Source organism: Janthinobacterium sp. HH104, from assembly GCF_001758715.1.
Classification (GTDB): Bacteria; Pseudomonadota; Gammaproteobacteria; order Burkholderiales; family Burkholderiaceae_D; genus Janthinobacterium; species Janthinobacterium aestuarii.
Window position 1 is genome coordinate 1 of sequence record NZ_LRIB01000038.1, and the last position, 115,343, is coordinate 115,343.

The 115,343-nt window shown below is 63.0% G+C and carries 89 protein-coding genes and 1 pseudogene (1 of these 90 running past the window's edge); 68 read left to right on the forward strand and 22 right to left on the reverse strand.

Going from position 1 to position 115,343, the window contains the following annotated elements; genetic code table 11:
- A partial coding sequence (locus JAB6_RS29570; protein ID WP_217494637.1) for a hypothetical protein occupies nt 1-190 on the forward strand: 190 nt, incomplete at its 5' end.
- A 95-nt stretch (nt 191-285) separates the two neighbouring features.
- Here JAB6_RS29570 and dacB read toward each other — a convergent pair.
- Together dacB and JAB6_RS16785 are read right to left on the reverse strand one after the other, a co-directional pair.
- Nucleotides 286-1,788: a D-alanyl-D-alanine carboxypeptidase/D-alanyl-D-alanine-endopeptidase gene (dacB, locus tag JAB6_RS16780; protein WP_070303703.1), complete on the reverse strand. Its 1,503-nt coding sequence runs from the start codon at nt 1,786-1,788 to the stop codon at nt 286-288.
- Between the two features lie 8 nt (nt 1,789-1,796).
- Nucleotides 1,797-3,035 (reverse strand): nucleoside recognition domain-containing protein, encoded by a 1,239-nt coding sequence (locus JAB6_RS16785; RefSeq protein ID WP_034753725.1) that lies wholly within the window; start codon nt 3,033-3,035, stop codon nt 1,797-1,799.
- A gap of 214 nt (nt 3,036-3,249) precedes the next feature.
- Here JAB6_RS16785 and JAB6_RS16790 point away from each other — a divergent pair, with 214 nt between their 5' ends.
- The 4 genes from JAB6_RS16790 (at nt 3,250) to JAB6_RS16805 (ending at nt 10,174) form a co-directional block, all read left to right on the forward strand.
- Nucleotides 3,250-5,145 carry an ABC transporter substrate-binding protein gene (locus JAB6_RS16790; protein WP_254671657.1) on the forward strand — a complete coding sequence of 632 codons (1,896 nt, stop codon included), beginning with the start codon at nt 3,250-3,252 and terminating at the stop codon, nt 5,143-5,145.
- 126 nt (nt 5,146-5,271) lie between these two features.
- Nucleotides 5,272-8,025 carry a TonB-dependent receptor gene (locus JAB6_RS16795; RefSeq protein ID WP_070303704.1) on the forward strand — a complete coding sequence of 918 codons (2,754 nt, stop codon included), beginning with the start codon at nt 5,272-5,274 and terminating at the stop codon, nt 8,023-8,025.
- 88 nt (nt 8,026-8,113) lie between these two features.
- A complete protein-coding gene (locus JAB6_RS16800) occupies nt 8,114-9,193 on the forward strand; it encodes an LD-carboxypeptidase (protein ID WP_070303705.1) in 1,080 nt (359 codons plus the stop codon).
- A gap of 87 nt (nt 9,194-9,280) precedes the next feature.
- Entirely contained in the window at nt 9,281-10,174 is an 894-nt protein-coding gene (locus JAB6_RS16805) for a YihY/virulence factor BrkB family protein (protein ID WP_034753736.1), read from the forward strand.
- 374 nt (nt 10,175-10,548) lie between these two features.
- Here the strand turns inward: JAB6_RS16805 and JAB6_RS16810 are convergent, their stop codons facing one another.
- The 6 genes from JAB6_RS16810 to JAB6_RS16835 form a co-directional block, all read right to left on the reverse strand.
- Nucleotides 10,549-11,676: an acyl-CoA dehydrogenase family protein gene (locus tag JAB6_RS16810; RefSeq protein WP_070303706.1), complete on the reverse strand. Its 1,128-nt coding sequence runs from the start codon at nt 11,674-11,676 to the stop codon at nt 10,549-10,551.
- 39 nt (nt 11,677-11,715) lie between these two features.
- Entirely contained in the window at nt 11,716-12,384 is a 669-nt protein-coding gene (locus JAB6_RS16815) for an SDR family oxidoreductase (protein WP_070303707.1), read from the reverse strand.
- Between the two features lie 80 nt (nt 12,385-12,464).
- Nucleotides 12,465-13,661, reverse strand: coding sequence for an acetyl-CoA C-acyltransferase (locus tag JAB6_RS16820; protein WP_070303708.1), 1,197 nt, complete (start codon nt 13,659-13,661; stop codon nt 12,465-12,467).
- Nucleotides 13,658-15,457: a bifunctional isocitrate dehydrogenase kinase/phosphatase gene (gene aceK / locus JAB6_RS16825; RefSeq protein WP_070303709.1), complete on the reverse strand. Its 1,800-nt coding sequence runs from the start codon at nt 15,455-15,457 to the stop codon at nt 13,658-13,660. The genes JAB6_RS16820 and aceK overlap by 4 nt, the downstream gene beginning before the upstream one ends.
- Nucleotides 15,458-15,510: 53 nt before the next feature.
- Nucleotides 15,511-16,695, reverse strand: coding sequence for an isovaleryl-CoA dehydrogenase (locus JAB6_RS16830; RefSeq protein ID WP_034753750.1), 1,185 nt, complete (start codon nt 16,693-16,695; stop codon nt 15,511-15,513).
- A 137-nt stretch (nt 16,696-16,832) separates the two neighbouring features.
- A complete protein-coding gene (locus JAB6_RS16835; RefSeq protein WP_034753754.1) occupies nt 16,833-17,237 on the reverse strand; it encodes a MerR family DNA-binding transcriptional regulator in 405 nt (134 codons plus the stop codon).
- 721 nt (nt 17,238-17,958) lie between these two features.
- Between JAB6_RS16835 and JAB6_RS28520 the strand changes: the two genes are divergently transcribed.
- Nucleotides 17,959-18,366 carry a hypothetical protein gene (locus JAB6_RS28520; RefSeq protein ID WP_034753756.1) on the forward strand — a complete coding sequence of 136 codons (408 nt, stop codon included), beginning with the start codon at nt 17,959-17,961 and terminating at the stop codon, nt 18,364-18,366.
- Between the two features lie 89 nt (nt 18,367-18,455).
- Nucleotides 18,456-18,782 carry a hypothetical protein gene (locus JAB6_RS16840; RefSeq protein ID WP_046683172.1) on the forward strand — a complete coding sequence of 109 codons (327 nt, stop codon included), beginning with the start codon at nt 18,456-18,458 and terminating at the stop codon, nt 18,780-18,782.
- Nucleotides 18,783-18,937: 155 nt separating this feature from the next.
- Here the strand turns inward: JAB6_RS16840 and JAB6_RS16845 are convergent, their stop codons facing one another.
- From JAB6_RS16845 to JAB6_RS16865, 5 genes are all read right to left on the reverse strand, one after another.
- Entirely contained in the window at nt 18,938-19,552 is a 615-nt protein-coding gene (locus JAB6_RS16845) for a UbiX family flavin prenyltransferase (protein ID WP_070303710.1), read from the reverse strand.
- Nucleotides 19,545-19,856, reverse strand: coding sequence for a Grx4 family monothiol glutaredoxin (grxD, locus tag JAB6_RS16850; protein WP_034753766.1), 312 nt, complete (start codon nt 19,854-19,856; stop codon nt 19,545-19,547). Before grxD ends, JAB6_RS16845 begins: the two co-directional genes overlap by 8 nt.
- A 105-nt stretch (nt 19,857-19,961) precedes the next feature.
- Nucleotides 19,962-20,432, reverse strand: a complete 471-nt coding sequence (locus JAB6_RS16855; RefSeq protein ID WP_070303711.1) for a GNAT family N-acetyltransferase — start codon at nt 20,430-20,432, stop codon at nt 19,962-19,964.
- 4 nt (nt 20,433-20,436) lie between these two features.
- Nucleotides 20,437-22,785: a Tex family protein gene (locus tag JAB6_RS16860; RefSeq protein WP_046683175.1), complete on the reverse strand. Its 2,349-nt coding sequence runs from the start codon at nt 22,783-22,785 to the stop codon at nt 20,437-20,439.
- Nucleotides 22,786-22,879: 94 nt separating this feature from the next.
- Complete coding sequence (locus JAB6_RS16865) at nt 22,880-23,245, reverse strand: hypothetical protein (protein WP_217494638.1); 366 nt, start codon at nt 23,243-23,245, stop codon at nt 22,880-22,882.
- Between the two features lie 260 nt (nt 23,246-23,505).
- Here JAB6_RS16865 and JAB6_RS16870 point away from each other — a divergent pair, with 260 nt between their 5' ends.
- The 41 genes from JAB6_RS16870 to tatC all read left to right on the forward strand — a co-directional run bounded on the left by JAB6_RS16870 (nt 23,506) and on the right by tatC (nt 77,554).
- Complete coding sequence (locus JAB6_RS16870; RefSeq protein WP_175444564.1) at nt 23,506-24,168, forward strand: secretin and TonB N-terminal domain-containing protein; 663 nt, start codon at nt 23,506-23,508, stop codon at nt 24,166-24,168.
- A 2-nt stretch (nt 24,169-24,170) separates the two neighbouring features.
- Nucleotides 24,171-24,728 carry an RNA polymerase sigma factor gene (locus JAB6_RS16875; protein WP_034753775.1) on the forward strand — a complete coding sequence of 186 codons (558 nt, stop codon included), beginning with the start codon at nt 24,171-24,173 and terminating at the stop codon, nt 24,726-24,728.
- A complete protein-coding gene (locus JAB6_RS16880) occupies nt 24,721-25,668 on the forward strand; it encodes a FecR domain-containing protein (protein ID WP_070303713.1) in 948 nt (315 codons plus the stop codon). The genes JAB6_RS16875 and JAB6_RS16880 overlap by 8 nt, the downstream gene beginning before the upstream one ends.
- A 173-nt stretch (nt 25,669-25,841) precedes the next feature.
- Nucleotides 25,842-39,503 (forward strand): filamentous haemagglutinin family protein, encoded by a 13,662-nt coding sequence (locus JAB6_RS16885; RefSeq protein ID WP_070303714.1) that lies wholly within the window; start codon nt 25,842-25,844, stop codon nt 39,501-39,503.
- 139 nt (nt 39,504-39,642) lie between these two features.
- Complete coding sequence (locus JAB6_RS16890) at nt 39,643-41,280, forward strand: ShlB/FhaC/HecB family hemolysin secretion/activation protein (RefSeq protein ID WP_083292765.1); 1,638 nt, start codon at nt 39,643-39,645, stop codon at nt 41,278-41,280.
- Nucleotides 41,281-41,336: 56 nt separating this feature from the next.
- Nucleotides 41,337-43,118, forward strand: a complete 1,782-nt coding sequence (locus JAB6_RS16895; protein WP_070303715.1) for a DUF2341 domain-containing protein — start codon at nt 41,337-41,339, stop codon at nt 43,116-43,118.
- Between the two features lie 13 nt (nt 43,119-43,131).
- The gene (locus JAB6_RS16900) at nt 43,132-43,542 is read left to right on the forward strand and encodes a biopolymer transporter ExbD (RefSeq protein ID WP_034753784.1); all 411 of its coding nucleotides are present in this window, start codon (nt 43,132-43,134) and stop codon (nt 43,540-43,542) included.
- A 10-nt stretch (nt 43,543-43,552) separates the two neighbouring features.
- Nucleotides 43,553-44,269: an energy transducer TonB gene (locus JAB6_RS16905; protein WP_235194266.1), complete on the forward strand. Its 717-nt coding sequence runs from the start codon at nt 43,553-43,555 to the stop codon at nt 44,267-44,269.
- Between the two features lie 38 nt (nt 44,270-44,307).
- Nucleotides 44,308-46,041 (forward strand): putative porin, encoded by a 1,734-nt coding sequence (locus JAB6_RS16910; protein ID WP_070303716.1) that lies wholly within the window; start codon nt 44,308-44,310, stop codon nt 46,039-46,041.
- A gap of 6 nt (nt 46,042-46,047) precedes the next feature.
- Entirely contained in the window at nt 46,048-46,719 is a 672-nt protein-coding gene (locus JAB6_RS16915) for a hypothetical protein (protein ID WP_070303717.1), read from the forward strand.
- Nucleotides 46,720-46,744: 25 nt separating this feature from the next.
- Nucleotides 46,745-47,233 carry a YbjN domain-containing protein gene (locus JAB6_RS16920; protein ID WP_254671660.1) on the forward strand — a complete coding sequence of 163 codons (489 nt, stop codon included), beginning with the start codon at nt 46,745-46,747 and terminating at the stop codon, nt 47,231-47,233.
- Between the two features lie 207 nt (nt 47,234-47,440).
- Nucleotides 47,441-50,545, forward strand: a complete 3,105-nt coding sequence (locus tag JAB6_RS16925) for a DEAD/DEAH box helicase (protein WP_070303719.1) — start codon at nt 47,441-47,443, stop codon at nt 50,543-50,545.
- A gap of 49 nt (nt 50,546-50,594) precedes the next feature.
- Nucleotides 50,595-51,722, forward strand: a complete 1,128-nt coding sequence (locus JAB6_RS16930; protein ID WP_070303720.1) for a HAMP domain-containing sensor histidine kinase — start codon at nt 50,595-50,597, stop codon at nt 51,720-51,722.
- 136 nt (nt 51,723-51,858) lie between these two features.
- Nucleotides 51,859-52,539: a response regulator transcription factor gene (locus JAB6_RS16935; protein WP_034753797.1), complete on the forward strand. Its 681-nt coding sequence runs from the start codon at nt 51,859-51,861 to the stop codon at nt 52,537-52,539.
- A 154-nt stretch (nt 52,540-52,693) separates the two neighbouring features.
- Complete coding sequence (locus tag JAB6_RS16940) at nt 52,694-53,401, forward strand: transposase (RefSeq protein WP_070303721.1); 708 nt, start codon at nt 52,694-52,696, stop codon at nt 53,399-53,401.
- A 194-nt stretch (nt 53,402-53,595) separates the two neighbouring features.
- Nucleotides 53,596-58,296, forward strand: coding sequence for a glutamate synthase-related protein (locus tag JAB6_RS16945; protein WP_070303722.1), 4,701 nt, complete (start codon nt 53,596-53,598; stop codon nt 58,294-58,296).
- 79 nt (nt 58,297-58,375) lie between these two features.
- Nucleotides 58,376-59,839: a glutamate synthase subunit beta gene (locus tag JAB6_RS16950; RefSeq protein WP_034753804.1), complete on the forward strand. Its 1,464-nt coding sequence runs from the start codon at nt 58,376-58,378 to the stop codon at nt 59,837-59,839.
- Nucleotides 59,840-60,100: 261 nt separating this feature from the next.
- Entirely contained in the window at nt 60,101-60,910 is an 810-nt protein-coding gene (locus tag JAB6_RS16955) for an ABC transporter ATP-binding protein (RefSeq protein ID WP_034753922.1), read from the forward strand.
- Nucleotides 60,907-61,689, forward strand: coding sequence for a lipid asymmetry maintenance ABC transporter permease subunit MlaE (gene mlaE / locus JAB6_RS16960; protein WP_046683187.1), 783 nt, complete (start codon nt 60,907-60,909; stop codon nt 61,687-61,689). Before JAB6_RS16955 ends, mlaE begins: the two co-directional genes overlap by 4 nt.
- An 80-nt stretch (nt 61,690-61,769) precedes the next feature.
- Nucleotides 61,770-62,240 (forward strand): outer membrane lipid asymmetry maintenance protein MlaD, encoded by a 471-nt coding sequence (gene mlaD / locus JAB6_RS16965; RefSeq protein ID WP_034753810.1) that lies wholly within the window; start codon nt 61,770-61,772, stop codon nt 62,238-62,240.
- Entirely contained in the window at nt 62,237-63,118 is an 882-nt protein-coding gene (locus JAB6_RS16970) for a VacJ family lipoprotein (protein WP_070303723.1), read from the forward strand. Before mlaD ends, JAB6_RS16970 begins: the two co-directional genes overlap by 4 nt.
- Before the next feature lie 71 nt (nt 63,119-63,189).
- A complete protein-coding gene (locus JAB6_RS16975) occupies nt 63,190-63,825 on the forward strand; it encodes a phospholipid-binding protein MlaC (protein ID WP_034753816.1) in 636 nt (211 codons plus the stop codon).
- Nucleotides 63,826-63,877: 52 nt separating this feature from the next.
- Nucleotides 63,878-64,225, forward strand: coding sequence for a lipid asymmetry maintenance protein MlaB (locus JAB6_RS16980; RefSeq protein ID WP_034753819.1), 348 nt, complete (start codon nt 63,878-63,880; stop codon nt 64,223-64,225).
- Between the two features lie 211 nt (nt 64,226-64,436).
- On the forward strand, nt 64,437-65,354 hold the full coding sequence (locus JAB6_RS16985) for an ABC transporter ATP-binding protein (RefSeq protein ID WP_070303724.1): 918 nt from the start codon (nt 64,437-64,439) through the stop codon (nt 65,352-65,354).
- Nucleotides 65,351-66,112, forward strand: coding sequence for an ABC transporter permease (locus JAB6_RS16990; RefSeq protein WP_034753822.1), 762 nt, complete (start codon nt 65,351-65,353; stop codon nt 66,110-66,112). The genes JAB6_RS16985 and JAB6_RS16990 overlap by 4 nt, the downstream gene beginning before the upstream one ends.
- Before the next feature lie 58 nt (nt 66,113-66,170).
- Entirely contained in the window at nt 66,171-66,407 is a 237-nt protein-coding gene (locus JAB6_RS16995) for a BolA family protein (RefSeq protein ID WP_034753824.1), read from the forward strand.
- Between the two features lie 4 nt (nt 66,408-66,411).
- Entirely contained in the window at nt 66,412-67,662 is a 1,251-nt protein-coding gene (gene murA, locus JAB6_RS17000) for a UDP-N-acetylglucosamine 1-carboxyvinyltransferase (RefSeq protein ID WP_034753826.1), read from the forward strand.
- Nucleotides 67,663-67,674: 12 nt separating this feature from the next.
- A complete protein-coding gene (hisG, locus tag JAB6_RS17005; RefSeq protein ID WP_034753828.1) occupies nt 67,675-68,343 on the forward strand; it encodes an ATP phosphoribosyltransferase in 669 nt (222 codons plus the stop codon).
- A 26-nt stretch (nt 68,344-68,369) separates the two neighbouring features.
- Entirely contained in the window at nt 68,370-69,695 is a 1,326-nt protein-coding gene (hisD, locus tag JAB6_RS17010) for a histidinol dehydrogenase (RefSeq protein WP_070303725.1), read from the forward strand.
- The gene (locus JAB6_RS17015; RefSeq protein WP_070303727.1) at nt 69,692-70,624 is read left to right on the forward strand and encodes a site-specific DNA-methyltransferase; all 933 of its coding nucleotides are present in this window, start codon (nt 69,692-69,694) and stop codon (nt 70,622-70,624) included. The genes hisD and JAB6_RS17015 overlap by 4 nt, the downstream gene beginning before the upstream one ends.
- Before the next feature lie 32 nt (nt 70,625-70,656).
- Nucleotides 70,657-71,751, forward strand: coding sequence for a histidinol-phosphate transaminase (hisC, locus tag JAB6_RS17020; RefSeq protein WP_070303729.1), 1,095 nt, complete (start codon nt 70,657-70,659; stop codon nt 71,749-71,751).
- 19 nt (nt 71,752-71,770) lie between these two features.
- Nucleotides 71,771-72,361 (forward strand): imidazoleglycerol-phosphate dehydratase HisB, encoded by a 591-nt coding sequence (gene hisB / locus JAB6_RS17025; protein WP_010402123.1) that lies wholly within the window; start codon nt 71,771-71,773, stop codon nt 72,359-72,361.
- A gap of 35 nt (nt 72,362-72,396) precedes the next feature.
- Nucleotides 72,397-73,035 (forward strand): imidazole glycerol phosphate synthase subunit HisH, encoded by a 639-nt coding sequence (gene hisH / locus JAB6_RS17030; protein ID WP_072457435.1) that lies wholly within the window; start codon nt 72,397-72,399, stop codon nt 73,033-73,035.
- 55 nt (nt 73,036-73,090) lie between these two features.
- Entirely contained in the window at nt 73,091-73,864 is a 774-nt protein-coding gene (hisA, locus tag JAB6_RS17035) for a 1-(5-phosphoribosyl)-5-[(5-phosphoribosylamino)methylideneamino]imidazole-4-carboxamide isomerase (protein ID WP_070303731.1), read from the forward strand.
- A 61-nt stretch (nt 73,865-73,925) separates the two neighbouring features.
- Complete coding sequence (hisF, locus tag JAB6_RS17040; protein WP_070303800.1) at nt 73,926-74,687, forward strand: imidazole glycerol phosphate synthase subunit HisF; 762 nt, start codon at nt 73,926-73,928, stop codon at nt 74,685-74,687.
- Between the two features lie 20 nt (nt 74,688-74,707).
- Nucleotides 74,708-75,145, forward strand: a complete 438-nt coding sequence (gene hisI / locus JAB6_RS17045) for a phosphoribosyl-AMP cyclohydrolase (protein WP_070303733.1) — start codon at nt 74,708-74,710, stop codon at nt 75,143-75,145.
- The gene (locus tag JAB6_RS17050; protein ID WP_034753849.1) at nt 75,142-75,513 is read left to right on the forward strand and encodes a phosphoribosyl-ATP diphosphatase; all 372 of its coding nucleotides are present in this window, start codon (nt 75,142-75,144) and stop codon (nt 75,511-75,513) included. The genes hisI and JAB6_RS17050 overlap by 4 nt, the downstream gene beginning before the upstream one ends.
- A gap of 15 nt (nt 75,514-75,528) precedes the next feature.
- Complete coding sequence (locus JAB6_RS17055) at nt 75,529-75,900, forward strand: histidine triad nucleotide-binding protein (protein WP_070303735.1); 372 nt, start codon at nt 75,529-75,531, stop codon at nt 75,898-75,900.
- 80 nt (nt 75,901-75,980) lie between these two features.
- Nucleotides 75,981-76,217, forward strand: coding sequence for a Sec-independent protein translocase subunit TatA (gene tatA, locus JAB6_RS17060; RefSeq protein WP_034753854.1), 237 nt, complete (start codon nt 75,981-75,983; stop codon nt 76,215-76,217).
- Between the two features lie 48 nt (nt 76,218-76,265).
- Nucleotides 76,266-76,802, forward strand: a complete 537-nt coding sequence (gene tatB / locus JAB6_RS17065; protein ID WP_070303737.1) for a Sec-independent protein translocase protein TatB — start codon at nt 76,266-76,268, stop codon at nt 76,800-76,802.
- Nucleotides 76,799-77,554 (forward strand): twin-arginine translocase subunit TatC, encoded by a 756-nt coding sequence (tatC, locus tag JAB6_RS17070; RefSeq protein ID WP_070303738.1) that lies wholly within the window; start codon nt 76,799-76,801, stop codon nt 77,552-77,554. The genes tatB and tatC overlap by 4 nt, the downstream gene beginning before the upstream one ends.
- 84 nt (nt 77,555-77,638) lie before the next feature.
- Here the strand turns inward: tatC and JAB6_RS17075 are convergent, their stop codons facing one another.
- The 5 genes from JAB6_RS17075 to JAB6_RS17095 all read right to left on the reverse strand — a co-directional run bounded on the left by JAB6_RS17075 (nt 77,639) and on the right by JAB6_RS17095 (nt 86,946).
- Complete coding sequence (locus tag JAB6_RS17075; RefSeq protein WP_070303740.1) at nt 77,639-78,106, reverse strand: hypothetical protein; 468 nt, start codon at nt 78,104-78,106, stop codon at nt 77,639-77,641.
- 171 nt (nt 78,107-78,277) lie between these two features.
- Entirely contained in the window at nt 78,278-80,137 is a 1,860-nt protein-coding gene (locus tag JAB6_RS17080) for a DUF885 domain-containing protein (RefSeq protein ID WP_070303802.1), read from the reverse strand.
- 141 nt (nt 80,138-80,278) lie between these two features.
- Nucleotides 80,279-80,767 (reverse strand): hypothetical protein, encoded by a 489-nt coding sequence (locus JAB6_RS17085; RefSeq protein ID WP_070303742.1) that lies wholly within the window; start codon nt 80,765-80,767, stop codon nt 80,279-80,281.
- Nucleotides 80,768-80,836: 69 nt separating this feature from the next.
- Complete coding sequence (locus JAB6_RS17090; RefSeq protein WP_070303745.1) at nt 80,837-85,006, reverse strand: DEAD/DEAH box helicase; 4,170 nt, start codon at nt 85,004-85,006, stop codon at nt 80,837-80,839.
- The gene (locus JAB6_RS17095; protein ID WP_070303747.1) at nt 85,003-86,946 is read right to left on the reverse strand and encodes a prolyl oligopeptidase family serine peptidase; all 1,944 of its coding nucleotides are present in this window, start codon (nt 86,944-86,946) and stop codon (nt 85,003-85,005) included. The genes JAB6_RS17090 and JAB6_RS17095 overlap by 4 nt, the downstream gene beginning before the upstream one ends.
- Before the next feature lie 198 nt (nt 86,947-87,144).
- Here JAB6_RS17095 and hemE point away from each other — a divergent pair, with 198 nt between their 5' ends.
- Nucleotides 87,145-88,230 (forward strand): uroporphyrinogen decarboxylase, encoded by a 1,086-nt coding sequence (gene hemE / locus JAB6_RS17100; RefSeq protein WP_070303749.1) that lies wholly within the window; start codon nt 87,145-87,147, stop codon nt 88,228-88,230.
- An 842-nt stretch (nt 88,231-89,072) separates the two neighbouring features.
- Nucleotides 89,073-91,130, forward strand: a complete 2,058-nt coding sequence (locus tag JAB6_RS17105; protein WP_070303751.1) for a primosomal protein N' — start codon at nt 89,073-89,075, stop codon at nt 91,128-91,130.
- A 1-nt stretch (nt 91,131) separates the two neighbouring features.
- Here the strand turns inward: JAB6_RS17105 and JAB6_RS17110 are convergent, their stop codons facing one another.
- Nucleotides 91,132-92,022, reverse strand: a complete 891-nt coding sequence (locus JAB6_RS17110; protein ID WP_070303753.1) for an ArgP/LysG family DNA-binding transcriptional regulator — start codon at nt 92,020-92,022, stop codon at nt 91,132-91,134.
- A gap of 128 nt (nt 92,023-92,150) precedes the next feature.
- On the opposite strand from JAB6_RS17110, the gene JAB6_RS17115 reads away from it, so the two are divergent.
- Both JAB6_RS17115 and JAB6_RS17120 read left to right on the forward strand, forming a co-directional pair.
- Nucleotides 92,151-93,599, forward strand: coding sequence for a dihydrolipoyl dehydrogenase (locus JAB6_RS17115; protein ID WP_070303755.1), 1,449 nt, complete (start codon nt 92,151-92,153; stop codon nt 93,597-93,599).
- A 166-nt stretch (nt 93,600-93,765) separates the two neighbouring features.
- Nucleotides 93,766-94,887, forward strand: coding sequence for an HD-GYP domain-containing protein (locus JAB6_RS17120; RefSeq protein WP_254671661.1), 1,122 nt, complete (start codon nt 93,766-93,768; stop codon nt 94,885-94,887).
- A 1-nt stretch (nt 94,888) separates the two neighbouring features.
- Here the strand turns inward: JAB6_RS17120 and JAB6_RS17125 are convergent, their stop codons facing one another.
- Nucleotides 94,889-95,374 carry an SRPBCC family protein gene (locus JAB6_RS17125; RefSeq protein ID WP_046683204.1) on the reverse strand — a complete coding sequence of 162 codons (486 nt, stop codon included), beginning with the start codon at nt 95,372-95,374 and terminating at the stop codon, nt 94,889-94,891.
- Nucleotides 95,375-95,583: 209 nt separating this feature from the next.
- On the opposite strand from JAB6_RS17125, the gene JAB6_RS17130 reads away from it, so the two are divergent.
- Nucleotides 95,584-97,644: a UvrD-helicase domain-containing protein gene (locus tag JAB6_RS17130; RefSeq protein ID WP_051991465.1), complete on the forward strand. Its 2,061-nt coding sequence runs from the start codon at nt 95,584-95,586 to the stop codon at nt 97,642-97,644.
- A gap of 7 nt (nt 97,645-97,651) precedes the next feature.
- Here JAB6_RS17130 and JAB6_RS17135 read toward each other — a convergent pair whose 3' ends face one another.
- Nucleotides 97,652-98,008, reverse strand: coding sequence for an addiction module antidote protein (locus JAB6_RS17135; RefSeq protein WP_070303757.1), 357 nt, complete (start codon nt 98,006-98,008; stop codon nt 97,652-97,654).
- Nucleotides 98,005-98,397 (reverse strand): type II toxin-antitoxin system RelE/ParE family toxin, encoded by a 393-nt coding sequence (locus JAB6_RS17140; RefSeq protein ID WP_070303760.1) that lies wholly within the window; start codon nt 98,395-98,397, stop codon nt 98,005-98,007. The genes JAB6_RS17135 and JAB6_RS17140 overlap by 4 nt, the downstream gene beginning before the upstream one ends.
- Nucleotides 98,398-98,557: 160 nt before the next feature.
- On the opposite strand from JAB6_RS17140, the gene JAB6_RS17145 reads away from it, so the two are divergent.
- The 15 genes and pseudogenes from JAB6_RS17145 to JAB6_RS17215 all read left to right on the forward strand — a co-directional run.
- Nucleotides 98,558-98,776 carry a SlyX family protein gene (locus JAB6_RS17145; RefSeq protein ID WP_034753936.1) on the forward strand — a complete coding sequence of 73 codons (219 nt, stop codon included), beginning with the start codon at nt 98,558-98,560 and terminating at the stop codon, nt 98,774-98,776.
- A 154-nt stretch (nt 98,777-98,930) separates the two neighbouring features.
- Nucleotides 98,931-101,072 (forward strand): M3 family metallopeptidase, encoded by a 2,142-nt coding sequence (locus tag JAB6_RS17150; RefSeq protein ID WP_254671663.1) that lies wholly within the window; start codon nt 98,931-98,933, stop codon nt 101,070-101,072.
- A gap of 229 nt (nt 101,073-101,301) precedes the next feature.
- On the forward strand, nt 101,302-103,455 hold the full coding sequence (locus JAB6_RS17155) for a M3 family metallopeptidase (RefSeq protein WP_070303765.1): 2,154 nt from the start codon (nt 101,302-101,304) through the stop codon (nt 103,453-103,455).
- Nucleotides 103,456-103,564: 109 nt separating this feature from the next.
- Nucleotides 103,565-103,777 carry a VF530 family DNA-binding protein gene (locus JAB6_RS17160; protein ID WP_070219603.1) on the forward strand — a complete coding sequence of 71 codons (213 nt, stop codon included), beginning with the start codon at nt 103,565-103,567 and terminating at the stop codon, nt 103,775-103,777.
- 11 nt (nt 103,778-103,788) lie between these two features.
- Complete coding sequence (locus tag JAB6_RS17165) at nt 103,789-104,067, forward strand: DUF4404 family protein (protein WP_034753883.1); 279 nt, start codon at nt 103,789-103,791, stop codon at nt 104,065-104,067.
- 244 nt (nt 104,068-104,311) lie between these two features.
- Complete coding sequence (locus tag JAB6_RS17170) at nt 104,312-106,573, forward strand: YgiQ family radical SAM protein (RefSeq protein ID WP_070303806.1); 2,262 nt, start codon at nt 104,312-104,314, stop codon at nt 106,571-106,573.
- Nucleotides 106,574-106,854: 281 nt separating this feature from the next.
- Nucleotides 106,855-106,962: pseudogene (locus JAB6_RS29950) on the forward strand (zinc-ribbon domain-containing protein); the annotation flags it as partial.
- A gap of 351 nt (nt 106,963-107,313) precedes the next feature.
- A complete protein-coding gene (locus JAB6_RS29730; RefSeq protein WP_070303769.1) occupies nt 107,314-107,868 on the forward strand; it encodes a hypothetical protein in 555 nt (184 codons plus the stop codon).
- A gap of 47 nt (nt 107,869-107,915) precedes the next feature.
- Nucleotides 107,916-108,641 (forward strand): hypothetical protein, encoded by a 726-nt coding sequence (locus JAB6_RS17185; protein WP_139143416.1) that lies wholly within the window; start codon nt 107,916-107,918, stop codon nt 108,639-108,641.
- 65 nt (nt 108,642-108,706) lie between these two features.
- Complete coding sequence (locus JAB6_RS17190; protein ID WP_139143417.1) at nt 108,707-109,822, forward strand: zinc ribbon domain-containing protein; 1,116 nt, start codon at nt 108,707-108,709, stop codon at nt 109,820-109,822.
- A gap of 8 nt (nt 109,823-109,830) precedes the next feature.
- On the forward strand, nt 109,831-110,907 hold the full coding sequence (locus JAB6_RS17195; protein WP_070303775.1) for a zinc ribbon domain-containing protein: 1,077 nt from the start codon (nt 109,831-109,833) through the stop codon (nt 110,905-110,907).
- 162 nt (nt 110,908-111,069) lie between these two features.
- On the forward strand, nt 111,070-111,951 hold the full coding sequence (locus JAB6_RS17200) for an EamA family transporter (RefSeq protein WP_070303777.1): 882 nt from the start codon (nt 111,070-111,072) through the stop codon (nt 111,949-111,951).
- Between the two features lie 232 nt (nt 111,952-112,183).
- On the forward strand, nt 112,184-113,119 hold the full coding sequence (locus JAB6_RS17205) for a sugar ABC transporter substrate-binding protein (protein WP_254671669.1): 936 nt from the start codon (nt 112,184-112,186) through the stop codon (nt 113,117-113,119).
- Nucleotides 113,120-113,204: 85 nt separating this feature from the next.
- Complete coding sequence (locus JAB6_RS17210; RefSeq protein ID WP_070303781.1) at nt 113,205-114,758, forward strand: sugar ABC transporter ATP-binding protein; 1,554 nt, start codon at nt 113,205-113,207, stop codon at nt 114,756-114,758.
- An 18-nt stretch (nt 114,759-114,776) separates the two neighbouring features.
- Nucleotides 114,777-115,343: the 5' portion of an ABC transporter permease gene (locus JAB6_RS17215; RefSeq protein WP_070303783.1), read on the forward strand. 405 nt of this gene lie beyond the right edge of the window; the window shows 567 of its 972 coding nt (coding positions 1-567); its start codon is at nt 114,777-114,779; the stop codon falls past the right edge of the window.

The following is a 115,343-nucleotide window of genomic DNA, read 5'->3' on the forward strand; positions in this document are numbered from 1 at the left end:
CGATGATAGTGCTGCAACCAGTGTGAAAGTAGGTTATCGTCAGGCTTGTTATTCGAAAAAACCCCTTCCGGTGATCCGGTTGGGGTTTTTTTACGTCTGGGGTTTTTGTTGGGCGCCGCGGGTGGTGTCGGCTTACGCGCTGCGCGCTAAGCCGACCTACGTTTATTGGATGGCGGGTAGGTCGGATTAGCGTAGCGTAATCCGACAAGTCGGCAGCCAGGTGACAAACAGGTGACAAACGAAAAAAAGCAGCGCTACGCGCTGCCTTTCTGTCTTTGCTTCCCTTTATTGGCCGGCAACCACCGATGTGACGCCGCTCCTGGCGACCCACTCGATCAGCGCATCAACCGCCGCGCGGCCGTTGCCGTTGCCGACCAGGTCGCTATTGATCATGGCGACCACCACGCACAGCTGGTTGTTGGCGTCGGGGACATAGCCGGCGATGGCCACCACATTCTTCAATGTTCCCGTCTTGATGCGGGCCCGTGCGGCCGCTGGACTGTTCAACAGGCGCTTGCGCATGGTGCCGTCCAGCGCAACGATGGGCAGGCTGGACTGGAACTCGGGTGCCCACGGACTTTGCTGCATCGCCTGCAGGACAGCGGCCATTTGCGCAGGCGCAATGCGTCCCGTGCGCGACAAGCCGGAACCGTTGTCGACCAGCATGCCCTGGGTGTCGATCTGATGCCGCTGGAACCATTCCTGGATCACTTGCCGCGCACGCGTGGCCGTGTCTTCCGGCACCGCCATGGCGACGGGGCGGCTGCCCAGCCAGCCATCGCTTTGCAAGCTGCCCAAGCTCAGGAACAGGGTGCGGGCCAGGGTATTGTCGGACGTCTTGTTGATATCGCGCAAGACTTCCGGCAAGGCGCGCGCCACATGGTCGGCCAGCATGCGCGTGCCGACCGGTTCGGCCGTCGGCGGCAAGCCGGTTGCCGGCGCTTCGCGCACCGTGCCCGTGATCGTGCCGCCCAGGCGTTTCCAGGTGGCACGGAACAAGCGGTCCGCGTAATCGTTGCGATCAAGAACATTGATGCTGGTAGCCTTGCTGCAATTTTGCGGGAAGGTGCCATGCAGTATCACTTGCAGCTTGCCGCTCGCATCGCGCCGGTATTCGGGCGGGCGCCAGCCGTCTTCCCATCTGGCGCAACTGCCCTTGATCAGCTTCATGTCGCTCGTGATGCTGACGTTCTCGAGCGCCGGCTGCATCAGGATGCTCAATTGCCGGTCCGTCGAGTTGATATTGATATCGAGCAGATTGGTGTTCAGCAGCAAGGCATCGGGAATGACGTTGTAGCGGAACTCGGCCGATTCGTCGAAGGGCGGCGCACCAATGTCGGGCCGGGCCGGCTGGAACAGCTGTCGGTCGAGGATCAGGTCGCCCTTGATTTTCACGATGCCTTGCGTGCGCAAGGTTTGCAGCATGTGCTCCAGCGCGTTCGCATTGAAATCCGTGTCGGCGCCGCCGCGCAGGATCAAGTCGCCCTTCAGTACGCCATTGATGACGTCGGCGCTGGTGCGCAGTTCCGTGCGGCCGCGGAAGATGGGCCCGAGTTGCTCCAGGCCCACGGCCGTCGTCACCAGTTTCATGGTGGAGGCCGGCTGCATGCTGCGCTCGGCGCCATGCGACATCACCACCGTGTTGCCGCGCAGGACGATGGCGCCCATGGCGTCTTCGGGAATATTCGCGCTGCGCAGCAGCAGGCTGACGGATTCGGGCAATTGCGCCTGGGCAGTCGACAGGCCAAGACCCGCCAACAGTGCAGCCATCAGGACAGGACGTAACATGGTGCTCCTTAATGGAAAAAGACGTAGGCGACAAAGACGGCGGTGATCACGCCAGCCAGATCCGCGATCAGGCCGGCCGTGATGGCATAGCGCGTCTTGCGGATGCCCACCGAGCCGAAGTACAGGGCCACGATATAGAAGGTGGTGTCGGCCGAGCCCTGGAAGACGCAGGCCAGGCGGCCGACGAACGAGTCGACGCCATAGGTATTCATGGCGTCGATCATCATGGCTTTCGAGCCGGAGCCGCTGAGCGGCTTCATCATGGCCGTCGGCAGCGCGGGCACGAAGTCCGTATTGATGCCCAGGTTGGCGAAGAACCAGTTCATGCCGCTCATCAGGAAATTGAACACGCCCGCGTTACGGATCACGCTGATGGCCACCAGCATGCCGACCAGATAGGGAATCACGGTGATCGACGTCTGGATGCCGCCTTTCGCGCCCTCGATGAAGGCGTCATACACGTTCACTTTCTTGCGCAGCGCGCCAATAATAAATATGGCGATGACGCTGATCAACACCAGGTTGCTGACCACTTTCGAGACCAGCTCGATTTCCTGTTTCGTCAGGTATTGTGTGAAGTACCAGATCATGGCGACGATGGCGCTCGTCATGCCGCCCATCCAGCCCAGCACGACCCGGTTGAGCAAGTTGATGCGCTGCTTGATGGACACCGTGATGATGCCGACCATGGTGGCCACATAGGTGGCGATCATGCAGGGAATAAAGATATCGGACGGGTCGGCCGCGCCGAGGATCGAACGCTGCGCCATGATGGCCAGCGGAATCAGGGTCAGGCCCGAGGTGTGCAGCACCAAAAACATGATCTGCGCATTCGTCGCCTCTTCCTTGTTCGGGTTCAAGGTTTGCAGGCTTTCCATGGCCTTCAAGCCGAACGGCGTGGCCGCATTGTCCAGGCCCAGCAGGTTGGCCGAGAAATTCATCACCATGTGGCCCGTGGCTGGATGGTCTTTCGGAATTTCCGGGAAGATGCGCGAAAAGAACGGTGCGATCACTTTCGCCAGCCAGCCGACGATGCCCGCCTTTTCACCGATGTTCATGATGCCGAGCCACAAGGTCATCACGCCCGCCAGCGGCAGGGCGATATCCATCACGCCCATGCGCGCCGTCTCGAACGTGCCGTCGATGATGCGCTTGAAGATATCGGTATCGCCGAGGAACAGCCACTGCAGCACTGCGGCCAGGAAGCCTACGAGGAAAAAGCCGGACCAGATGTAATTAAGTGCCATATGCGATCAGTTCTGTGTGTCGGGAGTGAAAAATGTCTGCAAACAAAGTATAGGGGCAGCCCGATACGAGTTGATGAAAGAATGCAGCAATCGCATGCCAAAAAGTTATAAGCTGGCAGCCTGTTTTCATTGGCGCCCCGCAGCGTGCCCGCGTAGTGTGGGGGATGCCTGTCGCTTACTGCTGTTCCTTACCTTTGTCTGCACTGGATTACTGATGATGTTTTTACGCAAAACCGCCTGCGCCGCCGGCTTGTCCCTGTTGACGCTTTTTACCGTACCGGCCCACGCCGCCGCCGATGCCCGCGCGAACAAGACCTTGCACCTGTTCCTCAGCACCAGCGAGACGGGCCTGGACCCGGCCGTGGCGTCGGACCTGGCCAGCCTGAATTTGATGGAAAACATTTTCGATCCCTTGCTGCGCTATGACTACCTGGCGCGCCCCGTGCAACTGCAGGGCAATACGACGCGCGCCATGCCGACCGTGGAAGATGGCGGGCGCACCTATACCTTTCACTTGCAGCCCGGCATATTCTTTACGCCCGATCCCGCCTTCAAAGGCAAGCCGCGCGAAGTGACGGCGCAGGATTATGTCTACAGCCTGACGCGGCTGTATGACCCCAGCCTGAAGTCGCCGTGGCTGTTCTTGCTGGAAGACAAGCTGGTGGGCGATGCTGCCCTGAAAACAAAGTTCAGCTATGACACGCCGATCGCGGGCTTGCAGGCGCTGGACAAATACACCTTGCGCATCCGCCTCAATGGCGTCGACCCGAACTTCCTGTTTTACCTGGCCATGCCGGCGACCGCCGTGGTGGCGCGCGAAGTGGCTGAAGCGTACCCGGCGGCAGGGCAGATCGGCAACCATCCCGTGGGCACGGGGCCGTTCCTGGTGAAGGAGTGGAAGCGCAGCGACAAGATCGTGCTGCAAGCCAATCCGACTTTCCGTCCCACCGTGTTCCATACGCAAGCCAAGGCGCTGGCTGCCTTGCCACCGGATGCGCGCGCCATCGCGACGGCACTGGAAGGCAAGCAATTACCGCTGGTCGAGCGCATCGAGGTGCGCATTGTCGAGGAATATCAATCGCGCATGCTGGGTTTCCTGAAAGGCGAGTTCGATTACCTGGAGCAAGTGCCGGAATCGATGACGGACATGGTGCTGGAAAACGGCGCGCTGAAACCGGCGCTGGCCGCCAAGGGCATGCAGCTGACGCGCTTTCCCGTGTTGCAGACGTATTACATGTGGATGAACATGGACGACCCCGTGCTGGGCGGCATAGGCAAGGACAAGCTGGCCCTGCGGCGCGCCATCGCCCTCAGCTACAACAGCCGCGAAGACATCGCGCTATTGAAAAAGGGATTGGCCTTGCCGGCCCAGTCGCCGTTGCCGCCCAATGTGCTCGGTTACGACAAGAGCTACCGCAGCCCCGTCGGCTACGATCCGGCCCTGGCGCGCGCCCTGCTCGACCGTTTCGCCTACAAGGCGGGGCCAGACGGTTTCCGCACCCAGCCGGACGGCACGCCCTTGATCCTGACCATGCATACGGAGCCGAGTACGGTGGGCCGCTTGCGCGACGAATTGTGGCGCCGCAACCTGAATGCCATCGGCGTGCGCGTGGAATTCAAGAGCGACAAGAAGACGGAAATCATCAAGGCCTCGCGCCTGGGCAAGGTGCAGATGTTCGAGACCAACTGGATCGCCGACTTCCCCGATGGTGATAACTTTATGCAATTGTTGTACGGTCCCAACAGTGGCCGCGCCAACTATGCCCGCTTCAACTTGCCCGATTACAATAAACGCTATGAGGAGGCGCGCCTGCTATCCGATACGCCGCGCCGACGCAGTCTGTACTTCGACCTGTTTCAGCTGATCCACGCTTACACGCCGTGGGTGCTGCTGACGCATCCCATCTCTGCCGACCTGCAACAACCGTGGCTAAAAAACTACAGGCGCCACCCCGTGGAATTCACGTCTTGGCGCTATCTGGACGTGGAAAAGCCAAGGGTAGCCCCGCAGGCAAGTGACCATGTCACTGAAAAGGGCATTCATTCCAAAAAGTTATGGTTAGGAAAGCATTTTTCATTGGCTGGCCGCGGATGCATCGCGCTACTCTGAAAATGAAAACAAATAAAGTCATGCGCAATTGTCATAAAAAAATGTACTGCGAGACAGACGTTGCGACATATCTATACAGCCTGACTTGAGAACTCAAGTTTCGATTGCCCAACAAGGAGAAGACCTGTGAAATTGAAAAAGCTAGCGCAGTTGGTGGCATTGATGGGGGTGGTGGGGCCGGTCGTCGCACAGGAAGCGGCGGCACCAGCAATGCAACGGGTCGAAGTGACGGGCAGCAGCATCAAACGCGTGGCCAAGGAAGGCGCGTTGCCCGTGCAAGTCATCACCTTTGACCAGATCGAAAAACAGGGCATCACGACGACCGAGCAACTGGTGCGCACCTTGTCAGCGAATGGCACGGGTGCCGATAACATGACTTCGGGCAATAACGTGTTTGGCGCCGATGCCGACAGGGTCAGCGGCGGCGCCTCGTTCGCCTCGCTGCGCGGCTTGGGCCCGTCGAGCACCCTGGTGCTGTTGAATGGCCGCCGCATCGCCACGCACGGCGCCAGCGGCAAGTCGGTCGACTTGAACTCGATCCCGCTGGGCGCGATTTCGCGCGTGGAAATTCTCAAGGATGGCGCCTCGGCCATCTACGGCACGGACGCCATCGGCGGCGTGATCAATTTCATTTTGAAAACCAATTACAGCGGCGTGGAAGCGTCCGTCTCCACCAACGACACGCAGGCAGGCGGCGGCGCCACGCGCCGCGCCTCGCTCCTGGCCGGTACGGGTTCGCTGGAAAGCGACCGCTACAACATCATGGCCAGCCTGACCGTCGACAAGGCGCAGCAGCTCAATGGCCGCGACCGCTCCTTCGTCAACGGCTTCCAGCCGGGCCGCGGCCTGTCGCCCGATACGACGGGCACGCCGTTTGCCAACCAGATGGCGGGTGCCGGCACGGCGCTGGGCGCCTCGTTCCAGCTGCCAGGCGATGCGAATAAATACCTGCAAGCCAATCCCTTGAGTTTCCAGGGCAAGTGCGACAGCATCGCCGGCATGTCGCAGTACCAGACGGCACTGTGGAAAGACGTGACCTCGCCGCTGCGCACCACGTATTCCTGCGCGTATGACTATGGCGCCGACTATGTGCTGCAATTCCCCGTTGAACGTGCCAATCTGTTGTCGCGCGGCACCTTCCAGCTGGCGCCCGACCACCGCATGTTTGTCGAAGTGCTCGGTTCGCGTACCAAGGCCACGGCCATTTTGACGCCGATGCAGGTGCAGGCGACCGTTGCCAACAAGAATTTGTATCCGGTCGGTGGCGCGTATTACCAGGACCTGTCGGCCTACATCCCCTCGTTCGACAGGACCAAGCCGATTTCCTACAAATGGCGCGCCAATGACGTGGGCAACCGCACGCAGGAAAACACGACAGACAATGCCCGCGTGTTGGTGGGCTTTGAAGGCAACTTTGGCAAGTGGGATTACAAGGCCGGCATTTCGCGCGCCGAAAGCAGCACCAAGACCAAGCTGACGGATGGCTATTCCTACACGGACAAGCTGTACGCGGCATTGGCCAGCGGCATCATCAATCCATGGGTGGGCGCCGGCCAGAGCCAGACGGAAGCGGCCAAGCAATTGATCGAATCGACCAAGTTCCGTGGCGACTTCCAGCACGGCAAAACGACCCTGACGCAGATCGACGGTTCCGTTTCGGGCGAGCTGTTCCAGCTGCCGGCCGGTGCCTTGGCCATGGCGGCCGGTTTTGACTTGCGCCGCGAAGGTTACAGCTTTGCGCAAGACGTCGATGCCACGCAGATTTTGCTGTCGCCGGGCAATGCCGCACTCAAAGATGCCAGCCGTACCGTCAAGGCCGTGTATGCCGAGCTGCTGGTGCCGGTCACGAAGGACCTGGAAATGCAGCTGGCCATCCGCCGCGACGATTACAGCCTGGTGGGCGCGACGACGAATCCGAAAGTGGCCTTCCGCTATCAGCCGACCGACTTCCTGCTGTTCCGTGGTTCGGCCAGCAAGGGTTTCCTCGCGCCAAGCTTCCAGCAGCTGTATTCGGGTTCGCTGAGCCAGGAATTGCCGAACGGCGTGATCGACCAGGAAGGCTGCGCCAAGCATCCGGGCGTGCCCGAGTATTGCGCCATCGACCGCCTCGACTACAAGACGGGCGGCAACACGAACCTGAAGCCGGAAACGTCGAAGCAGGGCAGCGTCGGTTTTGTCATCGAGCCATTCAAGGGCTATTCGGCCTCGTTCGACTACTGGGCCATCAATACCAAGGACCGCATCCTGAACCGCACGCCGCAAATCGTGCTGGCCAACTACCAGGCGCTGAACCAGTATATCCACCGCAATCCGGACGGCACCATCGAGTACGTGCAGGCGGGCTGGATCAATGCGGCAGGCAGCCGCGTGCGCGGCCTCGACGTGGGCTTGCGTGGCGAAGGCAAGATCCAGGACGCGAAATGGACGGCGACCCTGGACGGCACGTATATGGACAGCTTCAAGTTTGCGGAATACCAGGGCCAGGAATACCAGGAACTGGTCGGCAAGTTCTATACGCGCGATCTGTACCTGCGCTGGAAACACAATGCCAGCTTTGGCGTGTCGCGCGGCGACTGGAGCGGTTTGCTGATCCAGAGTTTTTCGTCGGGCTACAAGGACCAGCTGCCGAATGGCGGCAAGGGTACGCCGCCACCGGGCTTCAAGCCGGACGTGTCCAGCTACACCACGTATAACTTGTCGGGCACGTACACGGGCTTCAAAAATACGACGATTACCGTGGGCATCCAGAACCTGTTCGACCGCGATCCGCCATTCACCGCGCACAACGTGGATGAAGTGGTGGGCGCCGGCTGGGACCCGCGCGTGGCCGATCCTCGCGGCCGTTCGCTGTCGTTCCAGCTGAAGTACAAGTTCATGTAAGGCAACCATGCCGGCGGCGATCCCGCTGGCGTGCTAACCTCGTGCGGCGGCGCCTGGCGTCGCCGTTTTTATTCCAGGAAAGGGCCGCATGTCCAGTCAGACCAATCTCAGCCGGCGCCGCTTCGGCGGCTTGCTGGCCGCCACTCTGGGGGCGGCGGGCACACCGGTGTTGGCGGCGGCCACGCAAGGGAAGGGCAAACGCATGCAACAGCAACACGCATTGATCAAGCCGGCGCGTTTGCGCCAGGGCGACCTGGTCGCCATCATCGCGCCGGGCGGTTTTACGGATGAGGAGTCCATCGCCAAGGCCGTGCACAATATCGAATCGCTGGGCTTGCGCGCCAGCCTGGGCGCGAATATCCGCGCCGTGCACGGCAACTATGCGGGCACGGTGCAGCAACGCCTGGACGATTTGCACGCGGCGTTCCGCGACCCGGACGTCAAGGCGGTGTGGGCCATCCGCGGCGGCTCGGGCTGCATTTCACTGCTGGCGCTGCTCGACTACGCCTTGATCCGCGCCAACCCGAAAGTGCTGATCGGCTATTCCGACATCACGGCCCTGCACCTGGCCATCGCCCGCCAGACGGGTCTGGTGACCTTCCACGGTCCCGTGGCCTCGTCCACGTTTTCCGAGTACACGGTGACGCAGCTGCAAAACGTGCTGATGACGCCGCAAGAGCAGTACACGATCCCGATGGCGCTCGACAATCACCGCCGCGCGCAGACGCAGCCGAACTTCGCCATCCGCACCGTGCACGGCGGCCAGGCGACGGGACGCTTGACGGGCGGCAATCTGTGCATGGTCAGCGCGCTGGCCGGCACGCCGTATGCGGCCGATTTCCGCGAGCATATTTTGTTCCTTGAAGAAATCAACGAAGTGCCGTACCGCATCGACAGGATGTTGTGCCAGCTCGACCTGTCCATGGGGTTCAACAAGGCCGCGGCCTTGATGCTGGGCATCTTCGAGCATTGCGAGGCGGCCGAGGGCGATACCGCGCTGACCCTCGATGCCACCGTGGACCAGCATTTGCAGCCTTTACGCGTGCCGGCCGTCAGCGGCTATTCGTTTGGCCACATCCGCCACCAGTTCACGATACCGATGGGCATCCTCGCCACCCTGGATGCGGACCGGCAAACCTTGACCTTATTGGAGCCGGCCGTCTGTTAGCGTACGGTGCAGCGGGTCGATGGTCAGTATGCTAGTGTGAATGCAGGCGTGGCACGAGGCCGCGCCGCCTTCTTCACCGTACCCGACATGATCAACCGCCACGCCAGTACCTACATCCTCAGCCACCCGCTGGCCTTCGTGCTGCAGGTGCTGAAGGGTTTCCGCGCCAACCAGGGCTTGCTGCTGGCGGGTGCCGTCGCGTATTACTCGCTGCTGTCCATCGTGCCCCTGCTGATGCTGGTGGTGGTGGCCCTGTCGCACGTGATCGCGCAGGACGAATTGTTGCAAACCATAGGCCATTACCTGGAATGGCTGGTGCCCGGGCAATCGAAAGCCATCGTGGCCGAGGTCGCGCATTTCCTCAACAACCGGGGCGTGATCGGCTGGCTCTTGCTGCTGACCATGCTGTTTTTCAGTTCCTTGGCGTTTACCGTGCTGGAAAACGCCATGAGCGTGATCTTCATCCACCGCGTCGCCATCCGCCGCCGCCATTTCCTCATTTCCGCCGTGCTGCCGTATTGCTACATCCTGTGCCTGGGTATCGGTATTTTGCTGATCACCCTGGTGGCGGGCAGCCTGCAAGTGATGGGGGAGGAAAGCGTGCGCTTCCTGCGCCATGACTGGGGCCTGGAAGGGGTATCGGGCGTGCTGCTGTATTTGCTGGGGCTGGCGGGCGAAATCCTCGTGCTCAGTTCGATCTACCTGGTCATGCCGGTGGGGCGATTATCGATCACGCATGCGCTGATCGGCGGCGTGACGGCAGCCCTGCTGTGGGAAATCGCGCGACACGTGCTGGTCTGGTATTTCTCTACCTTGTCGCAGGTGAATATTGTCTACGGCTCGATGACGACGGCTATCGTCGTCATGTTCAGCCTGGAAATCGGCGCCACCTTGCTGTTGCTGGGCGCGCAAGTGATTTCCGAATACGAAAGAGTGGCCCGTGGCGGCGAAGAAGACAAGCCGCTGGCGCTAAGGACTTGATTTAAAAAGATTATTGCACCGCACAAAAAGCTGTGCTATACTCCGTTCAGTGATTGAGATTTGGCAGCAAATTATCTCACCATCCAGTTTCAGCGCGGCGACCGACAGGTGTAATGTCGATGGCGTGACAGTGCGAAGAAATGGATTTTGTAATTCCGGATACGATGGTCGATTTTACACTTGGAGTCACCATGCAGATAGCATGGGAGTCCGAAAATCAGGAGGCACTTTGCAGATAGCACTGGCGTCCATGACACGATTAAAGCATTGGTAATACATTGGAACGAAGCCCGCGCTAGCGGGCTTTTTTTTCGTCCATAGTTGGCGTATGGGGTCAGACCCGCCGGGTCTGACCCCAGTATTTGCCCTGGGGTTTACAAAGCCCGCGCAATCAAAATCTTCTGAATATCGCTGGTCCCCTCATAAATCTGGCACACGCGCACGTCGCGGTAGATGCGCTCGACGGGGAAGTCGGATACATAACCGTAGCCGCCATGCACCTGGATGGCGTCCGAGCACACTTTTTCCGCCATTTCCGACGCAAACAGCTTGGCCATGGCCGCTTCCTTCAGGCAGGGCAGGCCCGCATCCTTCATGGCCGCCGCATGGCGGATCAGCTGGCGTGCCGCTTCGATCTGCGTGGCCATGTCGGCCAGGCGGAATTGCACGGCTTGGTGTTCATAGATGGGTTTGCCGAAACTCTCGCGCTCGCGCGCATAGCTCAGCGCTGCTTCATACGCCGCGCGCGCCATGCCCACGGCTTGTGAAGCGATGCCGATGCGTCCGCCTTCCAGGCCGGACAGGGCGATCTTGTAGCCTTGTCCTTCTTCGCCTATCAAATTTTCCGCCGGGATGCGGCAATTCTCGAACAGGATTTGCGCCGTGTCCGACGAGTGCTGGCCCATCTTCTGTTCCAGTCCTGCCACGATGTAGCCAGGCGTGTTCGTCGGCACCCAGAAGGCGCTGATGCCACGCTTGCCAGCCGCCTTGTCGGTGACGGCCATGACGATGGCCACGTCCGCATACTTGCCGCTGGTAATGAACTGCTTGGTGCCGTTGATTACGTATTCATTGCCATCGCGGGTGGCCGTCGTGCGCAGGGCCGAGGCGTCGCTGCCCGTGTGTGGTTCTGTCAGGCAAAACGCACCGAGCATCGTGCCTTGCGCCAGCGGGCGCAGCCATTGTTCCTTTTGCGCGTCGTTGGCGTACATCATGGCGATGCTGCACACGGGGCAATTGTTGACGGAAATGATGGTCGACGTGCCGCCATCGCCGGCGGCGATTTCTTCCAGCACCAGGGCCAGCGACACGTAGTCGAGGCCGGCACCACCGAGCGCTTCCGGCACGGCCACGCCAAAGGCGCCCAGCGCGGCCAGTTCCTGCAATTCTTCTTTCGGGAAATGATGTTCCTTGTCCCAGCGGGCCGCATTGGGCGCCAGGCGCTCGCGCGAAAAACTGCGCAGCGCTTCCTGGATCATGGTCTGTTCTTCATTGAGTATCATGGGACGTCGTCTCGTTTGTTTTTATGGTGTGTGGTGGAATTACCAGCTGATGGGCTTGCCATCGTAATTGCGGAACACGGCCTTGTCCGTGGCCGGCAAGCTGGCCAGGGTGGCGCGGATGCCGGCAGCGCTTTGCTCTGTGGAAAGGTCGGCGCCGGCGCCGCCCATGTCCGTGCGCACCCAGCCCGGGTGGAAGGCCACGCAGCTGACGCCTTGCGGGCCGTACACGAGGGACGTGTCGATCAGCACGGAATTCAAGGCGGCCTTGCTGGCGCGGTACAGTGAACCGCTGGGGTTGCCCCGTTCGCTCAGGGAGCCCATGTGCGAGGACAGCACGGCCAGTTTCCCTTTGGCATTGGCTACCAGCGGCGCCAGGAGCGGCAGCAGCCGCATGGCCGCCAGCACGTTCGTGTGCATGACGGCATCGAAATCTTCTTGCGTGGGGGTACCGTCGTGGCGCGGGCCATACACGCCCGCGTTGAGGATGGCCACGTCGAGTATTTCATCGTCGAGCTTCCAGCCCAGGGCGGCACAGCCGTCCACATCCGTCACGTCGAGCAGGTGCGCTTCCGCACCCAGTTGCGTGAGGGCGTCGCAAGCGTCTTGCGTGCGCGCCGTGGCAATCACTCGCCAGCCATCGTGGCGGTATTGACGGACGATTTCGTGGCCGATGCCGCGCGAGGCGCCGATGATCAATGCGGTAGGCATGTCTTTCTCCCTGAGTAATCAATGAAAAGGCGCGCAGCGAACGTGACCACGCCGCGCGCGCCTGTCGTCAACAGAGCAGCTTATACCAGTTCGATTGCCATCGCCGTCGCTTCGCCGCCGCCGATGCACAGGGCCGCCACGCCGCGCTTGCCGCCGGTTTTTTTCAAGGCGCCCAGCAGGGTGACGATGATGCGCGCGCCCGAGGCGCCGATCGGGTGGCCCAGCGCGCACGCGCCGCCGTGGATGTTGATCTTGCTGTGCGGAATGTCAAGGTCGTGCATGGCGGCCATCGGCACGGCCGCGAACGCTTCATTGATTTCGAACAAGTCGACATTGCCGCTGCTCCAGCCCGTCTTGGCATACAGCTTTTTCACCGCGCCGATGGGGGCCGTGGTGAATTCGTTCGGCGCCTGTGCATGCGTGGCGTGGCCGTGGATTTTCGCGATGACGGTGCAGCCGAGTTTTTTCGCCGTCGATTCACGCATCAGCACCAGGGCTGCCGCGCCATCGTTGATCGATGAAGACGAGGCGGCCGTGATCGTGCCATCCTTCTTGAACGCCGCCTTCAAGGTCGGGATTTTTTCCAGGCGGGCTTTTTGCGGGCCTTCATCGATGCTGACGACGGTGTCGCCGCCGCGGCCGGAAACGGTCACGGGGGCGATTTCCCACTCGAAACTGCCATCCTTGGTGGCCGCTTGCGCACGCTTCACGGATTCGATGGCGAACGCATCCTGCGCTTCGCGCGTGAAGGCGTATTGGCTGGCGCACTCTTCGGCAAACGTGCCCATCGAGCGGGCATTGCCCTTTTCATCGCGGCTGTAGGCGTCTTCCAGGCCATCCATCATCATGTGGTCATAGATCATGCCATGGCCGATGCGGTAGCCGCCGCGCGCCTTCGGCACCAGATAGGGGGCGTTGGTCATCGATTCCATGCCGCCCGCCACCACCACCTCGGCGCTGCCGGCGAGCAAGGTGTCATGCGCGAACATGGTCGTCTGCATGGCCGAGCCGCACATTTTCGACAGGGTCACGGCGCCCGTGGAATCGGGCAAACCCGCCTTGCGCAAGGCCTGGCGCGCGGGAGCCTGGCCTTGGCCTGCCATCAGGCAATTGCCGAAATACACGTGTTCAACGGCGTCCGGCGCCACGCCGGCCCGTTCGACGGCGGCGCGGATGGCCACGGCGCCCAGGTCGCTGGCGGTGACGTTGGCAAAGTCGCCCTGGAAGGCGCCCATGGGGGTGCGCGCGGCACCGACGATTACGACTGGATCATTCATGTTGGATCTCCGGTTAAGGGTGGGGAGGGTGACTGCATACAAAAACGCAGGTGCTGCGGATACGGGAAGACGTCCTCGATATGGCCGTCTTCAATGCGCTGCTTGCGCGCCTGCCAGTATTGCGCCGTCAGCAGGTCGGCATGGTGCTGCATGAAATAGCGGCGGATGCGGGGATTGCCCAGCAGAAAGGTGCCGAATTGTTCGGGAAACACATCGTGCTTGCCGATGGGATACCACGGTTCGGCCGACATTTCTTCTTCCTCCGTGCGCGCCTCGGGGATGACGCGGAACTGGCAATCGGTGATGTACTCGATTTCATCGTAATCGTAAAAAACGACGCGTTGATGACGGGTCACGCCAAAGTTTTTATACAGCATGTCGCCCGGGAAAATATTTGCCGCCACGAGTTCCTTGATGGCGTTGCCGTACTCCACGATGGCGTGTTCGACCAGGTCATCGCGGCCGTCCTTTTCAGCATTGCTCAGCCACATGTTCAGCGGCACCATGCGCCGTTCGATGTACAGGTGGCGGATGATGATCTGCTCGTGGTCTTCTTCGATCAGCGAGGGCGCAAACTGTTTCAGCTCGGCCAGCAATTCCTCGGCAAAACGGGCGCGGGGAAAGGCCACGTTGGAATACTCGAGCGTGTCGGCCATGCGGCCCACCCGGTCGTGGTGTTTCACCAGCAAATACTTTTGCTGGACTTGCGCGCGCGTGGTTTCCTTGGGCGGCGGGAAAAAATCCTTGATCACCTTGAAGACATACGGAAACGAGGGCAGGGCAAACACCAGCATCACGAGGCCGCGAATGCCGGGCGCGCTTTCGAAGTGGTCCGACGAATGTTTCAGATGCTGCAGGTAGTCACGGTAAAACAAGGTCTTGCCCTGTTTCTGCAGGCCCAATATCGTATAGATTTCGCTGCGCGGTTTGCGCGGCAGCAAGCTGCGCAGGAATTGCACATAGGCCGACGGCACTTCCATATCGACCAGGAAATAGGCGCGCGTAAATGAAAACAGCACGGCGATCTGCTGGTGCTCGAACAGCACCGTGTCGAGCACGAGCTTGCCGTGCCGGTTGTGCAGGATCGGTACGACGAACGGATATTCGCGGTTGCCGTTGATGCCCTTGCCGACCAGATAGGCGCCCTTGTTGCGGTAGAACAAGCTGGTCAAGACCTGGATCTGGTGGTTCGGCTCGAGCCGCTCGCCGCCGAACAGCTGCTGCAGCCGCGCTTCCACCTGGGCCACGTCACGCTCGAGGTTGGCAAATGCGCAGTCGAGCTGGAAGTTGCTCACCATGCGCGTCAGGGTATGGCGCAAGCCATCCTTGCCCGGGTAATACACGCGGTAGGTGGGGACGGGATCCTGCGTTTCGATGTATTCCGTGGAAACGACAGGGCGCACGAAAATATAGTCGTTATTGAAATACGTGCGGTGCAGGATGTTGCAGCAGACGGAATTGAAGAAGGTTTCGGCCAGTTCCGGCTGCTTGTGTTCCGTCAGCATGCCGATGTAGTGCAACTTGAGTTCGCGCCACACTTCGTCGCTCAACTCCGACTCTTCGTACTCATCTTCGAGCATCTGCACGCATTCCTGCACGCGCTTGTCATAAAAGTCGATGCGTTCGCGGGCCGCCGTTTGCGCCGCGGCCCAGGCGCTTTGCTCGAAATATTGCTTGGCTTGCTGGCTGGTGGCGCGGAACAGACGGTAATGCTTGTCGAAGCCGTCGCGGATGGTGCGCGCGATATCGAATGCAATCTGGGAAGAGAGCAATTTGGGGAAGGCAATGTGCGTCATATCTGTGCTCGCGTTGAAAGCTCATCACCCAGTCGATAATCGCGCGCCCGTGCTTACTTGGTTTCCGCAAACAGTTCGCGGCCTATCAGCATGCGGCGGATTTCGCTGGTCCCGGCGCCGATCTCGTACAGCTTGGCATCGCGCCACAGGCGGCCGGCCGGATACTCGTTGATGTAGCCGTTGCCGCCCAGGGCCTGGATCGCTTCACCCGCCATCCAGGTGGCCTTCTCCGCACTATACAGAATGGCGCCGGCCGCATCCTTGCGCAACTGGCGCACGGCTTCCGGCGTGGTGGCGCGGTCGCAGGCCTGGCCCACGGCGTAGACATAGGCCTTGCACGCCATCATGGTCGAATACATATCGGCCAGCTTACCTTGCATCAACTGGAATTCACCGATGGCCTGGCCGAATTGCTTGCGGTCATGTACGTAGGGTACGACCAGGTCCATGCAAGCCTGCATGATGCCCAGTGGGCCGCCGGACAGCACGGTGCGCTCGAAATCGAGGCCCGACATCAGCACATTGACGCCCTTGCCCAAGCCGCCCAGCACGTTTTCGGCCGGCACTTCGCAGTCCTGGAACACCAGTTCGCCCGTGTGCGAGCCGCGCATGCCCAGCTTGTCGAGCTTTTGCGCGATGGAAAAGCCCTTGAAATTCTTTTCGATCAGGAAAGCCGTCATGCCGCGCGGACCCGCTTCCAGGTCGTTTTTCGCATACACCACCAGCACGTCCGCGTCGGGGCCGTTGGTGATCCACATCTTGGTGCCGTTCAAGACCCAGCGGTCGCCCTTGAAGTCGGCGCGCAGCTTCATGCTGACGACGTCCGAGCCCGCGTTCGGTTCCGACATGGCCAGGGCGCCGATGTGTTCGCCCGTGATCAGTTTCGGCAGGTATTTCGCTTTTTGCTCGGCCGTGCCGTTGCGTTTGATCTGGTTGACGCACAGGTTCGAATGGGCGCCGTAGGACAGGCCGACGGAAGCCGAGGCGCGCGAGATCTCTTCCATGGCGATGATGTGCGCCAGGTAGCCCATGCCGGCGCCGCCGTATTCTTCGCTGACGGTGATGCCGAGCAAGCCCATGTCGCCCATCTTGCGCCACAGGTCCATGGGGAACTGGTCCGTACGGTCGATTTCGGCCGCGCGCGGCGCGATTTCGGCGGCGGCAAATTGTTGGATCGCTTCGCGCAGCGAGGCGATGTCGTCGCCGTGGTCAAAGGTCAAGCCTGGGAGATGGAGCATGTCGTCCTCGTCGTCGTTATAAGTGTGGCGGTCATGGGTGCCGGGTCATTGAAGCTATGATACTCAGTTGTGACGTTTACGTAAACGTAAAGTGAGGCGTGCAAAGCGCTGTGCGTGGTAAGCGCCGCCGCATCGATTTAGTTTGTTTGCGCCTTATCAAGGTTCAAGTCCGCCAGCATGCGCGCGCACGCATCTTCATGCGCACTGATTTCCGCCAGCGCCATTTCGATATCGATGCGCTGCTGCTCCAGGGTCTGCCGGTGCTGCGCCAGCACGCCCAGGAAGCGGTCCATCTGCGCGCGCGTGTCCTTCGGCGACTCGTACATGTCGACCAGGCTCTTGATCTCCGACAACGCCAGGCCCAGGCGCTTGCCGCGCAGGGTCAGTTTCAAGCGGGTGCGGTCGCGCGGCGTGTAGACGCGGCTGCGTCCGCCAGCGCCTTCGCGTTTCGGGCTGAGCAAGCCCTGGTCTTCATAGAAACGGATGGCGCGCGCCGTGATGTCGAATTCCCGCGCCAGTTCGGTAATCGTATAGGTCGTCATGGATGCGGGCGGTGTCGGTTGCATGGGTGGTCGGTCACTGGATGGGTGTGGATGGGTGCTGCGAGGCAATGGTGGCAAGGTGCCGTTTACGTCAACGTCAATACTATTGTAGCGTGCCCTGCCCGTGCTGCAACAAAGAAAAGAGAGGGCGTGAACGGGAGAATTTGGCGAATCAGACAACAATTACTGAAAATAAATTGATTCTTCTTGCACAAACGCGCTTAAGATCGAGAGTTGGTGGCCAAGATGACACCAAAAAGAGCTTTCCTGGCATAACGGCGACATTCTTTTCGCTGCGATGGCAGTAAAATTTTTAGGCGCAGACTCTTTCCAATAGGCACGATCAAAAAACAACGTTTCACTATGAGCACGTTGTTCATGTCGTTTCTATATTGGAAACAAAATGGCCCTTCTGAAAACTTTGTCTACAAGAAATTGTATGACATCGGCATTGCATGTATCGGTAGAGGAGGGCATTATCCGATACCGTACGTTGTAATGCCAAACCGAGGCTTTGAATCGTGCTGCAGTGCGAAAATCAAGGCTAACCGCGAATTTGAACCGAAGCCACGCAGAATCGCAAGAGAAAATTCGGCCCACTTTTTGACCTGAAAAGCCCGGCTGGAGTGTTAATTGTTAATTGATGCTCTTTTCAAATGTAACAATCTGTATGGTCATTCAAGAAACTGACTTTCATGTTACAACATGAAATAGTACACCTATGAATTCTTCTAACGAACGCGAAAGCTTCAGCCAGCGACTTCAGTTGGCTCTCAAAAACGCCCATTATTCTCCAGACAGCCCGACCAGACTGGCCCGGGAATTCAATATCCGTTTCGACGGGCGCCCGATTACCGTGCATGCAGCTAGGAAATGGTTAGTAGGTGAAGCAATTCCGACGCAAGAGAAATTGCGCATGATTGCCCAATGGTTGGGCGTTCCGGCGGAATGGTTGCGTTTTGGCGGCCCGGAAAGCGCCACGCCGAATGGCGAAGCGGGCAGCGCTTTGTCGCGTTTTGAGTCCGCTGATGTGAAATTAATTGCCGATTTGCAAAGATTAGATGAACATCATCGTCAAATCGCGCGAGAATTTATTCGCATGCTGGTACGAGTCAACTACCAAAAGTAAGCATCCAGGCCATCCCCGGCCGGCGCCGTCCGCCTTTCGCTGGCGGTGCTCCCCCTGTCCTTTTATTTGCGCAAGGTCATACTGGAGACATGATTTTGCCGCACAATAAGACCTCGCATGTTGCGCTGCAGCGGAATTATTTGACAATAATCCCGCGTGCGGCGGCGCAGCGGCCAATACCAGCGCATAATCACATCAGAAGCAGCCAGTTCATCCACTACGGAGCCGAGCATTTGAGCCGTCTTATGAAAAGTAACTACAGCAATACCGCGCAGCTGAAGGACTTGATGACCGTGCCCCCCATGACTGCCGCGCAACATGCGGAAGTGATGCGCAAACGGATCGCCCACCGCAGGATGGTTGAAGAAGCCAGGGATTTGAAGCAGGCAAGTGCCACGCAGTTCGAAAAACGCTGAACGGTGGATGCCTGACCAAAGCTACTGCGCGTCGGCATAGGCGGCCTGCGATGCTCACCGTACTAGAGTACGGTTGCGCTTCTCGACCACCTCTTCCTTCCGCTCGCTACGCTTTTGTCAGGCATCGTGACGCCAGAGTTACATCGTGACGCCAACTACAGAATAGGGGTGTCGCTTGCAGACTTGAGACCATTCCACCGTGGCGCCAGGCTGTGCTCGATGCCGAGCAGGTCGATGACGCGCGCCACCGTATGGTCGACCATCTCCGCGATGCTCTGCGGGTGGTGATAAAAGCTCGGTAAGGGCGGGAAGATGATGCCGCCCATTTCGGTCACGGCCGTCATATTGCGCAGGTGCGCCAGGTTGAACGGCGTTTCGCGCACCATCAGGATCAGGCGGCGGCGTTCCTTGAGCACGACGTCGGCTGCCCGCGTGATCAAATTATCCGACAAGCCATGCGCCACGGCCGCCAGCGTCTTCATCGAGCACGGAGCGACGACCATGCCATCCGATTGAAACGAGCCGCTGGCGATAGAGGCGCCGATGTCGCGCAGCTTGTGCACCACGTGCGCCTGCGCTTCGATTTCCTTGCGCCCCACGTCCGTTTCCTGGTGCAGGGTCAATACGGCCGCATCCGACAAGACCAGATGCGTCTCGACGCCGCGAGTGGCGCCCAGCAATTGCAGCAGCCGCAAGCCATACACGGCGCCCGTGGCGCCCGTGATGGCCACGATGATACGGCGCGGCCGCTGCGTTTGGCTATCAGGCATCCAGCAGGGACTTCAGTTCGCCCGATTCAAACATTTCATTCATGATATCGGAACCACCGATGAACTCGCCTTTGACGTACAGCTGCGGAATGGTTGGCCAGTTCGAGTAATCCTTGATGCCCTGGCGAACTTCCGGATCATCCAGCACATTGACGGTGGCGATGTTTTCCACGCCGCACGCTTTCAGGATCTGGATGGCGCGGCCGGAAAAGCCGCACTGCGGGAACTGGGCGGTGCCCTTCATGAACAGCACGACTGGCGTGTTCGTCACGGTTTCTTTGATCCAGGTTTGTACGTCGCTCATAGCTGCCTCTGATGGGTAAATAAATAGATGCCGTCATTTTATAAGAAAACGCCGGCACGGGTATGCGCTCAAGTCATAAATTGGGCAAGTCAGCCACGTTGACGCTTATAAGGTCTTGCCCAGGCAGGTCGATTGTGCCGCACCCACGTATTTGCCCCAGGCAATGACGGGTGCATAGCCGTGTTTGGTATAAAACGCCACGGCGCGGACATTCGCCACGCGGGTGGACAGGTGCAGGGCCTGGTAGCCGTGCCGGCGCGCCTGCGCCTCCACATGGGCCAGCAGGGCCGCGCCCACGCCAGCGGAACCCGGGCGCGCATACATACGCTTGAGTTCGCCTATGGCGCTGTCCGCTTCGCCCAGCGGGCGCAAGGCGGCGCAGCCCAGCAGTTCTCCAGCCACATCGCGGGCCAGGTAAAAGCCGCCGCGCGGCGTTGCCGCTTCGACATCGAAGGAAGAACGACCACTGTCGCCATTGATGCGCAGCAGCGCGTCCGACAATGCGTCGAGCAGCAACTGCGCCTCAACGCTGGCGGCGTCCACCGCCAGGATGACGAAATCATGCCTGGCGGCCATGGACTTAGCCGCGCAGCTTGGCGAACGCGGCAGCCATGCTGCCGGCCGGCTCGGGCGCGTTGCGCGATTGCGACTGGTGCTGCGCCATGCTGCGGCGGTCGTTGCGGTCGCCACGTTGCTCGGGCTTGCTGCCCGCTTGCGGCGCGCTGTCCGTCAAACGCATGGTCAGCGCGATGCGCTTGCGCTTTTCGTCGACTTCCAGCACTTTCACGCGCACGACCTGGCCAGCCTTCACCACCGTGTGCGGATCCTTGACGAAGGTATTCGACAGGGCCGAGATGTGCACGAGGCCATCCTGGTGCACGCCGATGTCGACAAACGCGCCAAAGGCGGCCACGTTGGTGACCACGCCTTCGAGAATCATGTCCGGACGCAAGTCGCGGATTTCTTCCACGCCTTCCTTGAAGGTGGCGGTGGTGAACTCCGGACGCGGGTCGCGGCCCGGCTTTTCCAGTTCCTTCAAGATGTCGGAAATGGTCGGCACGCCAAACGTTTCATCCGCGTACTTTGCCGGGCTCAAGGTTTTCAGCAAGGCCGTTTCGCCGATGACGGCCTTGATATCCTTCTTGATGTCCGCCAGGATTTTTTCCACCAGCGGGTACGATTCCGGGTGGACGGCCGAGGCGTCCAGCGGATTCTCGCCACCCATCACGCGCAGGAAGCCGGCTGCCTGCTCATACGTCTTGTCGCCCAGGCGCGGCACGGCTTTCAAGGCTGCGCGCGAAGTGAATGCGCCCTTCATGTCGCGGTAGGTGACGATGCTTTGCGCCACGCTGGCCGACAGGCCGGACACGCGCGCCAGCAGCGGAGCGGACGCCGTATTGACGTCCACGCCGACGGCATTCACGCAATCTTCCACCACGGCATCGAGCGAGCGAGCCAGCTGGCTTTGGCTCACGTCGTGCTGGTACTGGCCCACGCCGATTGATTTCGGGTCAATCTTGACCAGTTCGGCCAGCGGGTCTTGCAGGCGGCGCGCGATCGAGACGGCACCGCGCAGCGACACATCCATGTCCGGCAATTCTTTCGAGGCGAACTCGGACGCCGAATACACCGACGCGCCCGCTTCCGAGACGACGATCTTCGTCATCTTCGCTTCCGGATGCTGCTTGATCAGGTCCTGCGCCAGTTTATCGGTCTCGCGCGAGGCCGTGCCGTTGCCGATGGAAATGAGCGACACATTGTGCTTGGCGGCCAGGCGGCCCAGGGTGTGCAGCGAACCATCCCAGTCGTTCTTCGGCTGGTGCGGGTAGATCACGGCCGTGTCGACGACTTTACCGGTGGCATCGACGACAGCGACCTTGACGCCCGTGCGCAAGCCTGGGTCCAGGCCCATGGTGGCGCGCTGGCCGGCAGGCGCAGCCAGCAGCAGCGCCTTCAGATTGGTGGCGAACACGTTGATCGCGTCGAGTTCCGAGCGTTCGCGCAGCGCGCCCATCAGTTCCGTTTCCAGGTGCATGAAGCTTTTCACGCGCCAGGTCCAGCGCGCCGTGTCCGCCAGCCATTTGTCGGCAGGGCGGCCCTGTTGCTTGATGCCGAAGCGGGCGGCGATGCGGCCTTCGCACGGGTTGTGCGGCGCATCCCATTTCGGTTTTTCCGCTTCCGTGTCCAGGCGCAGGGTGACGTCGAGGATGCCTTCGCGGCGGCCGCGCAACAGCGCCAGCGCGCGGTGCGAAGGGACGGTCGAGATGGTTTCCGAGTAATCGAAATAATCGGCGAATTTTTCGCCTTCGTCCTGCTTGCCTTCCACCACTTTCGATTCGACGATGCCGTGTTCCTGCACGTATTCGCGCAAGGTTTGCAGCAGGGTCGCATCTTCGGCGAAACGTTCCATCAGGATCTGGCGCGCGCCGTCGAGGGCCGCCTTGGTATCAAGCACGCCCGGGTTGTTGCCGTCGGCACTTGTAAACGCGTCGCGCAGGAACTTGCCCGCTTCCGTTTCCGGCGTCAGTTCCGGGTTCTCCAGCAAGCCGTCGGCCAGCGGCATCAGGCCCGCTTCGATGGCGATCTGCGCCTTTGTGCGGCGCTTCTGTTTGTACGGCAAATACAAATCTTCCAGGCGCGTCTTGTCTTCCGCGTGCATGACGGCGTCGAGCAACTCGGGTGTCATCTTGTTCTGTTCCGTGATCGACGCCACGATGGCGGCGCGCCGCTCTTCCAGTTCGCGCAAATAGCGCAAGCGCTCTTCGAGCAGGCGCAGCTGGATATCGTCGAGGCCGCCGGTCGCTTCCTTGCGGTAACGGGCGATGAAGGGCACGGTGGCGCCTTCGTCGAGCAGTTCGATGGCGGCGGCAACTTGCACCGGTTTGGCGGCAAGTTCAAGGGCAAGGCGTTGTTCGATAGTGGGCAGCATGGTTGTTTCCAGAGCGATCAAGCCTGGAATGATACGCAATCGGCGCGATTGCGCAATCTTGACAGCGCAAATGGACTGTGCGTTGACAACAAGGTCAACGTGGCGGCAGCAGCGGGCTGGCGGGTGGTGGCGTGCTCGGGCGCTGCGGCGTGACGGACTTGCCAAAGGCATTGCCCATGCGGTGTTCGAGGGCGGCGCGGTTGTACAGGCCCAGCTGGTTCGACGGGCGCTGCATGACCGCTTCCGCGCCGGACAGGGCGGGTGGCTGCCGGTTCATGATGTTGCTATTCGGCAATAATTTTTCATTCAAGCAAGATATCGACTGCACGCGCTGGCCACTGACTTCCACCTCCACGCAGCCCTTCTGCGGCGCGGGAGCTTTTACGACAATGGTGTGCTCGTCCGCCTGCGCGGGCAGGGCGGCGCAGGCCAACAGTAACAGCAAGGACAGGCGTGCCATGGCGGCTCCCGGAACGGTGGAATCAGCGTCCAGCATAGCAAGGTCATGTGTCGCGGCGATGACACAGGCCGGGGTGCGGGCTGATGCCATGTCATGCAGTTGTCATTTTACGAAGCTACCATCTTGCCATTCTGCTTGATCTATTGCAGTCAAGACACTTCATGAGCAGGACTTTTCGTTGCGTCCCCTGGAAAATGACACTAAGCCACCGCCGCGCCGCAAAGGGCAATGCCCTGTCCGCCTGCTTGCTGATGACATTGATGACATTCATGACATTCGTGCGGCCGGCTGCGGGCGCGGACGGTGCTGACGCCGCCGCGCACGCAACCCTGCGCTTCGACTTGCCCGCCCAGCCGCTCGACGCGGCCCTGGTGGCGTTTGGCGAAGTGACCGGGTATTCCGTGCTCGTCAGCAGCCAGCTGGCGGCCGGCAGGGTGGCCTCGCCCGTGCGCGGCGACTACACGCCTGCCGAAGCGCTGCAGCGTTTGCTGGCCGGCACCCAGCTGGGCGCGCGCTTCAGCGGCAGCAATGCGTTCACCTTGCTGGCGCTGGCCGATGCACCCGTGGCGTCGGCGCCCGTGCCGGCCGGAGCTGCCCCCGCCACCGCACCATTGCAAGGCTATGCGGCCGTCCTGCAGCGCTCGCTCACGCGCGCCCTGTGCCGTCTGCATCCGGACGCCTTCGGCCGCTACCGCCTGGCCTTCCAGCTGTGGCTCGACGAGCGGGGCAAGGTGCGCGCCGTGCACGTGCTTGAACCGAGCGGCGTGGAACAGCGCGACCGCGCCGTGCTGCAGCGCCTGCGCAGCCTGCTGATCGATGGCGCGCCGCCGGCGGGCTTGCCGCAGCCGCTGACGATTTTATTGACGCCGCGGCCCGATCCCGATGCCGATTGCGCGCCCTACCTCGTGGCCGGAGCGCCCTGACCATGTCGGATTTGCTGAAAGCCACTTTGCGCAAGCTGTTCCTGGAACGCTACGGACAGTTTCGCCGCCATTTGCAGCGCCGCCTGGGCTCGGAAGACCTGGCCAATGACGCGCTGCATGAAACGTATTTGCGGGTGGAGCGGATGACGGCGCCCGAGGCGATCAGCTACCCGTCCGCCTACCTGATGCGCATCGCCATCAACATTGCGGAAGATCAACGCCGCGACAATGCGCGCCTGCTCAGCCTGCCCGATATCGACGATCTGTACGAGATGGCCGATGAGCTGGCCGACCCGGCCCGCACCTTCAGCGCGCGCGCCGAGCTCGAAGAATTGGAACGGGCCTTGCAGGAGTTGCCGAAACGCCGGCGCGCCATCGTCATCGCCGCCCGCGTCGACCAGTTGCCGCACCGCGATATCGCCGAGCGCTTCGGCATTTCCGCCCGCACCGTGGAGAAGGAATTGCGCGCGGGACTCGAACATTGCTGTGAACGCATGGGACGCGATTTCATCCAGCGCTTCGGTCCCGGCGCGGGAAAAACGTCTAAACATCATGATTGAACAAACGGAAGACGACATGGGTGTCATCCAGAAGGAAGCGCAGGCGTGGGTCGTGCGCCTGGCCTCGGGCCAGGTCAGCGAGCGCGACGCGCAAGTGTTCCGTCACTGGTGCGCGCGCAGCCGTAAGCATGCGACGGCGTTTGCCGAAGCGCGCGCCGTGTGGGGCGCCATGGCGCCGGCCGCGCGCGCCGTCAAGCGGGCGCAGGCGCCTGTCAACGTGGCGCGGCGCGCCTGGCTCGGCGGCGCCGTGGCTGCTTCGCTGGGCTTGCTGGTGTTGCGCCCGCCGACGGACCTGTGGCCGGCCGTGGCGGGTCTGGCCGCCGACTATGCCACGGGCACGGGCGAGCAGCGCGAAGTGGCGCTCGATGGCGGCGTGCTGGTGCAGATGAATACGCAGACGCGGCTCGATGCGGCGCCCGTGCAGGACGGCGCCGCGTCGCTGGTGCTGCTGGCGGGCGAGGCGGAATTCCAGGCCGGCTTGCACGGCGCGGCAAGCGTGCGCGTGCAGGCAGGCGACGGCACCGTGTCGGCCGGCAGCGCGCGCTTCAATATCCGGCTGTTCGGCCAGGAAGTGTGCGTGACGTGCCTGGCGGGCCGCCTGCGCGTGGTGCAGGCCGGCAACGATGCGGAACTGGCCGCCGGTCAGCAGCTGCGTTACCGGCCCGAGCATTTTGGCATCGCCCGCGCGGTGGCCAGGGGCGACGTCAGCGCGTGGCGCCACCGCCTGCTGGTCTTCAAACAAAGCACCCTGGCCGAGGTGGTGGACGAGGTGAACCGCTACCGTCCCGGCAAGCTGATCCTTAATGGCGACACATTGAAACACACGCGTGTGCAAGCGAGCTTTTCGCTCGACCGCCTCGACGACGTGATCGCCCTGATCCAGGACGCGTATGGCGCACGCGTGACGCGTTTGCCTGGCGGTATCGTGCTGTTTGGTTGAGCGCAAAGGCCTGGCGCCAATTATGACATTTTCATGACCTTTTGCAGTCCCGGACCTTGTTCCCTGTCAATGCTGCTGGAAGCCGCGAATCAGTGCCTGCCGCCCGCCCCGTGCGTGCCGCGCGCCGCCTCGCGATATCGGTCAGCAACGGAACATGAAAAGGGAATGTCGCCATGCAGCGAAGCAAGTCGGTCACGAAACACGCATCCTCCTCCGCCATGGCGGGCAGCCACAACGGGCGCCCGGTGCGCTTGAAACCGCTGGCGCTGGCCATCGCCATGCTGCTGCAGGCGGGCGGCGCGCAGGCGCAGCAGCCGTTCAGCGGCGCCTGGTTCGCGGGCAAGGGCGCGCAGCAGGGCACGGCAGCCGCCACGGGACGCTTGCCAAATGGCCAGCCGGCCACAGCGCTGAACAATCCTTTGCTGCAGCAGCAAAAGGCCGAAGGCAAGCTGCAGCAATCGCTGAACAATCTTTTGCTGGCCGCGCGCGGCATCGCCGCCGAACAGGCGGTGCAGGCGGCCGCGCGCCAGGCGGCGCTGGCGGCCGGTGGCGCGCCCGATGGCCTCGTCAAGGGCGGCTTGCAGGTCGACAGCAACAGCCTGACGGCGGGCTGGCTCAACGCCCAGGGCCCCGTGCAGACCCAGGCCGACGGCAAGACCGTCGTGAAGGTCGTGCAGACGGACGACAAGGCCATCCTGAACTGGGAAAGTTTTAACGTCGGCAAGAACACCACCTTGCAGTTCGACCAGAAATCGCACTGGTCCGTGTTGAACCGGGTCAACGATCCGCTGGCGCGCCCCAGCCAGATCCAGGGCCAGATCAAGGCCGACGGCACGGTGATGATCGTCAACCGCAACGGCATCGTGTTTACGGGCAGCAGCCAGGTCGATACGCGCAACCTGGCGGCCGCCGCCATGGGCATGAGCGACAGCCAGTTCAAGAGCGGCCTGTACGGCAAGACGCAGGGCGCGGGCGCCGTGCCGACCTTCGCGAATGATCTGTTGCTGGGCCAGAATACCTTTACGCATGCGGCGGCCGAGGCGGACGTCGTCGTCGCCGCCGGCGCGCGCATCGACACGCGCAAGCCGCAGACAGTGACGGAAGGCGGCGGCTATGTGCTGCTGGCCGGCCGCGCCGTCGAGAATGCGGGCGCCATCACCACGCCGAACGGCCAGACCACCCTGGCGGCCGGCGACGCCATCGCCGTGCGCCAGGGCATGGGCACGGACAAGAACCAGTATTCGAGCACGCGCGGCAATGAAGTCGAGATGCTGCGCGTGGCCGACAGCGGCGCCGGCAGCGTCGTCAACAACGGCCTGATCCAGGCGGCCACGGGCGACATCACGCTCAGCGGCAATAGCGTGCGCCAGGATGGCGTGCTGTTGTCGAGCACGACCGTCAATGGCCGCGGCACGATCCACCTGGCGGCGGCGGGCGAGAACGCCGGCGTGACCCTGGCGCGCGGCAGCGTCAGCGCCATCGTCATCGATGACAACGGCGCCACGGCGCTCGACGTGCAGCGCGATACCTTGCTGAAAGACACGGGCAAGGGCACGGACACGCCGCAGGACCGGCGCGACCAGTCGCTGGTGCGCATCGTTTCCGCCGGCAACATCGAGTTCGAAGGCGATTCGCTGACCCTGGCTACGGGCGGCCAGGTGCTGGCCGATGCGGCCCGCCGCAGCCACTTGGCGCGCGGCGCCGCCATCGACGTCTCCGGCGCCGTCGGCGTGAAGGTCGACATGAGCAGCAACAATGTGCTGATCAATGTGCAGGGCAACGAGCAGCGCGACGCGCCGGGCAGCCGCGACGCCAAATACCTGAACAACAGCGACGTGTGGGTCGACCGCCGCGACCTGGTGCTGGTGCCGGCCGGCACCAACGGCTACGCGACGGACCGCTGGTACACGGCGGGCGGCTTGCTGGAAGTGAGCGGCTACCTCAATACCAGCGGCCACGGCATCGGCGAATGGGCGGCCCAGGGCGGCACTGTCGGCTTTGGCGGCGGCGAAGTGGTGACGCAGGCCGGTTCGCGCATCAACATCGCCGGCGGTTCGCTGGACGTGCAGACGGGCATGGTCAAGCAGACGTGGCTGAAAGGCGCCGATGGCGCGATGTACAAGCTCAGCACGGCCCCTGGCGACAATCTGTACACGGGTTTGTACCGCGGCTATGAAAGCACGCATGCGCGCTGGGGCGCGAACACGACGGAAACCCATGCGAATGCCTTGATCGGTCCGCGCGAGCGCCTGGAAAACGGCTACACGGTGGGCCGCGATGCGGGCCGCCTGATCGTTTCCACGGGCGCCGCCGTGCTGGAAGGTGATATCGACACGTCCGTATTCCAGGGCGAGCGCCAGCAGCGCAAGCGCGATGACGGCGTCGATAGCTACAAGCAGGCGCAGACGTCGGCCGCGCGCGCCGGTCAATTGATCGTCGGCAAAATGACGCCCGTCTTCGATACGAAGGCGGGCCAGCTGCGCGACAGCCCGCAAGCCGTGCTGGAAAACGTCGAGATCGGCAAGGTGGCGCCCGTCGCCGATGGCCAGCTGCTCAGTGAAGCCTTGCCGGCCGCGCGCAGCAAGACCTTGCAGCTCGATGCCGACTGGCTCAATGGGCTGGAACTGGGGGCCCTGAATATCTACGCCTACGACAAGCTCGACGTCAACGCGGACGTGCGCGTGGCCGATGGCGGCGACATCGCCCTGCACGCCACCGACGTGGCCATCAAGGCGAACGTGAGCGCGCGCAGCGGCAGCATCGCCGCCGGTGACATCGTCTCGCGCTACCTGGCGAACGCGGGCGCCGTGTGGGTGGAAGGGACCGTGTCGCCGGAAGGGCGCGCCGCGGGCTCGGCCGGCGTGCGCGTGGCGCCGGGCGTGCGTCTCGATACGCGGGGCCTGTGGAGCAACCTGGAACTGGACCCGGGCGCGGTCGCCGGCCTGCCGTACGTGAATGGCGGCAAGGTCACGGTGAAGAGTTCGGGCGGCATCGAGCTGGCCGGCGGCAGCGTCATCGACGTTTCATCGGGCGCGGCTTTGATGAGCAATGGCAGCCTGCAGGGCGGGCGCGGCGGCGACATCGCCCTGGCCGTCGACTTGCCGCGCGAAAAAACGCCGACGGGCGCCTTGCTCAAGCTTGACGGCGAGTTGCGCGGCCACGGCGTGAAGGGCGGCGGACGCCTGACGATCGACAGCGGCACGGCCGTCAGCATCGGCGGCAAGCTGCAGGACGGCGACGTGCTGCCAGGAGGAAGCAGCGCTCCCGTCGGCCTGCGCCTGGCCGATGAATTTTTGATTGCCAAGGGCGAGAAGATTCCCTTCGATTTCGCGCTCAGCACCAGCGTGATCAAGCCGGGCCAGACCTTGAGCATGCCCGTGACGGTGGACGTGTCGGCGCAGAAACCGTTGGTGCTGGAGAGTGATTTGCTGGTGCCGCCGGGCGCGAGCTTCTTCATCGACGGCACGACGTATGTCTGGGGCGGTTCCATCGTTCCCGCAGGCAGCGTGGTGACGGCCATCAATGGCCTCGCTACAGGCTTCGAGGTTTCGGCGGCGGCTTTTCCGAATGGCTTGCCCATCGTGCCGATAACGACCCAGTATGCGGCCGGCAGCATCGCCGCCGACGACGTGCGCGCGCCACGCGGCGTGCTGCTGCCGACCGGTACCATGCTGGGGCGTGACGTTGCCGTCCAGCCCATGCTTGCGCTGGACGCCAGCCTGTTCCAGAGCGGCTTTGCTGACTACGCCGTCACGGGCCGCGACGGTGTCGTGGTGGTCAAGGATGCGCGGATCGAGGTGAAGATGCCCGTGCTGCGCTTCAATCCCGCCACCGGCCACACGGTGGCGAGTGGCACCGATCCGGCTGCCGCGCTGGAAGTGTGGACGCCGGAGCTGTACCAGGAAGATGCGCGCAAGGGCCGCTTGACGCAGCGCGCCGGCGCCGACCTGACGCTGACGGCCGGCAGCCCGTACGTGAAGGGCGCCCTGGCGGTCGCGCAAGGCGCTGTCGTCACGGTCGATCCTGGCCGCCAGATCAGCATGACGAGCAATGGCCAGGTCAGCATCGACGGCCGCCTTGACGCCTGGGGCGGCAAGATCGCCATCCTGCCCGGCACGTTGGGCACGGGCAGCGATGCCGATGTGCCGAATGGCAAGGGACAAGCCACGTCGATCTGGATCGGCGAACACGCGGTGCTTGACGTCGCCGGCCGCGCCACCGTCGCCACCGATATGCGCGGCGGCCGCTATGGCCGCGCCGACAAGGGCGGCAGCATCGAAATCGGCGCCCGCTACAAGGCCGATGCGGCCAGCGTCGACGCGGCCGACGCCTTTGTCGTCGTGCGCCCGGGCGCCCTGCTCGACGCCAGCGGCGCGCAAGCCACGCTGGACTTGCCGAACCAGGGCGCCGTCAACGTGGCCGGCAGCGGCGGCTTGATTTCGCTCAGTTCGTACAACGGCATCTTTGCCGATGGCACGCTGCGCGCGGTGGCCGGTGGCGCCGGGGCGGCCGGCGGCACCCTGGCGATGGCGCTCGACACGCCCAATTACGGCCAGGTGAACCGCCAGACGCTGGAAGGCGATGGCGTCGACAATGCGGTGCGGGTACCGCGCGAATTCGTGCTGGCGCAAGTGCAGGGCGACAGCGTCTTGCCGGTTGATTTGCGCGCCGGCCAGCAGGATGAAGCCTTGCGCTACGGCAGTGCGCGCCTGGGCGCCGACCGTGTGAAGGCCGGCGGCTTCGATAACCTGGCCATGCATGTGAACGGCATGCTCAGCGTCGATGGCGACGTCAGCCTGGCGCTGGGCCAGAGCCTGCGCCTGAGCGCCAGTTCGCTGGGCCTGGCGCAGCAGCAACAGCCGTTGCCGCAATTGGATGGGGAAGGCCAGGACAAGGTGCCTAGCCTTGCCAGCCAGGTGCACCTGGCGGCGCCGTATGTGCGCCTGGGAACGGCCGCGCGCGCGCAGAAAGACAATTACATCGTGCCCAATGCCGTGAAAGGCTCGAAAAACTCGGGCAAGGGGCGCGGCATGCTGGGCGTGCCGCTGGTGGCCGACGGCTCCCTGCTGCAGATCGATGCGGGCATGCTCGATCTCGCGGGCGAGGTCAACATAGGTACGCGCGGCGAGATCGTGCAGAGCAGCGGCGCGCCGCTGGCCGTCGAACGCGATGCCTTCGAGCAGCTGACCCTGAACAGCCGCGGCGACTTGCGCATGTCGAACAACGCCGCCCTGTACCAGCCGGGCAACGCGACCCTGGTCGCCGCGCAAATCTACCCTGCCACGGGCGACAGCGGCATGGTCACGGTGGGCCAGAGCAGCCGGGTCGATGAATACGGCAATATCCGCGTCACGCTCGATCCGCTGCGCACGCTCACTGTCGAGCGCAGCGCCGGCAGCGTCACGCCGAACCAGCCGTTTTCCGTGTTCGGCAGCCTGAGCCTGATTGCACCCACCATCAATCAGCATGGCGTGCTGCGCGCGCCGCTGGGCCAGATCACCCTGGGGGCCGAAGGCTTTGAAGCCAATACGGGCCATGTCAATCTGTTGCCGGGCAGCCTGACGTCCGTCAGCGCAAAAGGCTTGACGATGCCGTACGGCGGCACGCTCGATGGCCTCAGCTACCTGTATGACGGCAACGACGTCGTCTTCAAGGGCGTGGGCAACGGCCCCGAGATCGCCTTGGTCGGCGCCGCCGTCGACGTGCAAGCCGGCGCCGTGCTCGACCTGTCGGGCGGCGGCACCTTGACGGGCGCGGCCTTCCTGGCCGGACGGGGCGGCTCCACCGATGCGCGCCTCAATCCGCTGGTGCAGATGAAGCCGAATGGCGGCTTTACCTTGCCCGGCCTGAATACCAACCCCGTGTACGCCATCATTCCCGGCGTGCAGCCGGACGTGGCGCCTTTGACGGCCGAGCAGGGCGCGGGCAAGCCGGCCGTGGGACGCCAGATCACCATCGCCGCGGGCGTGCCCGGCCTGGCGGCCGGTACCTACACCCTGCTGCCATCGAATTTCGCCTTGCTGCCGGGCGCCTTCCGCGTGGAATTGAATGGCCTGGCCGGCGCCGTCGAGGCGGGCGGCACGGTGGCCATGCGCAATGGTTCGTACGCGACGGCGGCGCAGACGGGCATCGCCGGCACGGCCATCCGCGACGCCGTGCCGAGCCAGGTTATCCTGACGCCGGCCGACGTGCTGCGTACCTACTCGCAATACAATGAAACGGGCTATGCCGCCTTCGCCGTGGCACAAGCCACGCGCGATGGCGTGCCGCGCGCCACGCTGGAACGCGACGCCAAGGGCGTGCGGGTGCAACTGATCGCCCCGTCCCTGCACAGCGTTGAAAATAACCACACGCCATTGATGATGGATGGCAGCGCCCTGTACACGCCGGCCGAGGGCGGCTTTGGCGGCTCGCTGCTGCTGGGCACGGGTGGCCATGCGGGTACCCGCTATCAAGTGCTGGCCGACGGTACGGCAGCGCAGGCGGACTTCGATGGCGTCTCCGTGCACGCTTCGCAGATCAACGCCTTCGGCGCCCAGCGCCTGGGCATCGGCGGCTTGCCGCGCGTCACCTACAGCGATTTCGCCACGGGTACCAATCAGCGCGCCAATATCGCCGCCATCAACGAATCGGCGGGCGGCATCGTGCTGCGCGACGGTGCCGTGCTGAAGGCGGCCGAAGTGTTCCTGGTGACCACGAAAACCGACGACGGCATCTTCCTCGAGCAAGGTTCCGGCATCAATACGCTGGGCCGTGGCAAGGCGGCCTGGGATTCGCGCGACGGCTTTGTGTACCAGCCCATGGGCAGCGTGCTGGCTGTCTCGAACGGCTGGCTCGACATGCTGCCGGCCGTGCGCACGCCGTCCGATTCGGGTGGCCCCGGCATCATCGACATCGGTACGTGCGCCAAGGTGGGCGGCGCCTGCGCGGGCACCACCTCGCTGTATTCGGAAGGCACCATCGCCGCCGTGACGGAACGCGCATTTACCCTGCGCGATAACGTGCGCTACGGCACGCGCAACCTGGTGCTGGGGATGGGTTCGATCAATATCGGCAGCGCAGCTTCGCTGGCCGATGCCAGCGCCCGCGGCGCCCTGCCGGACGGCCTGGCGCTGAACCAGGACGTGCTCGACCGCCTGCTGCGCGGCGATACGAGCACGGGCGCACCGGCACTGGAAAGCCTGGGCTTGACGGCGCGCAATTCCTTCAACTTCTACGATTCGTCGCAGCTGTCGACCATCGATGCGGCGACGGGCAAGTCCTCGCTGTCGCGCCTGGTGCTCAACACGCCCGCCATCTACGGCTATGGCGGCACGGACGCGCTGGCGCGCATCCACACGGACACCCTCGTGTGGCAGGGTGCGACGAATGCGCCCGGCGCCGTCGTTGCCAACGGCCCCGGCACGGGCAGTGGCCGCTTGCAGATCGACGCCAAGCGCATCGAGTTCGGCTTCACGCCGGACAGCCGTCCCGACACCATCCACAACCTCGACCGTTTGATACTGGGCTTCGGCCAGGTGGCGCTCAATGCCAGCGAGCAGCTGACCGCCAACAACAAGGGCAGCCTGTCCGTCTACCAGTCGCAAAGCGCGTGGGATACGGCCACCAATGGCTACCGCTACAGCGGCGGCGATCTGCTGATCAACACGCCGCTGCTGACGGGCGCGGCCGGTTCCGTCAACCGCATCACGGCGGGCGGCGACCTCAAGGTGAGCGCGCCGGTCGGCGCTACCCCCGCCACGCCGACGAATGCGGCGCTGGCCGGCGCCCTGGGCGCCGAAGTGGCGCTGAACGGCAATAGTGTCAGCGTAGATACGTCCGTGGTTCTGCCAAGCGGAAAACTGACCCTGTCGGCCGAGCGCGATGTGCTGCTGGGCGACAAGGCCAAGCTGGACCTGGCGGGCCGCAAGATCGATTTCTACGACACCAGCAAGTACAGCTGGGGCGGTGACGTGATCCTCGACAGCCGCGCAGGCGACGTGCGCCAGGCGGCCGCTTCCGTGATCGACCTGTCGGCCGTGAATAACCGCGCCGGCAAGCTGAGCGTGATCGCCACGGGCGACGCAGCGGGTACGGCCGATTTGCGCGGCGCCTTGCTGGGCGGCGCCAGCGGCCATTATGACGCGGGCGGCACTCTCGTGCCGTACGCGGCCGGCGGCGTGGAGGTGCGCGCCCAGCAGATCGGCGACTTCGCCGGCCTGAACCAGCGCCTGAACACGGGCAAGGTGTTTGGCAGCCGCAGCTTCCAGCTCAAGCAGGGCAATTTGACCATCGGCGACGAGGTCAAGGCGCGCGAAGTGAGCGTCTCCGTCGATGGCGGTAGCTTGACGGTGAGCGGCCGCATCGATGCCAGCGGCGAGCAGGTGGGCAGCATCCGCCTGGCCGGCCGCGACGGCGTCACCATCCAGTCCGGCGCCGTGCTCGACGCGCATGGCACGGTGCTGCGCACGGACAGCTACGGGCAAGCGATCGAGGCGCCGAACCGCGCCGTCATCGAACTGGCCGCGCCTGGTGGACGCCTGAGCCTGGAAAATGGCGCGCGGTTCGACTTGCGCAGCGGAGACAAGGGCGGCAACTACGGCAGCATCGACCTGAACGCGCGGCGCCTCGGTGGCGCCACGGGCGACGATATCGACATCGATGCGGCTGGCGCGCTGAACATCGCCGGCGCGCGCACCATCAACGTCAACGCTTTCTGGCAATACAAGGATGCCCCGGCCGGTACCGGCAAGGATGCGGACGGCCGCAGCTACCAGGGCATCAACCAGGCCTATCTGGACGAGAAACACGGGGACAGCCAGCTCTTCATGGCCCACGCGCTGGCCAACGGCAACTTGATGAACAACAAATTGCGCGGCTTGCGCGGCGATGCCAACGCTTTCCACCTGCGCCCTGGCGTCGAGATCGTCAGCGCCACGCCGGGCGGCGACTTGCACATCGATGGCGACATCGACCTGTCCGGCCACCGCTACGACGGCGTCAATCCGCTGGCGCGCCTGAGCGGCGTGTACGGCTCGGGCGAGGCGGGCGCGCTGGTCGTGCGCGCTGGCGGCAAGCTCAGCGTCTTTGGCAGTATCACGGATGGCTTCGATACCCGCACCTTGCCCGTCACGTCGGACGACAAGGGCTGGCAACTGGTGAAGGGCCGCCTGCCATGGGGTGGCGAGGTCGTTGTGCCGCAAGCGGGTCTGGTGACCCTGGCCGAAGACACGTATTTCCAATCGGGCACGAGCGTCAATTTCGCCGTGCCGATGAAGGCCATGCAGCTGCGCGGCGGCACCTTGCTGGCGGCGCGCGCCACCCTGACGGCGGAGTTGAACTTGCCGGCCGGTAGTGTGCTGGGCGGCGCCGTGCGCGATGCCGCCGGCAAGGTGCTGTACGCGGCCGGCACGGTCTTGCCGAAGGCGCTGGCCTTATCGAGCGGCATGCAGCTCGATCCCGGCCTACGCCTGCCCGGCGCGGCCAGCGTGGCGGCCATGCTGTGGCCGGCGAATGTGGCTTTGCCTTTCCCCGAAGGCAAGCCGCGGGACACGGGCGATAGCGTCAATCCCGTCAACGGCGTGGTGCTGGCGGCGGCGCTGGCGCTGGACAAGGGCAGCGTGCTGCCGGCCGGCACGCTGGTCAAGCTGCCTGGCGACGCGACCATGGTGGCGTTGCGCGCCGAGGATGGCGCGGGCCGCCAGGGCCGCAACCTGGCGCTGGCGCCCATGCTGGCCCAGGGTTCGCAAGCGTGGTCGCTGCGCCTGGTGGGCGGCGCCGATACGGCCGCCGCCGATACGCGCGCGCTGCTCCCGCATGCGAAGGACGCCCATCTGATGCTGGCCGATACGCATTACGGCATGGAGGAACGGACGTCGGTCAAGCCGGGCACGGGCTTGCCAGGCACCTATATTTTCAACGAGTACGCCACCATGTTGGGATTCCCGGAAGGCGAGGTCGATATCACAATGTGGTTTGGTACCGAAGCGAACATGCTGGAGAGTTATGCGGATCTGGTGACCAAGATTGCCGACGGCACGCCGCCCGAAATGGTGACCAAGGATGAGCCGGCGCGCCAGCTTCTGTTCAGCGTGCTGCGCACGGGCATGGGCGACCTCGATTTGCTCGCCGCCGGCGATTTCGACATGCGTTCGCTGTATGGCGTCTACACGGCGGGCACGCAGTCGGCCTCGCCGCTGGTCGATGGCAAGGATCTGTTCAACCTGCCGCGCGGCCTGAACGCCAAGGGCAAGCTGCTCGGCGCGCTGGGCGACGACAAGTTGACGCGTTTCGTCGATGGCGGCAGCGAGAGCCTGTACCGCGCCTGGTATCCCGAGCACGGCGGCAACCTGCTGCTGCGCGCCCAGGGCGACGTCAAGGGCGACACCGTGGGCACCGCCCTGCAGCGCCGCGAGGATGCCATCGGCACCCTGAGCGCGCAGCAGGACACCAGCGACATCGGCGCCTGGTTGTGGCGCCAGGGCAGCGGCAGCACGGGGGCGGGCGTGCCGACGGCATGGTGGATCAATTTCGGCACCTATGTCGCGCGTCCCGAAGGCGGCGACCTGTTTGCGGGTCTGCCGGTCGTGTCGGGCTTTACGGGCATCGGCACCCTCGGCGGCGGCAATGTGCTGCTGCAGGCGGGCGGCAACGCCGGCATGCTGACCTCGCGCGCCGATCCGGGCGGCGTGTTCGCGCCGCGCAGCCAGGGCCTGAACGTGGCCGTGGGCAGCACGGGCAGGGTGACGCCGGACGGCAAGCTGCTGCTGACGGGCGGTGGCGACCTCGATATCCGCATCGGCGGCGGGCTCAACCCTGTCGCCGAGGTGCGCAGCTTCGATGCCAACAGCGATGCCCCGAATGCCGACACGCGCTTCGAGCGCCAGTATCCGACACTCAACAGCACCTTCACCAATCTGCGCGGCGCGCTGCGCATGGAGGCGGGCGCCGTGGGCGGCGTCGAACTGCGCTTCGACCGCGCCGATCCGAAGGAATCGCGGCCGTATGAAACCTATGCGGCGGGCACGGCCATTGCCAGCGGCGGGCCCATCCTCGTGCCGGGCGACAGCGGCGTGCGCATCGATGCGCGCGGCGACCTGGTGCTGGGCGGTACGGCCGATGCGGGCCGCGTCAAGCAGTTGGGCAATGGTTCGCCGTTCAACTACCAGGGCGTCGAGCGCCAGGGCGAGGGCTGGAGCTGGTTCTCGCTGTGGACGCCAGCCACCGCCATCGACCTGTTCAGCGCGGGCGGCAATCTGACGCCGACGTCCGCCTGGATACAATCGGACATGGGCGATAACCACGCGCCAACGGATGCACGTTTCGTCATGCCATCCGTGTTGCGCGCCGTGGCCGCCAGCGGCAGCCTGTATTACGGCAATGCCAGCCTGGGCAGGCTGGGCGAGGGTGGCAAGGTTGACATGCCGCAAAACGGCGTGATCCTGGCGCCGTCGCCGGTGGCGCCGCAATTTGTCAAGACGGGCACGGGCCAGCTGGAAATGCTGGCGGCCGACTCCATCCATGCGGCCGGCTATCCGATCACCGCATCGGGCGCCGATCCGCGCCTGTTGCCAAGTCCATTCAACCCGGGCTTCGTCGGCGCCCTGGACCCGGTCTGGTTCGGCCTGCTGCCCTTGCATAACGTCAGCACCAACGGGCTGGCGCCCGGTGCGCTGAAATGGTTCGGTTCGTCGTCGAATGGCGCCAGTGATGCCTCGCAGCAACTGTATCCGCTGTTCAGCATGACGGCGCCGACGGTGTCGGACTACGTGCCGGTGGGTCAGCAGCCCGCGCATTTCTATGCCAACAGCGGCGACATCGTCGGCTTGCGCACGGGCGGCATCGTGTACCGGGGAACACTGAAGGGCGAAACGGGTCCGCTGGGCGTGTGGTACGAAGGCGGCGGCGCCGTGGCCGTGCGGGCCGGACGCGACATCGTCAATTCCGGCACGCCGCTCGGCAGCGTCGAAGGCGTGCCGGAAGGCGCGGCCGGATGGACCAGCCAGAGCTTTGTCGGCCGGCCCGATTTTCCGGACAAGCCGGTCGTCTCCGGCGTCTCGTCCGCGCGCGGCAATCTGTTCGTGCACCGCCATGCCGACGACGTTTCCGTCGTCAGCGCCGGGCGCGACATCCGCTACAGCACCTTCTATGTGGCGGGACCGGGCCAGCTGAACGTGAGCGCCGGGCGCGACCTGTACATGGCCGACAAGGCGGAATTGCGCAGCCTCGGCGCCATCGTCAACACGGGCCCCGGCGAGCGCGGCAATGGCGCCGGCATCAGCGTGGCGGCCGGCGTGGGCCGCAATGGTCCCGACTATGCGGCTTTCGCGGCGCGCTACCTGGACCCGGCCAAGCTGGCCGATCCGGCCAAGCCGCTGGCCGACCAGGCCGGCAGCGCCGTGTACGTCTACGGCGGCAAGCTGACCCTGGCCGACTGGCTGCGCGGCCAGTTCGCCTACAGCGGCGACGAGGCGGGCGCGTCCGCCTTCCTCGGCACGAAGCAGGCGGAACTGGAAAAGGCCGGCCAGGCATCGGGCGCCGTGCGGCGCGACCTGGCGCGCGAATATGCGCAGGTCAGCCAGCTGCACCTGGTGAACTGGCTGACGACGCGCTTTGGCGGCGACAGCGGCCTGGGCATCCGCTACGACCCGGCCACCGATGCGCGCAGCTTCTTTGCCGCCTTGCCGAAGGAACAGCAGCAGGTCTACCTGAGCAATGTCTACTTTGCCGAACTGAAGGCGGCCGGACGCGAATACAACGATCCGGACGGCATGCGCCGCGGCAGCTACCTGCGCGGCCGCGAAGCGATCGCCACCCTGTTCCCGGCGCAGGACAAGGCGGGCCAGAAGATCGAGTACAAGGGCGACCTGACGATGTTCAGCAGCGCGCTGTACACGGTCAACGACTACGACGGCGTTTACACGAAGCGGCCGGTCGCGGGCGTGCGCTACCTGAGCCCGCAGGAGTGGGCCGAGGCGGGCCGTCCGACGGTCAACGTGCCGCACGTGATCGTCAACGACGCGGGCATCCACACGGATGTCGGCGGCGATATCGGCATCACGGTGCCGGGCGGACGGGCGCTGATCGGCGTCGATGGCGGCTATGCGCCGGGCGAAGGCTCGGGCGTGCTGACGCAGGGCGCGGGCGAGATCCAGATGTACGCGAAGGACAGCATCCTGCTGGGCCAGAGCCGCATCTTCACCACCTTCGGCGGCAACATCCTGGCCTGGTCGGCCACGGGCGACATCAATGCGGGCCGCGGCACCAAGTCCACCGTCGTCTACACGCCGCAGCGCCGCAGCTACGACAGCATCGGCCTCGTCAGCCTGTCGCCGAGCACGCCGGCCACGGGCGCCGGCATCGCCACCCTGAACCCGATCCCGGAGGTGCCGCCCGGCGACATCGACCTGATCGCCCCGCTGGGCAGCATCGACGCGGGCGAGGCGGGTATCCGCGTCTCGGGCAACGTCAACCTGGCGGCCTTGCAGGTGATCAATGCGGAAAACGTCCAGGTGCAGGGCAAGTCGGCGGGCCTGCCCGTGATCGCTACCGTGAACGTGGGCGCGCTCAGCAATGCCAGCGCGGCCGCCACGCAAGCCGTCACGGCGGCGCAAGACGTGCTGCAACGGGAACGGGCCGCCACGCGCCAGGCGCTGCCGTCGCTGTTCACGGTGAAGGTACTGGGCTTTGGCAACGAGCAGGCGGACGACGCCGGTGTTGGCAAGGGCAACGGCGGCGAGCCGCAGGCGTCCAGCTACCAGCCGGCCGGCGTGGTGCAGGTGCTGGGCGCGGGGCCGTTGACGGCGCCGCAGTTGCAGGCGCTCACGCCGAACGAGCGGCGCGGCTTGCAGCCGTGAGTTTTATGAACATTTGATGACATTCGGCAGTCGTCGCGCGCGGCGGCTGTCTAGGCATCAGTAGATCAGCATTAACAGAAAAAACGCCGGCCCAGCGCCGCAACACAGGGCAACCGTTTGATTTTAAGGTGAATGGAAGATGCGTGAAATGAAAAAACAGGGCAAGGGGGCAGCACCCGCGGCACCCGCGACCGCCTTGACGATGCTGTGCCTGGCCATGCTGGCGCTGCCCGGCATGGCGCGCGCGCAGGACGCGGTGCCGGCAGCGGCCCCCGTGGCCGCGCCGGAACGGCAGGTGACGATCGAGGAATACCTGGTGCGCGGCAATACCGTGCTCGACGCGCGTGCCATCGAAGAAGCGGTCACGCCCTTCCTGGGGCCGGGCCGCACCCTGAAGGACGTGGAAGGGGCGCGCGACGCCCTCGTTGCTGCATATCAAGCGCGCGGCTACCAGTCCGTCTACGTGGACTTGCCCGAGCAGCAGGTGGAGCAGGGCGTGGTGGTGCTGCAGGTGAGCGAAACAAAGGTGGGGCGCTTGCGCGTGGTCGGTGCGCAATACAACTCGCCGCTCGACGTGCGCCAGCAAGTGCCGGCCCTGACGGAAGGCAAGGTGCCCGATTTTACCCAGGCGCAAGTGGAATTGACGGCTCTGAACCGCGGTCCCAAGCGTCAGGTGATGCCCTTGGTCAAGCAGGGCAGCCTGCCCGGTACCATGGACGTGGACTTGAAAGTCGAGGACAGCAGCCCGTGGCGCGCCAGCGTCGGCTTGAACAACGATTACAGCGCCGATACCAAGAAGCTGCGCAGCAGCATCTCGCTCGGCCACGACAACCTGTGGCAGATGGGCCATAGCGCCACCATCAGCTTTTTCGGCACGCCGGGCGACTTGAACCAGACCAAGGTGTGGTCGGCCTCGTACGTGGCGCCCATCGGCACGCAGGGCTGGAGCGTGGAAGCGACCGGCTACCAGTCGAACAGCAACGTGGCCAGCACGGGCGGCACCAGCGTGCTGGGCAAGGGCCATGCGCTGGGCATGAAGCTCAATTACACGGTGCCCAACAGCGGCATCTGGTGGCACAGCTTTAGCGGCGGCATCGATTTCAAGGATAACCAGGAAGCGCTGCAATTGAATGGCGCCGGCTCCAGTGTTCCCCTGAAGTATGTGCCGCTCAGCGTGGCTTACAACGGCTTTGCGCAGACGGAGACGGCGACCTACGGCCTGGGCCTGTCGCTGGTGGTCGGCACGCGCGCCGCGTTCGGCTATGGCAGCAACAGCGCCGCCTATGACAACAAGCGCTACAAGGCTTCGCCCAGCTTTCTCGTCCTGAAGGGCGATGCCAACGCCACCACCACCCTGAGCAGCGGCGCGCAGCTGTACGGCAAGCTGGCGGGCCAGCTGGCCGATGCGGCGCTCGTGTCGGGCGAGCAGATGGCCGCCGGCGGCGCCAATTCCGTGCGCGGCTACCTGTCGGCCGAAGCGACGGGCGACTACGGCGTCTCCGGCACCGTCGAGTGGCGCACGCCCCAGCTGACGTATTTCAGCCGCCTGGAAAACTGGCGTCTGTTTGCCTTTGCCGATGGCGCGCGCCTGCGTCTGCGCGACCCGCTGCCGGAACAGAAAGACCTGTTCGGCCTGGCTTCGGTGGGCGTGGGCAGCAGCTTCCAATTCCTGCGCTACCTGAATGGCCGCATCGATTTCGCCTACCCGCTGCGCGATGGCCCGCGCACGCACAAGCACGTGCGCCGCATCAATTTCAACCTGTCGGCCAGCTACTGACGGGCCAGCTCACCAGCACCGCACTTTTTTAGACTTTTCTTCGGAGAATCACTGTCATGCAACGTCTTTTTTTCCTGCTCACGATCCTGGGCACGCTCGTTCCCGGCCTGGCGCATGCCTGGTGGCAGCCCGACTGGGCTTACCGCAAACCCGTCACCGTCGACGCCGGCCCGAAGGCGGGCGCCGTGGGCGGCGATCCCGGCCGCATTCCCGTGCTGCTGCGCTTGCATTCGGGTAACTTCAATTTCGAAGGCGTCAGCGACAACGGCGCCGACCTGCGCTTCGTGGCGGGCGACGATAAAACGGTGCTGAACCACCAGATCGAGCAATTCAATCCGCTCTTGGGCATCGCCCTGATCTGGGTCGACGTGCCGGCCCTGACGGCCGGTACGCCGCAGCAACTGTGGATGTACTACGGCAATCCAAAGGCGCCCGCTTCCGGCAATGGCCAGCGTACTTTTGATCCCGACTACAGCCTCGTGTACCACTTCACCGAGCCTGGCGTGCCCTCGCGCGACAGCACCGCCTATGGCAACCATGCGCAGACGGCAGTGCCGGCGCTCGACGGTTCCGTCATCGGCGCCGGCGCCCGCCTGGGCTCCATGCCGTTGATGCTGCCCGCCTCGCCATCGCTGGCGCTGGCCGCCGGTGCGCCGTTCACGTTTTCCGCCTGGGTGCGTCCCGACAGCCTGGGCGCGCAGCAAGTGCTGTATGCGCGCCGCGATGGCGCCAATGAATTGCTGATCGGCATAGACCAGGGCGTGCCCTTCGTGCAGGTGAATGGCCAGCGCAGCAAGCCGGGCCAGCCGATCCAGGCCGCGCAATGGTCGCACCTGGCCGTCAAGGCCGACAAAGCCAACGTGGCCCTGTACGTGGGCGGCCGTCCGGCCGTGTCGCTGGCCACCGCGCTGCCAGCCTTCGCCACTGCCGCTTCGGTGGGCGCCGATGCGCCGCCGGTCGCTTCCGGTACCGCCACCCTGGCCAACTTCACGGGCGCCATCGACGAGCTGCGCCTGTCGCGCACGGCCCGTCCCGACGCCCTGCTGCTGGCCGACGCCGTCTCGCAAGGTTCCGAATCGCGCCTGGCCGTGTTTGGCGCCGATGAACAGCAAGCGGGTAAAAGCCATTTCGGTTTCATCATCGCCGCCATGCCGCTCGACGCCTGGATCGTCGTCGGCGTGCTGGGCCTGATGATGGTCTTGTCGTGGATCATCATGATCGGCAAGGGCCGCAGCTATGGCGCCATCTCGCGCGCCAATGCGCAATTCATGCAATCGTTCCACGAAGCGGCCGGCGCGCCGCTCGACCACTTGTCGCGCAACGGCAAGCTCAGCGCTTCCGTGAAGGCCGATTCCTCGCTGTGGCGTCTGTATGACGTAGCCATCGACGAGATGCGCCGCCGCCACGACCGCGGCTACGACCTGAACGCCGTCTCGAACGCAACGATTGGCGCTATCCGCGCCGCCATGGATGGCGTGATGGTGCGCGAAAGCGAACGCATGTCCAAACGCATGATCTGGCTGTCGACCACCATCGAAGGCGCACCGTATGTCGGCCTGTTCGGCACCGTGATCGGCATCATGCTGGTGTTCGTCGTGGCGGCCATGGCCGGCGCCGTGGACATCAACTCCGTGGCGCCGGGCATGGCTGCCGCGCTGCTGTGTACGGCCGCTGGCCTGGGCGTGGCCATCCCTGCCCTGTTCGGCTACAACTGGCTGTCCTCGCGTTCGGACGCCATCGTTGCCGACATGGCCGTCTTCGTCGACGAATTCGCCACGCGCCTGGCTGAAGAGCAGGGCGACGGACGCCAGATGCGTCCCGTGCTGCAGCAGGCGTGAGGGGCGCATAACCATGGCCACCTCCGCCAAGTTTACCCCCCGCAAGCGTAGCGGCGGCATCAACATCACGCCCTTCGTCGACGTGCTGCTGGTGGTGCTGGTGATTTTTATTCTGACCAGCAACGCCAGCATTCCCGGCATCAAGGTCGACCTGCCCAAGGCCAGCTCGGCCATGGCGCTGGAAAAACCGAAGACCAAGGCCATCACCATCGACAACGCGGGCCAGGTCTTTCTCGACGCCTATCCCGTCACCCTGCCCGAGCTGGAAGAGCGCTTGCGCACGGAAAAGGCCCTGACGCCCGACTTTCCCGTGATCGTGCGCGGCGATGCCGCCGTGCAGTACGCGAAAGTGGTCGAAGTGCTCGATTTGCTGCGCCGCATCGACCTGAACCAGGTGGGCCTGGTGACCGGCAAGCCGGCATGAGGAGCGCAAGGTGAAGCGTGACGACATGATGAAGATGGCCGCGCCGGAATCGTCGGGCGCGGCGCAGTGGTGGCGCCGCTGGGGCGGCGTGGCCGGCGGCGTGCTGCTGGCCGCTGCGCTGGCCGCGCTGGTCTGGTATTTGCTGTCGGACACGGCCGCCACCAAGCGCGAAGTGGCGGCCCCGCCGATGCTGATGCTGCCCCCTCCGCCGCCACCGCCGCCGGAACCGGAAAAACTGCCGGAACCGACACCGGACAAGGTGGTGCCGGAAGTGTCGGAGCCGGAACCGACGCCGGCTGACAAGCCCATGGATGACGCGCCGGAAAGTCCGTCGCCGGACAAGGGCGACCCCGTCACGATCGACGGTGCGGCGCAGGCCGGCAGCGACGCCTTCGGCATCCAGGCCGGACGCGGCGGCGGCATGACGGGCGGCGGTGGTGGCGGCGGACTCGGCGCGGGATCGTATGGCCGCTATGTGGCCAACGCGCTGCAGCTCGCCTTTGCCCGCGATCCGCGCACGCGCCAGCTGGCGTTTAGCGATATCCGCGTTGACCTGTGGCTCGATGCGGAAGGCAGGACGACGAAAGTGCAGCTGGTGCAGGGCACGGGCAATGCGCAGACGGATGAACAAGTGCTGGCCATGGTGCGCGATTTCCGTGCCGATGAACGGCCACCGGCGTCCCTGCGTTTCCCGGCCCGCGTTTCCATTAAGGGCCGCCGGCCATAGCGTCCCCAAATTCATATTAATTTTTTCCGAAAGAAACAATGAATTCCTTATTCTCTCCCTCACAGCGCATGCGCCGCCTTCCGCTGGCGCTGGCCGCCTTGGCCCTGAGCATGGCGGCGGGCGCGGTACAAGCGCAAGCACCGGCCGACAGCACCATGGTCAAGCTGATCCGCGGCCTGATCCAGAGCGGCGCCCTGAACAAGGATGCCGGCGAAGCGCTGCTGGCGCAGGCGCAGAGCGAAGCGCTGGCACAAGCGCAGGCCCGTCCGGCCGCCGCGCCGGCCGCCCTGGCGCAGGTGCAGCCGGGCGACGTGCGCGTGCCGTATATTTCGCAAACCGTGCGCGAACAGATCCGTGACGAAATCAAGGGCCAGGTCATGGCCGAGGCAAAAGCGGGCGGCTGGGCGGCGCCGAATGAAACACCGGCCTGGACCAAGCGCATCCGCCTGGAAGGCGACGTGCGCGCGCGCTACGAGTCGCGCTATTACGACATGGCCAACAGCAATATCGAGATCGACTGGCGCTCGCTCAACAGCGGCAGCGGCTACGACGTCAATTCGAACACCAACCTGGCCCTGCCGGCGTTGCTGAACACGCGCGAAGACCGCAAGCATTTGCTGCGCGCGCGCGCCCGCCTGGGTATCCTGGCCGACATTTCCGACACCACGCAGGCAGGCATCCGCTTGGCCAGCGGCAACGATGACAGTCCTGTGTCCACCACGCAAACCCTCGGTGGCGGCCTGGGCAAGAAAAACATCTGGCTGGACCAGGCCTGGCTGTCGTACCAGCCCGCTTCCTGGCTGAAACTGACGGCGGGCCGCTTCGACAATCCGTTTGTGTCCGGCGATGAACTGTTTTCCAGCGAACTCAATTTCGACGGCATCGCCGCCAAGGTGCAGCAGCCGGTCGGCGAGAGCAAGGACGCCACCGTCTTCGGTACCCTGGGCCTGATTCCGCTCGAGTATTCGTCCGACAATGCGCCTAGCCGCAGCCAGGCAAAAATGTCGAGCGAAAACAAATGGCTGCTGGGCGCGCAAGTGGGCGCGTCGTGGAAGATCAATAGCGACCATCAGCTGCGCGGCGCCTTGGCCTACTACAACTTCCGCAACATCAGTGGAGAGTACTCGCAGCCGTGCGCGCTGTACGCGGGCGCCGATGGCTGCAGCACGGACTGGTCGCGTCCATCGAGCATGCAAAAGGGCAATAGCTTGATGTTGCTGCGCAATATCGCTCTGAACCCGCTGGACCCGGCCAATACGCCGCAGCCGCAATTCGTGGGCCTGGCCTCGAAGTTCCGCCTGGCCAACCTGAATGCGCGCTGGGATAGCAAGGTCGCGGGCGGCACGGATTTGCGCATCGAAGGCGATTATGTGCGCAACATGGCTTACGACAAGAACGAAATGTGGGCGCGCGCCAAGGGCGGCATCATGAACAACTTCGGCGGCACGGGCGGCGTCTCGCAAGCCGATTTCAAGAGCGGCGGCAATGCCTACATGCTGCAAGCGACCCTGGGCAAGGCCAGCCCGGCTGCGCGCGGCGACTGGAACGTCTTGCTTGGCTACAAGCGCATCGAACCGGATGCCTTGCCTGACGCCTACAACGATTCCACTTTCCACCTGGGCGGCACGAATGCGCGCGGCTACTACCTGGGCGGCGCGTATGCGCTCGACAAGAATACGTGGCTGAACGGCCGCTGGACGTCGAGCCGCGAAGTGTTCGGTTCGGCACTGTCGATCGACACCTTGCAAATCGAATTGAACGCGCGTTTTTAAGGAGCCATGATGTTGATATCCAACAAAATGCGCCTGCCTTTATTGCTGCTGAGCTTGCTGGCCGCCGGCACGGCCCAGGCGCAGAAGGGGCAAAGCATGGAAGAGCGCTTGCGGGCTGAACTGCGTAACGTGACGGCGCAATTGCAGCAGACGCGCGGCGAGCTGGAACTGCTGAAAGCCAAGGGTGTACCGGCCGCGAAGGCGGCGCCCGCTGCGGCCGCGCCCGCCAGCGATGGCTTGAAAAAGGAGCTGGCGCGCAGCCAGTCGCAACTGGCGCACGAGCGCGCGCAGCGGGAAAAACTGGGCGAGCAGCAACAGCGCAGCACGGCCGCCGCGCAAGAGGCGGCCGCCAGCCTGGCGCAGTACCGCCAGGCCAGCGAGCAATTGACTGCCACGGGCAAGCGGCTGGAAGCGGAGCGCGCGCGTCTCGACGGCGAAGTGACGGCCCAGCGGGGCGCCCTGGCGCGCTGCGAAAGCAAGAATGCCCAGCTGTATGCGGCTGGGCAGGACATCCTGCAAGCGTATGAGGGCCTCGGCGTGCTGGACGTCATGAAGGCGCGCCAGCCGTTCGCCGCGCAAAGCAGGGTGAAACTCGAGCAAATCGCGCAGCAGTATGGCGACCAGCTGTACCAGGGCCGCTTTGATGCACGCCAAACAGAAACGCCGGCCCCCCAATAATTTTTTTGAAATGAATGGAATGACGATGGAAAACACCAACAACTTGCTGACCACCCTGAATGCGGAACAAACGGCCGACGCCATCAAGGCGGCCGGCTGCGCCGTGACCAGTATCGAACACGACGGCGTCGTGCGCCTGCACAGCGCCAGCCATGGCATCGGCTTCCAGGTGCTGTGGGGCAATGAAGCCGCGCCTGGCCAGTACGCGGATCTGACCCTGAGCTGCCCGCTGCGCGTGCAGGGCGGCGACTTGCCGGCCGGCTTGCTGGCCGAATGGCACCGCAGCAAGCGTTTTGCCCGCGTGGCCCAGCATGGCGATTTCGTCGTGCTGGAGATGGATGTGCTGGTCGCCGGCGGCGTCAGCACGGAGTACCTGAATATCAATCTGCAACTGTGGACGCAGATGATGGGCCAGTTCTTCTTGTTTTTGCGCAACTTTACGCCGGTCGATACAAGCACCGCACCGGTAGTCGAGGCCGCCAGCGTGGCAGAAGAAGAAACTGTGCCGGCCTGATAAGCCGTCCAGTGGAGGAAAAATGGCCCGCGACGGGCCATTTTTGCCATCTGCGGGTCTCAAGTGTCGTATTAAATACTTATTTTTTAGGCATCGCGCATTAAAACTGCTCAAAGAGCGTGTGTGAATCAAGCCAGCAACGGCTGTATGGCGGATAATATTGCCTGTTGCCGATTTGGATACGACCTTTACACAAAAATGCGCCCCATGGATTTTACCCGCGACGAAACCAGTGAAACCCCAGTTGCCCCGGCCAGCGCGCCGGGAGCGCCTTTGCCGTATGCCGTCGCCACCTGGCTGCAGCGGGTGGAGGCTGCCGCCCATCCGAAGGCCGTGCTGACGATTGCCGAGCCTGATCCCAAACTCAACCAGCACCGCCTGATCTACGTGCTGGCGCCCACCAGCGGCGGCCGCCACGTGGCCCTGTGCCTGTACAAGGCGCGGCTGCGGCCGAACGGCGACGTGGCGGCGGCGTCGCCCATCAGCGAAATCTTCTCGCTGCTGTCGGCGCCCCCCACGTTTTTGACGCCGGCCGACGAAGACCTCGTGCGTTTCTTCGTGGCCATGCGCAGCGGGCAGAATTCGCAGACGGGCAGCGCCACGGAGCCGAAGGGCAAGGTGGGCGCGGCCCTGCTGAAAATGCTGGCCGAGCAGGATAAATTGTTGTGGGCCAATTCCTGGGCCGATGTCGGCAATGGCCTCGTGTACCCGTTGAAGGAAGGTCCCGTGCGTCCCGCGCGCCTGTTCTGGCGCGACGAGGGCAAGACCATGCGCCTGGGCTGGCAAGTGGACCCGCCGGAAGGCGCGAAGCACCATGGCGCCGACCAGATCGACTACATGCTGCCCACCGATCCGCCGTGGTACATCGACAATCTGTCGTGCGGCGTGCTGGAACTGAACCAGGGCGGCTCCGACATTTCCCTGGCCGACTTGCAGGCGCTGGTGGCGCAGGCGCCGCCGTTGAACGCGAACGACAAGGTGCGCGTGTCGCAACTGCTGCTGGCGCAGGGCTTGCAGCATTTGATGCCGCTGCCGCAGCCTTTGCCGCAGCGCTTGCGCAAGGACGTGCCGGCGCAACCGGTCTTGCTGCTCGATAGCGCCATGCTGGCCGATGGCAGCATCCAGCGCTGGAGCGATTTTGCCGTGCTGTCCTACGACTACGATGGCGAGCGCGTCTCGTTCGACCCGTCGCAGCGCGTGGTGCGGCAAGTGGGCGACGTGACGGAAATTATCCAGAGAAATACGGTCGACGAAGCGCGTGCGCTGGCCACCCTGGCCGAGCTGCAATTCAAGAAGCCGGGCTCGGCCCCATTGAGCGGCTTGAAGGGCGCCTTGCAACTGCCGTCCCAGGCGGAATGGCTGCGTTTTGCCGAGTCCGGCATCGACGCCTTGCTGGAGCAGGGCTGGATCGTGGAAAAGACGGCCAAGTACCGCTACGACGTGAGCGACGTGGGCGACTGGTACGCGGAAATCGACGACCAGGACCCGGACAGCGGCAACGCCTGGTTCGAACTGGAACTGGGCATCGTCGTCAACCACGAAAGAGTGCCGCTGCTGCCCGTGCTGGTGCAGCTGATCCGCAACGCGCCCAACGATTTCAATCCGAAAGTTATCGAAGCGCACGCGGACGATGACCAGATGCTGGCAACCTTGCCGGACGGTACGCGCGTGGCCCTGCCGTGGGGCCGTGTGCGCCCCATCCTGAACACCCTGGGCGAACTGTATTTCAGCGACAAGATCAAACATGCCGTGCGCATGTCGACCTTGGACGCGGCGCGCCTGGAAGAGCTGGCACGGGGCCTGGAGATGCAATGGACGGGCGGCGAGCAGTTGCGCGCCATGGGCCGCAAGCTGAGCCAGTTCGGTTCCGTGCAAAAAGTGGCGGCCCCAGCCGGCCTGCAGGCGACCTTGCGCGATTACCAGGCCGATGGCCTGGCGTGGATGCAATTCCTGCGCGACCATGACCTGGCGGGCATCCTGGCCGATGACATGGGCTTAGGTAAAACCGTGCAAACCTTGGCGCATATCCTGGTGGAAAAGGAGGCGGGCCGTCTCACGCATCCGGCCCTGGTGATTGCACCGACGAGTTTGATGGGCAACTGGCAGGACGAGGCGGCCAAGTTCGCGCCTTCGCTGAAAGTGCTGCTGCTGCAAGGCAAGGATCGCGCCCAGCAATTCGACCAGATCGACCAATGCGACCTGGTGCTGACCACCTACGCCCTGTTGCCGCGCGACGAGGAAACCTTGCGCGAGCACGATTTCCACCTGGTCATCCTCGACGAATCGCACTACATCAAGAATACGCGCAGCAAGGCGGCGCAAAGCGCGGGCCTGCTGCGCGCGCGCCACCGCCTGTGTTTGTCCGGCACGCCGCTGGAAAACCACCTGGGCGAGCTGTGGTCGCAATTCCACTTCCTGCTGCCGGGCTTGCTCGGCGACGAGAAGACCTTCAACACCCAGTTCCGCCATCCGATCGAGCGCCAGGACGATCCGCTGCGCCGCATGCTGCTGAACCGCCGCATCAAGCCTTTCCTGCTGCGCCGCACGAAGGACAATGTGGCCAAGGAGCTCCCGCCGAAAACGGAAATGGTGCGCAAGGTGGAATTGACGGGGCCGCAGCGCGACCTGTATGAAACCGTGCGTCTGGCGATGGATCAAAAGGTACGCGAAGAAATCGACAAGAAGGGCGTGGCGCGCAGCCAGATCGTCATCCTCGAAGCGCTGCTGAAATTGCGGCAAGTGTGCTGCGACCCGCGTTTGGTGAAATCCTTGCCGGCGAAGAAGCAGTCGGCCGGCTCGGCCAAGCTGCTCGACCTGATGCAGATGGTGGAAGACTTGCTCGACGAAGGGCGCAAGATTCTTGTGTTCTCCCAATTTACCAGCATGCTGGAATTGATCGAGGAAGAACTCGAGTCGCGCGACATCCCGTACGCCTTGCTGACGGGCGAGACAAAGGACCGGGGGGCGCAAGTGGCGGCCTTCCAGCAGGGCGCCGTACCGATTTTCCTGATCAGCCTGAAAGCGGGCGGCGTGGGCCTGAACCTGACGGCGGCCGACACGGTGATCCACTACGACCCGTGGTGGAATCCGGCGGCGGAAAACCAGGCCACGGACCGCGCCTGGCGCATCGGTCAGGACAAGCCCGTGTTCGTCTACAAGCTGATCGCGAAGGGCACGCTGGAAGAGAAAATCCAGCTGCTGCAGCAAAAGAAATCGGAACTGGCGCAATCGATCCTGGCCGAGGGCGAATCGCAGAAGATGGCCCTCACGCAGGAAGACTTGCAGCAGATTTTCGCCCCGCTGGAAGATTAACGCTGCCGCACGCTTATACTTGGCGATTCTTTCTTGCCAGGTATAACGCATGCTGCCCATTTTCTTACTGCTGCTTGCCGGCGCCATCCTCATGGCGCTGCGTTTCGTCCAGTTGCGCCGCGCCCTGCTGCGCGCGCGGGCGGGCGAAGCGCAGTTCCGCCTGCTGGCCGAGCACGGGCGCGACGCGGCCTTCCTGCTCGACGCCACCACCCTCGAATTGCTCTACATCAGCCCCGCCACGCAGCGCCTGACGGGCCATGACATGCCTGCCTTGCGCGAGCATGCGGCGCGTTTGGCAGCCGACGTGCCGGCCCGCTTGCAACGCTGGCGCGATGGCGACACCAGCCGCCTGACCCTGCTGCGCGAAGTGGAGTTGCCGCACGCCGACGGCCACCTGCTGGCGCTGGAAATCAGCTCGACCATCGTGCCCGCAGCGGCAGGGAGGGGCCTGACCTTGGCGGGCACGGTGCGCGACGTCAGCGCGGCCCAGGCGCAGGAAGCGGAACGGGAAAAGGAGCAGAAGCGCTTCGCCTCGATGCTGTCGCATGAATTCCGTACGCCGCTGGCCACCATCGACGGCGCCATCCAGCGCCTCGTCTCGACATCGAAAGATGCCGACGAGGCCACGCGCAAGCGCTACGTAAAAATCCAGACGGCCGTCGACCGCCTGCTGGCCATGATCGACGACTATCTGTCGCCCGAACGCATGGCGGCCATCGGCCGCGAGCGGGCCGCCGACGGCATCGCGCCGCTGGCCTTGCTGCAGCAGGCGGCCGCCACCGTGCCTGCCAGCCACCCGGTGCAGCTGGAACTCGACGAAGACTTGCCGGCCCGGCTGCGCTGCGACGTGCCCGGCATGGCCCTGTGCCTGAAAATCTTGCTGGATAACGCCGTCAAGTTCAGCCCGCCGGGCAGCGCCATCACCTTGTCGGCCAGGCTGGTACCCGAAGGCGGCGTGGCGCTGTGCGTGCGCGATGCGGGACCCGGCTTGCGGGAAGAAGAACTGGCGCAGCTGTTCGACAAAGGAAGCCGCGGAAGCCATGCGACGCATCCGGGCGCGGGCCTGGGCCTGTACATGGCGCGCGCCGTCGTCGACGTGCATGGCGGGAGTTTGCAGGGGCATAATCTGCCCGAAGGCGGGGCACTTTTCCGGATTTGGCTGCCGCTTCCTGGCTAGACTAGAAAAAAGTTGCTTCCGCTGAAGGCAACCGTGATAATTCCTTGACGTAAACCTATTGTGCCGTCCATCATGGTGTAGAAGTGAATGGCATGGTTTGCCCACGGTAGCTCACTAACGGAAGAATGGCGTTGCAATGACGAAAATACTGATCGTCGAAGACAATCTGGACTACGCCGAGGACATGGCGGAGTTTCTCGTTGAGCTCGAACACGAAGTTCATATCACCAGCTCCGCTGGCGGGATGTGGACGGCGTTGAGCCATGGCAATGTTGGCGTGGTCGTGCTGGACCTGGGCTTGCCCGATGAGGATGGCTTCAACGTCATCCCCCGCATGCGCCAGCTGTATCCGCAAATCGGCGTGCTGGTGCTGACGGGGCGCGTCGCCTTCGACAGCCGCATCCTGGGCTTGCGCCTGGGCGCCGACCACTATCTGACCAAGCCGATCAAATTCCCCGAACTGGCCGCCCACATCGAGGCGCTCGACCGCCGCGTCGGCCCGCAAGACCCCGTGCCCGAGCCGGGCAAGTGGACCTTGAAAGTAAGCGCTCGCCAACTTGAGCTGATGGGGGCCGTCATCGCCCTGACGGAAAAGGAATTCAACTTCCTGCACCTGTTGACCATCAATACCCGCCCCGTGCCGCGCGATGTCATCGTGGCCGGCATGGGCGGCGAAGATCCCGACGCGGGCCGCCGGGTCGACATGCTCGTCTACCGCCTGCGCAAAAAAGCCAAGACAGGTCTGGGCCAGGACTTGCCGCTGCGCAGCGCGTATGGCGAGGGCTACAGCCTGTCGGCCAGTTTTAATCTGTCCTGATACCCGATGCCAGCCGCCCGCACGAGGTGGCGGCATAAAAGGGACAGAGTCATCCGTTTTTTTCAGCATGTCAAATAAAACAGGGTCAGAGTCACGTCTTGTGCGTACAAGTGTGTAAAATCAAGGCCTTAGCCTATCTTTACCGACTCTTGCCATGGCCCGTTTGCCCCGCCTTATCATTCCAGCACTGCCCCATTACGTGATCCAGCGCGGCAGCAACCGCCAGCCCGTGTTCGAGGACGCGGCAGATTACGCGCAATTCCTCTCCTGGCTGAAAACAGGCGCGAAAATGTTCAAGGTGGCCATCCACGCCTACGTTTTATTGCCTGATCAGCTACATTTACTGGCCACGCCCAGCGATGCGACGGGTCTGGGGCAGCTGATGCAGTGGCTGGGACGCTATTACGTGCCCTATTTCAACCAAAAATACGGCCGTGTAGGGGCATTGTGGCAGGGACGCTACAAAACTTCCGTCATCGATCCCGACAATTTCTTCCTCACTTGCTGCCGCTACCTCGAATGCGTGCCCGTGCAAACGGGGCTGGTGGCACATGCCCTCGACCATGCGTGGTCGAGCTATGCCCACCATGCCGGCGTGCGGCCCGATCCCGTCATCACCGACCACGCGCTGTACTGGGCGCTGGGCAACACGCCGTTCGACCGCGAGGCGGCGTATCTGCGCTTGTTCGAGCAAGGCCTGGGTAGCAGCCAGGTCAAAACCCTGGAACAGGCTGTATTGAAGGGCTGGCCGCTGGGTTCCGACGCTTTCAAGCACGCGCTGGAGCAGAAAATGCAGCGGCAAGTGCTGCCTGCCAAGCGCGGCCGTCCCCGAAAAATCGTGGCCGAAGCGGACGCCAATTGAAAACCATTCGCATTTAAAACAAAAAATGACTCCTTTCTGACGTTTTATTGAAATCGCCTCGACTATGTCCCTATTAAATTTTCAGGGCGACAGAATCAGATTTAATTCGACTCCGACCCTAATTGTTCTGGTTGAGTTTTTTGTTGCGTTGCACTACTCTAGTTTTTCGATAGTCATATGCAGCGGAGAAGCCCATGAAAGCGCAAGGCCTGTACGACCCAGCCAATGAACACGATGCCTGCGGCGTCGGTTTCGTCGCCCATATCAAGGGCAACAAGACCCATTCGATCGTCGAACAGGGTTTGCTGATACTGAAAAACCTCGATCACCGGGGCGCCGTGGGCGCCGATGCGCTGATGGGCGATGGCGCCGGCATCCTGATCCAGATTCCCGACCAGTACTACCGCGAAGAAATGGCCAAGCAGGGCGTGGAATTGCCGCCGCCTGGCGAATACGGCGTGGGCATGGTTTTCCTGCCGAAGGAACACGCATCGCGCATCGCTTGCGAACAGGAAATCGAACGCGCCGTGCGCATCGAGGGACAAGTCGTACTGGGCTGGCGTAACGTGCCCATCGATACGGACATGCCGATGTCGCCTACCGTGCGCGCCAAGGAACCCGTCATCCGCCAGATCTTCATCGGCCGCGGCCCGGACATCATGGTCACCGACGCGCTCGAGCGCAAACTGTATGTGATCCGCAAATCGTCGGGCCACGCCATCCAGGCCTTGAAACTGCTGCACGGCAAGGAATTCTTCGTGCCGTCGATGTCGGCGCGCACCATCGTCTATAAAGGCTTGCTGCTGGCCGACCAGGTGGGCGTGTACTACAAGGACTTGCAGGATGCGCGCTGCATCTCGGCCCTGGCCCTCGTGCACCAGCGTTTCTCGACGAATACCTTCCCGGAATGGCCGCTGGCCCACCCGTACCGCTTGATCGCGCACAATGGCGAGATCAACACCGTCAAAGGCAACTTCAACTGGATGCGCGCGCGCGAAGGCGTGATGAAGTCGGCCGTGCTGGGCGACGACCTGCAAAAGCTGTTCCCCCTGATCTATGAAGGCCAGTCCGACACGGCGTGTTTCGACAATGCGCTCGAATTGCTGCTGATGGCCGGCTATCCGATCGCCCAGGCGATGATGATGATGATTCCGGAAGCGTGGGAAAACCACACGACGATGGATGACAACCGCCGCGCCTTCTATGAATACCACGCCGCCATGATGGAACCGTGGGACGGCCCGGCTGCCATGGCGTTTACGGACGGCCGCCACATCGGCGGCACCCTGGACCGCAACGGCTTGCGTCCAGCCCGCTACATCGTCACGGATGACGACCTCGTGGTGATGGCGTCGGAATCGGGCGTGCTGCCGATTCCCGAGTCGAAAATCATCCAGAAATGGCGCTTGCAGCCTGGCAAAATGTTCCTGATCGACCTGGAAGCGGGCCGCATCATCGACGACCAGGAATTGAAAAACACCTACGCCAACGCCAAGCCCTATAAAGCGTGGATCAACTCGGTGCGCATCAAGCTCGACGAGATCAAGCTGGCCGAAGGCCAGGCAAAGCTGGACCGCGCGCAGGGCGAAAAAGCCCAGCCGTCCTTGCTCGACCGCCAGCAGGCGTTCGGCTATACGCAGGAAGACTTGAAGTTCCTCATGGCGCCGATGGCCGTGGCCGGCGAAGAGGCGACGGGCTCGATGGGCAATGACTCGCCGCTGGCCGTCATGTCGAACAAATTGAAGCCTTTGTATAACTACTTCAAGCAGCTGTTTGCGCAAGTGACAAACCCGCCGATCGACCCGATCCGCGAAGCGATGGTGATGTCGCTCGTATCCTTCATCGGCCCGAAACCGAACTTGCTCGATACGAACAACGTCAACCCGCCGATGCGCCTGGAAGTGGCGCAGCCCGTGCTGGGCTTTGACGACATGGCCCGTCTGCGCAACATCAGCGCCCACACGGGCGGCAAGTTCAAGTCGTACGAACTGGACATCTGCTACCCGCTGGCCTGGGGCAAGGAAGGCGTGGAAGCATGCCTGGCCTCGCTGTGCGCGGAAGCCGTCGACGCCGTGAAATCCGGCCACAACATCCTGATCGTCTCGGACCGCGCCATTTGCGCCGACCAGGTGGCGATCCCTGCGCTCTTGGCCACGTCCACCGTGCACCAGCACCTGGTGAGCAAGGGCTTGCGCGCTTCGACCGGCCTCGTCGTGGAAACGGGCTCGGCCCGAGAAACCCACCACTTCGCCTTGCTCGCTGGCTATGGCGCGGAAGCCGTCCATCCGTATCTGGCCATGGAAACCCTGGCCGATATGGCGCATGGCTTGCCGGGCGATTTGTCGGGCGACAAAGCCATCTATAACTACACCAAGGCTGTCGGCAAGGGCTTGATGAAGGTCATGTCGAAGATGGGTATTTCGACCTACATGTCCTACTGCGGCGCGCAAATCTTCGAAGCGATTGGCTTGAACAAGTCGCTGGTCGACAAATACTTCAAGGGCACGGCGTCGAACGTGGAAGGCATCGGCGTGTTTGAAGTGGCGGAAGAAGCGCTGCGCCTGCATGCGCTGGCCTTCGGCAACGATCCCGTGCTGGTGGACAAGCTCGACGCGGGCGGCGAGTATGCGTTCCGCGTGCGCGGCGAAGACCATATGTGGACGCCGGACGCGATTGCGAAACTGCAGCATTCCACGCGCAGCAACAATTTCTCCAGCTATAAAGAGTACGCGCAAATCATCAACGACCAGAGCCGTCGCCATCTGACCCTGCGCGGCCTGTTCGAGTTCAAGCTCGACCCGACCAAGGCCATCCCGCTCGATGAAGTGGAGCCGGTCAAGGAAATCGTCAAGCGTTTCGCCACGGGCGCCATGTCGCTCGGTTCGATCAGCACGGAAGCGCACGCAACGCTTGCGGTCGCCATGAACCGTATCGGCGGCAAGTCGAACACGGGCGAGGGCGGCGAAGATCCGAACCGCTACACGCAGGAATTGAAGGGCATCCCGATCCGCCAGGGCGACACCATGGCGTCCATCGTGGGCGCCGAGCAGATCGTCGTCGATATTCCGCTGCAGGAAGGCGATTCCATGCGCTCGCGCATCAAGCAGGTGGCGTCCGGACGTTTCGGAGTCACGGCCGCCTACCTGAACTCGGCCGACCAGATCCAGATCAAGATGGCGCAAGGCGCGAAACCGGGCGAAGGTGGCCAGTTGCCGGGCCATAAAGTGTCGGAATACATCGCCAGCCTGCGCTTTTCCGTGCCGGGCGTGGGCTTGATTTCGCCGCCGCCGCACCACGATATCTATTCGATCGAAGATCTGGCGCAGCTGATCCATGACTTGAAGAACGCCAATCCGCGCGCGTCGATTTCCGTGAAGCTGGTGTCGGAAGTGGGTATCGGCACGGTCGCCGCCGGCGTCACCAAGGCGAAAGCCGACCACGTGGTCGTTGCCGGCCATGACGGCGGCACGGGCGCGTCGCCATTGTCGTCCGTGAAACATGCGGGCACGCCGTGGGAGCTGGGTCTGGCTGAAACGCAACAAACGCTGGTCTTGAACGGCTTGCGCAGCCGCATCCGCGTACAGGCCGACGGCCAGATGAAAACGGGCCGCGACGTGGTCATCGCCGCCCTGCTGGGCGCCGACGAGATCGGTTTCGCCACGGCGCCGCTGGTGGTCGAAGGCTGCATCATGATGCGCAAATGCCACTTGAATACCTGCCCGGTGGGCGTGGCCACGCAAGATCCGGTGCTGCGCGCCAAGTTCTCGGGCAAGCCCGAGTATGTCGTCAATTACTTCTTCTTCGTTGCCGAAGAAGCCCGTCAATTGATGGCGCAGCTGGGCATCCGTACGTATGATGAGCTGATCGGCCGTGTTGACCTGCTGGATAAATCGAAGGCGATTTCGCACTGGAAGGCGCAGGGCCTGGACTTCTCGGCCATCTTCCACAAGCCGGAAACACCAGATGGCCAAGCCTGCCGCCATGTGGAGTTCCAGGACCATGCGCTGGAAAAGGCGCTCGACCACAAGCTGATCGCGCAAGCGCGCGCGGCGCTGGAAAAGGGCGAGCGCGTCTCGTTCATCTCGCCCGTACGCAACCTGAACCGCACGGTGGGCACCATGCTGTCCGGCGAAGTGGCGAAGAAATATGGCCACGCCGGCTTGCCGGATGACACCATCCATATCCAGTTGCAAGGCACGGCGGGTCAGTCGGCCTGCGCCTTCCTGGCGCACGGCATCACGATCGACCTGGTGGGTGAAGGCAACGATTACGTCGGTAAAGGCTTGTCGGGCGGGCGCATCATCGTGCGGCCCAATACCGAGTTCCGCGGCTGGGCCGTGGACAACATCATCATCGGCAACACGGTGCTGTACGGCGCCATCGCCGGCGAAGCGTTCTTCAATGGTGTGGCAGGCGAACGCTTTGCCGTGCGCAACTCGGGCGCCACCACGGTGGTCGAGGGCCTGGGCGACCATGGCTGCGAATACATGACGGGCGGTACGGTCGTGGTGCTGGGCAACACGGGACGCAACTTCGCGGCCGGCATGTCGGGCGGCATCGCCTATGTGTATGACCCGGCCGGCGACTTTGCCAGCAAGTGCAACACGGCCATGGTCGGCCTGGACAAGGTCGTGTCGGCAGCGGAACAGCATGTCGACCGCGATGCCTGGCATACGCAGCACCGCGATGGTGTGCCGGAAGCGGACGAGGTGATCCTCAAGCGCCTGATCGAGCGTCATTTCAAGCACACGGGCAGCACCCGCGCCCGCGTCTTGCTCGACGACTGGGCCGCGGCGCGCGGCAAGTTCGTGAAAGTCTTCCCGAACGAATACAAGCGCGCGCTGATTGAAATGGCAGCCGACGCCGCCATGGAAGTCCAAGCCGTCGCCGCCTGAGCCAGCCAAGCTCATTGCCGAATGAATGACCAGGGAGCGGCCCGGCCGCTCCCCGCCAGCCAAATACAAAGGAACTATCGTGGGTAAAATTACCGGCTTCATGGAATTCAAGCGCCAGGACGAACACTATCTGGAGCCTGCCGCGCGCCTGAAGAACTACAAGGAATTCGTGCTGCACCTGTCGGACGCGCAAGCGACGGTGCAGGGCGCGCGCTGCATGGATTGCGGCATTCCCTTCTGCACCACGGGCTGCCCCGTGAATAACATCATTCCCGACTGGAATGACCTCGTGTACCGCGGTAACTACCGCGAAGCGCTCGACGTCTTGCATTCGACGAATAACTTCCCGGAATTTACGGGCCGCATCTGCCCGGCGCCGTGCGAATCGGCCTGTACCCTGGGCATCCACGAAGACCCGGTCGGCATCAAGTCGATCGAGCATAAAATCATCGACATGGGCTGGGAGCACGGCTGGGTTACGCCGCAGCCGGCGGGATTCAGCACGGGCAAGAAAGTGGCCATCGTCGGTTCCGGCCCTGCCGGCCTGGCGGCCGCGCAGCAGCTGGCGCGCGCCGGCCATGCCGTCACCGTGTTTGAAAAGAGCGACCGGGTCGGTGGCTTGCTGCGTTACGGCATCCCCGACTTCAAGATGGAAAAATCGCACATCGACCTGCGCGTGAAACAGATGGAAGCCGAAGGCGTGGTGTTCCGCACCAGCGTGCTGGTGGGCAAGGATTTCCCTGCCCACGTGAATAACTGGGCCAAGGAAACCATTTTCCCCGAAGACCTGGAAAAAGAATTTGACGCCGTCATCATGGCCGGCGGCGCCGAGCAGCCGCGCGACTTGCCCGTACCGGGCCGCGAACTGAAAGGCGTGCATTTCGCCATGGATTTCCTGCCGCTGCAAAACAAGGTCAACGCGGGCGACAAGCTCAAGGACCAGATCAAGGCGACGGGCAAGCACGTGGTGGTGATCGGCGGCGGCGACACGGGGTCCGACTGCGTCGGCACGTCGAACCGCCATGGCGCCGCCTCGGTGGCCCAGTTCGAACTGATGCCGCAGCCGCCGGAACAGGAAAACAAGCCGCTCGTCTGGCCGTACTGGCCGACCAAGCTACGTACCTCGTCCTCGCACGAGGAAGGCTGCGAGCGCGACTGGGCCGTGGCCACCAAGCGTTTCGAAGGCAAGGGCGGCAAGGTGGAAAAGCTGATCGCCTGCCGAGTCGAGTGGAAAGACGGCAAGATGAGCGAAGTGCCGAACTCGGAATTCGAGATGAAGGCCGACCTGGTCTTCCTGGCCATGGGTTTTGTTTCACCTGTACAACAAGTGCTGGAAGCGTTCGGCGTCGATACGGATGCGCGCGGCAATGTCAAGGCGACAACGGATGGCGCCGGCTGCTACCAGACCTCGGTGGCCAAAGTGTTTGCGGCCGGCGACATGCGCCGTGGCCAGTCGCTGGTGGTGTGGGCCATCCGCGAAGGGCGCCAGTGCGCGCGCGCCGTCGATGAGTTCCTGATGGGGGCATCGCTGCTGCCGCGCTAAAAAAAACGAGCAATTGTTCGTTTTTTGACAGGGCCACGGCGCGGATCGCGACGTGGCTTTTGTTATTTTTGCCTGTCAGGTCAACGGCCATGAACGCGGCTCGATGGGGGCGCTATGTGGCGGCCGAATTTCCACTACAATATCTGACTTTCGATTCATTAGTGTTGTATTCTTCCCCTGTCCCGGGCTGTAAGCAGGGGTGTCTCAGCAGAGGTTGGCGTTTCTGCACTACAATACGCCATTAAAATAGTGAGCTTCGTCGTGCCAAATCTTGTTGAGATCCGTGATTTACACTTTGCCTATGGAGAACGTTCGATTTTATCGGGCCTTCAAATGGATTTCCCACGTGGAAAAGTTGTGGCCGTCATGGGTGGCTCCGGCAGTGGCAAGACGACCGTACTGCGTCTGATCGGCGGGCAGTTGCGCCCCAGTTCCGGTTCCGTGAATGTGGACGGCCAGATCGTGCATACGCTGGGCACCGACGAGTTATACCAGCTGCGCCGCAAGATGGGCATGCTGTTCCAGCACGGCGCGCTGTTTACGGACTTGACGGCGTTCGAGAATGTGGCGTTCCCGCTGCGCGAACACACGGACTTGAATGAAGAGCTGATCCGCACTCTGGTGCTGATGAAGCTGCACGCCGTGGGACTGCGCAATGCGGCGCAATTGAAGCCGGCCGAGATCTCGGGCGGCATGGGCCGCCGCGTCGCGCTGGCGCGCGCCATCGCGCTCGACCCCGAACTGATCATGTACGACGAGCCGTTCGCCGGCCTGGACCCGATTTCCATGGGCGTGACGGCCAATTTGATCCGCAATCTGAACGATGCGCTGGGCTCCACGTCTATCCTGGTATCGCACGATGTGAAGGAGTGTTTCGCCATCGCTGATTACGTCTATTTTCTGTCATCGGGCAAGATCGTGGCGCACGGCACGCCGGCCGAGATGGCCGTGTCGACGCATCCGTACGTCAAGCAGTTCGTCAATGCCGAGGCCGATGGCCCCGTCCCGTTCCATTATCCGGGCAAGTCGCTGGCCGACGACCTGGGTCTGCAGGCGGGGGGCGGCCGATGATCGCGCGTTTCCTGGCGTCGATCGGAGCGTGGTTGCGTCGTTCGGTACAAGACCTCGGCTTTGCCGTGCGGTCGTTTTTCATCATCATCGCCTCGTCGGGCGGCCTGTGGCGCCGTCCGCGCCTGGTGATTGAGCAACTGTTTTTTATCGGTAACCGCTCGCTGGTGATTACCGCCGTCTCCGGTCTGTTCGTCGGCATGGTGCTGGGTTTGCAAGGCTATTACACCTTGACCACGTATGGCGCCGAGCAGTCGCTGGGCTTGCTGGTGGCGCTGTCCCTGACGCGCGAACTGGGCCCCGTCGTCACGGCGCTGCTGTTCGCCGGCCGCGCCGGCACGTCGCTGACGGCGGAAATCGGCCTGATGAAGGCGGGCGAGCAACTGTCGGCCATGGAAATGATGGCCGTGAACCCGATCCAGCGCGTGCTGGCGCCCCGTTTCTGGGCCGGCGTGATCGCCATGCCGATCCTGGGCGCCATCTTCACGGCCGTCGGCATCATCGGCAGCTACCTGGTCGGCGTGGTGCTGATCGGCGTCGATGAAGGTTCGTTCTGGTCGCAGATGCAAGGCGGCGTGGATGTCTGGAAAGAAGTGGGCAATGGCACCATCAAGAGCCTGGTGTTCGGCATCGCGGTGACCTTCATCGCGCTGTTCCAGGGTTACCAAGCACAGCCGACGCCGGAAGACGTGTCCGGCGCCACCACGCGCACGGTGGTCATTTCGTCGTTGATGGTGTGGTGGCTCGATTTCATGATGACGGCTTTGATGTTTAGCAAGTAATTGCCGATAGGCGACAAAATTATCGGCCTGGGCAGTGTTCTGCGCAGGTGGCGGCAAGTAAAAATTATTTAGGATTGTTTATGCAACGTAAATCTTTGGATGTCTGGGTCGGCTTGTTCGTCTTGCTCGGTGTGGCGGCATTGATGTTTCTGGCGCTCAAGGCCGGCAATATGAGCTCGCTGTCTTTCAGCAAGACGTATACCATTAGTGCGAAGTTCGACAATATTGGCGGCCTCAAGCCGCAGGCGCCCGTCAAGGGCGCTGGCGTAGTGGTGGGCCGGGTCTCTGAAATCGTCTTTGACGACAAGACCTACCAGGCGCTGGTGAAACTCGACATCGAAGATGGCTACAAATTTCCGAAAGATAGCTCGGCCAAGATTTTGACGGCCGGTTTGCTTGGTGAGCAATATATCGGCCTGGAAGCAGGCGGCGATCTGGCGAACCTGGCAGAGGGCGACAAGATCGCCCGTACTCAATCGGCCACAGTGCTGGAAGACCTGATCAATCAGTTCATCTACAGCAAGGCAGCGGAAGGAAAGGACAGCAAATGAGCGAGTCGACCAAACAATCCCAAGGCAGCCTGGCGCGTATCGGCCTGGCCCTGGCCATCGCCGCCAGCGTGAGCGCGTGCGCCACCGGCACCAATCCGCGCGACCCGCTGGAAGGGTATAACCGCGCCATGTTCAAGTTCAACGACACGGTCGACCAGGTCGCCCTGAAGCCGGTCGCCACGGCCTACAAGAAGGTCACGCCATCGTTCGTGCAAACGGGCGTGGGCAACTTCTTCGGCAACTTGTCCGATGTGTGGAGCGCCATGAACAACTTGCTGCAAGGCAAGGGCGAAGCGGGCTTGCAAGACGTCGTGCGCGTCAGCATGAACTCGACTTTCGGTATCTTCGGCCTGATCGACATCGCCTCGCAGGCCGGCATTCCCAAGCATAACGAAGACTTTGGCCAGACCCTGGGCTGGTATGGCGTCCAGTCCGGTCCGTACGTGATGCTGCCGCTGCTGGGCCCATCGACCGTGCGCGACACGGCGGCCCTGCCGCTCGATATCGCGGGCGACCCATGGCGCTACAAGGATCCGGCGTATGTGCGCAATATCGGCACGGTGACGCGCGTGGTTGACAAGCGCGCCGCGCTGCTCGACGCGACCAACCTGATGGAAGCGGCCGCGCTGGACCGTTATGAGTTCATCCGCGACGGCTTCCTGCAGGCGCGCGAAAGCAAGGTGTTCGATGGCGATACGGACCGCCGCGACCGCAAAGTGCCAAAAAACGACACCAGCGATTACGAGCCGGAGTACGAGGCAAAACCGCAGCCTGCCAATGACGCGCCTGCGGCCACGGCCGCCGCCGATGTGGCGCCAGCGGACCTCGTAACATCTGGTAGCAATACCGTTGCTTCCCAGGCCAGGCCGCAGGAGTAAACTGGACGCAAGAACACCACGGCTGCGATCAACGCCAGCCGGTGCATAGCAACACCATGAAAGGTAAAACCATGAAATTGATGAAACAACTGCTGGCGATGGCCACCATCGCCTTTGCCACCGCCGCCCAGGCCGCCCCCGCTGTCGAAGCGCCGGACGTCCTCGTCAAACGCATCAGCCAGGACGTGATCGACACGGCCAAGGCCGACAAGGCCATCCAGGCTGGCGATATCAAGCGCGTCACCGAATTGGTGGAAAGCAAGATCCTGCCGTACGTGGATTTCCAGCGCATGACGTCGCTGGCCGCCGGCCGCCACTGGCGCGATGCCACGCCCGACCAGCAAAAGCAGCTGGCCGCGGAATTCCGCACCTTGCTGATCTACACGTACTCGGGCGCCCTGTCGCAGATCAAGAACGAAACCGTGGAATTCAAGCCGCTGCGCGCCGACCCGGCCGACACGGAAGTGGAAGTGCGTTCGCAAGTGAACGTGGCGCGCGGCGAACCCGTGCCCCTGAACTACCGCGTGGCGAAAACCCCGTCCGGCTGGAAGATCTATGACATCAACGTGCTGGGCGCATGGCTGGTGGAAACGTACAAAAGCAGCTTTGCCAGCGAGATCAGCAAGGGCGGCATCGATGGCCTGATCAAGACCTTGCAGGCAAAAAACAAGGCCCTGGCCAGCCGTCCCGCTGCCAAAGCCAAATAATCGGCTATCATATAGCTCCTGACCCAGCTCCAGACCAGCGCAGCCCGACGCCATGCCCGACTCTCTCGACACCTTGCAGTCCCTGACTTCCCTGACCGTGCACAATGCCACTTCGGCATTGGAGCAGGGTCTGGACGCCATCCGCTCGGGTCAGACGAAGTTTGACTTGCGTAACGTCAAGGCTGTCGATTCGGCCGCCGTTTCCGTCATGCTGACGTGGCAGCGCGCCGCGCAGGATGCCGGCGCCGTGCTGGAGCTGAAAAACCTGCCGAACAACCTGAAAAACCTCACCAAGCTGTATGGCGTCTGCTCGCTCGTCTCGAGCACGTTGACGGCTGACGACTGCGCCAGCGCCGGCGGCCACGCCGAACGCAGCCCGTCCGACCTGCATCATCATTGATCCTGTCCCACTCCCCGCATCAGCAGTAGCTTTCAAGCCGGCAGGCCAGCAGCGCCGCCGGATTGATCTCCAAGTGTTCCACGAATTTTCCAACTATAATTGACTGTTGCGCCGTCCTCGCCTGAAGGTGGCGCCCTGCACCGGCCTGCCGGCCTCGATGTCTCCGGCAACTGGCGCATCACACCAGACGCATTACACTTGAAACAAGCACATGACCGCAATTCAAATAACGAATGTAGAAAAGAGCTATAAATCGCTCAAGGCGCTGGGCGGCGTGTCGCTGGCCATCGAAGAAGGCGAGTTTTTCGGCCTGCTCGGTCCCAATGGTGCCGGCAAGACCACCCTCATTTCCATCATCGCCGGCCTGATACGCCCCGACGCGGGCACCGTCAAGATCCATGGCCACGACGTGGTCAAGGACTTCCGCAACGCGCGCCGCAACCTGGGCGTGGTGCCGCAGGAACTGGTGTTCGACCCGTTTTTCACCGTGCGCGAAACCCTGCGCCTGCAGTCCGGCTATTTCGGCCTGCCGAACAACGACAAGTGGATCGACGAGGTCATGGAAAACCTTGACCTCACCGGCAAGGCCGACACCAACATGCGCGCGCTGTCCGGCGGCATGAAGCGCCGCGTGCTCGTGGCACAGGCGCTGGTGCACAAGCCGCCCGTCATCGTGCTCGATGAGCCGACGGCCGGCGTCGACGTGGAACTGCGCCAGACCCTGTGGAAGTTCATCTCGCGCCTGAACCGCGAAGGCGGCCACACGGTCGTCTTGACCACCCACTACCTGGAAGAGGCGCAAGCCATGTGCCAGCGCGTGGCCATGCTGAAGACGGGCAAGGTGGTGGCGCTCGACACCATGTCGGCCCTGATCCGCCGCATCGCCGGCTCGCAGCTGCAGCTGCACCTCAAAAACGGCAGCCTGCCGGACGACCTGCGGCACCTGGTGCTGCATGCGGAAGAACAGCAGGCGCCGAACAAGTTCAGCCTGCGCGTCAACGAATACAGCGAAGTCGAAAAAATCCTCGCCCGCCTGCGCGAAGCGGGTGCCGAGATCGATGAAATGCAATTGCAACAAGCCGACCTGGAAGATATCTTCTTGCAGATCATGGATAAAGGTACCGTATGATTTCGACAGGATTTCGCACCCTCGTCTACAAAGAGACGCTGCGCTTCTGGAAAGTGGCGACGCAAACCGTGGCCGCGCCCGTGCTCACGTCGATGCTGTACCTGCTGGTGTTCGGCCATGTGCTCGACGGCCGCGTCGAGCCGAGTCCCGGCGTCAGCTACACGGCCTTTCTGATTCCCGGCCTGGTGATGATGAGCGTGCTGCAAAACGCGTTCGCCAATTCCTCGTCCTCGCTGATCCAGTCCAAGATCACGGGCAACCTGGTGTTCGTGCTGCTCACTCCCCTGTCGCACTGGGAAATCTTCTCGGCGTATGTACTCGCTTCCGTCGCGCGCGGCCTGGCCGTGGGCTTTGGCGTGTTCGCCATCACCTGCTGGTTCGCCGACCTGTCGTTCGTCGCGCCGCTGTGGATCGTCGTCTTCGCCTTCCTCGGCGCCGCCATGCTGGGCACCATGGGCCTGATCGCCGGCATCTGGGCCGAGAAATTCGACCAGCTGGCCGCCTTCCAGAACTTCCTGATCATGCCGGCCACGTTCCTGTCGGGCGTGTTCTATTCGATCCACTCGCTGCCCGCCTTCTGGCAGACGGTATCGCATTTGAACCCCTTCTTCTACATGATCGACGGCTTCCGCTACGGCTTCTTCGGCGTGTCCGACGTCAGCCCGTGGCTCAGTCTTTCCATCGTCGCCGGCTTCCTCGTGATCCTGGCGCTGGCATCGATCCGCCTGCTGAAAAGCGGCTACCGACTGCGACACTAATTGCGCCGTTGATTGCGGCATATCACATCACTACATTATTCAATATCAAGGACTTATCGTGACCACCACTCCAGAACTGATCCACGGCTATCTGTCGGCCGGCCTCGAATGCACGCACCTCGAAGTGGAGGGCGATGGCCAGCACTTCCAGGCCGTGATCGTCTCGCCCGCATTTGCCGGCAAGCGCCTGATCCAGCGCCACCAGATCGTCTACGCGGCGCTGGGCGACCGCATGCGCGAGGAAATCCACGCGCTGTCGATGAAAACCCTGACACCTGAAGAATTCCAAGGATAAGCACATGGACAAGCTCCTCATCAACGGCGGCAACCGCCTGAACGGCGACATCGCCATCTCCGGCGCGAAAAACGCCGCCCTGCCCATCCTGTGCGCGGGTCTCCTGACCGCCGGCGACCTGGACCTGACCAACGTGCCGCATCTGCACGACGTGGCCACCATGCTGAAACTGCTGGGCCAGACGGGCTTGAAAGTACGGCAGGACGGCGACCGCGTGGTGCTCAACGGCAGCGCCATCGACACCCTGGAAGCGCCGTATGAACTGGTGAAAACCATGCGCGCCTCGATCCTCGTGCTCGGCCCCATGCTGGCGCGCTTCGGCGAAGCCAAGGTCTCGCTGCCGGGCGGCTGCGCCATCGGTTCGCGCCCCGTCGACCAGCACATCAAGGGGCTGGAGGCGCTGGGCGCCGAGATCCGCATCGAGGCGGGCTACATCTACGCCAAGTGCGCCAAGCTCAAAGGCGCGCGCATCGTCACCGACATGATCACCGTCACCGGCACCGAGAATTTGCTGATGGCCGCGACCCTGGCCGAAGGCGAGACCATCCTGGAAAACGCCGCCTGCGAACCGGAAGTGACCGACCTGGCCCACCTGCTGGTGGCCATGGGCGCGAAGATCGACGGCATCGGCACCAGCCGCCTGGTGATCCAGGGCGTGGACGCGCTGCACGGCGCCTCGCACGCGGTGATCGCCGACCGTATCGAAACGGGCACCTTCCTGTGCGCCGTGGCGGCCACCGGCGGCGATATCACCCTGCGCAACGTGCGCACCGATATCCTCGACTCTGCGCTCGACAAGCTGCGCGCCATGGGCCTGACGATGACCTTCGGCGCCGACTGGATCCGCGCCGAGATGTCGGCCCGCCCGAACCCCGTCAGCTTCCGCACGACGGAATACCCGGGCTTCCCGACCGACATGCAGGCGCAGTTCATGGCCGTGAACACGATCGCCAATGGCGCCAGCCGCGTCACCGAAACGATCTTCGAGAACCGCTTCATGCACGTGCAGGAAATGAACCGCCTGGGCGCCGACATCACCATCGAAGGCAACACGGCCATCATCGCCGGCGTCAAGCAGTTGCGCGGCGCGCCCGTGATGGCGACCGACCTGCGCGCGTCGGCGTCGCTGGTGATCGCGGCCCTGGCCGCCGATGGCGAAACGCTGATCGACCGCATCTATCACCTCGACCGCGGTTACGACCGCATGGAAGTGAAGCTGTCGGCCGTCGGCGCGAATATCGTACGCATCAAATAACAAGGAACGAGCATGAACGGATCGAACAACGGTGACAGCTCCCAGCTGATCCTGGCGCTGTCGAAAGGCCGCATTTTTGAGGACACCATGCCGCTGCTGGAAGCGGCCGGCATCAAGGTGCTGGAAAACCCGGAGACCTCGCGCAAGCTGATTTTGGCCACCAACGATCCGAACGTGCGCGTCATCATCGTGCGCGCCAGCGACGTGCCGACCTACGTGCAGTACGGCGCGGCCGACTTCGGCGTGGCGGGCAAGGATGTCTTGCTCGAACACGGCGGCGAAGGCCTGTACCAGCCGATTGACCTGAATATCGCCGCCTGCCGCATGTCGGTGGCGGTGCAGGCCGGTTTTGACTACGAAAAGGCCGTGCACCAGGGCGCGCGATTGCGCGTGGCCACCAAGTTCGTGCACACGGCGCGCGAACACTTCGCCGCCAAGGGCGTGCACGTCGACCTGATCAAGTTGTATGGCTCGATGGAGCTGGCGCCCCTGGTCGGCCTGTCCGACGCCATCGTCGACCTGGTCAGCACGGGCAGCACCCTGCGCGCGAACAACCTCGTCGAAGTCGAGCACATCATGGAAATTTCGTCGCGCCTGGTGGTCAACCAGGCCGCGCTCAAGCTCAAGCGCGAGCGCTTGCAGCCGATTATCGAGGCGTTTGAACGCGCCTCGCAAGCCTAGACTTATTCAGTAGCAGAAAGCCGATTATGCCGATACAGATACGCAAGCTCGATTCAAGCCAGGATGGTTTCCAACAATCGCTCGACACCTTGCTGGCGTTCGAGGCGGGTACCGATGCAGCGATTGAAACGTCGGTCGCAAAAATCCTGGCCGACGTGAAAACGCGCGGCGACGCCGCCGTACTGGAATACACGAACCGTTTCGACCGCATCCCGCATGGCGGCGCGGCGGAAATGGCGGCCTTCGATATTTCGCAAGCCGAATTGCAGGCGGCCCTGAACGGCTTGCCGTCGGCGCAGCGCGAAGCGCTGCAGATCGCCGCCCAGCGCATCCGCGCCTTCCACGAACGCCAGCGCGAAGAATTGCGCGGCTTTACCTACACCGAGCCCGATGGCACGGTGCTGGGGCAGAAGATCACGCCGCTGGACCGGGTCGGCATCTACGTCCCGGGCGGCAAGGCCGCGTATCCGTCGTCCGTGCTGATGAACGCCATTCCCGCGCACGTGGCGGGCGTGGGCGAAATCATCATGGTGGTGCCGACGCCCGATGGCGTGAAAAACCAGATGGTGCTGGCCGCCGCCGCGATCGCCGGCGTGACGCGCGTGATCACGATCGGCGGTGCGCAAGCCGTCGGCGCACTGGCGTATGGAACACAGAGCATCACCGCCGTCGATAAAATCGTCGGCCCCGGCAACGCCTACGTGGCCGCCGCCAAGCGCCGCGTGTTCGGCATCGTCGGCATCGACATGATCGCCGGGCCTTCCGAAATCCTCGTGTTGTGCGATGGCACGACGGACCCGGACTGGGTCGCGATGGACCTGTTTTCCCAGGCCGAGCACGACGAACTGGCGCAAGCGATTCTGCTGTGCCCGGACGCCGCTTACATCGCGAAAGTCGAAGAGAGCATCGCCAAGCTGCTGCCGACGATGCCGCGCCAGGCCACCATCAGCACCTCGCTGGCGGACCGCGGCGCGCTGATCAAGGTGCGCAGCATGGAAGAGGCGTGCGAGATCGCCAATGCCATCGCCGCGGAACACCTGGAAATCTCGGCGGAAAACCCGCAGCAGTGGGCCGAGCAGATCCGCCACGCGGGCGCCATGTTCCTCGGTCGCTTTTCGTCCGAATCGCTGGGCGACTATTGCTGCGGTCCCAATCACGTGCTGCCGACGTCGCGCACGGCGCGCTTTTCGTCGCCGCTGGGCGTGTACGACTTCCAGAAGCGCTCGTCCATCATTCACGTCAGTGAAGCGGGCGCGCAAACCCTGGGCCGTGTCGCCGCCACCCTGGCGTACGGTGAAGGCTTGCAGGCGCACGCGCGCAGCGCCGAACTGCGCCTGAAGCCGCAGCCATGACGAAGTTGGCGGAGCAGCCGGACTGGGTCAACCGGGTCTATTGCGAAGATGCGCTGGCGGGGCTGGCGCGCATTCCCGATGGCTCGGTGGACCTGATCCTGACGGATCCGCCGTACAACCTGGGCAAGGATTACGGCAATGCCTCGGACCAGCAGTCGGTGGCCGACTACCTGCGCTGGACGGAACAGTGGATCGATGCGGCGCTGCCCAAGCTGAAAGCCAACGGCAGCCTGTATATCTTCCTCACCTGGCGCTATTCGCCGGAGATCTTCGTCATGCTGAAGCAGCGCATGGCGATGATGAATGAAATCATCTGGGACCGCCGCGTGCCGTCCATGGGCGGCAGCGTGCGCAGCTTTTCATCGGTGCACGACACCATCGGCTTCTTCGTCAAGCGCAAGGATTACTACTTCGACCTTGACGCGGTGCGCATCGCCTACGACGCGGCCACCAAGAAAGCCCGTTCGCGCTCGATCTTCATCGGCGCGAAATGGCTGGAAGTGGGCTACAACCCGAAAGACTTGTGGAGCGTGTCGCGCCTGCACAAGGAACACCCGGAACGGGCCGACCACCCGACGCAAAAGCCGCTCGAAATCATCGAGCGCATGGTCAAGGCGTCGTGCCCGCCCGGCGGCGTGGTGCTCGACCTGTTCATGGGCAGCGGTACGACGGCCCTGGCGGCGAAGCGCTGCGGGCGCGATTTCGTCGGCTTTGAATTGAATCCCGACTACTGCGCCATCATCGAACAGCGCCTGGCGGCGCTGACGCAGGAGCTGGCAGCACCGCCCGCGACCAAGCCCGCCAAGGCGGCAGCGAAGAAACCGGCGGCGGCCAAAAAGCCGGCCGCCGTGAAGAAACCGCCCGCCGTGAAAAAAGCGCCGGCCCGCAAGGCGCGCAGCGCTGCCGTGCCGGAAGACGTCGTCATTTAGTCTCCACTAATTTCATCAGGAGTGTTTGCAGCATGTCTTTCCTCGATCAGTTAATCAGCAACACCGTGCGCGCCGATGTGCGGGCCGTCAAAAGCTACCAGGTCGCCGATGCCAGCGGTTACATCAAACTCGATGCGATGGAAAACCCGTATCCGCTGCCGCCGCATCTGCGCGAGGAACTGGGCGCGCGCCTGGCCAGCGTGGTATTGAACCGCTATCCGCCGTCGTATGCCAGCCTGCAAGCGGCTATCTGCGCCAAGCTCGGCGTGCCCGCCGGCTACGACGTCATGCTGGGCAACGGCTCCGATGAACTGATTTCCATCCTGGCCACGGCGTGCGCGCATCAGGAGCCGGGCAAGCGCGCCGTGCTGCTCGCGCCCGTTCCCGCCTTCGTCATGTATGCACGCTCGGCGCAGTTTGCCGGCATGGATTTCGTCGGCGTGCCTTTGCAGGCCGATTTCAGCCTGGACATGCCGGCCATGCTGGCAGCGATCGAAGAACACCGCCCGGCGCTGGTCTTCCTCGCCTATCCGAACAACCCGACGGGCAACCTGTTTGCCAGCGCCGACATCGAGCGCATCCTGGCCGCATTGGGTGACACGGGCATCGCCATCGTCGACGAAGCGTATGAACCGTTCGCGCAGCACAGCTTCATGGGCCGTTTGCCCGAGTTCGAGAACCTGGTGGTGATGCGCACCGTGTCGAAACTGGGCCTGGCCGGCATCCGCCTCGGCTACATGTCGGCCGCGCCGGCCCTGCTGGCGCAATTCGAGAAAGTGCGCCCGCCGTACAATGTGAACGTGCTGACGCAGGCGGCGGCTGAATTCGCGCTCGATCACCTCGACGTGTTGAATGCCCAGGCGGCCCTGCTCAACAGCGCGCGCGACGACCTGGCGCTGCGCCTGGCGCAGCTGCCCGGCGTGACGGTATTTCCCTCGAAGGCAAATTTTCTTCTGATTCGTGTGGCTGATTCCGACGATGTTTGCGCAAAACTGCTTGCCCGCCGGGTTTTAATTAAAAATATGAGTAAAATGCATGCTGCGTTGGCCAATTGCCTGCGCATCAGCGTCAGCACCCCGGAAGAAAATTCCCTTTTTTACGATGCCTTCAAGGCATCCCTCGTTTAGCCTACCGCCAGAGCCTCCCATGAACCGCACCGCAGAAATCACGCGCAACACCAATGAGACGCAAGTTCGCGTCGCCCTCAACCTCGATGGCACAGGCCAGCAAAAGCTGAACACTGGCGTGCCCTTCCTCGACCATATGCTGGATCAGATCGCCCGCCACGGCTTGATCGACCTCGATATCGAAGCGACGGGCGACGTGCATATCGACAACCACCATACGGTGGAAGACGTGGGCATCACCCTGGGCATGGCCGTGGCCAAGGCCATCGGCGACAAGAAGGGCATCCGCCGCTACGGCCATGCGTACGTGCCGCTGGACGAGGCGCTGTCGCGCGTGGTGCTCGATTTTTCGGGCCGCCCGGGCATCGAATACCACATCCCGTTTACGCGCGCCATGATCGCCGGCTTCGATGTCGACCTGACCTTGGAATTTTTCCGCGGCTTCGTCAACCATGCGGGCGTGACCTTGCATATCGACAACCTGCGCGGTACGAATGCCCACCATCAATGCGAAACCGTGTTCAAGGCCTTTGGCCGCGCGCTGCGCATGGCTGCCGAGCTCGATGAGCGCGCGGCCGGCATCATTCCATCGACCAAGGGCAGCCTGTAAGCGCCCGCGAACCACTGTAGATTCCGAGATCAAACATGAATAAAATTGTGGTGGTGGATTACGGCATGGGCAATTTGCGCTCGGTGGCGCAAGCGCTGCGCGCCGTGGCGCCGGAAGCCGACGTGCGCATTTCCGGGTTGGCGCAAGACATCGACAGCGCCGACCGCATCGTCTTGCCGGGCCAGGGCGCCATGCCCGACTGCATGCGCAGCCTGCGCGAATCGGGCGTGCTCGAAGCGCTGCTGCGCGCCGCCGACAGCAAGCCCGTGCTGGGCGTGTGTATCGGCGAGCAAATGCTGTTCGACGGCAGCGAAGAGGGCGACGCGGCCGGTCTGGGCTTGCTGCCCGGCAAAGTCGTGCGCTTCCAGCTCGACGGCCAGGTGCAGGAAGACGGCTCGCGCTTCAAGGTGCCGCAAATGGGCTGGAACCAAGTGCGGCAAACGGCGTCCCATGTCATGTGGGATGGTATCGCCGACAACGCCTATTTTTACTTTGTGCACAGCTATTTTGCTCAACCTCAAGAGGCGTTGCACACGGTGGGCGAGACTGTCTACGGTGCGCCGTTCGCTTGCGCCGTCGCCCGTGATAATATTTTCGCCACACAGTTCCACCCTGAAAAAAGTGCTGCCGCTGGCTTGCAGCTGTACAAGAACTTCGTTCACTGGCAACCTTAACGTTAGCTCTCCGGCTTTTTTTCCGCCTATCACTCACTTTTAAATCACACTGACCATGCTGCTCATTCCCGCCATCGACCTGAAAGACGGTCACTGCGTACGCCTGAAACAAGGCGATATGGAACTTGCCACCGTATTTTCCGAAGACCCGGCCGACATGGCCCGCCATTGGCTGATGCAAGGCGCGCGCCGGCTGCACCTGGTCGACCTGAACGGCGCTTTTGCCGGCAAGCCGAAGAACGAGGGCGCCGTCAAGGCCATCCTGAAGGCCGTGCAGGATTTCGCCGTGGAAAACGACATCGAGGAAATCCCCGTGCAGCTGGGCGGCGGTATCCGCGACCTCGACACCATCGAGCGCTACCTTGACGCCGGCATCACCTACATCATCATCGGCACGGCGGCCGTGAAAAGCCCCGGCTTCCTGCACGATGCCTGCAGCGCTTTCCCCGGCCACATCATCGTCGGTCTCGATGCCAAGGATGGTAAAGTGGCAACGGATGGCTGGAGCAAGATGTCGGGCCACGAAGTGATCGATCTGGCGAAAAAATTCGAAGCCTACGGCGTCGAATCGATCATCTACACAGACATCGGCCGCGACGGCATGATGGGCGGCATCAATATCGACGCCACCGTCAAGCTGGCGCAAGCCGTCAAGATCCCCGTCATCGCTTCGGGCGGCCTGCACAATATCGGCGACGTGGAAGCGCTGTGCGCGGTACAGGCCGAAGGCATCGAAGGCGTGATCTGCGGCCGTTCCATCTATGAAGGCACGATCGACCTGGCGCAGGCGCAAGAACGCGCCGACGACCTGACCGACGCCGCCGTTTAAGCCTGCCCGGCCGGGAGCGTGCATGCGCACGCCCTGGCCTGGCGACAATCTGGATACCATCATGCTTGCAAAACGTATCATCCCCTGCCTCGACGTGACCAATGGCCGTGTCGTCAAAGGCGTCAATTTCACGGAATTGCGCGACGCCGGCGACCCGGTGGAAATCGCCCGCCGCTATGACGAGCAGGGCGCCGATGAAATCACTTTCCTCGACATTACCGCGTCCAGCGACAACCGCGGCCTGATCTTCGACATCATCGAAGCCGTGGCGTCGCAAGTGTTCATTCCGCTGACGGTGGGCGGCGGCGTGCGCGTGGTGGAAGACGTGCGCCGGCTGCTCAACGCGGGCGCCGACAAGGTCAGCATCAACACCTCGGCCGTGACGAATCCCCAGCTCGTGTACGAGGCGTCGCAGAAGCACGGCTCGCAGTGCATCGTCGTCGCCATCGACGCCAAGCAGGTGTCACCCGGCAAGTGGGAAGTGTTTACCCATGGCGGACGCACCGCCACGGGCCTGGACGCGTTCGAATGGGCGCGTAAAATGGAAAGCCTGGGCGCCGGCGAAATCTTGCTTACCAGCATGGACCGCGACGGCACCAAGGTCGGCTTCGACCTGGGCCTGACGCGCGGCGTGTCCGACGCCGTCGGCATTCCTGTCATCGCCTCGGGCGGTGTGGGCGGCTTGCAGGACCTGGTCGATGGCATCAAGGTGGGCCGCGCGGACGCCGTGCTGGCCGCCAGCATCTTCCACTATGGCCAGCACACGGTGCAGGAAGCCAAGCGTTTCATGGCGCAGCAGGGCATCCCCATGCGTCTCGCGTAAAATCAGCAGGATAGAAGAACATGCAAAACGGAACCATCGTAGCAAGCAATGCCAAGTGGCTGAAAAAGGTCAAATGGGACGAGCACGGCCTCGTGCCCGTGATCGCGCAGGAAGCGGGCAGCAACGACGTGCTGATGTTCGCCTGGATGAACCGGGATGCGCTGGCGCGCACGGTGGAGCTGGGCGAAGCCGTGTACTGGAGCCGTTCGCGCAAGAAACTGTGGCACAAGGGTGAAGAGTCGGGCCACACGCAAAAGGTGCTGGAAATCCGCCTCGATTGCGATGAAGACGTGGTCTTGCTGAAAATCGAGCAGGCGGGCGGCATCGCCTGCCATACGGGCCGCCATTCGTGCTTCTTCCAGAAATTCGAAGGCGACGAAAAAACGGGCGAATGGCAAGTCACCGACCCCGTCCTGAAAGACCCTGTGACGATTTACGCGGAAAGCAAGAGCAAATGAGCGAAACCCTGAAGCGCCTGGCCGCCGTGATCGAATCGCGCAAGCTGGCCAATGGCGGCGACCCCGCCACGTCGTATGTCGCGCGCCTGTTTGCCAAGGGCGATGACGCGATTTTGAAAAAAATCGGCGAAGAGGCCACGGAAACCGTGATGGCCGCCAAGGATGCGCGCCGCGACAACGATCCGTCGAAGGTGCTGTACGAATGCGCCGACCTGTGGTTCCACTCGCTGGTGATGCTGGCGCAGTTCGACCTGACGCCGCAGCAGGTGCTCGACGAGTTGGCACGCCGCGAAGGCCTGTCCGGTCTCGAAGAAAAGGCGGCACGCAAGGATGAGCTGCGCGACGCCGGCGAAACAGACAAACACTGACCTACTGGAGCATGCGTGGATAACTGTATTTTCTGCAAGATTGCCGCAAAACAAATTCCCTCGAGCATCGTGTATGAAGACGAGGACTTGCTGGCCTTCAAGGACATCAACCCGGCCGCCCCCATGCACCTGCTGCTGATCCCGAAGCGCCACGTGGCCAGCCTGTCCGACTGCGACGACAGCCATACGGACATGCTGGGCAAGCTGCTGCGCCTGGCGCCGAAACTTGCTGCCGAGTTCGGTTGCGCCGTCACGTATGACGCCGATGGCGCGCCTGTCGGCGGCTTCAAGACCATGATCAACAGCGGCCCGAACGGCGGGCAAGAGGTGTATCACCTGCACATGCATGTGTACGGCGGTCCCCGTCCCTGGCGCGGTCAACACTGATTTCGCTGCGCGCCGGGTTCACGTGTATACTACCGGCATTGGTTGACGCTATTCGGGCACCGTCCCGCAAGGAGAATGTGATGGGTTCATTGAGTATTTGGCACTGGGTGATCGTTCTGGTCATTGTGATGCTGGTCTTCGGCACCAAGAAACTGGGCAATATCGGCGGTGATATCGGCAAGGCCGTCAAAGGCTTCAAGGATGGCGTCAAGGGCGAAGATGACGCCCCGGCAGCCAATACCCCTCCTGCTGCGCCATCGCAAGTGGCCGACAAAAGCACCATCGACGTCGAGACGAAAGAGAAAAGCAAGTCCTGATAGCGTGGCGGGGCGCTTGCCTCGTCCGGTAACGGCCCTTGTCCGCTTATGATCGATCTCGGTCTCTCTAAAATCGCCATCATCGGCGTGGTTGCGTTGATAGTCATCGGCCCTGAAAAGTTGCCGAGAGTGGCGCGCATGGCCGGTACCCTGTATGGCCGCGCGCAACGCTACCTGAACCAGGTGAAATCCGAAGTCTCGCGCGAAATTGAAATGGAAGAGCTGAAAAGCCTGCAGAAGGAAGTGCAGGATGCGGCCCATTCCGTCAAGCAAAGCGTGGAGAAATCCATGCATGGCGTGGAAAACTCGATCTCGGGCAACCTGGCCGAGGTGGAAAACGCCTGGCGCGGCGATGCCAGTGCGTATGACGGGCATCACGATGCCCATGAAGCCATGCTGCGCGCCACCAATGAAGACCTGGCTCGCAAGGCGCGCGAATTCCGCCGCAAGAAGCTGGTGCGCAATTCCGCCATCCCTGGCTGGTACAAGCAGCGCCATGGCGGCAAGCTGCACGTGCAGTCGGCGGCCGCCCGCGTGGCGCGCTTCCGTCCGCGCACCAGTTCCTCCTCCTCCTTTTACTCATGAGTAGCAAATCCCCGGTGGAAGAAACTTTTATCTCGCATCTGGTCGAGCTGCGCAACCGCCTGGTCAAGGCGTCGATCGGCATCGCCGTCGTCTGCGCCGTGCTGTTCTATTGGCCCGGCCCCTCGCAGATCTACGATTTTATCGCGGCGCCGATGATCGCCTCGCTGCCGGCCGGCTCGAAAATGATCGCCACCGGCGTCATTTCACCGTTCCTGGTGCCGATGAAAGTGACCCTGGTGATCGCCTTCATCGTCGCCTTGCCCTGGGTGCTGTACCAGATGTGGGCATTTATCGCCCCCGGCCTGTACACGCATGAAAAGCGCCTGATCGCGCCGCTGGTCATCTCGTCTTCTCTGCTGTTCATGTCTGGCGTGGCCTTCTGCTATTTCTTTGTGTTTGGCCGCGTCTTCCACTTCATCAGCGACTTTTCGCCATCGTCGATCGCCGTCACGCCCGATATCGAAAACTACCTCGATTTCGTCATGTCGATGTGCCTGGCCTTTGGCGCCACGTTCGAAGTGCCCGTGGTGGTGGTGATCCTCGTGCGCATGGGCATTGTTTCTATTGCGAAACTCAAGGAAGTGCGTCCCTACATCATCGTCGGCGCCTTCGTGATTGCCGCCATCGTCACGCCGCCGGACGTGGTCAGCCAGTTCTCGCTGGCCATCCCGATGTGTCTGCTGTTCGAGCTGGGCCTGCTGGTAGCGCCCATCTTCGTCAAGGCCACGCAAGCGCCGGAAGAAGTGTCCTAGACGATTGACGACACGTACAAGCAAAAGCCGCTGACCTCCTTCGGGAGCAGCGGCTTTTTTATCGTCCGGAAAGTTGGTGGGTGCTTACTGCAGCATCAGTTTGCTGAGGATGCCCAGATTGAGCAGGATCAGTGTGCTCATCATCCAGTACACGTGTTTCATGTCCGCGCCATGGCGCAAGTCCAGGCGTTCCAGGCGGGCGTCGAATTTGTGTTCCAAGGCGTCTAATTTAGTATCGAATTTGTGCTCCAGCGCATCGATCCTCGTATCGAGTTTCAGGTCCAGTGCATCGATCCGGGTATCGAGTCTGAGCTCCAGCGCATCGATCTTCAACTCCAGCGCGCCCACCTTGGTATCGACGTTGTGCGACACCAGCTTGATTTCTCCCAGCAGATTGCGCTCGAGCGCCGCCAGTTCGCCATGCACGACGACAGCCGAGCCCAGTACGTCGCCCAAGGCCGTCGCATGGGCTTCCGCCTGCTGCGTGGGCACGCCGGCCGAGGCGAGGCGTTTGGCGTAATCGAGGGTGTCGAACTGGATGGGCATATGCATGGACGCTCCTGTATCCAGCCTAGCAGGAAAATCGGCAATTGCCAGTGAGGAGTGCGGTGGCGCCTGCCTTCCCGTCAGCGTAATGGACAGGCACGCCGGCGGTTTGCGGTGGCGCAAACGCATGCAAAAAGGGCGCCGCGGCGCCCTTTGCAAGGAGAGGATGCGTACGAGTTAATTCATCAGTTCCTTGATGACTTTCACGGGCGCGCTGCCGTAGCTGAGGAATTGCTCGTGGAAATCCTTCAGCACGAACTTGCTGCCCAGCGCTTGCTTGCGCTGTTCGCGCAAGTCCATGATTTCGCTGTAGCCGCTGAAATAGCTGGTCAGCTGCACCGAGCTCAGCTGCACACGGCGCCATTTTTCCTTCGCTTCACGCTGGGTCTGGAAGGCCTGGCGCGTCAGCAGGTCGAGCGCTTGCGCTTCCGTCATGCCCAGCACGTGCACGCTGTAATCGAGGATGGTGTTGGTGACGCTGCGCAAGTTCCACTTCGAATACATCAGCCACATTTCCGGCGCGTTGTTGCCATAGCCCGATTCGAGCATCATGCGCTCGCCATACACGGCCCAGCCTTCGATCATGGCGCCGTTGCCGAAGATCGACTTGACCAGGGACGGCGACTTGTTGGCATACACGAGCTGCGTGTAATGGCCGGGGATGGCTTCGTGGATGTTCAGGATCTGCAAGATCCAGTGGTTGTATTCGCGCAAGCTGCTTTCCGCCTGTTCCGGCGTTTCGCCATCGAGCGGCGTCACGTTGTAATAGGTGCGGTCTTGCGGGCGGTACGGGCCGGGCGCCTCGATGCTGGCGCCGGCCACGCCGCGCTGGTAAGCGGGCGTTTCACGCACGACGAGGGGCTTTTTCGGGTCCATCGTCAGCAGGTTGTGGCTGGCCACCCATTCCTGCAGCTCGGGAATCTGACGGCGGATTTCCGGTACGAAATCGGCGGCTGCCACGTGGTTGCTCGACAGCTTGTCGATCACCATGCCGATCTTCGCCGTGCGGTCCGCCGGCTTGGCCGTGTTGCCCATGGTTTTCACCCACAGCTCATCGGACAGGCTCTCCATGTGTTCGAGCAGCTTTTCGCGCGCGGCCAGGGCTTTCTGGTACATCTGCTCGGCGCTCACGCTGGCCTGGATATCGTAGGCAAATTTCTGTTCGTACAAATCCTTGCCGATGCGGAAGGAGCGCGCATTGCCGTTCTGCGCCAGCGCCGCATCCTGTTCCGTCAGCCAGGCCGCGTAGCCTTGCACGGCCGTGCGGGCCGCAGCGATGCGCGCGTTGTACAGCTGTTTTTCCGCCGGCGTCAGGATGGAACCCTGTGCCGTCTTGTTCAAGTCGTCAAGCACGCTGAGCACGCCTGCGCTCTGTGCGATGGCCAGCTGCGTGTGTTCGCGCGTGGGGTTGACGATGCTGGCGCGCGCGGCCGCATAGTATTGCGGCACGGTGGCTATGCGCTTGAGCAAGGTGCGCAGGCGCTGCGGCTGGGCCGCGTATTCCGTGTTCAGGATGAAGTCGATGGAACCGGCCACGTTGTACTGGGCGGGATTCCATTCGAATTCGCGGAAGGTGGTCAGATACCAGCGGTCCGATTGCAGTTTATTCGTCAGCAAGGCCAGGTCGGTACGTTGCTTGTCCGACATTTTGCCGGCATTGAGCTTGCCGAACTTGCCCAGCCATTCTTCGATGAAGGCCAGTTGCTTCTGGCGGCTGGCCGCGTCGGGAATGCTCAGGTTGGCGGCGCCATCGTACTTGCCGACGGAAATCGCGCTTTCCGGGTCCAGGCGCCACAGGGCCGTGAGGAACTGGCCGCTCAGGTTATTCATGGAGCGGTCGCTGCTGTTCTCGCTGGCGACGGCCGCGACCGTGGCTGCCGTTGCCGCCGTGACGACGGCCGCTTTCTTGGCGACGGTTTTCTTCTTGCTGCTGCTGGTGCTGGCCTTGCCGTTTTTCTGCGGCTTCTTCGCGGCGCTGGCCGGTGTCAGGGTAAAGGCCATCATCAATGCGGCGAGCGCAACTTTATTTTTTATCAGCATAGTTTATCTCTTGAATATTTTGTCGTTTGCCCTCATCAGAAAATAATAAACTGATAATATAAGTAACAAACAACTATTGAAAGGTTGGCCTTGCTTGCCTGGGCGGCCCAAAGATTAGCACTAATTGCCCCTGCGGCGCTAGACGACGATGGCGCTGCCGTGCAGCAGCTCCTGGTGGCGCGCATTGATGGCCGCCACGGCATCCTTGCCGCGCGCCATGCCGGTGGCGTGGATTTCCGTTTCCTGCGTGTAGCGCTGGCTGACGCGCACCGTGTAGGACTGGAACAGCCAGCTCCAGAAGTTCGTTTCATAGACGGCTTCATCCATGTCGCGCCATTTGACGCCCGTGAGTTTCTTTTTCCACGGCAAGATGCCGGACGCCAGCCACACGCCCGCCTCATCGTAGTACAACTGATAGCTGCGTATCGTCAGCAGGCGGTAGCCGACGATCAGGGCCGAACCGACCAGCACGATGAAGGCGGCGCGCGTGTTGTACTTGAAGGCCAGCGGCAGGGCGGCAAAAAACAGCAGCACGGCAATGAGGAAGGTGCTGACGTAGGCGGTCCAGGATTTGCCGCACAAAAAGGTGGCGCGCTGGCCGGCGCTGGTGGCGATATAGTCGGTCATGGCGTGGGAGAGCAACAGGGAAAATGGATCATCGCATGGAACGCGGCGGCGCCGCTCATTTTTTCAATCTCATCGCTTCAACCCCTCTTGCAGCATACCCAGCATGTCATTGGCCGACATGCGCGCGGCCGCGTCGCTGCCTTCCAGAAGACTGTCGGCCAGGTCGCGCTTGTGCTGGTGCAATTCGACGATGCCTTCCTCGATCGTATGTTTCGCCACCAGCCGGTAGATGGTAACGGGGCGCAATTGCCCCATGCGGTGGGCGCGGTCCGAGGCCTGGTCTTCCACGGCCGGGTTCCACCACGGGTCCATGTGGATCACGTAATCGGCCGCCGTCAAATTGATGCCCATGCCGCCCGCCTTCAGGCTGATGAGGAAAACATCACCGTCGCCCGCCTGGAAGGCGTCGACGCGGCGCTTGCGCTCCTGCATGGGCGTACTGCCGTCGAGATACTGGTAGCGCACGCCATGCTGTTCCAGATGCTGGCGGATCAGGGTCAAATGGTCGACGAACTGGCTGAAGACGAGTACCTTGTGGCGGTTTTCCAGCAAGCCCGACAGCAATTGGGCGAACGCCGCCAGCTTGCTGCTGGCCAGGCCCAGCTCGGGCGCCACCAGTTGCGGATTGCAGCAGGCGCGACGCAGCTTCATGATCTCGGCCAGGATCTGGATGGCTTTCTTGGACGCCGGCCCTTCCACCATGGCCAGCTTTTCCAGCGCTTCGCGGCGCAACGATTCGTACAGCGCCGTTTCCTGCGGCGACAATTCCACTTCCAGCACGATTTCCGTGCGCGACGGCAATTCCGACAGCACTTGCGTTTTTGTCCGACGCAAGATGAATGGTGCGATCAAACGGCGCAGCCGCAAGCGCGCGCCGGCCGCCGCCCGCTTGTCCTGATCCTTCTCGATGGGCCCCGCGAAGCGCAAATTGAACTGGTCGAGGGTGCCCAGCAAGCCGGGGTTGATGAAGCGGAACAGGTTCCACAATTCGCCCAGGTGGTTTTCCAGCGGCGTGCCGCTGGCCACCATGCGGAAGTCGCCTTGCAGGGCCATCACTGCTTGCGAGCGCTTGGTCGCGCCATTCTTGATCGCCTGCGCTTCGTCGAGCACGAGCGTATGCCAGTGCACGCCGGCAAACATGGCCGCTTCCTGCTGCAGCAAGCCATAGCTGGCCACCACCACGTCGAACGGCTGCAATGTATCGAGCATGTCGGCGCGGTCGCCGCTGCCGAACAGTTTGATGTTCAAGGTGGGCGCGAAGCGCTGCGCTTCGCTGATCCAGTTCATGCATACGGACGTGGGGGCGACGACGAGGGTGGGGCCGTTCGGCGCGCGCGCCAGGATCAGGGCCAGCGCTTGTAAGGTCTTGCCGAGGCCCATGTCGTCGGCCAGGCAGGCGCCCACGCCCCAGTGCGCCAGGCGCGCCAGCCATTCGTAGCCGGCCAGCTGGTAGTCGCGCAAGTCCGCCTGCAGTGTGCTGGGCAGTTGCGGTTGATAGTCGTCGAGGGCGCGCAGGCGCAGCAAGTGTTCGCGCCACAATTTGTCGGCGTTCACGCCGCCCGCATCGTTGGCCAGCTCTTCCAGCGCAAACGCGGCCAGCGGGTGGATGTGCACGCCGTCGGCATGCGCCTCGCCATACGCGGCCAGTTCCGACAGGCGCCGGTGCAGCTCGTCGCTGAGGGCCAGGAACTGGTTGTCGCCCAAGGCCACGAAGCGGCTTTTATTGTTCTGCATCAAGTCGAGCAGGGCGCGCAAATCCATCACCTTGTCTTCATCGATCTGCACCTCGCCGCTGGCGGCAAACCAGTCTTTTTCACTCTTGATATTCAGGCGCATCTGGCCGCTGTCGATGCGTTTCGACACGCGCATGGTTTCGCCCTCGGGCCACGCCAATACCATGCCATTCGGGTCGAGCGCTTGCAGCTCGACCAGCAATTGCAGGCCCAGCGCTGGCTGGCCCAGCAGCCACTCGCCATGCTCTTCTTCCGCCTCTTCCAGCACCAGGCATTTCCCGATCAGCTGGCGCTGCGCTTCGCGTTCCGCGTTCAGGTCGCGCCGCGCTTGCACGGCACGGCCTGCCACATCGGCAAACACGCTTTCGGCGCCGCTGCCGGGCGCATAGTAGGCGCCGTTGTCGAGCAGTGGGCGGACTAAAATCTGCATTTTCAGGCCCTGCTGGTAGGGCAGCAAATGCACGTGCAGGCGGTGGTCGGCCGTGATCGCTTCCGCGTCGCCGGCGCCGCCGCCGATGTCCGATTGCACGGTGACCATCGACGAGATGGCGCCGATCGCCTGCATCACCTGTTTTTCCGCATGCAGGGGCACGGACAGGCCCAGGCCCACGATGGCGCCGATGCGCCGGTGCTCGTCGAGGATGTGCACCACGCGCAGGCGCGTCGGCGTTTCCCTTTGCACCACGACATTGCTGCCGCTGTCGGGCAGTGGTGGTTGCATGCCCAGCCACAGCTGCCCCTCGTGCGACTTGATCAGCAGCTCCGGCGCGCCGGCGATCAGTTCCACTCTCGTGTCGGGATTATCGAGCCAGAACACGAGCGGGTGGCCGACGAGCAGGATGGCGGCTTTGTCGAGCTCGACTTCATAGCGCGGCGCCGATGAATAGTATTGTTTGAACGGCGCGATGCTGCCGGCCGCGCGCGCGTCTTGCGGCGTGAGGAAATCGATGTCGCCCGCTTCCTCGGCCAGGCGTTTGAGACCCATGGCGCGGCCCTTGCTCCAGCCGCCGCGCGCGTCGCGTTTCTGCTCGCGCACTTCCACTGCCGTGAGACCAAAGCGCGGATCGAACGCCACCAGCCATACGAGCCGCGACACGCCGCCTAGCGCTTCGGCGGGCGCGTTCTGCTGCAGGTTGATCAGGGCGCTCAGCTGGCGCTGCCACGCTTCCTGGCGTTCGAACCACGGCGCCATGTCCGTCAATCCATGTTGCGCCCGCTTGGCCGTGGCATAGCGCTCCTGCTGCGGCTCGCCCATCAAGCCCAGCAAGCCGGCCGCCTGCGCGGCGATCAAATCGTAGCCGGCGGCGTCCGCTTGCTGCACCAGGGCTCGCAGCTGGTCCTTGCGTTCGGCCAGTTGTGGTAGCGCCAGCCAGTAGTACAGCAAGGCCTGGAACAGCTGCGGCTGCAGTCCCGTTTCCCAACTGCGCGTGGAAATGCTTTCCGCCTGCTGCACGCCGGCGCGCACGAGGCGCAAGGTGTTCAGTTGCTGGTAGACGATGCTGTCGTGGTTCGGCTGCGCGTGCAGCGCGATATCGAGGTAGGTTTCCGCGTTTTTCAGCAGCTTGGCGTCGTTGCCGCGCAGCAGGGCCAGCACGTACAGGTGACCGCCGATGCCCGTAAAGCACAGCTTGCGTTTGCCGCTTTCCTTGCGCAGTCCCTTCAAGGCCGTTTCGTAGCCGGCCACGGCGTGCGCATGTTCGCCGCGCAACAAGGCGATGCTGCTGTCGACAAACAGCGCCTGCGGCCCCTGCTGGCCCGCCAGGTAGCGGGCAGCCGCGTCGAGTTCGCCGCACAGCAGGGCGTCTTCGGCCAGGGCCAGCGGCAGGGCGGCGCCGATGTGGTCGCCGGCGGCCGCCTGGCGCGCGTGGTGGGCGCGCGCATACGTGCGGATGGCGTGCGCCGTGGCCGGTTCGCGCGGAGCGTTGCCCAGCAGCACGGCGAGGATGTCATCCTGCAATTGCGGCATGACGAAGGACAGCATTTCCGGCTCGAACGGGCGGCCGAAAATCTCGATCAGCGGATGCAGCTGCTGCGCTTCATAGCAGGCCATGCAGGCGGCCAGGATGGCGGCCACGTGGCGCACCTCGTCGTTGCGCAGCAGGGCGATGCGCAAACGCGCCACGCCTTGCCGGTAGCTGCGCAATTCCACATAGCCATCCCAGTTGCGGCGCACGGGGTTGATCAGCTCGATGGCCTGGCACAGGTCGCGAAACACCAGGTGCTCGATGGCGGCGCGCATGGCGGGCCAGCGCAATTTCGCTTCGCAGGCAAAGCCCCGGCCCACCACTTCGGACGCCAGCGCGTGCCGCGTCAAATGCTGCAGCATGTTCGTGACGGTGAGCAGGGCGAACGGCGTGCCATCCGGTTCGACGACATTGGCGCGCTGCAAGTGTTCATACACGGCATGCTTGCCCACCGGTTCGCCCGCGATGGCCAGCAGGGCCAGGATCATCTGCTCGTGCTGCTCCAGGGCGGCAAATTCGTCAAGCAAGAGCTGGTCTGTCATGCGGACAAATTGGCGATGTGGACGGGCGGTTCGCCGGCCGCCACTGGCAGGCCGAACACGCGCTGGTAGAAATACAGTTCCGCGTCCAGGGTGCGCACGATGTTTTCCGCCTTGCGGAAGCCGTGGCCCTCGCCTTCCAGGGGCACATACGCGACAGGCACGCCGCGCGCCTGCAGGGCGTCGACCATCAGCTGCGACTGCTGCGGCGGCACGACCTTGTCGTCGAGTCCCTGGAAGAAGATCATCGGGCGCGACAGTTTATCCGTGTGGTGGATGGGCGAGCGCTCGCGGTACAGGGCCTCGGCTTGCGGCTGCGAAGCGATCAGGTAATCGGTGTAGCGCGATTCGAACTTGTGCGAATCGTCGTCCAGGCCCTTCAGGTCGGACACGCCATAGTAGCTGGCGCCCGCCTTGAAGACGTCGTGGAAGGTCAGTGCGCACAGGGTCGTCAGTCCGCCCGCGCTGCCGCCGCGGATGATCAGGCGCTCCGGGTCGGCCATGCCGTTGGCGGCCAGGTAGCGCGCGCCGGCGATGCAGTCTTCCACGTCGACAATGCCCCATTGCCCGCGCAGCGCGTCGCGGTATTCGCGGCCGAAGCCGCTGCTGCCGCCATAGTTGACGTCGAGCACGCCGATGCCGCGGCTGGTCCAGTACTGCGTCGCCAGTTTCAAGGTATTGCTGGCCATGCTGGTGGGGCCGCCATGGCTGATGACGATGACGGGCGGCAGAGTACCCGCCGGCGCCTGCACGTCGCCATTGGTGGGCGCATAAAAGAAGGCGTAGGCCGTGCGGTCATTGCTACTAGGGAAACTCAAGCTGCGCGGTACGGACAAATACTCGAGCGCGGGCAATTGTGCGATCGACTGGGCCAGCACTTCCAGCTCATGGTTAGCTAAATCGATGCGCGCCAGTTCCAGCGCGATGGTCGGGCTGCCGCCCAAGAGCGCGACGAAGCCGGGGCCCACGCGCAGTTCGCGGATTTCCTGGTACGGATGCGGTATCGGCTCGAGCTTGGCCGCCGCCACGTTCAATTGCGCCAGGTAGCTGACACCGGCCTGGATATACGTGCAGACGATTTCGTCGTCGGACAGAAAACCGTACATGCTGCCACCGAAGGTCCAGTGCGGCGTGGCAAATTCCGCTTCCATCGGGCACAGCGCCTCGATGTCGGCACCATGCAGACGGTACAGATTCCACCAGCCGCTGCTGTCGGAAACGAAATGCAGCAAGCCGTTCGGCGACCATTCCGGCTGGCAAATCGACTCGCGCGCGCCGCCGGCGATCAGGCGTGGCGACCCGAGGCTGCCGTCCGCCTGCACGTCGGCCAGCCACAGTTCCGTACCTTGCCACGGCAGGCGCGGGTGGTCCCAGCTGATCCAGGCCAGCTGGCTGCCGTCCGGCGACAAACGCGGCGCCGCATAGAAATCGTGGCCGCGCGCCAGCACCGTTTCACGCCCGTCGAAGCCGACGGCCGCCAGGCTGTTTTCCGGATGCGCATGGCCTTCCGCCGGATGCTGTTCGCGCACGGCGATCAGGCGGGAACGGGCCGCATCGACGACGAAGTCCGCATGGCGCGTGTTGCCGCCCGTGGTGAACGCTTCAGGCGCGCTGTCGCCGGCCACGCGGTACAGGCAATTGTCGGCAAAATGCGAGAAATATACGGTATCGCCGGCCACGGCATACGCGCCGCCGCCGTATTCATGCACGCGGGTGCGCACATTGAACGGCGCCGGCGTCAGTTCATTAACCTTGGCGCCGCGCTGGCGCAGCAGGGTGTTGCGGCCCGCTTCGCTGGCGCGCCCGGCCAGCCAGAACACGTCGGTGCCATCCGCCCCCCCCAAGGCCAGCTGCGTCAGCGGCGAGGCGCCGGCGGCGACGATGGCCGCGCTGATCGGCGATGGCCAGATGCCATAAGGGGTGCTGGATGCGGTCGAGGTCATGCGGGCTCCGTGTAGTGAGGGGATCAAGGGCCGCCAGGCAGGGTCAGGGCGCGCGGCGGCGTGCATCATCATAATGGAAGGGCAGGCACAACGAAAGTCATCGCTGTGCGTGGCAAATGCTGCAAAGCGGCACCGGAATCAATGAAATGGCAGCGATTGGATGCGATAATACCGCTTCTCCAAGCTCGATTGCCTGCCATGCCACAATTTGCTCCGCTCCAGAACGACAATTTCCTACGCGCCCTGCTGCGCCAGCCAACTGAGCACACCCCTGTCTGGCTGATGCGCCAGGCGGGCCGCTACCTGCCCGAATACCGCGCCACGCGCGAGCGGGCCGGCTCCTTCCTGGGCCTGGCAAAGAATCCCGATTACGCGACCGAAGTGACCTTGCAGCCGCTGGAGCGTTTCCCGCTCGACGCGGCGATTTTGTTTTCCGACATCCTGACGGTGCCTGACGCGATGGGTCTGGGCCTGTATTTCGCCGATGGCGAAGGCCCGAAGTTCGAGCGTCCGCTGCGCACGGAACAGGACGTGAAGGCATTGCAAGTGCCGGACCTGGAGTCGCTCGATTACGTCTTCAAGGCCGTCACGCAAATCCGCACGGAACTCAATGGCCGCGTGCCGCTGATCGGTTTTTCCGGCAGCCCGTGGACCCTGGCGTGCTACATGGTGGAAGGCGGCGGCTCGAAAGAGTTCCACACCATCAAGAAGATGCTGTACAACCGCCCGGACCTGATGCACCACATCCTGGCGATCAACGCCACCTCCGTGGCGCAGTATCTGAATGCGCAAATCGATGCCGGTGCGCAAGCCGTGATGATTTTCGACTCGTGGGGCGGTGCGCTGGCTGACGGCGCCTACCAGGAATTCTCGCTGGCCTACATGCAGCAAGTGGTGGCGCAGCTGAAACGCGACAAGGATGGCGTCAAGATTCCCGCCATCGTGTTTACCAAGGGCGGCGGCCAGTGGATCGAGCAGATCGCCGACATCGGCGCCGATGCCGTGGGCCTGGACTGGACCGTCAACCTGACGCGCGCGCGCCAGCTGGTCGGCCATAAAGTGGGCTTGCAGGGCAATCTCGACCCGGCCATCCTGTTCGCCAGCCCCGAGCAGATCCGCGCCGAAGTGGCGAAAGTGCTCAACGCGTTTGGCGCGCCATCGGCCGGCACGGGTCACGTATTCAACCTGGGCCATGGTATTTCCCAGTTCACGCCGCCGGAATCCGTGGAAGCCATGGTGGAAGCCGTGCACAGCATGAGCCGCGCCATGCGCAGCGGCCAGTAAGTATTCGCTTCCCCCTGGTTCAGGGGCAAGAAAAGGCAGGCTTTCCAGCGGAAGCCTGCCTTTTTCTTTGCTGCGCCTTAGCAAGAAATACCGACTTATGCACAATTTTTTTTGCTGCGGAAATAAGAGGCACCGTAAAAGCCATGCCCGGGGATGCTCTGCAAGTGCTTGATTATTAAGACATAAAAAATCCATTGTTCGGCGGACTTTGTTGCTATTGATAAGGTTATTCTTTCGTTCGCTTGCCTTATTCCTTCATTGTCCACAAAGTTATCAACAGATTCTGTGGATAAAATTGAAAAGTATTTTGTTAACCGATACTTAGCGCCGATGTTCAGGTTTCACCTGAAGTGCATGTTGCAGTGCATGATAATTGAACAATGTTTCGCCGCTCGTCAGCAAAAAACGAACGCTTGCCCGGCAATTGTCAACTTTGCTTCATTCCTCCCGTATTTTTGCGGATCGCATGCATCAAAACGGTGCTGATTTCTGTATAAATACATTACAAATGGTTCAGTTATGCACAGCGGCGGAAATGCCCTGTGGATTTATGGCTTCCCGGGCATCAATTTTTAAGCCATTGATTTTAAAAGGGTAATTTTTCTTGCGTGCCGCTCTTGACGGCGATCGAAATTTTCTGTCCACATTTTTCTGAAAGTTAATTTTGCTTTGTCCACAAAGTTATCCACAGAATTTTCTTCAGGCACGATGACACGCTGTCCTGCCTGCCGTTAGGTGTTTGATGGGCGAAACAAGTATCATGGCCCGCTGGCTTGATGCCGGACATCCCGCGCGCCACCGACCCTGCGGCGCGCTTTTTTATTGAGATAGGCCCACCTCCCATGTCGCAGTGCATTTTGACGTCGTGCATCCTGAAAATCGCGCTCGACACGCCCTTGAACGCCCTGTTCGACTACCGCTGGAACGCGGCGGCCGATGCCGGTGCGGACGCCGCCGCACCGCAGCCGCAAGTGGGACAGCTGGCGCTGGTGCCGTTCGGCCGGCGCGAAGTGATGGGGCTGATCGTCGGCGTCTCCGACAGCACCGACGTGCCCGCCGCGAAATTGAAGGACGTGCTGGCCGTGCGCAGCCAGCTGGCGCCGCTGTCGGAACAGTGGCTGGCGCTGGCCGCCTTTGCCGCCGATTACTACCAGCGTCCGCTGGGCGAAGTGGCGCTGCCCGGTTTGCCGAAGAATTTGCGCGTGCTCACCACCGTGGCGCTGGACCGCGCCATCAAGAAGCTGGGCAAGCTGGCCGATGCGCACGACGGCACGCCGCTGAACATGCCGGCGCTCAACCCGGCGCAGCAGGAGGCGGCGGATGCCATTGGCGGCGCCCAGGGTTTCAAGCCCACCCTGCTGTACGGCGTGACGGGCAGCGGCAAGACGGAAGTGTATCTGCAAGCCTGCGCCCAGGTGCTGGCGCGCGAGGACGATGCGCAAATCCTGATTCTGGTGCCAGAAATCAACCTCACGCCCCAGCTGGAAGGCAATATCCGTGCGCGCTTTCCCGGCGTCATGCTGGCTACCTTGCACAGCAGTCTGTCCGAGGGCGAGCGCATGCTGCACTGGCTGGCCGCCCACCAGGGCCAGGCGCGCATCGTGCTCGGCACGCGGCTGGCCATCCTGGCGTCGTTGCCTAAGCTCAAGCTCATCGTCATCGACGAGGAACACGATCCTTCCTACAAGCAGCAGGAAGGCTTGCGCTATTCGGCGCGCGACCTGGCCGTGTGGCGCGCCTGGCAATTGCAAATTCCCATCGTACTCGGTTCGGCCACGCCCTCGCTGGAAAGCTGGCACCACGCACAGACGGGGCGCTATCGCAAGCTGGAATTGCGCGAACGGGCCGTCAGGAATGCGGTGTTGCCGCGCGTCAAGATCCTGGACATGGAGCGCGACAAGCCGAAAGATGGCCTGACTTCGCATCTGGTAGCCGCCTTGAAACTGCGCATGGAGCGCGGGGAGCAGTCGCTGCTGTTCCTGAACCGGCGCGGCTATTCGCCCGTGATCTGCTGTGAATCGTGCGGCTGGATCAGCAATTGCACGCGCTGCACCTCGTTCATGGTGCTGCACAAGCCCGAACACCGCTTGCGCTGCCACCATTGCAGCCTGGAACTGCGCATTCCCCGCCATTGCCCCACGTGCGGCAACGTCGACCTGCAGCCGCTGGGACGGGGCACGCAGCGCGTGGAAGAGGGCTTGCAGCAATTGTTTCCCGAGGCGCGCATTTTGCGCATCGACGCCGATTCCACGCGCAAGAAGGGCAGCGCGCAGGAAGCGTTCGACACCGTGCACCGGGGCGAAGTCGATATTCTGATCGGCACGCAGATGGTGGCGAAGGGCCACGATTTCAAAAAGCTGACCCTGGTCGGCATCTTGAATCCGGACACGGCCCTGTTTTCGCAGGATTACCGGGCCAGCGAACGGCTGTTCGCGCAATTGATGCAGGTGGCGGGCCGCGCCGGGCGGGCCGCGCAGACGGAAGGGGGCAGCGTGTCCGAGGTGCTGATCCAGACGCGCTATGCGCGCCATCCGCTGTACGACGCCGTCGTCAACCACGATTACGACCATTTCGCCACGACCTTGCTGGAAGAGCGGGCGCAGGCGGCGCTGCCGCCGTATCTGTTCCAGGCCCTGCTGCGCGCCGAGGCACCCGAGCTGGCCACGGCCATCGAATTCCTGCAGGCGGCGAAAGAGTGCATGGAACACCCGCAGGTGACCATCAATGACCCGATTCCCATGAGCATGACGCGCGTCTACAACGTGGACCGCGCCCAGCTGCTGTTGGAATCGCCCTCGCGGCCCGCGCTGCAGGCGTTCTTGAAGGAATGGTTAGCCGAGCTGCGCGCCATGAAGACGCGCGTGAAATGGTCGCTGGAAGTGGACCCGCTCGATATCTGAATTACTGCAGGTAATCGCGTGCCGACTTGACGATCTGTTCCGACAGCAGCTTGGTAAACGGCGTGTCCAGGGTCCAGGCATGCCAGCTCAGCGGCACGTCCAGGGTGCTGCCCGGCATCAGATCCACGAGACGGTCCGCCGCCAGCGCTGGCGCGGCCAGGCGCTGCGGCATCAGGCCGTAGGCGAGGCCATCCTGGACGCAGCCGCGGCGCGCCGCTTCCACCGGCAAGGTGTGGTGGGGGAATGGTTCACGCATGCTCAATTGTTCAGCGAGGAAACGCGCCAGCAAGCTGTGCTGGCCTACGACGGCCGGCGCCAGTTGCACCGCTTCGGCAATAAAACCGTCGCCAAACCAATGGCCCGCAAACACGGGTGTTGCCACGCAGACATAGCGCAAGGTGCCCAGCGGCGTGACGCTGGTGGCCGCCGCCGCGTCGATCGCTGTGCCGGACTCGGCTGCCACGCAGCCAAACACGGAGCCGTCGCGCACCATTTGCAGGGCGCTGTCGCTGTCGGCCAGGCGCACGTCGAGCTGGCAGCGCGGCGGCGCCAGCAGGGCGGACAAGGTGTCGGGGAACCACGTGGCCAGGCTGTCGGCATCGATGGCGATGGCGATTTCCGGCATGCTGACGCTGTTGCCCAGGTCGATGTCGAGCGACGCTTCCATCAGCTTGACGTTGCGGTGATGCACGATCAGGCGCTGGCCCAGGCCCGTCGGCACGGCTGGCTGGCCACGGATGATCAGCAATCGCCCGCTGGCGTCTTCCAGCGCCTTGATCCGCTGCGAGACGGCCGACTGGGTGATGCCCAGCGCCAGGGCGGCCTTGTCGAAACTGCCATGGCTGGCCACGGCATCCAGCACGGCCAGCGCGCGATAATCGAGTGATCCCATTAGCTCAGCTTATAAATTTTGAAAATGATTAGTTATACTAATGCATATATTGCTGCAAAGTAAAACCTTATTTTCGGCAAACGGGTAGTATCGAACGCTGTGAGCAACCTCAGTGGATGGATAGCACCATGAAGACGATACAAGTGGATGTGGCCGTGATCGGCAGCGGCACGGCCGGCATGACGGCGCACAGGGCGGCGCGCATGCAGGACAAGCGCGTGCTGATGATAGAAAGCGGACCGTACGGCACGACCTGCGCCAGGGTGGGCTGCATGCCCAGCAAACTCCTGATCGCGGCGGCCGAGGCGGCCCATGCGGTGGCTGCCGCGCCCGCTTTCGGCGTGCATCCGGGGCCTGTGCGCATCGATGGCCGGCAAGTGATGGCCAGGGTACGGAGCGAACGCGACCGCTTTGTCGGCTTCGTGCTCGACGGCGTCAATGCCATTCCCGACGACGAAAAACTGCGCGGCCATGCACGCTTCATCGCCCCTGGCAAGCTGCAGGTGGATGAGCATACGATCGTCGAGGCCGCCAGCGTGGTCATCGCCACCGGTTCCACGCCCATCGTGCCGCCCGAGTGGCGGGCGGCGGGCGAGCGTGTCATCACCAGCGACGCCGTGTTCGAGTGGACGGATTTTCCCAGCTCGGTGGCCGTGGTCGGCAGCGGTGTCATCGGGCTGGAGCTGGGCCAGGCGCTGGCACGCCTGGGCGTGCGCGTGACCTTGTTTGCGCGCGGCAATAAAGTCGCGCAGCTGACGGACCCGCTGGTGCTGCGCGAGGCGGACGCCGTGCTGGCGCGCGAACTCGATATCCGTTTCATGACCAAGGTCGCGCACATGGCAAAAACGCCGGACGGCAGCGGTATCGTGCTGACCAGCCGCGATGACGCCGGCGTGGAAAAAACCGAGCAGTTCGAGTATGTGCTGGCCGCCATCGGCCGCGCGCCGAACGTGGACAAGATCGGCCTGGAAACGGCGCAAATCGAGCTCGACCGCCACGGTATTCCCTTGCACGATCCGCACACCATGCAGTGCGGCAAGAGCGCCATCTTCATCGCCGGCGACGCCGACAACGAACTACCGCTATTGCCCGAAGCGGCCGACGAGGGCCGCATCGCGGGCGACAACGCGGCGCGCTTTCCTGACGTCAAACCGGGCTTGCGCCGCACGCCGTTGACGATCGCCTTCACGGAACCGCAGATCGCCACCGTGGGCGCGACGTACCAGCAATTGTGCGTGAGCCACGCGGGCCGCTTCGCCGTCGGCGCCGTGTCGTTCGGCAACCAGGGCCGCAGCCGCGTGATGCTGCAAAACCAGGGCTTGCTGCGCGTATATGCGGAGTTCGGCAGCAAGCGCTTTCTCGGCGCCGAACTGATCGGCCCGAGGGCGGAACACCTGGGGCATCTGCTGGCCTGGGCTTGCCAAGCCCAGCTGACGGTGCCGGCCATGCTCGACATGCCGTTCTACCACCCCGTCATCGAGGAAGGCGTGCGCACGGCCTTGCGCGAACTGGCGCTGCATCTGGAAAAAGACCCGGAACACGCGCCTGGCTGCGCCGACTGCACACCGGGACCTTGAAGGCAACTTTATGATTTACATAATTTTGTAGACAAGCTCACATGATTGCGCGATCATCGCTGCCACATTGAAATATTGATTAAAAGCAAAAAACATTTCAATTGGCACATGCTGCCCATGCCGCAATGGTAAAAAGGGTGGCGGCTGGCGATGACACGGAGACGATGTGAAAATTCGGCGCATTTACGCGGGAGAACTCGCCTTGGGCGTGGCCCTGCCCTGGGACGTGCACGGCGAAACGGGCAGCTTGCTGGCCAGGCTGGGCCATGTCATCAGCAGCGAGAACCAGATCGCATTGCTGCTGGCGCGCGGCGTCATCGCCGATACCAGCGCGGACGTGCCGCGCACAGCCACGGAAGCACCGTCGGCCCTGCGCATGCTCAACCTCGTCACGGCCGGCCTGGCCCTCGTCTTGCCGGCCATTGCCGCCGGGCAGGAGGACAGCCATGCATCCCTCGCGCCGCTGGCGCAGCTGGTGGAAGAGGCCGTTGCGCTGGACGCCGACGTGGCGCTGGCCTGCATCCTGCACAACCAGGGCGCGGGGGACTTTGCCGTGCGGCACAGCGTCGACACGGCCGTCATCACGGCCTTGCTGGCGCGCGCCCTGAAACTCGATGATGGCGTGATCCGCAGCGTGCTGCTCGCTGCGTTGAGCATGAATGTGGGCATGCTGGAACGCCACGCCCATTTCCAGCACAAGGCGGGTCCGCTGGACGCGCAGGAACGCGCCTATTTGCGTGCCCATCCGCAAGCCGGTGTCGATTTGCTGCGCGCGGCTGGCGTGATGGACGCCGTCTGGCTGCAAGCCGTGCTGCAGCACCATGAAAATATCGATGGCAGCGGCTATCCGCTGGGCACGCAAGGCGAGGCGATCGGCATCGGCGCGCGCCTGATCATGCTGGCCGACCGCTATTGCGCGCGCGTATCGAAGCGCAGCTACCGCCAGCCTTTGCTGCCGAACGTGGCCCTGCGCGAAATGCTGATGGCCGACAAGGCCACCCTCGATGCGCCGCTGGCCTCGCTGCTGGTGCGCGAGCTGGGCATCTATCCGGTCGGTACTTTCGTGAAACTACTCAATGGGGAAATCGGCGTCGTCACGCGCAAGGGCTTGAACGCCACCACGCCGCACGTGCAGTCGCTGGTCGGTCCGCGTGGCGCGCGCCTGGACGTGCCGCTGCGGCGCGATACGCGCGTGGACTTGCACGCGATTCGTGAAGTGCTGAGCGCGGAGCAGGCGGGGCTGCAGTTTCGCCCCGATCAGCTGTGGGGCCGCAGCGCACGCGTTTGATTTAGTTCAGCAGACCAGCATCGAGCCGTCCCTCGAGCGCCAGCTCGCGCATGATGCGCACCGTGTCGATGTCGGACTCCTTGTAGGCCGAGCGGCGGAAGTCGTCGTACAGGGCATTGGCCGCGTCGGTGGCCGCGTCGTGGCCGTCGTCGTACTGGAAGCGCACCCACATGCTCGCTTCGTCGGGCATTTCGATGGTCATCACCAGCGAGGACGCGCTGATATCCTGTTGCGCCGGCACTTCGTAGCGCACCTGCAGTTGCGGTATCAGCACCACCTTGTCGTTGATGACCAGCTCGCCATAGCGCAGGCTGCGCGCGAAACCGGCGTCGCTGCGTTCGCTGATCTGGCATTCGTCGAGGTGCGGCACGAACAGCTTCGGCGACTCGGCGCGCAAGACGAGGCCGCGCCAGACCTGTTCCAGTGTCAAGGTGTCGATCAGCGGGTTCAAGGGATCGTTGATTTCAATCAGGTGTTCAAATTTCATGGGACTGCCATTCGGTAAGTGGGCGCGCACGGGCGATATAGGCGGAATGGTACTCCAGGCGTGGCATCGCCGCACGCATTGAATCGGCCAAGATGGCGGCATATGGCGATATATCAATGACTATGCCTGTTTTTCAGGCAGGGTCCGCCATGCAAATAGCCCACGCGACGCTGTTACAATGGGCTGCTGTTCCCTGCGGAAATACCCTGATGTCCAAAGCACCACAGTTCGGTCTGAATGCGCCCCAAAGCGAAGCGGTTACCTACCTCGACGGCCCTTGCCTCGTGCTGGCGGGCGCCGGTTCGGGCAAGACGCGCGTGATCACGCAAAAGATCGCCCATCTGATCGAAGACCGGGGCTATGACCCGCGCACCATCGCCGCGCTGACCTTCACCAACAAGGCGGCGCTGGAAATGCAGGAACGCATCGCCAAGCTGTTGAAACAGCCGCGCCAGGCCAAGCAGTTGACAGTGTCGACCTTCCACTCGCTGGGCGTGAAAATCCTGCGCCAGGAAGCCAATGGCGTGGGCTTGAAGGACCGCTTTTCCATCATGGATAGCGACGATTGTTTTTCTCTCGTGCAAGATCTCGCCATTACCACCGATAAACAGGTCATTCGCGGCATCCAGAATGCCATGTCCCTGTGGAAAAATGGCCTGATCGATCCGGACATGGCGCTGGCGCAAGCCAAGGATGAGGACGAAGCGAACGCGGCGCGCATCTACCGCAGCTATGTCGCGACTTTGTCCGCCTACCAGGCCGTCGATTTCGACGATCTGATCCGCTTGCCGGTGGAACTGTTCCGCAACAACGGCCCCGTGCGCGACAAGTGGCAGCGCCGCCTGCGCTACCTGCTCGTCGATGAATACCAGGATACGAACACCTGCCAATACGAACTGGTGAAACTGATGGTGACGGGCATCGGCAAGAAGCCGATGTTTACGGCCGTGGGCGACGACGACCAGGCGATTTATGCGTGGCGCGGCGCCACCGTGGAAAACCTGAAGACCCTGGAGACGGATTTCCCCGATCTGCGCGTGATTAAGCTCGAGCAGAATTACCGCTCCACCATGCGCGTGCTGAACGCGGCCAATGCCGTCATCGGCAACAACCCGAAACTGTTTGAAAAGTCGCTGTGGTCCGAGCACGGCCTGGGCGAGCCGATCAAGGTGCTGGGCATGCAGACGGACGAGCAGGAGGCGGAGCAGGTCGCCATCATGATTTCGGCCGACCATTTCGAGCGCAAGAACAAATTTTCCGACTACGCGATTTTGTACCGCGGCAACCACCAGGCGCGCATCATCGAGCAGTGTTTGCGCAAGGAACGCATCCCGTACACGATTTCCGGCGGCCAGAGTTTCTTCGACAAGGCCGAGATCAAGGACATCATCAGCTATCTGCGCCTGCTGGCGAATGAAGACGACGATCCGGCGTTCATTCGCGCCGTGACGACGCCGCGCCGTGGCGTGGGGCAGTCGACGCTGGAGGTGCTGGGCGCGTTTTCGGGGCAGTGGCAGTGCTCGCTGTTCCAGGCTGTGTTCAAAGGCGGCATCGAGGCCAAGCTGACGGACCGCCAGCTGGGGCCGCTGCGCGACTTCTGCAACTTCATCAATGACCTCGAATCGCGCGCCAGCCGTCCCGGCGCGGCCGGCAGCGGCGATAACGCGGCCGAAGTGTTGGACGACATGATGAAGGAAATCCACTACGAATCGTATCTATACGATGCTTTCGAGGAACGCCAAGCGCAAAGCAAGTGGCAGAACGTGCTGGAATTCGTCAACTGGCTCAAGGAGCGGGGCCGGGGCGGCAAGGACCGCGACGGCGAAGAAAAGAACGTGCTGGAACTGACGCAGATGGTGGCCCTGATGACGATGCTCGAGGGCAAGGACGAGGAGCAGGACGCCGTGCGCATGTCGACCCTGCACGCGTCGAAAGGTCTCGAGTTTCCGCACGTGTTTCTGGTGGGCGTGGAAGAGGGCATCTTGCCGCACAAGGGCGACCCTGACGCGCCGGCCGAAACCATCGCCGCGCGCATCCAGGAAGAGCGGCGGCTGATGTACGTGGGCATCACGCGGGCCCAGCGCACCTTGCACATCACGTGGTGCAAGAAGCGCAAGCGTGCCGGCGAGCAAGTCCATTGCGACCCGTCGCGCTTCATCAAGGAAATGGAACTCGACGTGGGCGACGCCGTGCCGACGGAGGCGGAAGTGATTTCGCCCAAGGAGAGATTGGCGCGCATGAAGGCCTTGCTGGCCGCGCCGAAGGGCTAAGCGGCGTTCACGCTTCCACGGCGCCGTCTGGCGTGGTTTTCGGCACGATGGCCAGCTGCATGCCCAGCGCATCGAGCATCTTTAAAATGGTTTCAAAGCGCGGCTTGCTGCCTTCGCGCAAGGCTTTATACGCGCCTTCACGCGTGATGTTGGCCCTGGCCGCCACCTTGCCCATACCGTAGGCGCGCACCACGTCGTTCATGGCGGACTGGAATAGTTCGGCGTTGCCGGTGGCGACGATTTCGCTCATGTAGGCGGCCACGGCGGCCTTGCTGGTCAGGTGTTGTGTGGGATCAAATTTGCTCAGGCCTAATGCTTCCAGGTCGTCGAGGTCAAAGCCGTCAGCGTCAGTATGGTCGTTCATTTTTTTCGTGCTCCTGTCGATGGGCTGGCCACCGCTTTTTGTTTCCGGATGGCCGCCTGTTGGGCCTTCAATGTTTGCAGTATCGCTTGCGCGTGCTTGATGTCGCGCCGCTGGCTCGACTTGTCGCCACCGAGCAGCAGCAAGATCAGGGTGCCCAGGTTGGTTTCGTGAAAATACACGCGCCAGCCGGGCCCCGTCTGTAAAAAACGCAGCTCGCACACGCCTTCGCCCACAGGCCGCCAGTCGCCTTTTTTACCGTGCTGCAAATGCTTGATGCGCGCATCGATGGCAGCGGCCGCCACGTCGTGCAGCGAGTCTTCCCAGCGGCGGTATTCAGCCGTCTTGCGCGTGTCGATCAGCAGTGGTTCGGGTGGCGTCGGTGCATCCATTGTAATCGTTTGTTCTCATTCGTCAAGCGGTTTGATTCAGCCATACGGAGAGAATAGGCAGAAATCGGCACCTCTACAGGAAGAATGCCGCTTGTTTGTCCTGGCTCACGCCGCGACGGCGGTAGAATGCCGCTTTCAGTGAGAAATGATCGTGAGCACCATGGACAATGCAGAACAGATGGAAGTACGTTTCGTCGATATCGAAATCAAGCTGGCGCAGCAGGAAGACCTGGTCGAATCGCTGAATCAGATGGTGTACCAGCAGGGCAAGCGCATCGACCAGCTCGAGGCGATGCTGCACAAGCTGGGCGAACACGTGCGCGACGGCGCGCAGCAGGCAAATGGCGGGCTGGTCAACGAGCGTCCGCCGCATTACTAAATCGGCATCGTGACGCGGGACACGTGAAAACCGTTCATCACTGGCGGGCGCGCTACCATCGGTAGTTGCTGGTGACGCAAGTGTTTCAGGCTGTTATTATTTCAGGCTGGCCCGCGACACAATCGCGGCTCTCTTGCGTTTCTTGAAAGAAGACATGACCCGTCCAACAATGCTCGTCATCGCCGCCAGCCTGATGCTGGCGCCAGCCGCCGCCGTTTTTGCCTCCACCGCTACCGCGGCGGCAACACTGCCTGCCTCGAACCCGTTTGCGCAAGCGAGCAGCCTGCCATTCAACTATCCGCCGTTCGACAAGGTGCAGGACGCCGACTACGCGCCCGCCTTTACGGCAGGCATGGCCGCCAATCTGGCGGAAATCAGTGCGATTGCGAACAACAAGAAACCAGCCACGTTCGACAACACCATCGTGGCCATGGAACGTTCGGGCCAGTTGCTGAGCCGTGTACGTACTGTGTTTTCCGTGATGTCCGGCTCGAATACGAATGACACGATCCAGGGCCTGGAACGCGAGCTGGCGCCGAAAATGGCGGCCCATAGCGATGCGATCATGCTCAATGACAAATTGTTCAAGCGCATCGATACCCTGTACGCCAAGCGCGACAAGCTGGGCCTCGATGCCGAATCGAAACGCTTGCTCGAGCGCTATCACACGGACTTCGTGCGCGCCGGCGCCAAGCTGCCGGCGGCTGACAAGGAAAAGCTACGCGCCTACAACGGCCAGCTCGCTGCCCTGTCGACCAAGTTCGCGCAGAACGTGCTGAAGGAATTGAACGCGTCGGCCGTCGTCGTCGACACGCGCGAGGAACTGGACGGCCTGTCGCCGGCCGCCATCGAAGTGGCCGCCGGGCTGGCCAAGAAGCGCGGCCTGGACGGCAAATACGTGATCGCCCTCGTCAACACGACGGGCCAGGCGCCGCTGTCGCTGCTGACCAACCGTGCCTTGCGCGAACGCATCATGGCCGCCTCGCAAGCGCGCGGCAGCCGTGGCGGCGAGTTCGACAATACCCAGGAAGTGCTGGAACTGGCGAAACTGCGCGCCGAACGTGCCGCGCTGATGGGCTACCCGAACTACGCGGCGTATTCGCTGGAAGACCAGACGGCGCACGACACGACCGCTGTGAACGCCCTGCTGGGCGAGCTGGCGAAGCCGGCCGTCGTCAATGCGCGCCGCGAAGCGGACGATATCCAGAAGGTCATCGATGCAGGCAAAGGCGGCTTCAAGGTGGGTGCCGCCGACTGGGCCTTCTATAGCGACAAGGTACGCGCCGAACGCTACAACTTCGACGAGACGCAATTGAAACCGTACTTTGAAATGCACAGCGTGCTGACCAAGGGCGTGTTCTTTGCTGCAGGCAAGTTGTATGGCCTCACGTTCAAGCAGCGCACCGACTTGCCCGTTTACACGTCCGACATGCTGGTCTACGACGTCTTCAATGAAGACGGTACGCAGCTGGCCATCTTTACACTTGACCCTTACGCGCGCAGCAACAAGCGCGGCGGCGCCTGGGCGAATGCCTACGTGGGCCAATCGACCTTGCTGAACCGCAAGCCGGTGATTGCGAATAACCTGAACATTCCAAAGCCGGAAGCGGGCCAGCCGACCCTGATGACGTTTGACGAAGTCAACACCATGTTCCACGAATTCGGCCATGCGCTGCACGGCATGTTCTCGAACGTGACATACCCGCGCTTTGCCGGCACCAGCGTGCCGCGCGACTTCGTCGAATACCCGTCGCAAGTCAATGAAATGTGGGCGCTGTGGCCGGAAGTGTTGCAAAACTATGCCAAGCACTATCAGACGGGCGCGGCTATTCCTGCCGAGCTGCTGGCGAAAGTGACGGCGGCCGACAATTTCAACCAGGGCTACAAAACCACGGAATACCTGGCATCGGCCCTGCTGGACCAGCGCTGGCACCAGCTGACCCCGGCGCAAATCCCGACCGACGTGCTGGCCTTTGAAAAGGCCGCCTTGACGGATGCCGGCGTTGATTTCGCCCCGGCGCCGCCGCGCTACCGCACCACGTATTTTTCGCACGCGTTCGCGGGCGGCTACTCGGCCGGCTACTACGCGTATCTGTGGTCGGAGAAGCTCGACGCCGACACGGTCGAGTGGTTCAAGGAAAATGGCGGCCTGACGCGCAAGAACGGCGACTGGTTCCGTAACAAACTGCTGTCGCGCGGCGGCAGTGCCGATGCGCTCGACATCTACCGCAACTTCCGCGGCCGCGATGCGAAGATCGAGCCGCTGCTGCAACGCCGTGGCTTGAACGGCAAGTAATCCTCGTACCCGTCACCGGCCTGGCCGGTGATGAACATCAGTGGCCGCCATGCAATGGGCGGCCATTTTTATTTGGCGAATCGCCACGCAAACCGTGGTAAACCGCGCAGTTGGCGCGATGCACCACAGGATTGCCCATGTCGGATGACGCCTGTGTGACAGGCTGCTATGATCTGCCACTGGCCCGCGACGCGATCGCGGCTCTTCCCCGCGCTTTCAGAAAGATGTCATGATCCGTCCACAACTGCTCGTCATCGCCGCCAGCGTCATGCTGGCCCACGCCGCCCCATCCGCCATGGCTGCCGCCACTGCAAAATCCGCGCCCGCCGCCGCCGTCAGCGCCCAGAACCCGCTGCTGAAAGCGAGCCCGCTGCCATTCCAGATGCCGCAGTTCGGCCTGATCAAGGATGCGCATTACGCGCCGGCGTTTGCCGAAGGCATGAAACGCCAGTTGGCCGAAGTGAACGCCATTGCCAACAACCGCCAGGCGCCCACGTTCGAGAACACCATCGTGGCCCTCGAGCGCACGGGGCAGCTGCTGCACCGCGTGCAAAGCATCTTCAGCAACATGACGTCGACCAACACGAACAGCGTGCTGGAAGCGGTGGAAGTGGACGTGTCGCCGAAACTGGCCGCGCATGGCGATGCGATTACCCTGAATCCAAAACTGTTTATCCGCATCGACACCCTGTACGCCAAGCGCGACAAGCTGGGCCTCGATGCCGAATCCTTGCGCTTGCTGGAACGCTATCACACGGACTTCGTGCGCGCCGGCGCCAAGCTGTCCGATGCGGACAAGGAAAAATTGAAAGCCTACAACGCCGAGCAGGCGGGCCTGGAAACGGCCTTCGCGCAAAACGTGCTGAAGGAAACGAATGCCAAGAGCATCGTCGTCGACACGCGCGCCGAGTTGGCCGGCATGACGGACAGCGATATCGATACGGCCGCCGCCGCCGCCAAGGAACGCGGCTTGACGGGCAAGTTCGTCATCGCTCTCGTGAACACCAGCGGTCAGCCGCCGCTGGCCGTATTGACGGATCGTAAGACACGCCAGCGCCTGATGGATGCGTCGCTGAACCGCGGCAGCCAGGGCGGCGAGTTCGACAACCGCGCCATCGTATTGAAACTGGCGAAACTGCGCGCCGAACGGGCCACCTTGCTCGGTTACGCCAACTACGCCGCGTACTCGCTGGAAGACCAGACGGCCAAGACGACGACGGCCGTCAACACGCTGCTGTCGGAACTGGCGAAACCGGCCGTCGCCAACGCGCGCCGCGAAGCGGCCGACCTGCAGCAAGTGGTCGATGCGGAAAAAGGCGGTTTCCAGGTGGCGGCGGCCGACTGGGCCATCTACACGGACAAGCTGCGCAAGCAACGGTTCAACTTCGATGAAAACGAGCTGAAACCATACCTGGAATTGAACAGCGTGCTGAACAACGGCGTCTTCTTTGCCGCGAATAAACTGTACGGTATCAGTTTCAAGGAACGTAAAGATCTGCCGGTGTACAACCCGGACGTGCGCGTCTACGATGTGACGGACGCCAACGGCAAGCCGCTGGCCCTGTTCATCGCCGACTTTTATGCACGCGGCAACAAGCATGGTGGCGCGTGGATGAATGAATACGTGTCGCAGTCAATGCTGATGGGCACGCATCCAGTGGTGGCCAACCAATTGAACATTCCGAAGCCGCCGGCCGGCCAGCCGACGCTCTTGACGTTCGATGAAGTGACGACCATGTTCCATGAGTTCGGCCATGCTCTGCACGGCATGTTTTCGAACGTGAAATATCCGCGCTTTGCCGGCACCAGCGTGCCGAGCGACTTCGTCGAGTATCCATCGCAAGTCAATGAAATGTGGGCCGTCTGGCCGGAAGTGCTGCAAAACTATGCCAAGCACTACCAGAGCGGCGCGGCCATGCCGCAGGAATTGCTCGACAAGGTCACTGCGGCCAAGAAATTCAACCAGGGTTTCATGACGACGGAATACCTGTCGGCAGCCCTGTTGGATCAGCGCTGGCACCAGCTGGCGCCGAGCCAGATCCCGACCGACGTGCTGGCCTTTGAAGCGGCGTCGCTGAAAGACGCTGGCGTCGATTACGCACCCGTGCCGCCACGCTACCGCACCAGCTACTTCTCGCACAGCTTCTCGGGCGGCTATTCGGCCGCGTATTACGCCTACCTGTGGTCGGAAAAGCTGGACGCAGAATCGGTCAACTGGTTCAAGGAAAACGGCGGCCTGACGCGCAAGAACGGCGACTGGTTCCGCAGCAAATTGCTGTCGCGCGGCGGCAGCGTCGATGCGCTGCAACTGTTCCGTGACTTCCGCGGCCGCGATGCCACCGTGGAACCGCTGCTGGAACGCCGCGGCTTGAACGCGAAGTAAGACGTCCTCGTCAGAAGCTTGCGTTGCGTTGACATGGCGCACGCAAGCTTTCCGTGCCGGCGGCGTAGAATTGAGTAAGATGTAAACAAGAAGGCAGTCGAAAGAGTATATGAGTCAGCAAGATTTGAATGGCATCACCCTGGAAGGTATCGTGACGCGCCTGCACGCCCACTACGGTTGGGACGGCCTGGCCAAGCACATCGATATCAATTGCTTCATCAGCGATCCCAGCATCAAGTCGAGCCTGAAGTTTTTGCGCAAGACCCCGTGGGCCAGGAGCAAGGTGGAACAATTGTTCCTGGACACGCAATTTACTGACTGACAGGAAAAAACATGGATAGCAAACTCAAGGAATCGCTGCAACAACTGCATTCGACACTGGAAACCAGCGGCCCCGTCGATGAAGAACTGCATGGTTTGCTGCAAAAACTCGATGTCGACATCAAGTTGCTGATGGAAAAGCGCGCCGCGCAGGAACAGGAAGAAGAGTCGACCACCTATGGCCTGGCCGAGCGCAGCCAGGAATTGTCGGCCAAGTTTGCCGTCAAGCACCCGAAACTGGAGCCGGCGTTGCGGGAACTTGGTGAGATTCTGGCGAATATGGGGATCTGATCGGGGTCCGACCCGCCGGGTCGTACCCCAGCAGTCAAAAATTCTGGGGTCAGACCCAACGGGTCTGACCCCAAGTGATTGAAAAATAAACGTTTTTTGTACTGAAATCCAACAGTAAAAAGCAGGCCGTCAGGTTGGAAATGGCCAATTCCGGTACAATCCGTACCCTATGAGCTCCCCTACCAATTTATTTGCGACCGTTCCCAAGCGGTCTGCCCGCGCTGCCGTGGCGCCTTTCCTGCCGATGTCGCGTGCCGAGATGGACGCGCTGGGCTGGGACCAGTGCGACGTCATCCTCGTCACGGGCGACGCCTACATCGACCATCCGAGTTTCGGCATGGCCCTCGTTGGCCGCCTGCTCGAAGCGCAAGGTTACCGCGTCGGCATCATCAGCCAGCCGGACTGGCTGTCGGCCGACGCGTTCCGCATCCTCGGCAAGCCGCGTTTGTACTACGGCATTACCGCCGGCAACATGGATTCCATGGTCAACCAGTACACGGCCGACCGCAAGATCCGCTCCGACGATGCCTACACGGCCAATGCGGAACCGAACAAGCGCCCGGACCGCGCCGTCACCGTGTACGCCCAGCGCGCGCGCGAAGCGTATCCCGACGTGCCCATCGTCATCGGCAGCATCGAAGCATCGTTGCGCCGCATCGCCCATTACGATTACTGGTCGGACAAGGTCCGCCGTTCCGTCTTGCCCGATTCCAAGGCCGATCTGCTAATCTTCGGCAATGCCGAGCGGGCGCTGGTCGACCTGACGCACCGTCTGTCCGCTGGCGAATCGATCAAGGATATCCGCAACTTGCGCGGCACGGCCTTCATGGTGCCATCCGGCTGGCTGCCCGGCGACGACTGGGGCGTGCACAACTCCACCCGCGTCGACGTGCCCGGCAAGATCGATCCGCACTACAGCCCGTATGAGATGGTGCAGGAAGACAAGACCGCCTGCGCCACGGAAAATGCGTCGAAATCGGCCGAAGTCATCAAGCCGATCCGCATCATGAGCCGCGAAGAGCGCCTGGCCATGGCCAAGGAAAAGCACGACAAGACGGTCGTGCGCCTGCCATCGTACGACGTCGTCAAGGATGACCCCGTCATGTATGCGCACGCGTCGCGCGTGTTCCACCTGGAATCGAATCCCGGCAATGCCCGTGCCATGGTGCAGGCGCATGGCGAACGCGACGTGTGGCTCAACCCGCCGCCGCTGCCCCTGGCCATGGACGAGATGGATGGCGTGTACGACATGAACTACGCGCGCGCGCCCCACCCGAGCTATGGCAAGGCGCATATCCCGGCCTGGGAAATGATCCGCTTTTCCGTCAACATCATGCGCGGCTGCTTCGGCGGCTGCACCTTCTGCTCGATTACCGAGCATGAAGGCCGCATCATCCAGAGCCGTTCGGAGCCGTCGATTCTGCGTGAAATCGAGCATATCCGCGATAAAACCAAAGGCTTTACAGGCACCATTTCCGATATGGGTGGCCCGACGGCGAATATGTACCGCCTGGCCTGCAAGGAAAAAGAGATCGAAGTGTCGTGCCGCCGCCTGTCGTGCGTGTACCCGTCCATCTGCGTGAACCTGGGCACGGACCACAGCAAGCTCATCTCGCTGTACCGCAAGGCGCGCGCCATTCCCGGCATCAAGAAAGTGCTGATCAGCTCAGGTCTGCGCTACGACCTGGCCGTACGTTCGCCTGAATACGTCAAGGAACTGGTGACGCACCACGTCGGCGGCCTCTTGAAAATTGCGCCCGAGCACACGGAAGAGGGGACTTTGTCGAAGATGATGAAGCCCGGCATCGGCGCGTACGACGAATTCAAGGAAATGTTCGACCGTTTCTCGCTGGAAGCAGGCAAGAAGCAGTATCTGATCCCGTATTTCATCGCCGCCCATCCGGGCACGACGGACGTGGACATGCTGAACCTGGCCCTGTGGCTGAAGAAAAATAATTTCAAGCTGGACCAGGTGCAAACCTTCATGCCCACGCCGATGGCCATGGCGACGACGATGTATCACACGCGCAAGAATCCCTTGCGCAAGGTGACGGCGGACTCGGAAGTGGTGGAAACGGCCCGCAGCGGCAAGATCCGCCGCACGCATAAAGCCTTTCTGCGCTACCAGGACCCGGCCAACTGGCCGATCCTGCGCGAGGCGCTGGTCAACATGGGTCGGGGCGACTTGATCGGCAATGGCGACAAGCATTTGATTCCGGCCTGGACCTCGTCCGAGTCGGGCGGACTGGCCGCAGGCGAACGCAGCCGCCAGACGCATGGCGCCGGCACGCCGGACAAGTTCAAGGTCACGCCGGGCAAGAACCGCATCGCCCTGGGCGGCACGGCCGCCGCGCCGAAGGCGACAGCCGTCGAATCGAAAGTGCGTCCATCGATCCTGTCGACCATCAAGACCAAGGCCAAGCCGGCCGCCGTGCCGATGGGCCGTGGCGGCAAGCCGCCAGCCAAGGGCGGCCATGCCGCACCGGCACGGGGCGGACGCAAGTAAGCCAGCGTCACTGTCCCCGGCATCGACTGAGAACCCGGCAACGCATACAGCGTTGCCGGGTTTTTTGCCATCTGCGCACCAACATGGGGCGCAGCACGCCATGCTGGCAGGATTTTTACCAATATTTAAAAATTGAATAGAGCAAAAGGCAATTTTCCCTTGTGGCAACTTGGTATTTGAAAATATACTCGTTGAACATTTAGCCGTACGTCAACAATACTGCCATTCTGGCAAGCGCCGGCGTATGCGGCTCCCAGCGTTGATATGAAAAGAGATGCCAATTGAAATGCCTTTCCTGCCAGGCCGAGAATAAGCCGGGCGCCAAATTCTGTTCTTCCTGCGGCACGACGTTTGCCGTTGCCACGACCGTTGCCGCCCCGGTGCCGGGAAAATCCTGTGGCCAGTGCGGCCATGACTGCAAGCCGGACGCCCGGTTCTGCCCCAAGTGCGCGTTCAGCTTTGCCGTGGCGCCGGTGGCCGCAGCGATGCCGCCGCCGCTGCCAGAGCCGGTCATCGCGCCGGAGATTGCGCCCGTCATTGAACCAGTGTCCGTGCCTGAGCCTGCCCCGGCACCGGTGGCGGAACCGGTCGCGCCACCTGCGCCACCGCCCGTGCTGGAAAAGCGCCGTGCCGATCCGGTCCCTGCGCCCGCCCCCGCACGGGAACCAGAAACCGCTCCCGCAGCAGTGACAGACAGCGTTCCCGACACGCCGGCTGACAGCCCACCGGCTGGCAAGCGCATGAAACTGATCGCCGCGGCCGTCGCAGCGGTGGTGCTTCTGGGCGGTGCGGGCGCTTACTATTTCTTATCAGGCAAGCCGCCTGTCGCCGTGCCTGAACCGGAGGCAACCTTGCCGGTGCAGGAAGACCCTGCGCCGGCCGCCGAGCAGCCGCTGGCCATCGATGACGCTGCGCTCGATGGCGGCACGGCGGGCGACCTTGCCGCGACACCTGCTGCCGAGCCCGAGCCCGAGCCTGAGCCAGCGGCAGCGCCTGCTCCGGCACCCGAGCCGGCTCCAGCAGCGGCCCCGGCCCCTGTCGTGGAAAAACCGGCCAAGCCCGTCAAGGTGACCCCGCCACAGGCGCCTGTCAAACAGACGACGGGCCTGGAAAGCGTGATCACGGACAGCCTGTCGGAAGCGAGCCACTGCATGAGCCAGCGCAAATACGACTGTGCCATTGCCAATGCGAATGCCGTGTTGCGCATGGACAAGAGCAACCGACATGCACTCGACATCAAGCGCAAGGCGAAGGAAGCGCAAGACAAGGCGCTGTCGCAAATTCAGATCGAGTAAGCCGTAGCTTGCCTCCCATTCCTATTTTGATTCTTTCGGAGAATAACGTGAAAAACTTGAAACAAATGGCCAAGCCCCTGGTGGCGATGCTGGTCGTGTCGTTGATGCTGGCCGGCTGCGCCGCGCCGGGCGGCCCTGGCGCCACGGGCAATACCACCACCGCAGGCACGGAAGCGGCCAGTGGCGAATGCAATACGGCCATGCTGGCCGGCATCGGCGCCGTCGTCGGCGGCTTGCTGGGCGGTGGCAACAACACCGTGCGCGGTGCGGCCCTGGGCGCCAGCCTGGGCGCGCTCGCCTGCGTGGCCCTCAATTATCAAAGCCAGCAAGTCAAGACGTCGCAGCAGGTGCAGGCCGATTACAAGGTGGCCAACAAGGGCAAGCTGCCCGAGCAGTCGACCCTGGTGAAATACGAGACGGGCTTTACGCCGTCGTCCGTGCGTCCGGGCCAGAAGGCGCAGACCAATTCGTACATCGAAGTGGCGGCCGGCACGCGCGATCCGAACCCGCTGGTGGAAGAAGAATTGAGCCTGTACAAGCCCAATGGCGAGCTGATCAAAACCGTGCGCAAGGTGGTCAGCAGCAATAACGGCAGCGGCGCCTACAAGGGCGGCTTCTCGATCCCCATGCCTGAAGGCGTGCCGCAGGGCATTTACCCGGTACGCACGGCCCTGTACCTGAATAGCAAGCGCGTCGGTGGCCAGGACGTCAAGCTGCAGATCGTCCAGCGCCAGGCGCCTGCGAGCGAGCTGCAACTGGCGCTGGCCTACTGATACAGCATGACCATGGGACGGCCAGGCAGGCCGTCCCCTCCCGATTCACCCCTTCCAGGCCAGACATGACCATTTCCACACAAACACATCAACCTCTTCCCTTTTCCTCCGCCGTGGGTTCGCTGATCGAAGCGACCGACGCCATCAGGAACTTTCGCGCGATTGCGCTGCTGGCCCTGACCTTCATCAGCGCCGTGCTCGTCGGTGGCGTGCTGACGATGCTTGCCGGCGGCATGAGCAGTCCGCTGCTGGTCTTTGTCGGTGGCCTGATGGCCTTCCTTGTGATGTTTTACGGTTCTAACGCTGTCGGCATCATGCTGATGCGCGACGCGCAAGGCCAGCCTGGCATGAGCCTGGTTGATGCCATGCTCGTTTCGCTGTACACGAGCCACCGCCTGATCGCGGTCGTCTTCCTTGAATTTTTGATCGTGCTGGCGGCCATGATCACCATCGCCATCATCTTGTTTGTCTGCAAGATTCCCGTGCTCGGCCCCGTGCTGTACACGGTCGTCTTCCCGCTGTCGGCCATCGTGCTGGGCGTGCTGGTGTTTGCGCTGTTCTACGTGATGCTGCCGCTGGCCGGCCCTGCCGCCTGGTCGGGCGCCACCGTGTTCCAGATCATTGCCCGCCTGAACCTGATCGTGCGCACCAAGCTGGTGTCCGTGATCTTGCTGGAAGTGCTGTTGTTCCTGATCACCTCGTTTGTCGCGCTGCTGATCTTTGGCGTGGTCGGTACCGGCGTGTCGCTGACCAGCGGCATGTCGGCCGGCATCCTGGGCCTGGGCGGCCAGATGAATATGTACACCCTGGCTTCGGGTCTGAATGGCGGTTCCGGCTACATCATCGCAGCGGGCCTGGGCGGCGGCTTGCTGTTGGCGGCCGCGGCCGTGGTACCGGGCCTGATCTTCACCAAGGGCGTGTGCATCATCTACCTGAACGCCACGCGCAATGTCGATTTCAGCGCCTCGGAAGCGAGCCTGAACGACGGCCTGGCCACGGTCAAGAAAAAAGCCGAGGAAGCGCGTGACCGTGCGCGCGCCCTGGCCGAGCAAGCTGCGGCACCGGCCACGCCAGCCGCTCCGGCTGCCGCGCCCGTTGACAGCCTGCATTGCCCAAGCTGCAAGGCACCGGTCGCGTCCGATGACGTGTTCTGCGGCGCATGCGCGCATAAACTCAAGTAAGGCACACCATGGCTCACTTCTGCACCAAATGCGGCACCGCCCATGCCCCCGGCGCGCGCTTCTGCGATGAATGCGGCAAGGCCGTCAACGCCGCAACGGCGCCCGCACCAGCCGTGACGCCGGCGCTGCCCGGTGTGAAGCGGCGCCACGTCATGATCGCCGGCGGCGTGCTGGCGGCGGTCATCGTGGCTGGCGGCGCCCTGGCGTGGCTGCTGAAGCCAGAGGCGGCCTCGGCCAGCAGTTTCAGCCGCGCCATCGATGCCCACCTGGCCGCTGACGAGGCGGTGCGCGACAAGCTGCTGTGCCTCACCAACTTGCCGTACCAGAAGGAAGAGATCCGTGTGGCGTCGTACGACAGTTCCACTCGGCAATGGCTGGATATCCTCGTGCGTAGCGGGCTGTACAACGCTCCCGTTGAACAAGGCAGCGGAGGCTGGGTTGCGCAATCGCAATTTGTCTACGCGCTGGCCGCGCCGGGCAAGGCGGCCTTGCGCGGCGACAAGCTGTGCGTGGCCAAGGGCGTGAAAGTGGCCAAGGTCAGCGGCTACGATCAGGTGCGCGACCTGGGCGCACAGCAAGTGGCGATGGCCAAGGCCACCCTGACGCTGACCGATGAGGCGGCATGGTTCGCCAAATCGCCGGACCGCGCACTGATCCTGCAGCGCTTGCCGGACGGCGATCTGCAAGTGCGACTGCCGATGGCGCTGGTCGACAAGCAATGGCAAGTCATCGACGAAACGCAGATGAGCCAGGCGGCCATGAGCGGTGTGATAGGCAAAGCGCCAGCCGTGCAGGGTGCGGGCATGCTGGACAAGCTGAAAAGCGTGTTCAGCTTTGGCGGCCACCCGGCGGTGGGGAAATGGCAGGCGGCGATGGGCAACGTCCTGGAATTTACCAGTGACAGCGTGATCAATAACGGCACCTCGACCAAGGCCACCTTCACCACCAAGGGCAATACCGTGACGATCGCGCCGGAAGGCGCGGGCGAAGCGGCCATGGATATTATCGTCAGCGACGATGGCAGCACGGCGCAGATCAGCATGGGCGGCGTGCGGGTAACGACCCTGCGGCGCGTGCGCGATTAAGCATCTGTCAGGCGGCGCACCTTGCCGCCTGATCTGCTTCCCCGAGCCCGGCCATGCCGGGTTTTTTTACGTTCGCAGGCAGCGGCGCGCACGCCCATTTGTCTTGACATCAAGATAGTTCGCGTCCACACTGAGTTTTTATCTTAGTGTCGAGATAGTTGTATGGCTTCTTCTTCCGTCCGCCCCGCCTGGGGCGATATTCTGCTCACGGCGCTGGCGCCCCTGATCTGGGGTTCCACGTATATCGTCACGTCCGAATTGCTGCCGCCCGACCGGCCCTTCACGGCGGCCCTGATCCGCGTCTTGCCGGCTGGCTTGCTGTTGCTGCTGGTCATGCGGCGCCTGCCCGCGCGGCGCGACTGGATGCGCGTGCTGATCCTGTCCGCGCTGAATATCGGCGTGTTCCAGGCGCTGCTGTTCGTGGCCGCCTACCGCTTGCCTGGCGGCTTGGCGGCCGTGGTGGGCGCCATCCAGCCGCTGCTGGTGATGGGCCTGGCCTGGGGCGTGGAAGGGCGCCGTCCGGCCCGCCTGGCCTTGGGGGCCAGCGTGCTGGGCGTGGCTGGCATGGGTGTTTTGTTGTTGTCGCCGCGCACCGTGTGGGAACCGGTCGGCATCGCTGCCGCGCTGGGTGGCACGGCCTGCATGGCGGCCGGCACCTATCTGACGCGGCGTTGGAAGCCGGACTTGCCCGTGCTGGCGCTGACGGGCTGGCAATTGCTGCTCGGCGGCCTGATGCTGGCGCCCGTCGCCTGGCTGGCCGACGCGCCCTTGCCGGCATTATCCCTGCAGCAAGTGCTGGCCTACGCCTACCTGTGCCTGGCCGGCGCCCTGCTGGCGTACGCCTTGTGGTTCCGTGGCATCGCCAGGCTGTCGCCCGTGGCCGTCTCCTCGCTGGGACTGCTCAGCCCCCTGATGGCCGTCGTGCTGGGCTGGGCCTTGCTGGGCCAGGCCATGACGGGCTGGTCGATGCTGGGCTTGCTGCTGGTGCTGGCCAGCGTGCTGGCCGTGCAGTGGGCCAGCGCCCGTCCCGCAACAAACGTCTGATTTCTACGCATTTCTCCTCGGCAGGCCGATCGCGTCGGCCTGCCTGTTTCCCTCTGGGCGCTCCCTTTTTGCTGCACCGCACATACAGTTTTGCTTGCACTGTAATAGGGCATTGAGGCACTATTCGCTTCGCGCAAACGTTTGCGCGCCGTAAAATTTCATAAAAGCATGGTGTAGACGTGCTTGACCAACAACTCTGGAGACGCTCATGACATCCCGTATTCGCCTGAAAATGATTGCCGCCGCTGTCCTGGTGTGTGCCTTGCCCGCAGCGCCGGCGATGGCGCAGACACCTGCCAAACCGAAGGTCGCATTGGTGATGAAGTCGCTCGCCAATGAATTTTTCCTGACCATGGAAAATGGCGCCAAGGCGCATCAGAAGGCCAATGCCGCCAAGTACGACTTGCTGTCGAACGGCATCAAGGATGAAACGGATACGTCGAGCCAGATCAAGCTGGTCGAGCAAATGATCGTCTCGCGCGTCAACGCGCTGGTGATCGCCCCGGCCGACTCGAAGGCGCTGGTGCCGGTGCTGAAGAAAGCCATCGACGCGGGCATCATCGTCGTCAATATCGACAACAAGCTCGACGAAGGCGCCCTGAAAGAGAAGGGTATTTCCGTACCGTTCGTCGGCCCGGACAACCGCAAAGGCGCCAAGGTCGTCGGCGACTTCCTGGCCAAGCAGATCAAGAAGGGCGATCCGGTCGGCATCATCGAAGGCGTCTCGACCACCTACAACGCGCAGCAGCGCACCCTGGGCTTCCAGGACGCCATGAGCGCGGCCGGCGCCAAGGTCGTCAGCGTGCAGTCGGGCCAGTGGGAAATCGCTCCTGCCAATACGGTGGCGGCCGCCATGCTGAACGCCAATCCGAACATCAAGGCTTTGCTGTGCGGTAACGACAACATGGCCATCGGCGCCATTTCCGCCATCAAGGCGGCCGGCAAGACGGGCAAAGTGCTCGTCGTCGGCTACGACAACATCAACGCCATCAAGCCGATGCTGGCCGATGGCCGCGTGCTGGCTACCGCCGACCAGTTCGGCTCGCAGCAAGCCGTGTTCGGCATCGAGACGGTGCTGAAAGCGCTGGCGCAGAAGAAGAAACAGGCCGATCTGGGTGGCGTCATTGAAACCAAGGTCGAACTGGTCGCCAAGGCTGCCAAGTCCTGATCGTTTGATCCCGCCGGGGCCGGCGCCTGCCTACTCATGCGAGCAGGCGGCGGCGGCCCCGCCGCCACTACCGCGGAGTTTTATCATGCCCATCGACATCCCCCCGGCGCCATCAGCCGCCATCCCTCTATTGACCCTGGACAACATCGGCAAGTCCTATGTCGGCCCCGTGCTGGGCGGCGTGGGCTTGCGCTTCGCCCCCGGCCAGGTGCTGGCGCTGACGGGCGAAAACGGTGCTGGTAAAAGCACCTTGTCGAAGATCATCTGCGGTCTGGAGCAAGCCACCACGGGCACGATGCTGCTCGACGGCAAGCCTTACCAGCCCGCCTCGCGCGGCGCCGCCGAGGCGCTGGGCATCCGCATGGTGATGCAGGAACTCAATCTGATTCCCACCCTGTCGATCGCGGAAAACCTGTACCTGAAAAACCTGCCGCAGCGTTTCGGCTTCATCGACCGCGGCCGTCTCGAACGCGACGCGCGTGAACAGATGGAAAAAGTCGGCCTGGGCGGCCTCGATCCGTGGACCCTCGTGGGCGAACTGGGCATCGGCCACCAGCAAATGATCGAAATCGCGCGCAATTTGATCGGCGCCTGCCGTTTGCTGGTGCTCGACGAGCCGACGGCCATGCTGACGCACCGCGAAGTGGAATTGCTGTTCCTGCAGATCGAACGTCTGAAGGCCGAAGGCGTGTGCATCATCTATATTTCCCACCGCCTGGAAGAACTCAAGCGCGTGGCCGACCGCATCGCCGTGCTGCGCGATGGGCAACTCGTGTGCGACGACGATATCGCGGGCCATTCCGCCGCCGATCTGGTCAGCCTGATGGTGGGCCGTTCGGCCGACGATGCGGTGGACCTGAGCGGTCGCACCAACGGCGCGCCATTGCTGCGCGTGCGGGGATTGGCGCGCGGCAAGGTCGTCAACCCGACCTCGTTCGACTTGCGCGCCGGTGAAATCCTCGGCATCGCCGGTCTGATCGGCTCGGGCCGCACGGAATTGCTGCGCCTGATCTTCGGCGCCGACCGTGCCGACGCCGGTGACGTGTTCCTTGGCGACAGCGAAACACCGGCCGCCCTGGCCTCGCCGCAGGCAGCGGTGAAAGCGGGCATCGCCATGATCACGGAAGACCGCAAGGGCCAAGGCTTGTTGCTGCGCCAGTCCATCGCCGTCAACACGACCCTGGCCTCGCTCGACACCGTCAGCGGCGCCGGCTGGCTCAACGATGCGTCCGAAGCGTCGGTGGCCGACGACTACATCGAGCGCCTGGGCATCCGCTCGCGCAACAGCGCGCAAACGGTGGCGGAACTGTCCGGCGGCAACCAGCAAAAGGTGGTGATCGCCCGCTGGCTGTACCGCGACTGCCCCGTGATGCTGTTTGACGAGCCCACGCGCGGCATCGATATCGGCGCCAAGTTTGATATTTATCAGGTGCTGGCCGAGCAGGCGCGTCAGGGCAAGGGCCTCGTCATCGTCTCGAGCGACTTGCGCGAACTGATGCTGATCTGCGACCGCATCGCCGTCATGAGCGCGGGCAGCATCGTCGAGACCTTCGAGCGCGGCGCCTGGAGCCAGGACGCACTGCTGTCGGCCGCCTTCTCCGGCTATTTGACCCCTACTTCCACTCCAGCTGCGGTCTGATCCGCCGGAAAGATTCCCATGACCACCAATTCCTCTCCTTCGTATCTGCAGCGCAGCCTGGCCGACCTGAAAAACTATGCGGGCCTGATCGGCGCCCTGCTGGCCATGTGCGTGCTGTTCTCGTTTGCCAGCGAAAACTTCTTCACCCTGGCCACCTTGAGCACCTTGTCGAACAATATTCCGACCCTCGTCGTGATGGCTGTCGGCATGACCTTCGTGCTGATCATCGGCGGCATCGATCTGTCGGTCGGTTCCGTGATGGCGCTGGCCGCTTCCGTGCTGTCGCTGGCCGTCGTGCACTGGGGCTGGCCCGTATGGAGCGCGGCCCTGCTGGGCATGTTCGTCGCCGCCCTGTGTGGCGCCACCACGGGCCTGATTTCCGTCGGCTGGCGCATTCCCTCGTTCATCGTTTCCTTGGGAGTGCTGGAAATGGCGCGCGGCATGGCGTATCAAGTGACGAACTCGCGCACGGAATACATCGGCAGCGCCGTTGACGGCATCAGCTCGCCGATCGCCTTCGGCCTGTCGCCCGCTTTCATCGCCTCGATTGCCATCGTTGTCATCGGCCATTTGGTGCTCACGCGC

Excerpts from the sequence above, each read along its gene's own strand:
- JAB6_RS16845 (WP_070303710.1), bottom strand. The coding sequence starts at position 19,552 with ATGCCTGATAGCCAAACGCAGCGGCCGCGCCGTATCATCGTGGCCATC.
- hisG (WP_034753828.1), top strand. The coding sequence starts at position 67,675 with ATGAACGGATCGAACAACGGTGACAGCTCCCAGCTGATCCTGGCGCTG.
- JAB6_RS17085 (WP_070303742.1), bottom strand. The coding sequence starts at position 80,767 with ATGACCGACTATATCGCCACCAGCGCCGGCCAGCGCGCCACCTTTTTG.
- JAB6_RS16800 (WP_070303705.1), top strand. The coding sequence starts at position 8,114 with ATGTCCAGTCAGACCAATCTCAGCCGGCGCCGCTTCGGCGGCTTGCTG.
- JAB6_RS17145 (WP_034753936.1), top strand. The coding sequence starts at position 98,558 with ATGGACAATGCAGAACAGATGGAAGTACGTTTCGTCGATATCGAAATC.
- hisI (WP_070303733.1), top strand. The coding sequence starts at position 74,708 with ATGCAAAACGGAACCATCGTAGCAAGCAATGCCAAGTGGCTGAAAAAG.
- JAB6_RS17210 (WP_070303781.1), top strand. The coding sequence starts at position 113,205 with ATGCCCATCGACATCCCCCCGGCGCCATCAGCCGCCATCCCTCTATTG.
- JAB6_RS16940 (WP_070303721.1), top strand. The coding sequence starts at position 52,694 with ATGGCCCGTTTGCCCCGCCTTATCATTCCAGCACTGCCCCATTACGTG.
- hisF (WP_070303800.1), top strand. The coding sequence starts at position 73,926 with ATGCTTGCAAAACGTATCATCCCCTGCCTCGACGTGACCAATGGCCGT.
- murA (WP_034753826.1), top strand. The coding sequence starts at position 66,412 with ATGGACAAGCTCCTCATCAACGGCGGCAACCGCCTGAACGGCGACATC.
- JAB6_RS16890 (WP_083292765.1), top strand. The coding sequence starts at position 39,643 with ATGCGTGAAATGAAAAAACAGGGCAAGGGGGCAGCACCCGCGGCACCC.
- JAB6_RS28520 (WP_034753756.1), top strand. The coding sequence starts at position 17,959 with ATGAATTCTTCTAACGAACGCGAAAGCTTCAGCCAGCGACTTCAGTTG.
- JAB6_RS16880 (WP_070303713.1), top strand. The coding sequence starts at position 24,721 with ATGATTGAACAAACGGAAGACGACATGGGTGTCATCCAGAAGGAAGCG.
- JAB6_RS16985 (WP_070303724.1), top strand. The coding sequence starts at position 64,437 with ATGACCGCAATTCAAATAACGAATGTAGAAAAGAGCTATAAATCGCTC.
- JAB6_RS16820 (WP_070303708.1), bottom strand. The coding sequence starts at position 13,661 with ATGAATGATCCAGTCGTAATCGTCGGTGCCGCGCGCACCCCCATGGGC.
- JAB6_RS16835 (WP_034753754.1), bottom strand. The coding sequence starts at position 17,237 with ATGACGACCTATACGATTACCGAACTGGCGCGGGAATTCGACATCACG.
- JAB6_RS16840 (WP_046683172.1), top strand. The coding sequence starts at position 18,456 with ATGATTTTGCCGCACAATAAGACCTCGCATGTTGCGCTGCAGCGGAAT.
- JAB6_RS17195 (WP_070303775.1), top strand. The coding sequence starts at position 109,831 with ATGGCTCACTTCTGCACCAAATGCGGCACCGCCCATGCCCCCGGCGCG.
- hemE (WP_070303749.1), top strand. The coding sequence starts at position 87,145 with ATGCCACAATTTGCTCCGCTCCAGAACGACAATTTCCTACGCGCCCTG.
- JAB6_RS17150 (WP_254671663.1), top strand. The coding sequence starts at position 98,931 with ATGACCCGTCCAACAATGCTCGTCATCGCCGCCAGCCTGATGCTGGCG.
- JAB6_RS16925 (WP_070303719.1), top strand. The coding sequence starts at position 47,441 with ATGGATTTTACCCGCGACGAAACCAGTGAAACCCCAGTTGCCCCGGCC.
- JAB6_RS17105 (WP_070303751.1), top strand. The coding sequence starts at position 89,073 with ATGTCGCAGTGCATTTTGACGTCGTGCATCCTGAAAATCGCGCTCGAC.
- hisB (WP_010402123.1), top strand. The coding sequence starts at position 71,771 with ATGAACCGCACCGCAGAAATCACGCGCAACACCAATGAGACGCAAGTT.
- JAB6_RS16945 (WP_070303722.1), top strand. The coding sequence starts at position 53,596 with ATGAAAGCGCAAGGCCTGTACGACCCAGCCAATGAACACGATGCCTGC.
- JAB6_RS17095 (WP_070303747.1), bottom strand. The coding sequence starts at position 86,946 with ATGACCTCGACCGCATCCAGCACCCCTTATGGCATCTGGCCATCGCCG.
- JAB6_RS17165 (WP_034753883.1), top strand. The coding sequence starts at position 103,789 with ATGGATAGCAAACTCAAGGAATCGCTGCAACAACTGCATTCGACACTG.
- JAB6_RS16790 (WP_254671657.1), top strand. The coding sequence starts at position 3,250 with ATGATGTTTTTACGCAAAACCGCCTGCGCCGCCGGCTTGTCCCTGTTG.
- JAB6_RS16900 (WP_034753784.1), top strand. The coding sequence starts at position 43,132 with ATGGCCACCTCCGCCAAGTTTACCCCCCGCAAGCGTAGCGGCGGCATC.
- tatB (WP_070303737.1), top strand. The coding sequence starts at position 76,266 with ATGATCGATCTCGGTCTCTCTAAAATCGCCATCATCGGCGTGGTTGCG.
- JAB6_RS16970 (WP_070303723.1), top strand. The coding sequence starts at position 62,237 with ATGAGCGAGTCGACCAAACAATCCCAAGGCAGCCTGGCGCGTATCGGC.
- JAB6_RS16785 (WP_034753725.1), bottom strand. The coding sequence starts at position 3,035 with ATGGCACTTAATTACATCTGGTCCGGCTTTTTCCTCGTAGGCTTCCTG.
- JAB6_RS16805 (WP_034753736.1), top strand. The coding sequence starts at position 9,281 with ATGATCAACCGCCACGCCAGTACCTACATCCTCAGCCACCCGCTGGCC.
- JAB6_RS17140 (WP_070303760.1), bottom strand. The coding sequence starts at position 98,397 with ATGGATGCACCGACGCCACCCGAACCACTGCTGATCGACACGCGCAAG.
- JAB6_RS17110 (WP_070303753.1), bottom strand. The coding sequence starts at position 92,022 with ATGGGATCACTCGATTATCGCGCGCTGGCCGTGCTGGATGCCGTGGCC.
- JAB6_RS17130 (WP_051991465.1), top strand. The coding sequence starts at position 95,584 with ATGTCCAAAGCACCACAGTTCGGTCTGAATGCGCCCCAAAGCGAAGCG.
- JAB6_RS16815 (WP_070303707.1), bottom strand. The coding sequence starts at position 12,384 with ATGCCTACCGCATTGATCATCGGCGCCTCGCGCGGCATCGGCCACGAA.
- JAB6_RS16885 (WP_070303714.1), top strand. The coding sequence starts at position 25,842 with ATGCAGCGAAGCAAGTCGGTCACGAAACACGCATCCTCCTCCGCCATG.
- JAB6_RS16860 (WP_046683175.1), bottom strand. The coding sequence starts at position 22,785 with ATGCTGCCCACTATCGAACAACGCCTTGCCCTTGAACTTGCCGCCAAA.
- JAB6_RS16915 (WP_070303717.1), top strand. The coding sequence starts at position 46,048 with ATGATGTTGATATCCAACAAAATGCGCCTGCCTTTATTGCTGCTGAGC.
- JAB6_RS16975 (WP_034753816.1), top strand. The coding sequence starts at position 63,190 with ATGAAATTGATGAAACAACTGCTGGCGATGGCCACCATCGCCTTTGCC.
- JAB6_RS17015 (WP_070303727.1), top strand. The coding sequence starts at position 69,692 with ATGACGAAGTTGGCGGAGCAGCCGGACTGGGTCAACCGGGTCTATTGC.
- JAB6_RS17115 (WP_070303755.1), top strand. The coding sequence starts at position 92,151 with ATGAAGACGATACAAGTGGATGTGGCCGTGATCGGCAGCGGCACGGCC.
- JAB6_RS16990 (WP_034753822.1), top strand. The coding sequence starts at position 65,351 with ATGATTTCGACAGGATTTCGCACCCTCGTCTACAAAGAGACGCTGCGC.
- hisC (WP_070303729.1), top strand. The coding sequence starts at position 70,657 with ATGTCTTTCCTCGATCAGTTAATCAGCAACACCGTGCGCGCCGATGTG.
- JAB6_RS16865 (WP_217494638.1), bottom strand. The coding sequence starts at position 23,245 with ATGGCACGCCTGTCCTTGCTGTTACTGTTGGCCTGCGCCGCCCTGCCC.
- JAB6_RS17160 (WP_070219603.1), top strand. The coding sequence starts at position 103,565 with ATGAGTCAGCAAGATTTGAATGGCATCACCCTGGAAGGTATCGTGACG.
- JAB6_RS16830 (WP_034753750.1), bottom strand. The coding sequence starts at position 16,695 with ATGCTCCATCTCCCAGGCTTGACCTTTGACCACGGCGACGACATCGCC.
- JAB6_RS17090 (WP_070303745.1), bottom strand. The coding sequence starts at position 85,006 with ATGACAGACCAGCTCTTGCTTGACGAATTTGCCGCCCTGGAGCAGCAC.
- mlaD (WP_034753810.1), top strand. The coding sequence starts at position 61,770 with ATGCAACGTAAATCTTTGGATGTCTGGGTCGGCTTGTTCGTCTTGCTC.
- JAB6_RS17050 (WP_034753849.1), top strand. The coding sequence starts at position 75,142 with ATGAGCGAAACCCTGAAGCGCCTGGCCGCCGTGATCGAATCGCGCAAG.
- hisH (WP_072457435.1), top strand. The coding sequence starts at position 72,397 with ATGAATAAAATTGTGGTGGTGGATTACGGCATGGGCAATTTGCGCTCG.
- dacB (WP_070303703.1), bottom strand. The coding sequence starts at position 1,788 with ATGTTACGTCCTGTCCTGATGGCTGCACTGTTGGCGGGTCTTGGCCTG.
- JAB6_RS17135 (WP_070303757.1), bottom strand. The coding sequence starts at position 98,008 with ATGAACGACCATACTGACGCTGACGGCTTTGACCTCGACGACCTGGAA.
- JAB6_RS16810 (WP_070303706.1), bottom strand. The coding sequence starts at position 11,676 with ATGATACTCAATGAAGAACAGACCATGATCCAGGAAGCGCTGCGCAGT.
- JAB6_RS16895 (WP_070303715.1), top strand. The coding sequence starts at position 41,337 with ATGCAACGTCTTTTTTTCCTGCTCACGATCCTGGGCACGCTCGTTCCC.
- JAB6_RS17155 (WP_070303765.1), top strand. The coding sequence starts at position 101,302 with ATGATCCGTCCACAACTGCTCGTCATCGCCGCCAGCGTCATGCTGGCC.
- JAB6_RS17200 (WP_070303777.1), top strand. The coding sequence starts at position 111,070 with ATGGCTTCTTCTTCCGTCCGCCCCGCCTGGGGCGATATTCTGCTCACG.
- tatC (WP_070303738.1), top strand. The coding sequence starts at position 76,799 with ATGAGTAGCAAATCCCCGGTGGAAGAAACTTTTATCTCGCATCTGGTC.
- JAB6_RS17190 (WP_139143417.1), top strand. The coding sequence starts at position 108,707 with ATGACCATTTCCACACAAACACATCAACCTCTTCCCTTTTCCTCCGCC.
- JAB6_RS16855 (WP_070303711.1), bottom strand. The coding sequence starts at position 20,432 with ATGGCCGCCAGGCATGATTTCGTCATCCTGGCGGTGGACGCCGCCAGC.
- JAB6_RS17170 (WP_070303806.1), top strand. The coding sequence starts at position 104,312 with ATGTCGCGTGCCGAGATGGACGCGCTGGGCTGGGACCAGTGCGACGTC.
- JAB6_RS16935 (WP_034753797.1), top strand. The coding sequence starts at position 51,859 with ATGACGAAAATACTGATCGTCGAAGACAATCTGGACTACGCCGAGGAC.
- JAB6_RS16875 (WP_034753775.1), top strand. The coding sequence starts at position 24,171 with ATGTCGGATTTGCTGAAAGCCACTTTGCGCAAGCTGTTCCTGGAACGC.
- tatA (WP_034753854.1), top strand. The coding sequence starts at position 75,981 with ATGGGTTCATTGAGTATTTGGCACTGGGTGATCGTTCTGGTCATTGTG.
- JAB6_RS16930 (WP_070303720.1), top strand. The coding sequence starts at position 50,595 with ATGCTGCCCATTTTCTTACTGCTGCTTGCCGGCGCCATCCTCATGGCG.
- JAB6_RS17205 (WP_254671669.1), top strand. The coding sequence starts at position 112,184 with ATGATTGCCGCCGCTGTCCTGGTGTGTGCCTTGCCCGCAGCGCCGGCG.
- grxD (WP_034753766.1), bottom strand. The coding sequence starts at position 19,856 with ATGAGCGACGTACAAACCTGGATCAAAGAAACCGTGACGAACACGCCA.
- JAB6_RS16910 (WP_070303716.1), top strand. The coding sequence starts at position 44,308 with ATGAATTCCTTATTCTCTCCCTCACAGCGCATGCGCCGCCTTCCGCTG.
- JAB6_RS16980 (WP_034753819.1), top strand. The coding sequence starts at position 63,878 with ATGCCCGACTCTCTCGACACCTTGCAGTCCCTGACTTCCCTGACCGTG.
- JAB6_RS17125 (WP_046683204.1), bottom strand. The coding sequence starts at position 95,374 with ATGAAATTTGAACACCTGATTGAAATCAACGATCCCTTGAACCCGCTG.
- JAB6_RS16870 (WP_175444564.1), top strand. The coding sequence starts at position 23,506 with ATGACATTCATGACATTCGTGCGGCCGGCTGCGGGCGCGGACGGTGCT.
- JAB6_RS29730 (WP_070303769.1), top strand. The coding sequence starts at position 107,314 with ATGAAACTGATCGCCGCGGCCGTCGCAGCGGTGGTGCTTCTGGGCGGT.
- aceK (WP_070303709.1), bottom strand. The coding sequence starts at position 15,457 with ATGACGCACATTGCCTTCCCCAAATTGCTCTCTTCCCAGATTGCATTC.
- hisD (WP_070303725.1), top strand. The coding sequence starts at position 68,370 with ATGCCGATACAGATACGCAAGCTCGATTCAAGCCAGGATGGTTTCCAA.
- JAB6_RS17075 (WP_070303740.1), bottom strand. The coding sequence starts at position 78,106 with ATGCATATGCCCATCCAGTTCGACACCCTCGATTACGCCAAACGCCTC.
- hisA (WP_070303731.1), top strand. The coding sequence starts at position 73,091 with ATGCTGCTCATTCCCGCCATCGACCTGAAAGACGGTCACTGCGTACGC.
- mlaE (WP_046683187.1), top strand. The coding sequence starts at position 60,907 with ATGATCGCGCGTTTCCTGGCGTCGATCGGAGCGTGGTTGCGTCGTTCG.
- JAB6_RS16920 (WP_254671660.1), top strand. The coding sequence starts at position 46,745 with ATGGAAAACACCAACAACTTGCTGACCACCCTGAATGCGGAACAAACG.